The organism is Citrobacter sp. S39, assembly GCF_009495675.1.
GTDB lineage: Bacteria > Pseudomonadota > Gammaproteobacteria > Enterobacterales > Enterobacteriaceae > Citrobacter > Citrobacter freundii.
The window spans coordinates 346029-460031 of record NZ_CP045555.1 but is presented as its reverse complement, the minus strand read 5'-3'; the positions used below and the strand labels follow the sequence as shown (position 1 = coordinate 460031).

111 protein-coding genes, 1 tRNA gene and 1 pseudogene (2 of these 113 running past the window's edge) are annotated in these 114003 nt (G+C 52.3%); 70 read left to right on the top strand and 43 right to left on the bottom strand.

Features of this window, described 5'->3' with window-relative positions:
* The 15 genes from hflX to GFB57_RS02055 form a co-directional block, all read left to right on the top strand.
* A protein-coding gene (gene hflX / locus GFB57_RS02125) for a ribosome rescue GTPase HflX (RefSeq protein ID WP_003025589.1) crosses the window boundary here: on the top strand, window positions 1-1155 show its 3' portion. 126 nt of this gene lie to the left of the window's left edge; 1155 of the gene's 1281 nt are visible here — the last part of the coding sequence; the start codon falls outside the window, past its left edge; its stop codon occupies window positions 1153-1155.
* 189 nt (window positions 1156-1344) lie between these two features.
* Window positions 1345-2598 (top strand): FtsH protease activity modulator HflK, encoded by a 1254-nt coding sequence (hflK, locus tag GFB57_RS02120; RefSeq protein ID WP_003025593.1) that lies wholly within the window; start codon window positions 1345-1347, stop codon window positions 2596-2598.
* Window positions 2599-2600: 2 nt separating this feature from the next.
* On the top strand, window positions 2601-3605 hold the full coding sequence (hflC, locus tag GFB57_RS02115; RefSeq protein ID WP_003025595.1) for a protease modulator HflC: 1005 nt from the start codon (window positions 2601-2603) through the stop codon (window positions 3603-3605).
* Between the two features lie 82 nt (window positions 3606-3687).
* Window positions 3688-3885 (top strand): DUF2065 family protein, encoded by a 198-nt coding sequence (locus GFB57_RS02110; protein ID WP_003025602.1) that lies wholly within the window; start codon window positions 3688-3690, stop codon window positions 3883-3885.
* Window positions 3886-3987: 102 nt separating this feature from the next.
* Complete coding sequence (gene purA, locus GFB57_RS02105) at window positions 3988-5286, top strand: adenylosuccinate synthase (RefSeq protein ID WP_003025606.1); 1299 nt, start codon at window positions 3988-3990, stop codon at window positions 5284-5286.
* 216 nt (window positions 5287-5502) lie between these two features.
* Entirely contained in the window at window positions 5503-5928 is a 426-nt protein-coding gene (gene nsrR / locus GFB57_RS02100) for a nitric oxide-sensing transcriptional repressor NsrR (protein ID WP_003025609.1), read from the top strand.
* Window positions 5929-6084: 156 nt separating this feature from the next.
* Window positions 6085-8547, top strand: a complete 2463-nt coding sequence (rnr, locus tag GFB57_RS02095; RefSeq protein ID WP_003025612.1) for a ribonuclease R — start codon at window positions 6085-6087, stop codon at window positions 8545-8547.
* Between the two features lie 70 nt (window positions 8548-8617).
* Window positions 8618-9349, top strand: coding sequence for a 23S rRNA (guanosine(2251)-2'-O)-methyltransferase RlmB (gene rlmB, locus GFB57_RS02090; protein WP_003025615.1), 732 nt, complete (start codon window positions 8618-8620; stop codon window positions 9347-9349).
* Window positions 9350-9464: 115 nt separating this feature from the next.
* Complete coding sequence (locus GFB57_RS02085; RefSeq protein ID WP_003025618.1) at window positions 9465-9869, top strand: DUF2170 family protein; 405 nt, start codon at window positions 9465-9467, stop codon at window positions 9867-9869.
* Between the two features lie 15 nt (window positions 9870-9884).
* Window positions 9885-10583 (top strand): PspA/IM30 family protein, encoded by a 699-nt coding sequence (locus GFB57_RS02080; RefSeq protein WP_003025620.1) that lies wholly within the window; start codon window positions 9885-9887, stop codon window positions 10581-10583.
* Between the two features lie 58 nt (window positions 10584-10641).
* Window positions 10642-11301, top strand: coding sequence for a YjfK family protein (locus tag GFB57_RS02075; protein WP_003025624.1), 660 nt, complete (start codon window positions 10642-10644; stop codon window positions 11299-11301).
* Window positions 11302-11320: 19 nt separating this feature from the next.
* Window positions 11321-11719 (top strand): DUF350 domain-containing protein, encoded by a 399-nt coding sequence (locus tag GFB57_RS02070; protein WP_003025626.1) that lies wholly within the window; start codon window positions 11321-11323, stop codon window positions 11717-11719.
* Between the two features lie 9 nt (window positions 11720-11728).
* A complete protein-coding gene (locus GFB57_RS02065) occupies window positions 11729-12370 on the top strand; it encodes a DUF1190 domain-containing protein (protein ID WP_003025631.1) in 642 nt (213 codons plus the stop codon).
* A gap of 2 nt (window positions 12371-12372) precedes the next feature.
* On the top strand, window positions 12373-13539 hold the full coding sequence (locus GFB57_RS02060; protein WP_003025633.1) for a glutathionylspermidine synthase family protein: 1167 nt from the start codon (window positions 12373-12375) through the stop codon (window positions 13537-13539).
* A gap of 84 nt (window positions 13540-13623) precedes the next feature.
* Window positions 13624-15246, top strand: a complete 1623-nt coding sequence (locus GFB57_RS02055) for an isovaleryl-CoA dehydrogenase (protein WP_003025636.1) — start codon at window positions 13624-13626, stop codon at window positions 15244-15246.
* A gap of 85 nt (window positions 15247-15331) precedes the next feature.
* Here GFB57_RS02055 and yjfN read toward each other — a convergent pair whose 3' ends face one another.
* Both yjfN and bsmA read right to left on the bottom strand, forming a co-directional pair.
* Window positions 15332-15607, bottom strand: a complete 276-nt coding sequence (gene yjfN / locus GFB57_RS02050) for a DUF1471 family protease activator YjfN (RefSeq protein WP_003025637.1) — start codon at window positions 15605-15607, stop codon at window positions 15332-15334.
* Between the two features lie 147 nt (window positions 15608-15754).
* Entirely contained in the window at window positions 15755-16084 is a 330-nt protein-coding gene (gene bsmA, locus GFB57_RS02045; RefSeq protein WP_003025640.1) for a biofilm peroxide resistance protein BsmA, read from the bottom strand.
* A 181-nt stretch (window positions 16085-16265) separates the two neighbouring features.
* Here bsmA and yjfP point away from each other — a divergent pair, with 181 nt between their 5' ends.
* The gene (gene yjfP / locus GFB57_RS02040; RefSeq protein WP_003025643.1) at window positions 16266-17015 is read left to right on the top strand and encodes an esterase; all 750 of its coding nucleotides are present in this window, start codon (window positions 16266-16268) and stop codon (window positions 17013-17015) included.
* Here yjfP and ulaR read toward each other — a convergent pair.
* The gene (ulaR, locus tag GFB57_RS02035; RefSeq protein ID WP_003025646.1) at window positions 17012-17767 is read right to left on the bottom strand and encodes an HTH-type transcriptional regulator UlaR; all 756 of its coding nucleotides are present in this window, start codon (window positions 17765-17767) and stop codon (window positions 17012-17014) included. The genes yjfP and ulaR overlap by 4 nt on opposite strands.
* Window positions 17768-17873: 106 nt before the next feature.
* Window positions 17874-18938, bottom strand: a complete 1065-nt coding sequence (gene ulaG / locus GFB57_RS02030) for an L-ascorbate 6-phosphate lactonase (RefSeq protein WP_003025649.1) — start codon at window positions 18936-18938, stop codon at window positions 17874-17876.
* Between the two features lie 367 nt (window positions 18939-19305).
* On the opposite strand from ulaG, the gene ulaA reads away from it, so the two are divergent.
* The 6 genes from ulaA to GFB57_RS02000 are packed head-to-tail and all read left to right on the top strand — an operon-like array spanning window position 19306 to window position 23715.
* Complete coding sequence (ulaA, locus tag GFB57_RS02025; protein WP_003025652.1) at window positions 19306-20703, top strand: PTS ascorbate transporter subunit IIC; 1398 nt, start codon at window positions 19306-19308, stop codon at window positions 20701-20703.
* Window positions 20704-20718: 15 nt separating this feature from the next.
* Window positions 20719-21024 carry a PTS ascorbate transporter subunit IIB gene (gene ulaB / locus GFB57_RS02020; RefSeq protein ID WP_003025655.1) on the top strand — a complete coding sequence of 102 codons (306 nt, stop codon included), beginning with the start codon at window positions 20719-20721 and terminating at the stop codon, window positions 21022-21024.
* Between the two features lie 10 nt (window positions 21025-21034).
* Window positions 21035-21502, top strand: a complete 468-nt coding sequence (ulaC, locus tag GFB57_RS02015; RefSeq protein WP_003025658.1) for a PTS ascorbate transporter subunit IIA — start codon at window positions 21035-21037, stop codon at window positions 21500-21502.
* Between the two features lie 12 nt (window positions 21503-21514).
* The gene (gene ulaD / locus GFB57_RS02010; RefSeq protein ID WP_003025660.1) at window positions 21515-22165 is read left to right on the top strand and encodes a 3-keto-L-gulonate-6-phosphate decarboxylase UlaD; all 651 of its coding nucleotides are present in this window, start codon (window positions 21515-21517) and stop codon (window positions 22163-22165) included.
* 9 nt (window positions 22166-22174) lie between these two features.
* Window positions 22175-23029 (top strand): L-ribulose-5-phosphate 3-epimerase, encoded by an 855-nt coding sequence (locus GFB57_RS02005; protein ID WP_003025663.1) that lies wholly within the window; start codon window positions 22175-22177, stop codon window positions 23027-23029.
* Window positions 23029-23715, top strand: a complete 687-nt coding sequence (locus tag GFB57_RS02000; protein ID WP_003025665.1) for an L-ribulose-5-phosphate 4-epimerase — start codon at window positions 23029-23031, stop codon at window positions 23713-23715. The genes GFB57_RS02005 and GFB57_RS02000 overlap by 1 nt, the downstream gene beginning before the upstream one ends.
* Window positions 23716-23847: 132 nt before the next feature.
* On the opposite strand, the gene yjfY is transcribed toward GFB57_RS02000, so the two are convergent.
* A complete protein-coding gene (yjfY, locus tag GFB57_RS01995; protein WP_003025668.1) occupies window positions 23848-24123 on the bottom strand; it encodes a DUF1471 family protein YjfY in 276 nt (91 codons plus the stop codon).
* Between the two features lie 298 nt (window positions 24124-24421).
* Between yjfY and GFB57_RS01990 the strand changes: the two genes are divergently transcribed.
* The 6 genes from GFB57_RS01990 to GFB57_RS01965 all read left to right on the top strand — a co-directional run bounded on the left by GFB57_RS01990 (window position 24422) and on the right by GFB57_RS01965 (window position 27850).
* Complete coding sequence (locus GFB57_RS01990; protein WP_003025670.1) at window positions 24422-25186, top strand: TSUP family transporter; 765 nt, start codon at window positions 24422-24424, stop codon at window positions 25184-25186.
* A 158-nt stretch (window positions 25187-25344) separates the two neighbouring features.
* Entirely contained in the window at window positions 25345-25740 is a 396-nt protein-coding gene (gene rpsF / locus GFB57_RS01985; RefSeq protein ID WP_003025672.1) for a 30S ribosomal protein S6, read from the top strand.
* Window positions 25741-25746: 6 nt separating this feature from the next.
* On the top strand, window positions 25747-26061 hold the full coding sequence (gene priB / locus GFB57_RS01980) for a primosomal replication protein N (RefSeq protein ID WP_003025674.1): 315 nt from the start codon (window positions 25747-25749) through the stop codon (window positions 26059-26061).
* Between the two features lie 4 nt (window positions 26062-26065).
* A complete protein-coding gene (gene rpsR / locus GFB57_RS01975) occupies window positions 26066-26293 on the top strand; it encodes a 30S ribosomal protein S18 (protein WP_000135199.1) in 228 nt (75 codons plus the stop codon).
* A 41-nt stretch (window positions 26294-26334) separates the two neighbouring features.
* Complete coding sequence (gene rplI, locus GFB57_RS01970) at window positions 26335-26784, top strand: 50S ribosomal protein L9 (protein WP_003025676.1); 450 nt, start codon at window positions 26335-26337, stop codon at window positions 26782-26784.
* Between the two features lie 142 nt (window positions 26785-26926).
* Window positions 26927-27850, top strand: a complete 924-nt coding sequence (locus GFB57_RS01965; RefSeq protein WP_003025679.1) for a DMT family transporter — start codon at window positions 26927-26929, stop codon at window positions 27848-27850.
* 29 nt (window positions 27851-27879) lie between these two features.
* Here GFB57_RS01965 and GFB57_RS01960 read toward each other — a convergent pair whose 3' ends face one another.
* Window positions 27880-28530, bottom strand: a complete 651-nt coding sequence (locus GFB57_RS01960) for an OapA family protein (RefSeq protein ID WP_003025681.1) — start codon at window positions 28528-28530, stop codon at window positions 27880-27882.
* 219 nt (window positions 28531-28749) lie between these two features.
* On the opposite strand from GFB57_RS01960, the gene fklB reads away from it, so the two are divergent.
* Both fklB and cycA read left to right on the top strand, forming a co-directional pair.
* Window positions 28750-29370 (top strand): FKBP-type peptidyl-prolyl cis-trans isomerase, encoded by a 621-nt coding sequence (gene fklB / locus GFB57_RS01955; RefSeq protein WP_003025685.1) that lies wholly within the window; start codon window positions 28750-28752, stop codon window positions 29368-29370.
* Window positions 29371-29678: 308 nt separating this feature from the next.
* Window positions 29679-31088, top strand: a complete 1410-nt coding sequence (gene cycA, locus GFB57_RS01950; protein WP_003025688.1) for a D-serine/D-alanine/glycine transporter — start codon at window positions 29679-29681, stop codon at window positions 31086-31088.
* An 83-nt stretch (window positions 31089-31171) separates the two neighbouring features.
* Here the strand turns inward: cycA and ytfE are convergent, their stop codons facing one another.
* On the bottom strand, window positions 31172-31834 hold the full coding sequence (ytfE, locus tag GFB57_RS01945) for an iron-sulfur cluster repair protein YtfE (RefSeq protein WP_003025690.1): 663 nt from the start codon (window positions 31832-31834) through the stop codon (window positions 31172-31174).
* 245 nt (window positions 31835-32079) lie between these two features.
* Here ytfE and GFB57_RS01940 point away from each other — a divergent pair, with 245 nt between their 5' ends.
* On the top strand, window positions 32080-33633 hold the full coding sequence (locus GFB57_RS01940; protein ID WP_003025692.1) for a methyl-accepting chemotaxis protein: 1554 nt from the start codon (window positions 32080-32082) through the stop codon (window positions 33631-33633).
* Window positions 33634-33696: 63 nt separating this feature from the next.
* On the opposite strand, the gene GFB57_RS01935 is transcribed toward GFB57_RS01940, so the two are convergent.
* The 3 genes from GFB57_RS01935 to GFB57_RS01925 all read right to left on the bottom strand — a co-directional run bounded on the left by GFB57_RS01935 (window position 33697) and on the right by GFB57_RS01925 (window position 36493).
* Complete coding sequence (locus GFB57_RS01935; protein ID WP_003025693.1) at window positions 33697-34662, bottom strand: DMT family transporter; 966 nt, start codon at window positions 34660-34662, stop codon at window positions 33697-33699.
* A 76-nt stretch (window positions 34663-34738) separates the two neighbouring features.
* Window positions 34739-35563, bottom strand: coding sequence for an AraC family transcriptional regulator (locus GFB57_RS01930; protein WP_003025695.1), 825 nt, complete (start codon window positions 35561-35563; stop codon window positions 34739-34741).
* An 81-nt stretch (window positions 35564-35644) separates the two neighbouring features.
* A complete protein-coding gene (locus GFB57_RS01925; RefSeq protein ID WP_008323023.1) occupies window positions 35645-36493 on the bottom strand; it encodes an SDR family oxidoreductase in 849 nt (282 codons plus the stop codon).
* 90 nt (window positions 36494-36583) lie between these two features.
* Between GFB57_RS01925 and GFB57_RS01920 the strand changes: the two genes are divergently transcribed.
* Window positions 36584-36964: a helix-turn-helix domain-containing protein gene (locus GFB57_RS01920; protein ID WP_003025698.1), complete on the top strand. Its 381-nt coding sequence runs from the start codon at window positions 36584-36586 to the stop codon at window positions 36962-36964.
* Between the two features lie 97 nt (window positions 36965-37061).
* On the opposite strand, the gene cpdB is transcribed toward GFB57_RS01920, so the two are convergent.
* Window positions 37062-39005 (bottom strand): 2',3'-cyclic-nucleotide 2'-phosphodiesterase, encoded by a 1944-nt coding sequence (cpdB, locus tag GFB57_RS01915; protein ID WP_008323021.1) that lies wholly within the window; start codon window positions 39003-39005, stop codon window positions 37062-37064.
* A gap of 188 nt (window positions 39006-39193) precedes the next feature.
* Here cpdB and cysQ point away from each other — a divergent pair, with 188 nt between their 5' ends.
* Complete coding sequence (gene cysQ, locus GFB57_RS01910) at window positions 39194-39934, top strand: 3'(2'),5'-bisphosphate nucleotidase CysQ (RefSeq protein WP_003025705.1); 741 nt, start codon at window positions 39194-39196, stop codon at window positions 39932-39934.
* Here cysQ and GFB57_RS01905 read toward each other — a convergent pair.
* A complete protein-coding gene (locus GFB57_RS01905; RefSeq protein ID WP_003025707.1) occupies window positions 39924-40481 on the bottom strand; it encodes a YtfJ family protein in 558 nt (185 codons plus the stop codon). The two genes, cysQ and GFB57_RS01905, sit on opposite strands and share 11 nt — an antisense overlap.
* 328 nt (window positions 40482-40809) lie before the next feature.
* Between GFB57_RS01905 and GFB57_RS01900 the strand changes: the two genes are divergently transcribed.
* The gene (locus GFB57_RS01900; protein ID WP_003025710.1) at window positions 40810-41016 is read left to right on the top strand and encodes a DUF1107 domain-containing protein; all 207 of its coding nucleotides are present in this window, start codon (window positions 40810-40812) and stop codon (window positions 41014-41016) included.
* Between the two features lie 66 nt (window positions 41017-41082).
* Here the strand turns inward: GFB57_RS01900 and GFB57_RS01895 are convergent, their stop codons facing one another.
* Both GFB57_RS01895 and msrA read right to left on the bottom strand, forming a co-directional pair.
* A complete protein-coding gene (locus GFB57_RS01895) occupies window positions 41083-42423 on the bottom strand; it encodes a hemolysin family protein (RefSeq protein WP_003025713.1) in 1341 nt (446 codons plus the stop codon).
* 274 nt (window positions 42424-42697) lie between these two features.
* Complete coding sequence (msrA, locus tag GFB57_RS01890; protein WP_003025715.1) at window positions 42698-43336, bottom strand: peptide-methionine (S)-S-oxide reductase MsrA; 639 nt, start codon at window positions 43334-43336, stop codon at window positions 42698-42700.
* A 212-nt stretch (window positions 43337-43548) separates the two neighbouring features.
* Between msrA and tamA the strand changes: the two genes are divergently transcribed.
* The 3 genes from tamA to GFB57_RS01875 are packed head-to-tail and all read left to right on the top strand — an operon-like array spanning window position 43549 to window position 49402.
* On the top strand, window positions 43549-45282 hold the full coding sequence (tamA, locus tag GFB57_RS01885; RefSeq protein ID WP_003025718.1) for an autotransporter assembly complex protein TamA: 1734 nt from the start codon (window positions 43549-43551) through the stop codon (window positions 45280-45282).
* Complete coding sequence (gene tamB, locus GFB57_RS01880; RefSeq protein WP_003025720.1) at window positions 45279-49055, top strand: autotransporter assembly complex protein TamB; 3777 nt, start codon at window positions 45279-45281, stop codon at window positions 49053-49055. Before tamA ends, tamB begins: the two co-directional genes overlap by 4 nt.
* A 2-nt stretch (window positions 49056-49057) precedes the next feature.
* Window positions 49058-49402, top strand: a complete 345-nt coding sequence (locus GFB57_RS01875) for a gamma-glutamylcyclotransferase (protein WP_003025723.1) — start codon at window positions 49058-49060, stop codon at window positions 49400-49402.
* A 104-nt stretch (window positions 49403-49506) separates the two neighbouring features.
* On the opposite strand, the gene ppa is transcribed toward GFB57_RS01875, so the two are convergent.
* Window positions 49507-50034, bottom strand: coding sequence for an inorganic diphosphatase (gene ppa, locus GFB57_RS01870; RefSeq protein WP_003025726.1), 528 nt, complete (start codon window positions 50032-50034; stop codon window positions 49507-49509).
* Window positions 50035-50343: 309 nt separating this feature from the next.
* Here ppa and ytfQ point away from each other — a divergent pair, with 309 nt between their 5' ends.
* From ytfQ to GFB57_RS01845, 5 genes are all read left to right on the top strand, one after another.
* Entirely contained in the window at window positions 50344-51300 is a 957-nt protein-coding gene (gene ytfQ / locus GFB57_RS01865; protein WP_003025728.1) for a galactofuranose ABC transporter substrate-binding protein YtfQ, read from the top strand.
* A gap of 102 nt (window positions 51301-51402) precedes the next feature.
* Window positions 51403-52905 (top strand): galactofuranose ABC transporter, ATP-binding protein YtfR, encoded by a 1503-nt coding sequence (ytfR, locus tag GFB57_RS01860; protein ID WP_003025730.1) that lies wholly within the window; start codon window positions 51403-51405, stop codon window positions 52903-52905.
* A 13-nt stretch (window positions 52906-52918) separates the two neighbouring features.
* Complete coding sequence (gene ytfT / locus GFB57_RS01855) at window positions 52919-53941, top strand: galactofuranose ABC transporter, ATP-binding protein YtfT (protein WP_008323019.1); 1023 nt, start codon at window positions 52919-52921, stop codon at window positions 53939-53941.
* Entirely contained in the window at window positions 53928-54929 is a 1002-nt protein-coding gene (yjfF, locus tag GFB57_RS01850) for a galactofuranose ABC transporter, permease protein YjfF (protein WP_003025736.1), read from the top strand. Before ytfT ends, yjfF begins: the two co-directional genes overlap by 14 nt.
* Before the next feature lie 103 nt (window positions 54930-55032).
* Window positions 55033-56145: a methyl-accepting chemotaxis protein gene (locus GFB57_RS01845; protein ID WP_003025738.1), complete on the top strand. Its 1113-nt coding sequence runs from the start codon at window positions 55033-55035 to the stop codon at window positions 56143-56145.
* 114 nt (window positions 56146-56259) lie between these two features.
* Here GFB57_RS01845 and fbp read toward each other — a convergent pair whose 3' ends face one another.
* Window positions 56260-57258 carry a class 1 fructose-bisphosphatase gene (gene fbp / locus GFB57_RS01840; protein WP_003025742.1) on the bottom strand — a complete coding sequence of 333 codons (999 nt, stop codon included), beginning with the start codon at window positions 57256-57258 and terminating at the stop codon, window positions 56260-56262.
* Between the two features lie 175 nt (window positions 57259-57433).
* On the opposite strand from fbp, the gene mpl reads away from it, so the two are divergent.
* Window positions 57434-58813, top strand: coding sequence for a UDP-N-acetylmuramate:L-alanyl-gamma-D-glutamyl-meso-diaminopimelate ligase (mpl, locus tag GFB57_RS01835; protein ID WP_003025745.1), 1380 nt, complete (start codon window positions 57434-57436; stop codon window positions 58811-58813).
* Window positions 58814-58882: 69 nt separating this feature from the next.
* Window positions 58883-59407 carry a GNAT family N-acetyltransferase gene (locus GFB57_RS01830; protein ID WP_032932826.1) on the top strand — a complete coding sequence of 175 codons (525 nt, stop codon included), beginning with the start codon at window positions 58883-58885 and terminating at the stop codon, window positions 59405-59407.
* A 37-nt stretch (window positions 59408-59444) separates the two neighbouring features.
* On the opposite strand, the gene yjgA is transcribed toward GFB57_RS01830, so the two are convergent.
* Window positions 59445-59996, bottom strand: a complete 552-nt coding sequence (yjgA, locus tag GFB57_RS01825; protein ID WP_003025750.1) for a ribosome biogenesis factor YjgA — start codon at window positions 59994-59996, stop codon at window positions 59445-59447.
* Window positions 59997-60091: 95 nt separating this feature from the next.
* Between yjgA and pmbA the strand changes: the two genes are divergently transcribed.
* The 11 genes from pmbA to GFB57_RS01770 all read left to right on the top strand — a co-directional run bounded on the left by pmbA (window position 60092) and on the right by GFB57_RS01770 (window position 69614).
* Window positions 60092-61444: a metalloprotease PmbA gene (gene pmbA, locus GFB57_RS01820; protein ID WP_003830385.1), complete on the top strand. Its 1353-nt coding sequence runs from the start codon at window positions 60092-60094 to the stop codon at window positions 61442-61444.
* 46 nt (window positions 61445-61490) lie between these two features.
* Window positions 61491-61877 carry a cytochrome b562 gene (gene cybC / locus GFB57_RS01815; protein WP_003025756.1) on the top strand — a complete coding sequence of 129 codons (387 nt, stop codon included), beginning with the start codon at window positions 61491-61493 and terminating at the stop codon, window positions 61875-61877.
* 332 nt (window positions 61878-62209) lie between these two features.
* Entirely contained in the window at window positions 62210-62518 is a 309-nt protein-coding gene (locus GFB57_RS01810; protein WP_003025758.1) for a glycine dehydrogenase, read from the top strand.
* A 10-nt stretch (window positions 62519-62528) separates the two neighbouring features.
* Window positions 62529-62891 (top strand): SFCGS family glycine-rich protein, encoded by a 363-nt coding sequence (locus tag GFB57_RS01805; RefSeq protein ID WP_003025760.1) that lies wholly within the window; start codon window positions 62529-62531, stop codon window positions 62889-62891.
* Between the two features lie 2 nt (window positions 62892-62893).
* Window positions 62894-63193 carry a DUF4312 family protein gene (locus GFB57_RS01800; RefSeq protein WP_003025762.1) on the top strand — a complete coding sequence of 100 codons (300 nt, stop codon included), beginning with the start codon at window positions 62894-62896 and terminating at the stop codon, window positions 63191-63193.
* A gap of 22 nt (window positions 63194-63215) precedes the next feature.
* Window positions 63216-63992 carry a DUF4311 domain-containing protein gene (locus tag GFB57_RS01795; RefSeq protein ID WP_003025764.1) on the top strand — a complete coding sequence of 259 codons (777 nt, stop codon included), beginning with the start codon at window positions 63216-63218 and terminating at the stop codon, window positions 63990-63992.
* An 11-nt stretch (window positions 63993-64003) separates the two neighbouring features.
* Window positions 64004-64648 (top strand): DUF4310 family protein, encoded by a 645-nt coding sequence (locus GFB57_RS01790; RefSeq protein WP_003830379.1) that lies wholly within the window; start codon window positions 64004-64006, stop codon window positions 64646-64648.
* A gap of 58 nt (window positions 64649-64706) precedes the next feature.
* Entirely contained in the window at window positions 64707-65840 is a 1134-nt protein-coding gene (locus GFB57_RS01785; protein WP_003025769.1) for an amidohydrolase/deacetylase family metallohydrolase, read from the top strand.
* A complete protein-coding gene (locus GFB57_RS01780) occupies window positions 65824-66942 on the top strand; it encodes a DgaE family pyridoxal phosphate-dependent ammonia lyase (protein WP_003025770.1) in 1119 nt (372 codons plus the stop codon). The genes GFB57_RS01785 and GFB57_RS01780 overlap by 17 nt, the downstream gene beginning before the upstream one ends.
* The gene (locus GFB57_RS01775; protein WP_003025772.1) at window positions 66939-67679 is read left to right on the top strand and encodes a KDGP aldolase family protein; all 741 of its coding nucleotides are present in this window, start codon (window positions 66939-66941) and stop codon (window positions 67677-67679) included. The genes GFB57_RS01780 and GFB57_RS01775 overlap by 4 nt, the downstream gene beginning before the upstream one ends.
* A gap of 21 nt (window positions 67680-67700) precedes the next feature.
* Window positions 67701-69614, top strand: coding sequence for a PRD domain-containing protein (locus tag GFB57_RS01770; RefSeq protein ID WP_003025776.1), 1914 nt, complete (start codon window positions 67701-67703; stop codon window positions 69612-69614).
* Between the two features lie 33 nt (window positions 69615-69647).
* Here the strand turns inward: GFB57_RS01770 and nrdG are convergent, their stop codons facing one another.
* From nrdG to treR, 5 genes are all read right to left on the bottom strand, one after another.
* A complete protein-coding gene (nrdG, locus tag GFB57_RS01765; RefSeq protein WP_003025779.1) occupies window positions 69648-70112 on the bottom strand; it encodes an anaerobic ribonucleoside-triphosphate reductase-activating protein in 465 nt (154 codons plus the stop codon).
* Between the two features lie 184 nt (window positions 70113-70296).
* Entirely contained in the window at window positions 70297-72435 is a 2139-nt protein-coding gene (gene nrdD / locus GFB57_RS01760; protein WP_003025782.1) for an anaerobic ribonucleoside-triphosphate reductase, read from the bottom strand.
* 408 nt (window positions 72436-72843) lie between these two features.
* Window positions 72844-74496, bottom strand: coding sequence for an alpha,alpha-phosphotrehalase (gene treC, locus GFB57_RS01755; RefSeq protein ID WP_003025784.1), 1653 nt, complete (start codon window positions 74494-74496; stop codon window positions 72844-72846).
* A 49-nt stretch (window positions 74497-74545) separates the two neighbouring features.
* Window positions 74546-75964 carry a PTS trehalose transporter subunit IIBC gene (gene treB, locus GFB57_RS01750; RefSeq protein ID WP_003025786.1) on the bottom strand — a complete coding sequence of 473 codons (1419 nt, stop codon included), beginning with the start codon at window positions 75962-75964 and terminating at the stop codon, window positions 74546-74548.
* Window positions 75965-76120: 156 nt separating this feature from the next.
* On the bottom strand, window positions 76121-77068 hold the full coding sequence (gene treR / locus GFB57_RS01745) for a trehalose operon repressor TreR (RefSeq protein ID WP_003025788.1): 948 nt from the start codon (window positions 77066-77068) through the stop codon (window positions 76121-76123).
* Window positions 77069-77079: 11 nt separating this feature from the next.
* Here treR and mgtL point away from each other — a divergent pair, with 11 nt between their 5' ends.
* From mgtL to GFB57_RS01730, 4 genes are all read left to right on the top strand, one after another.
* Window positions 77080-77313, top strand: a complete 234-nt coding sequence (gene mgtL, locus GFB57_RS25850; RefSeq protein WP_099975506.1) for a mgtA regulatory leader peptide MgtL — start codon at window positions 77080-77082, stop codon at window positions 77311-77313.
* Between the two features lie 144 nt (window positions 77314-77457).
* Window positions 77458-80166: a magnesium-translocating P-type ATPase gene (mgtA, locus tag GFB57_RS01740; RefSeq protein WP_003025791.1), complete on the top strand. Its 2709-nt coding sequence runs from the start codon at window positions 77458-77460 to the stop codon at window positions 80164-80166.
* Between the two features lie 223 nt (window positions 80167-80389).
* Window positions 80390-81064, top strand: coding sequence for a hypothetical protein (locus GFB57_RS01735; protein ID WP_226999266.1), 675 nt, complete (start codon window positions 80390-80392; stop codon window positions 81062-81064).
* Window positions 81057-81473: a hypothetical protein gene (locus GFB57_RS01730; protein ID WP_003025795.1), complete on the top strand. Its 417-nt coding sequence runs from the start codon at window positions 81057-81059 to the stop codon at window positions 81471-81473. Before GFB57_RS01735 ends, GFB57_RS01730 begins: the two co-directional genes overlap by 8 nt.
* A 414-nt stretch (window positions 81474-81887) precedes the next feature.
* Here GFB57_RS01730 and ridA read toward each other — a convergent pair whose 3' ends face one another.
* The 4 genes from ridA to pyrL all read right to left on the bottom strand — a co-directional run bounded on the left by ridA (window position 81888) and on the right by pyrL (window position 84023).
* On the bottom strand, window positions 81888-82274 hold the full coding sequence (gene ridA, locus GFB57_RS01725; RefSeq protein ID WP_000047544.1) for a 2-iminobutanoate/2-iminopropanoate deaminase: 387 nt from the start codon (window positions 82272-82274) through the stop codon (window positions 81888-81890).
* Window positions 82275-82474: 200 nt separating this feature from the next.
* Window positions 82475-82936 carry an aspartate carbamoyltransferase regulatory subunit gene (gene pyrI, locus GFB57_RS01720; protein ID WP_003025816.1) on the bottom strand — a complete coding sequence of 154 codons (462 nt, stop codon included), beginning with the start codon at window positions 82934-82936 and terminating at the stop codon, window positions 82475-82477.
* Between the two features lie 13 nt (window positions 82937-82949).
* A complete protein-coding gene (gene pyrB / locus GFB57_RS01715) occupies window positions 82950-83885 on the bottom strand; it encodes an aspartate carbamoyltransferase (RefSeq protein WP_003025818.1) in 936 nt (311 codons plus the stop codon).
* Between the two features lie 36 nt (window positions 83886-83921).
* A complete protein-coding gene (gene pyrL, locus GFB57_RS01710; protein WP_003025819.1) occupies window positions 83922-84023 on the bottom strand; it encodes a pyr operon leader peptide in 102 nt (33 codons plus the stop codon).
* Here pyrL and GFB57_RS01705 point away from each other — a divergent pair.
* Window positions 84003-84125 carry a hypothetical protein gene (locus tag GFB57_RS01705; protein WP_085951582.1) on the top strand — a complete coding sequence of 41 codons (123 nt, stop codon included), beginning with the start codon at window positions 84003-84005 and terminating at the stop codon, window positions 84123-84125. The two genes, pyrL and GFB57_RS01705, sit on opposite strands and share 21 nt — an antisense overlap.
* On the opposite strand, the gene GFB57_RS01700 is transcribed toward GFB57_RS01705, so the two are convergent.
* The 5 genes from GFB57_RS01700 to arcA all read right to left on the bottom strand — a co-directional run bounded on the left by GFB57_RS01700 (window position 84122) and on the right by arcA (window position 89429).
* Window positions 84122-84601 carry an arginine repressor gene (locus GFB57_RS01700; RefSeq protein ID WP_003025822.1) on the bottom strand — a complete coding sequence of 160 codons (480 nt, stop codon included), beginning with the start codon at window positions 84599-84601 and terminating at the stop codon, window positions 84122-84124. The two genes, GFB57_RS01705 and GFB57_RS01700, sit on opposite strands and share 4 nt — an antisense overlap.
* Before the next feature lie 144 nt (window positions 84602-84745).
* Window positions 84746-86149 (bottom strand): YfcC family protein, encoded by a 1404-nt coding sequence (locus GFB57_RS01695; RefSeq protein ID WP_003025824.1) that lies wholly within the window; start codon window positions 86147-86149, stop codon window positions 84746-84748.
* Window positions 86150-86204: 55 nt separating this feature from the next.
* Window positions 86205-87209: an ornithine carbamoyltransferase gene (argF, locus tag GFB57_RS01690; RefSeq protein ID WP_003025826.1), complete on the bottom strand. Its 1005-nt coding sequence runs from the start codon at window positions 87207-87209 to the stop codon at window positions 86205-86207.
* Between the two features lie 57 nt (window positions 87210-87266).
* Entirely contained in the window at window positions 87267-88199 is a 933-nt protein-coding gene (arcC, locus tag GFB57_RS01685) for a carbamate kinase (RefSeq protein WP_003025831.1), read from the bottom strand.
* Window positions 88200-88208: 9 nt separating this feature from the next.
* On the bottom strand, window positions 88209-89429 hold the full coding sequence (gene arcA / locus GFB57_RS01680; protein ID WP_003025834.1) for an arginine deiminase: 1221 nt from the start codon (window positions 89427-89429) through the stop codon (window positions 88209-88211).
* A 672-nt stretch (window positions 89430-90101) separates the two neighbouring features.
* On the opposite strand from arcA, the gene GFB57_RS01675 reads away from it, so the two are divergent.
* Window positions 90102-90554: a YhcH/YjgK/YiaL family protein gene (locus GFB57_RS01675; RefSeq protein WP_003025837.1), complete on the top strand. Its 453-nt coding sequence runs from the start codon at window positions 90102-90104 to the stop codon at window positions 90552-90554.
* 106 nt (window positions 90555-90660) lie between these two features.
* On the opposite strand, the gene argF (GFB57_RS01670) is transcribed toward GFB57_RS01675, so the two are convergent.
* Window positions 90661-91665 carry an ornithine carbamoyltransferase gene (argF, locus tag GFB57_RS01670; protein WP_003025841.1) on the bottom strand — a complete coding sequence of 335 codons (1005 nt, stop codon included), beginning with the start codon at window positions 91663-91665 and terminating at the stop codon, window positions 90661-90663.
* A gap of 163 nt (window positions 91666-91828) precedes the next feature.
* Here argF (GFB57_RS01670) and rraB point away from each other — a divergent pair, with 163 nt between their 5' ends.
* From rraB to GFB57_RS25845, 3 genes and pseudogenes are all read left to right on the top strand, one after another.
* Window positions 91829-92254 carry a ribonuclease E inhibitor RraB gene (gene rraB / locus GFB57_RS01665; RefSeq protein ID WP_003025845.1) on the top strand — a complete coding sequence of 142 codons (426 nt, stop codon included), beginning with the start codon at window positions 91829-91831 and terminating at the stop codon, window positions 92252-92254.
* Between the two features lie 51 nt (window positions 92255-92305).
* Complete coding sequence (miaE, locus tag GFB57_RS01660; protein WP_003025847.1) at window positions 92306-93064, top strand: tRNA isopentenyl-2-thiomethyl-A-37 hydroxylase MiaE; 759 nt, start codon at window positions 92306-92308, stop codon at window positions 93062-93064.
* Window positions 93065-93228: 164 nt separating this feature from the next.
* Window positions 93229-94058 (top strand): annotated as a pseudogene (locus tag GFB57_RS25845) (topoisomerase II).
* 26 nt (window positions 94059-94084) lie between these two features.
* Here GFB57_RS25845 and GFB57_RS01645 read toward each other — a convergent pair.
* The 4 genes from GFB57_RS01645 to pepA form a co-directional block, all read right to left on the bottom strand.
* Entirely contained in the window at window positions 94085-94588 is a 504-nt protein-coding gene (locus GFB57_RS01645) for a GNAT family N-acetyltransferase (RefSeq protein ID WP_003025856.1), read from the bottom strand.
* A gap of 219 nt (window positions 94589-94807) precedes the next feature.
* Window positions 94808-97663, bottom strand: coding sequence for a valine--tRNA ligase (locus GFB57_RS01640; RefSeq protein WP_003025859.1), 2856 nt, complete (start codon window positions 97661-97663; stop codon window positions 94808-94810).
* Window positions 97663-98106 carry a DNA polymerase III subunit chi gene (holC, locus tag GFB57_RS01635; protein ID WP_003025862.1) on the bottom strand — a complete coding sequence of 148 codons (444 nt, stop codon included), beginning with the start codon at window positions 98104-98106 and terminating at the stop codon, window positions 97663-97665. Before holC ends, GFB57_RS01640 begins: the two co-directional genes overlap by 1 nt.
* 118 nt (window positions 98107-98224) lie before the next feature.
* Window positions 98225-99736 (bottom strand): leucyl aminopeptidase, encoded by a 1512-nt coding sequence (gene pepA, locus GFB57_RS01630; RefSeq protein WP_003025870.1) that lies wholly within the window; start codon window positions 99734-99736, stop codon window positions 98225-98227.
* Between the two features lie 153 nt (window positions 99737-99889).
* Here pepA and GFB57_RS01625 point away from each other — a divergent pair, with 153 nt between their 5' ends.
* From GFB57_RS01625 to lptG, 3 genes are all read left to right on the top strand, one after another.
* Complete coding sequence (locus GFB57_RS01625) at window positions 99890-99940, top strand: hypothetical protein (RefSeq protein ID WP_212723231.1); 51 nt, start codon at window positions 99890-99892, stop codon at window positions 99938-99940.
* A gap of 62 nt (window positions 99941-100002) precedes the next feature.
* Window positions 100003-101103 carry an LPS export ABC transporter permease LptF gene (gene lptF, locus GFB57_RS01620; protein WP_003025873.1) on the top strand — a complete coding sequence of 367 codons (1101 nt, stop codon included), beginning with the start codon at window positions 100003-100005 and terminating at the stop codon, window positions 101101-101103.
* Window positions 101103-102185 (top strand): LPS export ABC transporter permease LptG, encoded by a 1083-nt coding sequence (lptG, locus tag GFB57_RS01615; RefSeq protein ID WP_003025875.1) that lies wholly within the window; start codon window positions 101103-101105, stop codon window positions 102183-102185. Before lptF ends, lptG begins: the two co-directional genes overlap by 1 nt.
* Before the next feature lie 101 nt (window positions 102186-102286).
* Here lptG and GFB57_RS01610 read toward each other — a convergent pair whose 3' ends face one another.
* Both GFB57_RS01610 and GFB57_RS01605 read right to left on the bottom strand, forming a co-directional pair.
* Window positions 102287-103789 (bottom strand): helicase HerA-like C-terminal domain-containing protein, encoded by a 1503-nt coding sequence (locus GFB57_RS01610; protein ID WP_003025876.1) that lies wholly within the window; start codon window positions 103787-103789, stop codon window positions 102287-102289.
* 147 nt (window positions 103790-103936) lie between these two features.
* The gene (locus GFB57_RS01605) at window positions 103937-104956 is read right to left on the bottom strand and encodes an NAD(P)-dependent alcohol dehydrogenase (protein WP_003025878.1); all 1020 of its coding nucleotides are present in this window, start codon (window positions 104954-104956) and stop codon (window positions 103937-103939) included.
* A 234-nt stretch (window positions 104957-105190) separates the two neighbouring features.
* Between GFB57_RS01605 and GFB57_RS01600 the strand changes: the two genes are divergently transcribed.
* The 3 genes from GFB57_RS01600 to GFB57_RS01590 all read left to right on the top strand — a co-directional run bounded on the left by GFB57_RS01600 (window position 105191) and on the right by GFB57_RS01590 (window position 107107).
* Window positions 105191-105275 (top strand) — tRNA-Leu (locus tag GFB57_RS01600).
* Between the two features lie 199 nt (window positions 105276-105474).
* A complete protein-coding gene (locus tag GFB57_RS01595) occupies window positions 105475-106731 on the top strand; it encodes an integrase arm-type DNA-binding domain-containing protein (RefSeq protein ID WP_047715695.1) in 1257 nt (418 codons plus the stop codon).
* A 73-nt stretch (window positions 106732-106804) separates the two neighbouring features.
* A complete protein-coding gene (locus GFB57_RS01590; protein ID WP_038636812.1) occupies window positions 106805-107107 on the top strand; it encodes a hypothetical protein in 303 nt (100 codons plus the stop codon).
* A 382-nt stretch (window positions 107108-107489) separates the two neighbouring features.
* Here GFB57_RS01590 and GFB57_RS01585 read toward each other — a convergent pair whose 3' ends face one another.
* The 5 genes in view from GFB57_RS01585 to GFB57_RS01565 are tightly spaced (at most 6 nt apart) and all read right to left on the bottom strand, a layout consistent with a single transcriptional unit that may run on beyond the window.
* Window positions 107490-108197 (bottom strand): hypothetical protein, encoded by a 708-nt coding sequence (locus tag GFB57_RS01585; protein ID WP_047715697.1) that lies wholly within the window; start codon window positions 108195-108197, stop codon window positions 107490-107492.
* Complete coding sequence (locus tag GFB57_RS01580; protein ID WP_165458943.1) at window positions 108194-108910, bottom strand: hypothetical protein; 717 nt, start codon at window positions 108908-108910, stop codon at window positions 108194-108196. Before GFB57_RS01580 ends, GFB57_RS01585 begins: the two co-directional genes overlap by 4 nt.
* Window positions 108911-108916: 6 nt before the next feature.
* Window positions 108917-110881: a BREX-3 system phosphatase PglZ gene (pglZ, locus tag GFB57_RS01575; RefSeq protein ID WP_165458944.1), complete on the bottom strand. Its 1965-nt coding sequence runs from the start codon at window positions 110879-110881 to the stop codon at window positions 108917-108919.
* A gap of 2 nt (window positions 110882-110883) precedes the next feature.
* Window positions 110884-113682, bottom strand: a complete 2799-nt coding sequence (locus tag GFB57_RS01570; RefSeq protein WP_165458945.1) for a helicase-related protein — start codon at window positions 113680-113682, stop codon at window positions 110884-110886.
* 6 nt (window positions 113683-113688) lie between these two features.
* A protein-coding gene (locus GFB57_RS01565; RefSeq protein WP_165458946.1) for a DNA methyltransferase crosses the window boundary here: on the bottom strand, window positions 113689-114003 show its 3' portion. 2502 nt of this gene lie beyond the right edge of the window; 315 of the gene's 2817 nt are visible here — the last part of the coding sequence; its start codon lies off the right edge, out of view; its stop codon occupies window positions 113689-113691.

The following is a 114003-nucleotide window of genomic DNA, read 5'->3' as shown; positions in this document are numbered from 1 at the left end:
CAGGTGATTACCGGGAGCCGTAAAGCACCGCACCCGAAGTATTTTGTTGGTGAAGGTAAGGCAATCGAAATTGCCGAAGCCGTAAAAGCGACTGGCGCTGCGGTGGTGATTTTTGATCATGCTCTGAGCCCCGCCCAGGAACGTAACCTGGAACAGTTGTGCCAGTGTCTTGTAATCGACAGGACCGGTCTTATTTTAGATATTTTTGCCCAGCGTGCGCGCACCCATGAGGGTAAGTTGCAGGTTGAGCTGGCGCAGTTGCGCCATATGGCTACGCGTCTGGTCCGTGGCTGGACCCACCTTGAAAGGCAAAAGGGCGGGATTGGTTTGCGTGGTCCGGGTGAAACCCAGCTCGAAACCGACCGTCGTTTGCTGCGTAATCGCATTTTGCAAATACAGTCGCGCCTGGAAAAAGTTGAAAAGCAACGTGAGCAGGGGCGGCAGTCGCGCAAGAAAGCGGATGTCCCAACCGTATCACTGGTGGGATATACCAACGCCGGAAAATCTACCCTGTTCAACCAGATCACCGAAGCCCGGGTTTATGCAGCGGACCAGCTGTTTGCGACTCTGGACCCAACGCTGCGCCGCATAGACGTGGCGGACGTGGGTGAGACCGTGCTGGCGGATACCGTAGGGTTTATACGCCATTTGCCGCACGACCTGGTGGCGGCATTTAAAGCCACCTTGCAGGAAACACGTCAGGCGACATTGCTGCTGCACGTTATTGATGCTGCAGATTTTCGTGTGCAGGAAAACATCGAGGCAGTCGACACGGTGCTCGAAGAGATCGATGCACATGAGATCCCGACCCTGCTGGTGATGAATAAAATCGATATGTTGGATGACTTTGAGCCGCGTATCGATAGAGATGAAGAGAATAAACCCATTCGCGTTTGGGTATCAGCGCAAACGGGGATTGGTATACCACAACTTTTTCAGGCTTTGACTGAGCGACTTTCCGGTGAGGTGGCGCAGCATACGTTGCGTTTGCCGCCGCAGGAAGGGCGATTGAGAAGCCGGTTTTATCAACTTCAGGCAATAGAAAAAGAGTGGATGGAGGAAGACGGCAGCGTAGGTCTGCAGGTTCGTATGCCGATCGTAGACTGGCGTCGCCTCTGTAAACAAGAACCGGCACTGGAAGACTATGTTGTCTGATCTGACGGATATGGCCTGAAGATTTTTTCGCCTCTATACCTTGTGGATTTTGTGCGGCAGGAAGGCGGCAAGTCCTGAAATCTCCAGGAGCATAGTCAACTATGTGACTGGAGTTGAGGGACGCAGCCAACGCATCGGCAGCGCAAAAGACGCAGGTATAGCATCGCATAACAAATATGGAGCACAAAAATGGCGTGGAATCAGCCCGGTAATAACGGACAAGACCGCGACCCCTGGGGAAGCAGCAAACCTGGCGGCAACCCTGAGGGAAATGGAAACAAAGGTGGTCGCGAGCAGGGACCTCCCGATCTGGACGATATCTTCCGCAAACTGAGTAAAAAGCTCGGTGGTCTGGGTGGCGGTAAAGGTACTGGTTCTGGCGGCGGTAGTTCATCGCAAGGCCCGCGTCCGCAACTGGGCGGTCGAGTCTTTACTATCGCAGCGGCCGCCATCGTCATTATCTGGGCGGCTAGCGGTTTCTATACCATTAAAGAAGCGGAACGTGGCGTGGTGACACGCTTCGGTAAATTCAGCCATTTGGTTGAACCGGGTCTGAACTGGAAACCGACCTTTATCGATGAAGTGACACCGGTCAACGTTGAAGCCGTGCGTGAACTTGCCGCATCCGGCGTTATGCTGACCTCTGACGAAAACGTCGTGCGCGTCGAAATGAACGTACAGTACCGCGTGACCGATCCGCAGCGTTACCTGTTTAGCGTAACCAGTGCGGATGACAGTCTGCGTCAGGCAACTGACAGCGCCCTGCGTGGGGTTATCGGTAAATACACCATGGACCGTATCCTGACCGAAGGGCGTACCGTTATTCGTAGCGATACCCAGCGTGAACTGGAAGAAACGATCCGTCCGTACAACATGGGTATCACCTTGCTGGACGTCAACTTCCAGGCCGCACGTCCGCCGGAAGAAGTAAAAGCCGCGTTTGACGATGCTATCGCAGCACGTGAAAACGAACAGCAGTACATTCGTGAAGCAGAAGCATACACCAACGAAGTTCAGCCGCGTGCAAACGGTCAGGCTCAGCGTATTCTGGAAGAAGCGCGTGCGTATAAGACTCAGACCATCCTGGAAGCACAGGGTGAAGTGGCTCGCTTCGCAAAAATTCTGCCGGAATATAAAGCCGCACCGCAAATTACCCGCGAGCGTCTGTATATCGAAACCATGGAAAAAGTGCTGAGCAATACCCGCAAAGTCCTGGTTAACGATAAAGGCAGCAATCTGATGGTTCTGCCGCTGGATCAAATGCTGAAAGGTGGTAGTGCGCCAGCAGCAAAGACTGACAGCAGTTCAAACCTGTTGCGTCTGCCGCCAGCAACGACTTCCAGCACTGGAGCAAGCAATACATCGTCCACCAGTCAGGGCGATATTATGGACCAACGCCGCGCGAATGCGCAGCGTAACGACTACCAGCGTCAGGGGGAATAACGATGCGTAAGTCAGTTATTGCGATTATCATCATCGTTCTGGTAGTTCTGTTCATGTCTGTCTTTGTGGTCAAAGAAGGCGAGCGCGGCATTACTCTGCGCTTTGGTAAAGTTCTGCGTGACGATGAAAACAAGCCGCTGGTCGTTGCACCAGGCCTGCACTTCAAGATTCCGTTTATTGAATCTGTGAAGATGCTCGATGCGCGTATTCAGACCATGGACAACCAGGCCGATCGCTTTGTTACCAAAGAGAAGAAAGACCTGATTGTTGACTCCTACATCAAGTGGCGCATCAGTGACTTTAGCCGTTACTACCTGGCAACGGGCGGTGGCGATGTTTCTCAGGCGGAAGTCCTGCTGAAACGTAAGTTCTCTGACCGTCTGCGTTCTGAAATTGGTCGTCTGGACGTGAAGGATATCGTTACCGATTCCCGCGGTCGTCTGACCCTGGAAGTTCGTGACGCGCTGAACTCCGGCTCTGCTGGCACGGAAGATGAAGTGGCGACTCCGGCAGCAGATAGCGCGATTGCCGAAGCGGCTGAACGTGTTCAGGCTGAAACGAACGGTAAAGTACCGGTCATCAACCCGAACAGTATGGCGGCATTGGGCATCGAAGTGGTTGACGTGCGTATTAAGCAAATCAACCTGCCTGCTGAAGTGTCCGAGGCTATCTACAACCGTATGCGCGCTGAGCGTGAAGCGGTAGCACGTCGCCATCGTTCACAAGGTCAGGAAGAGGCGGAAAAACTGCGTGCAACGGCGGACTATGAAGTCACTAAAACGCTGGCAGAATCTGAGCGTCAGGGCCGTATCATGCGCGGTGAAGGCGATGCAGAAGCCGCTAAGCTGTTTGCCGATGCGTTCAGTCAGGATCCTGACTTCTACGCCTTCATCCGTAGCCTGCGTGCTTACGAGAAGAGCTTCGAAGGCAACCAGGACGTGATGGTCATGAGTCCGGACAGCGATTTCTTCCGTTACATGAAGACACCGAGTTCCGCGACACGCTAATCGCGTTCCAGCGGTTTTAAAGCAGCAAAACCACCGGCATCTCCAGGGATGCGGTGGTTTTCTTTTTATATAAGGGCGATGGATGAATTCAACAATTTTGCTGGCGCTCGCGCTGGTTTTGGTGCTGGAAGGGCTGGGTCCGATGCTTTATCCCAGCGCATGGAAGAAAATGATCTCTGCAATGGCGCAACTTCCCGAAAATATTTTGCGTCGTTTTGGTGGAGGTCTTGTGGTTGCGGGCGTTGTGGTCTACTACATGTTGAGGAAAACGATTGGCTGATTAATAAGTAGACTAATTTGCGGATTTTCGCATGCAAAAAGTGCTGTATATCTGAAAAAGCGGTGGTAGAATCCATTTTTAAGCAAACGGTGATTTTGAAAAATGGGTAACAACGTCGTCGTACTGGGCACCCAATGGGGTGACGAAGGTAAAGGGAAGATCGTCGATCTTCTGACTGAACGGGCTAAATATGTTGTGCGCTACCAGGGTGGTCACAACGCAGGCCATACTCTCGTAATCAACGGTGAAAAAACCGTCCTCCATCTTATTCCATCAGGTATTCTTCGCGAGAATGTCATCAGCATCATCGGTAACGGTGTTGTTCTGTCTCCGTCCGCGCTGATGAAAGAAATGAAAGGACTGGAAGATCGTGGTATCCCGGTTCGCGAGCGCCTGCTGCTGTCTGAAGCTTGTCCGCTGATCCTTGATTATCACGTTGCGTTGGATAACGCTCGTGAGAAAGCGCGTGGCGAGAAAGCGATCGGTACTACCGGTCGTGGTATCGGTCCGGCTTATGAAGACAAAGTAGCTCGTCGCGGTCTGCGTGTTGGCGATCTGTTTGATAAAGCAACCTTCGCTGAAAAACTGAAAGAAGTGATGGAATATCACAACTTCCAGCTGGTGAATTTCTATAAAGTTGAAGCAGTTGACTACCAGAAAGTGCTGGATGATGTGATGGCTATCGCCGACATCCTGACCTCGATGGTTGTTGATGTTTCCGATCTGCTGGACCAGGCGCGTAAGCGTGGCGATTTCGTCATGTTTGAAGGTGCGCAGGGTACGCTGCTGGATATCGACCACGGTACCTATCCGTACGTAACTTCCTCCAACACCACCGCAGGTGGCGTGGCAACCGGCTCTGGCCTGGGCCCACGTTATGTGGACTACGTTCTGGGTATCATCAAAGCTTACTCTACTCGTGTAGGTGCGGGTCCGTTCCCGACTGAACTGTTTGATGACGTTGGCGAGTTCCTGTGCAAACAAGGTAACGAGTATGGTGCGACCACCGGTCGTCGCCGTCGTACCGGCTGGCTGGATTCCGTTGCTGTACGCCGTGCAGTACAGATTAACTCCCTGTCTGGCTTCTGCCTGACCAAACTGGACGTACTGGACGGTTTGAAAGAGGTGAAAATCTGTGTCGCTTACCGTATGCCGGATGGCCGTGAAGTAACGACTACTCCGCTGGCAGCAGACGACTGGAAAGGTATCGAGCCGATTTACGAAACCATGCCGGGCTGGTCTGAATCTACCTTCGGCGTGAAGGAACGTAGCGGTCTGCCGCAGGCTGCACTGAACTACATCAAGCGTATTGAAGAACTGACCGGTGTGCCGATTGATATTATCTCAACTGGCCCAGACCGTACTGAAACCATGATCCTGCGCGACCCGTTCGACGCATAATTCTGGTTATAGCGTGGCGTCTAATGGCGCTGCGCTTGCAATATCTCAAGCCGGATAAGGTGCTTTGCATCAGAATCCGGCTTAAAATCACGTAAGTTCCTCGCTTTTTTCCTTCCCGAACTGAAATAAATTAGCGACCTGGCTGGTGGCTGGTTTATCATCAATATAATTAATACCACCAGGTTTATCCGTTTTATCCCTTTTCCTGAGGTTGATGTGCAGTTAACAAGTTTCACCGATTACGGATTACGTGCGCTAATCTACATGGCGTCACTTCCCGAAGGACGTATGACCAGTATTTCTGAGGTGACAGAAGTCTACGGCGTGTCCCGTAATCATATGGTCAAAATAATCAATCAACTTAGCCGGGCGGGCTTTGTTACTGCTATTCGAGGAAAAAATGGCGGTATCCGCTTGGGTAAACCCGCTAAGGATATTGGTATTGGTGATGTGGTTCGCGAGCTGGAACCCTTATCGTTGGTCAACTGTAGCAGCGAGTTTTGCCACATTACCCCGGCCTGTCGACTCAAACAGGCGCTTTCTAAGGCAGTGCAAAGTTTTCTCACGGAGCTGGACAACTACACACTTGCTGATTTGGTTGAAGAGAATCAACCGCTTTATAAATTATTGCTGGTGGAGTAATGAAGTCCAAAGTATTTCGCGTCGCATCGCGGCGGCAACTGAGCGAGTCGCCAGGAGCTTACAAAAGTAAGTGACTGGTGGGAGCAAAGGCAGCCAACAAAGAGGCGTCGTGAAAGACGAAGGAATTCCATCAGAGCTGACAATGGAGGAACCTCAATGTCACAAGATCCTTTCCAGGAACGCGAAGCTGAAAAATACGCGAATCCTATCCCAAGCCGGGAATTTATCCTCGAACATTTAACTAAACGTGAAAAACCGGCCAACCGTGATGAGCTGGCCGCTGAACTCAACATTGAAGGTGAAGAGCAGCAGGAAGCACTGCGCCGCCGTCTGCGCGCGATGGAGCGTGACGGACAACTGGTCTTCACCCGTCGTCAGTGCTATGCGCTGCCGGAGCGTCTCGACCTGCTGAAAGGTACCGTTATTGGCCACCGTGATGGCTACGGCTTTCTGCGCGTTGAAGGCCGCAAAGATGACCTGTACCTGTCCAGCGAGCAGATGAAAACCTGCATTCATGGCGATCAGGTGCTGGCGCAGCCGCTGGGCGCGGACCGTAAAGGTCGTCGCGAAGCGCGTATTGTGCGTGTACTGGTGCCAAAAACCAGCCAAATTGTCGGTCGCTACTTCACCGATGCTGGCGTTGGGTTTGTCGTCCCCGACGACAGCCGTCTGAGTTTCGATATCCTGATCCCGCCGGAAGAGGTGATGGGCGCTCGTATGGGCTTTGTGGTCGTCGTTGAACTGACCCAACGTCCGACTCGCCGCACCAAAGCGGTGGGTAAAATTGTAGAAGTGCTGGGTGACAACATGGGAACCAGCATGGCCGTTGATATGGCCCTGCGTACTCATGAAATCCCATATATCTGGCCGCAGGCTGTTGAGAAACAGGTCGCCGGACTGAAAGAAGAAGTGCCGGAAGAGGCGAAAATAGGACGTGTCGATCTGCGCGACCTGCCGTTGGTGACTATCGATGGCGAAGATGCGCGTGACTTCGACGATGCGGTTTACTGCGAGAAGAAACGCGGCGGCGGCTGGCGTTTATGGGTGGCAATTGCCGACGTAAGCTATTACGTTCGCCCGCCGACTCCGCTGGACCAGGAAGCCCGCAGCCGTGGCACATCCGTTTACTTCCCGTCGCAGGTTGTTCCGATGCTGCCGGAAGTGCTGTCTAACGGATTGTGTTCGCTCAACCCGCAGGTGGACAGGTTGTGTATGGTCTGTGAAATGACCATTTCGTCGAAAGGCCGTTTAACCGGCTTTAAATTCTACGAAGCGGTCATGAGTTCCCATGCACGTCTGACCTACACCAAGGTCTGGCACATGCTGCAGGGCGACCAGGAGCTGCGTGAGCAGTACGCACCGCTGGTCAAACACATTGAAGAGCTGCATAACCTCTACAAAGTGCTGGATAAAGCCCGCGAAGAGCGCGGCGGTATCTCGTTTGAAAGTGAAGAGGCGAAGTTTATCTTCAATGCTGAACGCCGTATTGAGCGTATTGAGCAGACGCAGCGTAACGACGCGCACAAGCTGATTGAAGAGTGCATGATCATGGCGAACATCTCAGCGGCGCGATTCGTTGAGAAAGCCAAAGAGCCAGCGCTGTTCCGTATTCACGATAAGCCGACGACCGAAGCGATTAACTCGTTCCGTTCCGTCCTGGCAGAGCTGGGACTGGAGCTGCCAGGTGGCAACAAACCTGAGCCGCGCGATTACGCTGAACTGCTGGAGTCGATTGCTGACCGTCCTGACGCAGAAATGCTGCAAACCATGCTGCTGCGTTCGATGAAGCAGGCGATTTACGATCCGGAAAACCGTGGTCACTTCGGCCTGGCGCTGCAATCTTATGCACACTTTACTTCACCGATCCGTCGTTACCCGGACCTCTCCTTGCACCGGGCGATTAAGTATCTGCTGGCGCAGGAGCAGGGTCATAAAGGCAACACCACGGAAACGGGTGGCTACCATTACTCGATGGAAGAGATGCTGCAACTGGGTCAGCACTGTTCGATGGCCGAGCGCCGTGCTGACGAAGCCACACGCGATGTCTCTGACTGGCTGAAGTGCGACTTCATGCTGGATCAGGTGGGGAATGTCTTCAAAGGCGTGATTGCCAGCGTCACCGGATTTGGTTTCTTTGTCCGTCTTGATGAGCTGTTTATCGACGGTCTGGTGCATGTCTCCTCTCTGGATAACGACTACTATCGTTTCGACCAGGTTGGGCAGCGCCTGACGGGGGAATCCAGCGGTCAGATGTATCGCCTGGGCGATCGCGTGGAAGTTCGCGTGGAAGCAGTCAACATGGACGAGCGTAAGATCGACTTTAGCTTGATCTCCAGCGAACGTGCGCCGCGTAATGAAGGTAAAACTGCGCGCGAAAAAGCCAAAAAAAGCGATGCGGGTAAAAATACCGGTAAACGTCGTCAGATGGGCAAAAAGGTGAATTTCGAGCCGGACAGCGCTTTCCGCGGCGAGAAAAAAGGCAGAGCCAAACCTCAGGCGGAAAAGAATGCGGCTGAGAAGAAAGGCGACAAAAAAGCGAAAAAGCCATCGGCAAAAACGCTTAAAATCGCTGCCGCCACCAAAGCTAAACGTGCGGCGAAAAAGAAAGTCGCACAATAACTGCCATAAACAGTAAGTCGGGCAATCTCGTGTTGCCCGCGTTATGCATAAACTATTAACGAGTACATTCATGAGTGAAATGATTTACGGCATCCATGCGGTGCAGGCTCTGCTGGAACGTGCGCCTGAGCGCTTCCAGGACGTCTTTATTCTCAAAGGTCGTGAAGATAAACGCCTGCTGCCGCTGATCCACGCACTGGAAGCACAGGGTGTTGTCATTCAACTGGCTAACCGTCAGTTTCTGGATGAGAAAAGCGAGGGTGCGGTACATCAGGGGATTATTGCTCGCGTGAAGCCTGGGCGTCAGTATCAGGAAAACGATCTGCCGGATCTGATTGCTACGCTCGATCAGCCGTTCTTTTTGATCCTCGATGGCGTCACCGACCCGCATAACCTGGGGGCATGCCTGCGTAGCGCCGATGCCGCTGGCGTACATGCTGTAATCGTACCGAAGGATCGTTCCGCTCAGTTGAATGCAACGGCGAAAAAAGTGGCCTGCGGTGCGGCAGAAAGCGTACCGCTGATCCGCGTGACCAACCTGGCGCGCACCATGCGTATGCTGCAGGAAGAGAATATCTGGATCGTCGGAACCGCTGGTGAAGCCGACCATACTCTCTACCAGAGCAAAATGACCGGACGTCTGGCGTTGGTGATGGGCGCAGAAGGTGAAGGTATGCGCCGTTTGACCCGTGAACACTGTGACGAACTCATCAGCATCCCGATGGCAGGTAGCGTTTCGTCGCTGAACGTTTCAGTTGCGACGGGCATCTGCCTGTTTGAAGCAGTCCGTCAGCGCAGCTAAGCTTAATTTTCGGAAAAAGCCATCCTGATTCGGATGGCTTTTTTTTATCTTAAACAAGTATGATAAAGGCTGAAAAATGATATTTATTTCTAATTAACTAATATATGGGAAATATATGGCATGGAATCCGCAGGTGCTTGCTGAAGCACTACAAACTCTTCAAGAATTAAATATAGATATTGAAAATAATGAGCGGTCATTAATTATTAAAATGAATGATTATGGCGATTTGCCGCTCAGTGTGTTATTTACATCCCGCCAGATTATTATTGAAACCATTATTTGTCCTGTCAGCAGTATTCATCAGCAAGATGAGTTTAATGTTTTCTTATTGCGTAATCAGAAACTCCTTCCTCTGTCTTCCGTGGGGATTTCACGCGTTCAGCATGATGAATATTACGTCGCATTTGGGGCGCTTTCCCTGAACTCATCGTTGGATGATGTGGTCCTGGAGATGACGACGCTTGCGGATAACGCTCTGGATTTGGCTGAAATCACTGAAGAATACACTCACGAATAACAAGGAACGCTATTTATGGGAATTTTAAAAAGCCTGTTTACCCTCGGCAAGTCCGTACTTTCTCAGGCGGAAGAATCAATTGAAGAAGCGCAGGGTGTGCGGATGCTGGAACAGCATATTCGTGATGCGAAAGGTGAACTGGATAAAGCCGGAAAATCGCGGGTTGACCTGCTGGCACGCGTGAAGATGAGTAATGACAAGTTAAGCGATCTGCGGGCACGCAAATCCAGTCTGGAAACGCGAGTGCTGGAAGCACTGAGTAAAAACGCTAACCCGTCTCTGATTAACGAAGTTGCAGAAGAAATTGCCTGTCTGGAGAATGTCATTACCGCTGAAGAGCAAGTGCTTACTAACCTTGAGGCCTCTCGTGATGGCGTTGAGAAAGCGGTTAGTGCTACCGCTCAACGGATTGCACAGTTCGAGCAGCAACTGGAGGTGGTAAAGGCTACAGAAGCGATGCAGCGCGCCCAGCAGGCCGTGACCACGTCGACCGTGGGCGCGTCTTCCAGCGTGTCTACCGCCGCAGAGTCGCTCAAGCGTTTACAAATGCGCCAGGCAGAGCGTCAGGCGCGTCTGGATGCTGCCGCACAGCTGGAAAAAGTTGCGGATGGGCGTGACCTTGACGAGAAGCTGGCCGAAGCAGGTATTGGCGCAAGCAATAAAAGTTCTGCTCAGGATGTGCTGGCACGATTGCAGCGCCAGCAAGGCGAGTAATCATACGGCGATATATGCCAGCATCGACCGGAGGCTGGCACATCATTAAGGATAAATGATGACGAGTTTTTTCCAGCGTTTATTTGGTAAAGCGGATGTTGCTGCGCCAGTTCGCGGGCCGTTGGGGTTACATCTGAATGCCGGGTTTACGCTCAATACATTGGCGTTTCGCCTGTTAGAAGAGGCTTTATTGATCGAATTTCCCGGCGAAGAGTACACCGTCGCCGCGATTAGCCACATCGATTTAGGCGGCGGAAGCCAGATTTTTCGCTACTACACGTCCGGAGAAGAGTTTCTGCAAATCAATACCACGGGCGGCTCAGACATTGATGATATCGACGATATCAAATTTTTTGTTTATGCAGAAAGCTACGGGATTTCGCAGAAAAAAAACTGGCAGTCTGCTATTAGCCCATCCGCGATAGGTACGCCAACGCTCTCTTGGCAGGAAGAGCGCTGGCAGCGCTTTTTTAACGAGGAAGAGCCGGGGAACATTGAGCCGGTTTATATGCTGGAAAAAGTGGAAAATCATCAGCATGCCACATGGGATGTACATAATTTTACCATGGGTTATCAGCGGCAGGTTACAGAGGATACATGGGAATACCTGCTGTTGAACGGTGAAGAGTCGTTTAATGAGCTGGGAGAGCCTGAGTGGGTATTCTCGCGGGCGCTGGGTGTGGATATTCCATTAACATCACTTAATGTAATTGGTTAATTTCAGGGAAGGTTACACAATGCACATACTGGATTCATTACTGGCTTTCTGCGCCTATTTTTTTATTGGCGCAGCCATGGTGATTGTTTTTCTGGTCATCTACTCAAAAATTACGCCGCACAATGAATGGCAGCTGATTAAAAATAACAATATGGCGGCGTCGCTGGCGTTTAGCGGCACGTTGCTGGGTTACGTCATTCCGTTATCCAGCGCGGCAATTAACGCCGTCAGCATCCCGGATTATTTTGCCTGGGGCGGCATCGCGCTAGTGATACAACTGATCATTTACGGCGGCGTGCGTTTATATATGCCGGCACTGAGTGAAAAAATTATTAATCACAACACCGCAGCGGGACTATTTATGGGAACCGCCGCGCTGGCGGGAGGCATTTTTAACGCCGCCTGCATGACATGGTAATGGACGATCATGGCAAGAAAACGTAAATCCGGAAACAAAAACAGAACATCAGGGCATTCTGCTATCACGCGAATCGATCGCCCGGTTAACCCCTTTGTAAGAAAACGCAGTCGTTACAGCGGAAAGTATCTGACGCTGGCTATTATGGGCGGAGCGGCATTTTTTATCCTCAAGGGGTGTAGTGATGACGCAGGGGCAGACAACGATGGCGACGGTACCTTTTACTCAGCGGTGAGCGATTGTATTGATGATGGCAATAGCGCCGCCGTGTGTGCCGATGGCTGGAACAGCGCTAAATCAGAGTTCTACTCCAACCTGCCTATGCAAATGAGCAGCGAAAGCTGTCAGAAACAGTTTGGTAACTGTTATCTCGACAGTACCGATCACAGCTGGGTGCCGGTGTTTGCAGGATTTTTACTCAGCCGCATCGTTCGTAAAGATCGCGACGAACAGTATGTTTACCACAGCGGCGGTTCATCCTATGTTTCGCGTCCGGTCTGGCGTACGACTTCCGGGGATTACAGCTGGCGCTCCGGTAGCGGAAAAAACGATACCGCTACCACCCATAGCTATACGACGAAGAAAGCCTCGACGGTTTCACGCGGTGGCTACGGGCGTTCGTCCAGCGCGCGTGGGCACTGGGGAGGTTAACGATGCTGCGACATGATGTTCCTGTTCGGCAAGATTTGGACAGGATCGCTTACGATCACGGTTTCGATTTTCATATTATCGATAACGAAATCTACTGGGATGAGAGTCGGGCTTACCGCTTTACGCTCAGACAAGTGGAAGAGCAGATCGAAAAACCTACTGCGGAACTGCACCAGATGTGTCTGGACGTTGTCGAGCGGGCAGTTAATGATGAACAGATTATGCAGCAACTGGCGATCCCGCCGCTGTACTGGGATGTGATTGCCGAAAGCTGGCGCAATCGCGATCCCTCCCTGTATGGCCGCATGGATTTTGTCTGGTGCGGTAATAATTCTCCGGTCAAGCTGCTGGAGTACAACGCGGATACGCCAACGTCGCTCTATGAGTCAGCGTATTTCCAGTGGTTATGGCTGGAAGATGCGCGTCGCAACGGGGTGATTCCACGCGATGCCGATCAGTACAACGCTATTCAGGAGCGGTTGATCTCCCGTTTTGCTGAGCTTTATAGCCCGGATCCCTTCTATTTCTGCTGCTGTGAAGATACCGATGAAGACCGTACCACGGTGCTGTATTTACAGGATTGCGCACAGCAGGCCGGGCAAGAATCGCGATTTATTTACGTTGAGGATCTAGGGCTTGGCGTTGGCGGCGTTCTCACAGACCTTGACGATAACGTCATTCGTCGCGCCTTTAAGCTCTATCCCCTGGAGTGGATGATGCGAGATGAGAATGGCCCCTTGCTGCGCCATCGCCGCGAACAGTGGGTTGAGCCGTTGTGGAAGAGTGTGCTCAGCAATAAAGGGCTAATGCCTTTGCTGTGGCGTTTATTTCCCAACCATCCCAACCTGCTGCCTGCCTGGTTCGAAGGAGAAACGCCACAAATTGCGGTTGGTGAAAGCTATGTACGCAAACCGATATTTTCTCGAGAGGGGGGTAACGTCACCATTTTTGATGGTCAGCAACAGATAGTGGAGCATGCTGAGGGTGATTACGCGGAAGAACCGATGATCTATCAGGCATTTCAGCCATTACCGCGCTTTGGCGATAGCTACACGTTGATTGGCAGTTGGATCGTGGATGATGAAGCCTGTGGTATGGGGATCCGCGAGGATAATACTTTGATCACTAAAGATACTTCTCGTTTTATTCCTCATTATATTGCGGGCTAACCGTGCTTTTGTGATCTCCTTCCGTCGCGAATTCTGGGGTTCTGACCATACTTAAAGCGACGGCCATTGACGGAGGGAGACACAATGCACTGGCAAACGCATACCGTTTTTAACCAACCTGTACCGCTCAATAACAGTAACTTATATTTGTCCGACGGCGCGCTGTGCGAAGCGGTTATCCGTGAAGGCGCTGGCTGGGATAGCGATCTTCTCGCCAGTATTGGTCAGCAGCTAGGGACTGCCGAGTCGCTCGAACTTGGTCGTCTGGCCAATGCTTTTCCACCTGAACTATTGCGCTACGACCCGCAGGGGCAGCGGCTGGATGATGTGCGTTTTCATCCTGCCTGGCATTTGCTGATGCAGGGATTGTGCTCCAACCGCGTACATAATCTGGCCTGGGAAGAAGACGCGAGGCAGGGAACATTTGTTGCCCGGGCGGCGCGTTTCATGCTGCATGCGCAGGTTGAAGCAGGCACGTTGTGTCCGGTGACCATGACGTTTGCCGCTACGCCGCTGTTACTTCAAATGTTACCCGCCCCCTTTCACGACTGGCTGACGCCGCTGCTAAGCGACCGTTATGACTCGCATTTACTGCCCGCAGGGCAAAAGCGCGGGCTACTGATTGGTATGGGTATGACCGAAAAACAGGGTGGTTCAGATGTGCTGAGCAATACCACTCAGGCAGAACGTCTTGTCGACGGCTCGTATCGGCTGGTGGGACATAAGTGGTTTTTCTCCGTACCGCAAAGCGATGCCCATTTGGTGCTGGCCCAGGCAAAGGGCGGCTTATCCTGCTTTTTTGTACCGCGATTTTTACCTGACGGGCAGCGTAATGCCATCCGTCTTGAACGACTGAAAGATAAGTTAGGCAACCGCTCCAACGCCAGCTGCGAGGTTGAATTCCACGATGCGATTGGCTGGCTATTGGGCGAAGAAGGGGAAGGTATCCGCCATATCCTGAAGATGGGCGGGATGACGCGTTTTGACTGCGCGCTCGGCAGTCACGGCATGATGCGACGTGCTTTTTCCATCGCGATTTATCATGCGCACCAGCGACAAGTTTTTGGCAAACCATTGATTGAACAGCCGATGATGCGTCAGGTATTAGGTCGGATGGCGCTCCAACTGGAAGGTCAAACGGCGCTACTGTTTCGACTGGCGCGGGCCTGGGACCGTCGTGCTGATGCCAAAGAAGCGCAGTGGGCCAGGTTGTTCACGCCAGCAGCGAAATTCTCCGTTTGCAAGGTCGGTATGCCGTTTGTGGCTGAAGCGATGGAAGTGCTGGGCGGGATTGGCTATTGCGAGGAGAGTGAGCTGCCGCGCCTGTATCGTGAGATGCCGGTAAACAGTATCTGGGAAGGCTCCGGCAACATTATGTGCCTTGATGTATTGCGGGTACTGACAAAACAACCCGGCATCTACGATATGCTCAGCGAAGCCTTTGCGGAGGTGAAGGGGCAAGATCGACATTACGATCGAATGGTGCGTCAGCTACAGCAGCGTTTACGTAAACCCAGTGAGGCATTGGGACGAGAGATTACGCAGCAGCTTTTCCTGCTCGGTTGCGGGGCGCAGATGTTGCGTTATTCTTCTCCGCCAGTGGCGCAGGCCTGGTGCCAAATGATGCTTGATACGCGGGGTGGACTACGATTGTCTGAACAGGTGCTGAACGATTTGCTCCTGCGGGCAACGGGGGGGTTACGGTAATAACTTGCCTGATGGCGACGCGGGTGCGTCTTATCATGCCTACGCTCAGTCCAGGTCTGATAAGTTTACGCCATCCGGCAATCTGTTACGCATAAAGTATGGCCTGTACGCGCCAGTTGTCGGGCTGCTGGTCTTCGTACATCTGAATGATCCGATACCATGAGGCACCTTGTTCATCCGCTTTTAACGCGATTACACGTTCTACATCCTGCAGATTTCCTGCAATGTTACTGACAGAGATCAGGCCAATTTCGTTCAGGCCAGTAACGCAGTCAGCACTGGCGAATTCGGCAGACTGCGCCGTAGTGCCTGCCAGTCCGGCAGAAAGCAGCAGTGAGGATAAGGCAAGAGATTGTTTCATCGTCAGCTCCATTATTCGTACCCCTACACACGGCAGGGCATTCCATCGCGATAATAAACCTCAAGCTTCCTGCTGTTGGTTTATTGTGCACAGGTAAACGCATAGAGGCGCAAAGCAATGTAAAGCTGACTAAATTTCAACCCAATGTTATTTACGATACAAAATTGCCTGTGAATACCATTGGCCTGTCACGATGGTTTCATCTACTAATAAAACCACGTAGTAATCAGCTTTAGCCGCGACGGCTTTGGCACGGATCTCTGCCAGCGCATCATCCGGAGAGCCTCTTACCAGCGCGCTAACCGTCCCTAATCGCTGTAACCCATTACTCTGGTCACGGCGGATCTCCTGCGGGTGGTCGGCAACGGGCGGTGCGGGTTGCGGCGTTCCCTGTAGCACGCTACAGGCGCTTAAAAACATAACCAGCAACAAAGAGGCAAACCGACGCATAACTCTATCTCGTTTCCTGATAGCCATAGTGTAGTGCCTTATTAATTTCCCTTTAGGGGAATGTTCCCGAATTGTTATCTCTCACGCGATTTTCGAATGAAAATGTTGCGAAAGCGTAACCCAGTTCTCAACATTATGAATCATTACCGAACACATTCGCTTGCGTTAAGTATTGCTGCATGGCATACCAGAAAAAAAGGGGCAACAAATGATAGAAATTGAGACACGACAGTTAGCTGGTATCCCTGTCCTGCATGCCGTTCCGGCTGGTAAACGCGAATGTTCACTCCCTTGTATTCTCTTTTATCACGGGTTTACATCTTCAAGTCTGGTCTACAGTTATTTTGCCGTTGCGCTGGCTCAGGCCGGATTTCGCGTCGTCATGCCAGATGCACCCGATCATGGCGCCCGATTTAACGGTAATGCTCAGGAGCGAATGTTCCGCTTCTGGCATATATTGCAGCAAAACATGCAGGAGTTTACGACGTTACGTGCGGCTCTGGTGGCAGAAAATTGGCTTTCAGATGAGCGGCTTGCCGTCGGTGGGGCATCAATGGGAGGAATGACTGCATTGGGCATAATGGCGCGTCATCCTGAGGTTAAATGTGTAGCCAGCCTGATGGGCTCAGGATATTTTACCCGGCTTGCGCAGACGCTTTTTCCTCCTTTACTGGTTCAGACCCCAGAGCAACAGGTGGAATTTGATGCCGTTATCGCCCCGCTTGCCGAATGGGACGTTACGCATCAGTTGCCACGCCTCGCCGACAGGCCGTTGCTGCTGTGGCATGGACAGGATGATGATGTTGTACCGGCAGTTGAAACCTTCCGCTTACAGCAAGCGCTGATTCAGGCAGGTTTGGACAACAATCTGACCTGCCTGTGGGAAGCGGGCGTACGACATCGCATCACGCCAGAAGCGTTGGCCGCAACAGTGACGTTTTTCCGCCAGCACCTTTAAACGCGCATAATGCTCACGCCCTGAGCTTCAAGCTGTTGCAGAATCTCAGGGTTCGCGTTTTTACCGGTAATGAGCATATCGATTTGATCGGCGCGACTGAACAGCATCCCCGCGCGTTCACCGACCTTACTGCTATCGACCAGTACCACCAGTTTGCCTACCACGTTAAGCATCTTCTGCTCGGCCATCGCGGTCAGCATATCGGTTTTATACAGTCCGTCCGCGGTCAACCCTTTGCCGCTGGTAAACATCCAGTGTCCGGCATACAGGCTATTTTCACTGCCTTGCGGGCTAAGCGTGATGGATTGGCTTTTGTTGTATTGCCCGCCCATGATGATCACGCTGTCATGCTCCTGGTCGATCAGATAGTTCGCCAGCGGCAGATAATTGGTGATGATCTGCACCGGCTTGCCGCACATTTCGCGACCCAGCAGGAAAGCGGTCGATCCGCAGTTGATCACTACGCTTTCACCCGCATTCACAAGCTGGGATGCTGCCTTGGCAATGCGAACTTTTTCATCGTGGTTCTGCGCCTGGTGCAGATTCATTGGCGTCCAGCGCGGTCTCTGTTGGGTAATAGCTTCTGCGCCGTTGCGTACTTTCTTGAGTTTGCCGCTTTCGTCGAGCTTGTTGATGTCCCGGCGCGCTGTGGCGGGTGAAATCCCCAGACGCTCAATTACGTTCTCAACGGTAACAAAGCCCAACTGCGCCAGCATATCCAGCAATATTTGATGTCTTTGTGCTTCAGTCATGAGCTATTCCGATACAAATTGATTTGAAAAGATGATATTTGAAATAGCCTGGAAATACTAAAGTAAATGGGAAAAAATGCCGGGATGGCCCGGCATTTTGTGTGGATCACAAGAACGATTTAAACGGTAAATCCGGTTCAATGGTGAAGCAGTCATCAAAGCCGCGCGGATAGTGATATTCAAAGTTATCTTTGTCCAGCGGCCAGGTGAACTTGCCACCTACCTGCCAGATGAATGGCTTAAAGCCATACTTAAGGCGATCTTTTTTCATCTCCCACAGTACGCGGATCTCCTGTGGATCGGCCTGAAAGTTTGACCAGATATCATGATGGAAAGGGATCACCACTTTTGTATTCAGGGCCTCCGCCATACGCAGCATGTCAGAACTGGTCATTTTGTCCGTAATACCCCGTGGGTTCTCGCCGTAGGATCCGAGTGCGACGTCGATCTGGTGCTCGTTGCCATGCTTTGCATAGTAGTTGGAGTAGTGTGAGTCGCCGCTATGATAAAGCGTACCGCCCGGCGTTTTGAACAGATAGTTTACGGCGCGGGCATCCATACCATCCGGCAGCACGCCAGCGGCTTTTTGATCGGCGGGCAGGGTGATTAACGCAGTACGATCGAACGCATCAAGCGCATGAATTTCAATATCTTTCACTTTCACCACATCGCCTGGTTTTACCACGATGCAGCGCTCTTTTGGTACACCCCAACCGATCCACAGATCCACACAAGTCTGCGGTCCAATAAACGGCACGTCGTCGGCACAGTTCTGCATGACGGCTGCCGCAACATTTACGTCGATGTGATCGTTATGATCGTGTGTGGCCAGCACCGCATCGATCTGACGAATGGCAAACGGATCAAGAACAAACGGCGTGGTGCGCAGGTTTGGCTGCAGCTTCTTCACCCCTGCCATGCGTTGCATCTGGTGACCGGTTTTCATCAGCGGGTTACCGTGACTCTGTTTGCCCGTGCCGCACCAGAAATCGACGCAGACGTTAGTCCCGCCTTCCGACTTCAGCCAAATTCCGGTACAGCCGAGCCACCACATCGCGAAAGTACCTGGTGCGACCTGTTCCTGCTCGATCTCTTCATTCAGCCAGCTTCCCCACTCCGGGAATGTGCTCAGGATCCATGATTCACGCGTGATGCTTTTTACTTTACTCATCGCAATTACCTTCATGTTTGTTCAAGTTGAATCAAATTGTGATTTATTTTGATTGATAGTGACATCATTTTCTCAAGAAGGCAATGCGTTGATTTTTGGTGTTGAATGAAAAATTGTTAACAAATTACAACGTGACAAGATGGTTTATATGAAATGTATTTTTGTATTTTATTGTTTTTATTGGTTTTATTTTGAAGTGAATGAATTAGGAGTAAATCCACTCTGCAAGTAAGAGAATTATTTGCGTACTGCATCACATTTAATCAAATTCAATCTTGTTGTGATTACTTTTGAAAATTAGAGTGAGGGCACAACATCCTGGGCATCTGTAATGAATGTTCAGCAACTTCGTCTACTGGAGATCGTTATGGAGATCCTCTACAACATCTTTACCGTCTTTTTTAATCAGGTCATGACCAATGCACCGTTGCTGTTGGGTATTGTGACCTGCCTCGGCTACATCCTGTTGCGTAAAAGTGTCAGCGTTATTATCAAAGGCACGATCAAAACGATTATTGGTTTTATGTTATTGCAGGCAGGGTCGGGCATTCTGACCAGCACGTTTAAACCGGTAGTGGCGAAGATGTCCGAGGTTTACGGTATCAACGGTGCGATTTCCGATACCTATGCCTCCATGATGGCAACCATCGAACGTATGGGGGATGCCTATAGCTGGGTAGGGTACGCGGTACTGTTGGCGCTGGCGCTAAACATTTGTTACGTGCTGCTACGGCGGATTACCGGTATTCGTACCATCATGCTGACCGGGCACATCATGTTCCAGCAGGCGGGCCTGATCGCCGTCTCTTTCTACATCTTTGGCTATTCCATGTGGACCACCATCATCTGTACCGCGGTGCTGGTGTCGCTCTACTGGGGCATTACCTCCAATATGATGTACAAGCCGACCCAGGAAGTGACCGACGGCTGTGGTTTTTCCATCGGTCACCAGCAGCAGTTCGCCTCCTGGATTGCTTACAAAGTCGCGCCGTATCTGGGTAAGAAAGAGGAGAGCGTAGAAGATCTCAAGCTGCCAGGCTGGCTGAATATCTTCCATGACAACATCGTTTCTACCGCGATTGTGATGACCATCTTCTTCGGGGCGATCCTGCTCTCTTTCGGCATTGATGTGGTTCAGGCGATGGCGGGTAAAACCCACTGGACCGTGTATATCCTGCAAACCGGTTTTTCGTTTGCTGTCGCTATCTTCATCATCACCCAGGGCGTACGTATGTTCGTTGCTGAACTTTCAGAAGCGTTCAACGGTATCTCTCAACGTCTGATCCCGGGCGCGGTACTGGCCATCGACTGCGCGGCGATTTATAGCTTTGCTCCTAACGCGGTGGTCTGGGGCTTTATGTGGGGGACCATCGGCCAACTGATTGCGGTGGGCATCCTTGTGGCCTGCGGCTCTTCCATTCTGATTATCCCAGGCTTTATCCCGATGTTCTTCTCGAACGCCACTATCGGCGTATTTGCTAACCACTTTGGCGGTTGGCGTGCAGCGCTCAAGATTTGCCTGGTGATGGGGATGATCGAAATCTTCGGCTGCGTCTGGGCGGTGAAGCTCACCGGTATGAGCGCCTGGATGGGCATGGCGGACTGGTCAATTCTGGCACCGCCGATGATGCAAGGCTTTGCCTCCATTGGCATCGTGTTTATGGCCGTCATTATTCTGATTGCACTGGCTTATATGTTTTTCGCAGGACGCACGTTGCGTGCTGAGGAAGACGCAGAAAAACAACTGGCAGAACACTCTGCTTAATAAGGAGTTCCGATTATGACCGTACGTATTCTGGCTGTGTGTGGCAATGGGCAGGGCAGTTCCATGATCATGAAAATGAAGGTGGACCAGTTTTTAACCCAGTCAAATATTGACCATACGGTAAACAGCTGCGCCGTGGGTGAATACAAAAGTGAACTGAGCGGCGCGGATATTATCATCGCCTCTACGCATATCGCCGGTGAGATTACCGTTTCTGGCAATAAATATGTCGTTGGCGTACGCAACATGCTGTCTCCTGCCGATTTTGGACCAAAACTGCTGGAAGTGATCAAAGCGCATTTTCCGCAGGACGTGAAGTAAGGGGCGGCATATGAAATTACGTGACTCGCTGGCAGACAATAGTTCCATCCTTTTGCAAGCCGAGGCCAGTACCTGGCAGGAAGCGGTAAAGCTTGGCGTGGATCTGCTGGTTAAGGCTGATGTGGTTGAACCACGCTACTACCAGGCCATCCTTGATGGCGTTGAGCAGTTTGGCCCGTACTTTGTGATTGCGCCAGGCCTGGCGATGCCGCACGGCCGTCCGGAGGAAGGGGTCAAGAAAACCGGTTTTGCGCTGGTGACGCTGAAAACGCCGCTGGTGTTTAACCACGAAGATAACGACCCGGTCGATATTCTGATAACGATGGCGGCAGTTGATGCCAACACACATCAGGAAGTGGGCATCATGCAGATCGTGAATCTCTTTGATGACGAAGCCAATTTCGACCGTTTACGCGCCTGCCGCACCGCGCAGGAAGTGTTGGATTTAATTGATAACGCCACTGCGGCGGCTGTTTAAAAGGATACCAAAATGTCATTACCTATGTTGCAGGTTGCGCTGGATAACCAATCAATGTCTTCCGCGTATGAAACGACGCGTCTGATTGCCGAAGAGGTCGATATCATTGAGGTGGGCACTATTCTTTGCGTGGCAGAGGGCGTGCGCGCCGTTCGCGATCTGAAAGCGCTTTACCCACATAAAATTGTACTGGCGGACGCCAAAATTGCCGATGCGGGGAAAATCCTCTCCCGCATGTGTTTCGAAGCCAACGCTGACTGGGTCACCGTCATCTGTTGTGCCGATATCAACACCACCAAGGGTGCGCTGGAGGTGGCGAAAGAATTTAACGGTGATGTACAGATTGAACTGACTGGTTACTGGACCTGGGAGCAGGCGCAAGAGTGGCGTGACGCAGGGATTGGGCAAGTTGTATATCACCGCAGTCGTGATGCGCAGGCGGCGGGCGTGGCGTGGGGAGAAGCGGATATCAGCGCGATCAAGCGTCTGTCCGAGATGGGCTTTAAAGTCACCGTCACCGGCGGTCTGGCGCTGGAAGATCTGCCGCTGTTCCAGGGAATTCCGATTCACGTCTTTATTGCCGGCCGCAGTATTCGCGATGCCGCCTCTCCGGTGGAAGCGGCCCGTCAGTTCAAACGTTCTATCGCCCAACTGTGGGGATAAGGAGCGACTATGTTGTCGAAACAGGTCCCGCTCGGTATTTATGAAAAAGCACTCCCCGGCGGGGAGTGCTGGCTGGAACGCTTGCAACTGGCGAAGGAACTGGGCTTCGACTTTGTCGAAATGTCGGTTGATGAAACCGACACTCGCCTGGCGCGTCTTGACTGGAACCGGGAGCAGCGACTGGCGTTGGTGGCCGCTATCGCCGACACCGGGATACGGGTACCGTCCATGTGCCTGAGCGCTCATCGTCGTTTTCCGCTTGGTAGTGAAGATGATGCGGTACGCGAACAGGGGCTGGAGATCATGCGTAAAGCCATTCAGTTTGCGCAGGATATCGGTATTCGCGTTATTCAACTGGCGGGTTACGACGTTTATTACCAGCAGGCCAATAACGAAACGCGTCGTCGGTTTCGCGATGGGCTGAAAGAGAGCGTAGAGATGGCGAGCCGTGCACAGGTGACGCTGGCGATGGAAATCATGGATTATCCACTGATGAATTCGATCAGTAAGGCGCTGGGGTACGCCCACTATCTCAACAATCCGTGGTTCCAGCTGTATCCCGATATTGGCAATTTATCGGCGTGGGATAACGACGTGCAGATGGAGCTGCAGGCGGGAATGGGCCATATAGTTGCCGTACACGTGAAAGATACCAAACCCGGCGTATTCAAAAATGTGCCGTTTGGTGAAGGGGTTGTCGATTTCGAACGTTGTTTTGCGACTCTCAAACAGAGTGGGTATTGCGGGCCATACCTGATTGAGATGTGGAGCGAAACGTCGGACGACCCGGCACGTGAAGTGGCGAAGGCGCGCGACTGGGTGAAAGCGCGTATGGCCAGCGCGGGCCTGGTGGAGGCAGTGTAATGCAAAAACGTAAACAGCAGGTTTTTGAGGCCAACATGGATCTGCCTCGCTACGGTCTGGTGACGTTTACCTGGGGTAACGTCAGCGCCATCGACCGCAAACGCGGGCTGGTGGTGATTAAGCCCAGCGGCGTCGACTACCAAACAATGACAGTGGATGACATGGTGGTTGTGGATCTGCACGGTAATGTGGTGGAGGGACGCTATCGTCCTTCTTCCGATACCGCCACCCATCTGGCGCTGTATCGCCGTTATTCCTCTCTCGGCGGCGTGGTGCATACCCACTCAACCCACGCGACGGCATGGGCGCAGGCAGGTCTGGCAATTCCTGCGCTCGGCACGACGCATGCTGACTACTTCTTTGGCGATATTCCCTGTACCCGGGCTTTAACTGAAGCTGAAGTTCAGGAGGAGTATGAACTTAATACCGGTAGGGTGATTATTGAAACGCTCGGGGAGGTGGAACCTTTACATACGCCTGGCGTAGTGGTGTACCAACATGGCCCGTTTGCCTGGGGCAAAGATGCTCACGACGCGGTACATAACGCTGTGGTGATGGAAGAGGTGGCAAAAATGGCATGGATTGCGCGTGGCATTAATCCGGCGCTCAGCCCCATCGACAGTTACCTGATGAATAAGCACTTCATGCGTAAGCACGGCCCAAATGCCTATTACGGCCAGAAGTAAGAAAAAACGTTCCGGAGCCAACTCTTCATGGGGATGAGATCGGTCTGGCTTCGGGATTGTTTTGCAAAAAAAAGCCCCCAGTGAAGGGGGCAAGTCAAACTGTGGCAATGTTCTCGTTGGTTGTTTCTGGTGCTAGCGATAAATATCTGCACTGGCGTGCATATTTCCGTTACTACCGGGTTCCCTGGTGAGGATCACGTGATAGTAGGTTGCGCCTTGCGCATCGGTTTCTTCATTCAGGGCCTGAGTGGCTTCACTTTCAGTGGCGAAGTTATGATTTATGTAAATAACGCCTAAGCTCTGCACATCATCCATATTCCTGGCCTGATGATTGTCAATTTTGATGGCTGCCGTTGCATTTGCACTGAGCAAAAGTACAGCCAGAAGGGTCAAAACACGGGCTCGCATATGTACCTCCTCGACTGCGGTCTCTGGTTAGCTCTCTCCTGTGAGTGGATAACTTCTGATTTAATTTTAACCGCTGCCGGCGCAGTCGATAGCGACCATTTCTGATGCAGTTGTTCAAAAAATTACCGCAAAGCCATCTTTTCTTTAATTAACAATCAGCTGATGCCTTCCGCTACGGTTAAAAATACCTGCCTTGCGCGCATAAGCTCTTACCAAATAGTCAATTTAATCGGGTGAGTACGCCGTTTATAGTGAGCCAGATAATTAATATAACTTTATGATAATAAGGCAAAAACTTATGGATACTTCATTCATGGATTTCAGCTATTTCGTGATTATGTTTATGGTCGCGCTGGTGGCTGGCTTTATTAACGTGGTGTCGGGCGGCGGTGGTTTTCTCTCTATTGGCGCTCTCTTAATTTCTGGTTTACCCCCGGCTAATGCGCTGGCAACCAATAAAATTCAGGCACTGGGTAGCTCGCTAACCTCCGGAATTTACTTTTTACGCCGGGGACATATTAATGTGCAGGAGCACAAATATGTCTTTTTATCTGCCTTTATCGGTTCTGCGATGGGCACAACGCTTATCCAGTTTATTGAACCGGACGTGTTGAAGAAACTGCTGCCGATCCTGATTATCGCGGTCGCTATCTACTTTATTTCTGCGCCTAATCTTAGCGAACCGAAAAGGAAGCAGCAGGTATCCCTGTTTCTCTTCTCGTTGATCTGCGGGGGAGGTATTGGGTTTTATGATGGTTTTCTCGGTGCCGGGGCCGGCTCCTTTTATACGCTCTGCTATATCCTGCTGTGGGGGTACAGTATCGATAAAGCGCAAATTCACTCGAATTTTATCAACCTGGCGTCGAATATTGCCTCGATTCTGTTCTTCATTTTCGGCGGTAAAATGATCTGGTCGCTGGGGCTGGTGATGTTTGCCGGGCAATCCCTTGGCGCACGTCTGGGTGCGACAGTCGTACTGACGCGCGGCAAGAAAGTCATCCGACCCATGATTGTCATCGTCTCTATTTGTATCAGCGTCAAAATGCTGCTGGATATGTATTAATGGCGACATGATAAATAATCGTACAAGCACCTTGAGTTTAACTGCTGACCCCAGTATTATGACGCGTCATTTTTCAGCCGACCTTTAACACGTTCCTTGCCTCCATGGGCCTCGGCTGACCCAGACAGGAGGCTGAATAATCCGTAAGGAGCAATTCGATGCGTCATTACGAAATCGTTTTTATGGTCCATCCTGACCAGAGCGAACAGGTTCCGGGTATGATCGAACGCTACACTGCTGCCATCACTGGTGCAGAAGGCACGATCCACCGTCTGGAAGACTGGGGCCGCCGTCAGCTGGCTTACCCGATCAACAAACTGCACAAAGCTCACTACGTTCTGATGAACGTTGAAGCACCGCAGGAAGTGATCGATGAGCTGGAAACTACCTTCCGCTTCAACGATGCCGTTATCCGCAGCATGGTTATGCGTACTAAACACGCTGTTACCGAAGCATCTCCGATGGTTAAAGCGAAAGACGAGCGCCGTGAGCGTCGCGATGATTTCGCTAACGAAACCGCAGATGATGCTGAAGCTGGGGATTCTGAAGAGTAATTTCTGATGACCAACCGTCTGGCGTTGTCCGGCACCGTGTGCAGGGCTCCCCTTCGAAAGGTCAGTCCATCAGGAATTCCTCATTGCCAGTTCGTGCTTGAGCATCGTTCTGTGCAGGAGGAAGCCGGGTTTCACCGGCAGGCGTGGTGCCAAATGCCCGTTATTATTAGCGGACACGAAAACCAGGCCATTACTCACAGTATAACGGTCGGTAGCGCAGTGACCGTTCAGGGGTTCATCTCTTGCCACAAGGCAAAGAACGGCCTGAGCAAAATGGTTCTGCATGCCGAGCAGATTGAATTGATAGATTCTGGAGACTAGCCATATGGCACGTTATTTCCGTCGTCGCAAGTTCTGCCGTTTCACCGCGGAAGGCGTTCAAGAGATCGACTATAAAGATATCGCTACGCTGAAAAACTACATCACCGAAAGCGGTAAGATTGTCCCAAGCCGTATCACCGGTACCCGTGCAAAATACCAGCGTCAGCTGGCTCGCGCTATCAAACGCGCTCGCTACCTGTCTCTGCTGCCGTACACTGATCGTCATCAGTAATCGGTCACGGTCCATTAATACGACTTTGAGAGGATAAGGTAATGCAAGTTATTCTGCTTGATAAAGTAGCAAACCTGGGTAGCCTGGGTGATCAGGTTAACGTTAAAGCGGGCTATGCTCGTAACTTCTTGGTACCACAGGGTAAAGCTGTTCCTGCTACCAAGAAAAACGTTGAATTTTTCGAAGCGCGTCGCGCTGAGCTGGAAGCTAAACTGGCTGACGTTCTGTCCGCTGCTGAAGCTCGTGCTGAGAAAATCAACGCACTGGAAACCGTAACCATCGCGTCTAAAGCTGGCGACGAAGGTAAACTGTTCGGTTCCATCGGTACTCGCGACATCGCTGACGCTGTAACTGCAGCTGGCGTTGAAGTAGCTAAGAGCGAAGTTCGTCTGCCGAACGGCGTTCTGCGTACCACTGGTGAGCACGAAGTGAGCTTCCAGGTTCACAGCGAAGTGTTTGCTAAGCTGACTGTAAACGTAGTTGCAGAATAAGTTTTTATTCTGATGACCGCGTAAAAGCGCCGGCCCTGTGCCGGCGTTTTGCTTTTCTGTTCCCCCGCTTTTCTCTCTGGCTATTCTTTATCCTTTTCGGGATAATCACAAAAATAAAACATTATTTCAAAGTGGTGATGGAATGGAACCAACGCACCAACCTCTGTTTGCGCGTAAAAATGTTGTCTATCTGAGTGCGGCGTTCTGCTGCCTGCTGTGGGGGAGCGCCTATCCGGCGATCAAAAGCGGATATGAGATCTTCCAGATTGCCACGGATGACATTCCCTCAAAGATTGTCTTTGCCGGATATCGCTTTCTGTTTGCGGGAATATTGCTGCTACTGTTGGCGCTGGCACAGCGAAAACCGATTGGCCGGTTAAGCCCGCGTCAGTATGGCCAACTCACGCTGTTGGGGCTGACACAAACCTCGCTGCAATACATCTTCTTCTATATCGGCCTGGCGTTCACGACGGGGGTGAAAGGGTCCATTATGAATGCGACCGGGACCTTCTTCAGCGTGCTACTGGCCCATTTTATCTACCATAATGACAAACTGAGCTACAACAAAGCGCTGGGCTGTATCCTCGGCTTTGCTGGGGTGATGGTAGTGAACTTTAGCAGCGGAATGGATTTTAGTTTCAGCCTGTTAGGAGACGGCTCAGTAGTGATGGCGGCCTTTATTCTCTCTGCTGCCACGCTATATGGAAAACGTATTTCTCAGACGGTGGACCCGACGGTGATGACAGGGTACCAGTTGGGCGGTGGCGGTCTGGCGTTGGTTATCGGTGGCTACGCTTTTGGCGGCACGCTGACCGTACACGGTGCGTCTTCGGTGGCAATTCTGGGCTACCTGACGTTACTCTCTTCGGTCGCCTTTGCCTTGTGGAGTATTCTGCTCAAGTATAATCGCGTGGGGATGATTGCGCCGTTTAACTTCCTGATCCCGGTTTCGGGGGCGCTGCTGTCGGCGATATTCCTCGGCGAAAACATTCTCGAATGGAAATACGCACTGGCGCTGGTGCTGGTCTGTTCGGGGATCTGGTGGGTGAATAAGGTGAAGCGCTGACGCTTCACCTTGATGCCTGATGACGTCGCTTAACGGGCGCGAATAAAACTGCCGTTTGGCTGACGGGTGAACAGAACCTGCTGGCCATTCCCGGTATCAATGGTTAATCCCGTCACCACGCCATTGGCATTCTGCCTGATCTGCACCATCTGACCGTCTTTCAGGTTGCTTAGCGGTTTTCCCGCGCCTTCAACCTGCGCCATTGCATACACATCGGTTGGCGGGAGGTTATGGTCACGGAAGACCTGGGCCAGCGTTTTGCCCGAGTCTACGCGATAAGAGCGCCACTGTTGCTCAATTCCGCTATCCTGTTGGAAAGGTTGCGTCTGCGGCTGAGATTGCTGAGCCTGCGGCTGCGCATCAGGTTCTCCTTCCTGGATTGGCTCTGGAGCAACCGGAGCGACCTGGCCGGGATCGTTTTGCGGGGCGACTAACTGTGCCTGTAGCTGAGCCTCGGTTGGTGGCTGCGACTGTGACTGTAAATCCAGCTGGGCAGTACGCGTCACCACAGGGGCATCGCTGGTGTCACTGGAAGGAAGCAGGAAACCTATCACCAGCACGATAGCAGCAATAATAATGCCGCGGCGGTGCATAGGCGGTAGCGGATCCATAATGCGAAAATTGTCCGGTGCATGCCAGATTTTCGCCAGGGTTGGTTTTAATTCAAAGCGCCCGGGCATGGCTTTCCTCCTGCTCCGCGTCTCGTTCCTCGATCATAGAGTATAGATGGCTAACGCTATGATGTTCGTCATATTACCCGCTTTCGTGACGTCAACGCGGGATATTCCTATTGTTTATGTTTCCTCGCGATTTGTCATCTGTTCCCGAGACAAAGTTTTACCGGATGCGGCATGGCTGATATGCTGCCCGCTACTTTACATCCGATGAAAGGAAATATGATGGCTAACCCGACTTTTGACACTATCGAAGCGCAAGCAAGCTACGGCATTGGTTTGCAGGTAGGACAACAGCTGAGCGAATCCGGACTGGAAGGACTGTTGCCTGAAGCGCTGGTAGCGGGTATCGCTGACGCGCTGGAAGGTAAGCACCCGGCAGTGCCGGTTGATGTTGTGCATCGCGCGCTGCGTGAAATCCATGAGCGCGCTGATGCAGTACGTCGCGAACGTTTCCAGGCTATGGCGGCTGATGGCGTCAAATATCTGGAAGAAAACCGTGAGAAAGAGGGTGTGAACAGCACTGAATCCGGTTTGCAGTTCCGTGTTCTGACTCAGGGCGAAGGGGCTATTCCGGCGCGTACTGACCGCGTTCGCGTGCATTATACCGGTAAACTGATCGACGGTACCGTGTTTGACAGCTCTGTCGCACGTGGCGAACCGGCTGAATTCCCGGTTAACGGCGTAATCCCTGGCTGGATTGAAGCACTGACCCTGATGCCGGTAGGTTCGAAATGGGAACTGACTATTCCTCAGGAACTGGCTTACGGCGAGCGTGGTGCTGGCGCGTCCATTCCTCCGTTCAGCACGCTGGTGTTCGACGTTGAGCTGCTTGAGATCCTGTAAGCAGTGACTTCTGTTCCCCCCGAGGCAGGGGGGAGCAAAAAAATAGCGTGAAAAGCTATAGTTACGTCGTTGTCGATATTTTATCTTGCAAATGCCGCATCAGCGTGTATTTTTGTGAGCTGATTCGCGCTATCAGAGTGATATGACACTCACTTTAAACATTAAATTAACATTATATCTAAATCTTAGTATTCATCCCGCCAATTCTTACCTAATATCGATGAGTCCTGATAACAGGATCGTCGTATCATAGACACACTAAAGGCCGTAGAGCCTGAACAACACAGACAGGTACAGGAAGAAAAAACATGGTAGATCAGGTAAAAGTCGACACCGCTGAAGAGGCGTCGTCTGAACAGTCGCTACGGCGCAATCTCACAAACCGTCATATTCAACTTATTGCTATTGGTGGTGCTATCGGTACTGGCCTGTTTATGGGCTCCGGTAAAACCATCAGTCTCGCCGGACCGTCGATCATCTTTGTATATATGATCATCGGTTTTATGCTGTTTTTCGTGATGCGGGCAATGGGTGAATTGCTGCTCTCGAATCTGGAGTACAAATCGTTTAGTGATTTCGCCTCCGACCTGCTCGGGCCGTGGGCCGGGTATTTTACCGGCTGGACCTACTGGTTCTGCTGGGTCGTTACTGGGATGGCAGACGTTGTCGCGATTACCGCGTATGCGCAATTCTGGTTCCCCGAACTGTCAGACTGGGTCGCCTCGCTGGCGGTGATTGTGCTGCTGCTGAGCCTCAACCTCGCCACCGTAAAAATGTTCGGTGAGATGGAGTTCTGGTTTGCGATGATCAAAATCGTCGCCATCATCGGCCTGATTGTCGTCGGTCTGGTGATGGTGCTGACGCACTTCCAGTCGCCAACCGGCGTTCAGGCATCGTTCACGCATCTGTGGAATGACGGTGGCTGGTTCCCGAAAGGTCTGAGCGGCTTCTTTGCCGGCTTCCAGATAGCGGTGTTCGCATTTGTGGGTATTGAGCTGGTGGGAACGACCGCTGCGGAAACCAAGGATCCTGAGAAATCTCTGCCGCGCGCCATTAACTCGATTCCAATCCGTATTATCATGTTCTACGTGTTCGCGCTGATCGTGATTATGTCCGTAACGCCGTGGAGCTCGGTAGTACCAACCAAGAGCCCATTCGTTGAACTGTTTGTGCTGGTTGGTCTGCCTGCTGCGGCGAGCCTGATCAACTTTGTGGTTCTGACTTCAGCTGCCTCTTCCGCAAACAGCGGCGTGTTCTCTACCAGCCGTATGCTGTTCGGCCTGGCGCAGGAAGGCGTTGCACCGAAAGCATTTGCCAAGCTGTCTAAACGCGCAGTTCCGGCGAAGGGGTTAACCTTCTCCTGTATCTGTCTGTTGGGCGGCGTGGTGATGCTGTACGTGAACCCGAGCGTGATTGGCGCGTTCACCATGATCACCACCGTGTCGGCGATTCTGTTCATGTTCGTCTGGACCATCATTCTTTGCTCGTACCTGGTGTACCGCAAGCAACGTCCTCACCTGCATGAAAAATCAATCTACAAGATGCCGTTAGGCAAGCTGATGTGCTGGGTATGTATGGCGTTCTTCGTCTTCGTACTGGTACTGCTGACGCTGGAAGATGATACCCGTCAGGCGTTGATGGTGACGCCGCTGTGGTTCATCGCGCTGGGTCTGGGCTGGTTGTTTATCGGTAAGAAACGTATGGCGGGTATGCGTTAAGCGTTGTCATATCGGACACAAAAAAGGCCACATAAGCAGTGGCCGAATTCGGACTTCAGGAAGGCGCTCTCGGGCGCCTTTTTTTATTCACCTGCGAGGGCACGCGGGAACAACACATTGTTTTCCAGGCTGATGTGTTCCATCAGGTCATCGATCATTTCGTTAATGCCGTTATACATGGCTTTCCAGGTGGTGCAGGCTTCTGGCGGCGGCGTCACGTTGTGGGTGATGTGTTTGATCACTTCCACCAGTTCACCCGCATCGTCATGTTCGCTTTCCATCACGCTGATTGGCCCCATCGCCTGACTACCCATGCCCTGTTTGATCATCGGGAACAGGATCTGCTCTTCTTTCATCATGTGGCTGGACAGCTCTTCATGCAGCATGGTCAGGTTTTTCGCCAGACCGCGCGGTACGTTCGGTTTGTCTGCGTGAACGCGTTCAACTTTTGTGGCCTGCAGGATCAGCTCCGGCAGCTGTTCGCGGTGTCTGTCGTGATAACGCACGATGATATGGTCGATGATTTCAGCCAGAGCCACGGTACGCCAGTCTTTCTCCAGCGGCTGTTCAGCCAGCTGCGCAAGCTGCGCCTCAATAACGTCTAAATCCAGCTCTTTACGCGCGGCAGCGCGTGCCAGCGTTTGCTTACCGCCGCAGCAGTAATCCATATCGTATTTACGAAACAGGGCCGAAGCGCGAGGAATAGAGAGCGCCAGTTCACCTAAAGGTTGATCGCGATAAGACATTGCCGTTACCTCATTCTCAATAATATAAGATGTATTTTAAATACATCTTATGGCGAAGGATATAACCCTTTCGGGGTGGGGTGTTTTGTGATGAACGTCACGAAAATTTCTTATTTCGTTAAGGTGCTGAATCTTATTGGAAAGGTGAGGGGCGGCGAAAAAAGCGGCACGACAGGATTAAATAAGCGCACGCCGCTGCCGATAGTTAGACCTCAGACAATACCTGCATAATAAAAAGGCTACAGATGTTCAAACGAATCAAAGTGATAACCTTACTTATCACCGTGTTACTCGCCCTGGGCGCAATGCAGCTCATCTCCGCGGGCGTCTTTATTGGCGCGCTCAATAACGATAAGCAGAACTTTAACGTGTCTCAACTTTCCAGCCAGAATGTGGCCGAGTTTACCGATGCGTGGATTAGCCTGAACCAGGCTCGCGTCACGCTCAACCGGGGCATGCTGCGTTTACAGGGAACGATGGCCAGCGAGATTAACGGCGGTCAGTTGAAGGAGCTGGTGAACACAGCAAATCGCCTGTTGGCCGAATCGAAAGAGCATTACGATAAATACTACGCTCTACCGGAAACGCCGGGGTTGGATGAGCATCTGGCCGATCGACTGGAAGAACAGTACGGCATCTATTCTGCGACGCTGGCAAAAATGAACGCGCTGCTGGCTGAAGGAAAGCTGGAAGAGATGTTCAAGCAGAACGCCGAGCAAAAGCAAACGGCCATGCAGGAAGTTTATCGGGAATGGCGTAGCGCGCAAACGGCGCTGGCCACTGCCGGGGTACAGGACAATGAGAGTGACTACCAGAAGATAATCTGGCTACTGTCCGCGGTGATGCTGATTGTCGTCACCGTAATTATCGCCAGTTGGCTGGCGATGCAGCGAGTGCTGCTCAAGCCGCTCCACGAGGTGATGGGACATATTCGCCATATTGCCGCAGGTGATTTGACTCACCGCATCAACGCCGATGGCAGTAATGAAATGGCGCTGCTGGCAGGCAACGTCCGCGACATGCAGCAGGCGCTGGCGAACACAGTCAGCGTGGTGCGTGATGGGGCTGACACCATCTATACCGGCGCGGGTGAAATTGCCGCTGGCAGTAACGATCTCTCGTCACGTACCGAACAGCAGGCCGCCTCTCTGGAGGAGACCGCAGCCAGCATGGAACAACTTACCGCAACCGTGAAACAGAATGCGGATAACGCGCGTCAGGCGACCAGCCTGGCAAAAAACGCCTCACATACGGCGCAAAAAGGCGGAACAGTGGTTGATGGCGTGGTGCGTACGATGGATGAAATCGCCACCAGTTCCAGCAAAATTGCGCAAATTACCACTGTTATCGACGGCATTGCTTTCCAGACCAACATCCTGGCGCTGAACGCGGCGGTAGAAGCGGCGCGGGCTGGCGAACAGGGGCGTGGCTTTGCTGTAGTCGCAGGTGAGGTGCGTACGCTGGCGCAGCGTAGCGCTCAGGCGGCGAAAGAGATTAAGGCGCTGATTGATGACTCAGGGAATCGGGTCAATGCCGGTACGGCGCTGGTGCATGAAGCGGGTGAGACGATGGCGGAAATTGTCAGTGCCGTCACCCAGGTAACCGATATTATGGGTGAAATTGCGTCGGCCTCTGATGAACAGAGCCGGGGTATCGATCAGGTCGGTCAGGCGGTGGCTGAGATGGATCGCGTCACGCAGCAAAACGCCTCGCTGGTGGAGGAATCCGCTTCCGCCGCAGCCGCGCTCGAAGAGCAGGCCGCACGGTTGAACCAGACGGTGGCGGTGTTTAAAGTTTAACGTCTGCTCCGGCCTACAAGATATTATCCAGTAGGCCGGATAAGCGGAGCACCATCCGGCACATTATGATTGTGAAACCACCATGACGCTCGGTTTCTGCGGCTTGGCTCTGACGGCTATCACTACCCCAACCATCAGCAGCGTAATACCGCTTACCGTCAGCAACGGTGGAAATTCCTGGCGCAGTATAAAGGTGTACAGCAGGCCAGCCAGCGTTTCGAAGACAATCAACGGGCCGAGGATCACCGTCGGCAGCTTCTGGCTGGCGACGTTCCAGCACAGTGCGCCAACCCAAGAACACAATACCGCAATGGCTATCATCAGGCCGATAAACACGGCTGGACGCGGACCGAAGGGCAGAGCGAAGTCCGGCGTTTGCCCGTTCAGCCACAGGCAGGCGGCAATATAGCCGAGCAGAGAAACAGGCAGCGTTACCAGAGCCTGAGCCGTCGCCCACATCATCGGGTGCTTATCCGGATTCTCGCGCAGCCAGCGGGCATTACGCAGCGCATACCACGCCCAACACACCACCGAAATCAGCGCCAGTGCGATTCCAGAGCCATATCGCCAGCCGCTAAAGTCAGGGAGTCCCTGATTCAGCTCCGAGATATTCACGCACAGCAGGCCTATACCAATCAACACCAGCGCAGGCGACAAACGCCACCATGATAATTTGCCGTCACGCTGGCTGTAGAGGAGGTTAGCGAAGACCGGGATCACCACCGGCAATGTACCAATAATCATCGTGGAGACCGGTGCGCCGGTGCGCTGGATAGCGCTTGCCAGGCAAACGTAATAAATCAGATTCCCCATCATTGTTAGCGTCAGCGCAGTTACCCAGTCTTTCCGCCCGAGTTGACGCAGGCGCACACGTCCCAGCCAGGCAATCGGCAATGCGATCAGCCCCAGCGCCAGATAGCGCCCCATCGACTGCAATACCGCCGGGTATTCCGGTACGATCAGCGGTCCAACAAAAATTAATCCCCACATCAGCCCGGCCAGCAGGGCATACAACACACCGCTAATCATTTTTGATATCCACATCGCTTAACAATACGTCGAGTGTAGGCAGGAAAAATGCCGCCGTATTGTATGAGATTGCTGATCAACGCCGGACGACTTGTTTCTGATAACGCACTGGCGTAATGCCGTAGCGATGGGTAAATGCGCGGGTGAGATGCGACTGGTCGGTGAGGCCGGTTGCGGCGGCGACCTCTGCGGCGGGCATACCGCAAGTGAGAAAACCTTTGGCTCGCCACAGGCGGATCGCCATCAACATCTGGTGCGGCGTGACGTGGAAATGAGATTTAAACTGGCGCTGAAAATGCCAGGGACTCAGCGATGCAACCCGCGCCAGCTCGTCGAGCGTGACCGGATGCATATAATTATCGTGCAGATACTCGCGTACTCGTTCAAAGCGATGCGCCCCCTCCGGCAATACTGGTGCATGGCGGGCCAGCGGCTGGAACGTGTCGATCAGATCGAGCAATAGTCCTTTTTGCGCCAACGGATCTTCCGTGTTCCACAGGCCGTGGATCAGCGAGCAGATCTGGCGCGAGCGCAGCGGATCGTGACGCGTTACGTCATGAAACCACCAGTGGCGGATCCCAGTGACCTCTTCCAGAAGATCGGGCTCAAGATAAATCATCCGATAGCGCCAGCCATCGGCGGTTTCGGCCTCGCCGGTGTGCAGCTCATCGGGATTCATGGTTACGACGGAATGGGCGGGGGCCACGTACTGCGTGCCGCGATAACGAAAACGTTCGGCTCCGGCTTCTATCGCGCCAATGCCGAATGCTTCATGTGTGTGCGGCTCAAAGGCGTAACGTGAGATGTGCGCATGATACAGCTCTACGCCCGGCACCTGCGCCAGATGGCGAAAGCGGGCGCTGTCTTTCTCATCAATAAACTGCTCAGGTACACCTTGCACGTTTTCTCTCCCCACGCATCATCCTGTCATTATCAGAGAGGATGCGCGGGGATGCCACCACAATTAACTAATTTTTAACACTTACACGATGCCTTTGACGCTGTCAGCCAGCGGGGTGGTCGGGCGACCAATCAGTTTGCTCAGCGTATGGCTGTCGTCGAACAGACCGCGTTTGGAGGCGCCAGTGTCTGAGTCAGCCAGCATGTCCGCCAGTCCGGCAGGCAGACCTACACCTTTTAGCGCGGCGGCAAAATCAGCTTCGCTCAGGTTCTGATACACCACTTTTTTACCACTCTGTTTTGCCAGCTCGGCAGCCAACTGGCTCAGGGTCCAGCCTGCGTCGCCCGCCAGCTCATAGGTTTTACCGGCGTGACCGTCTTCACTGATGACGCGCGCGGCGGCAGCGGCATAGTCGGCGCGGGTCGCTGAGGCAATTTTGCCTTCACCTGCAGCCCCGATAAACACGCCATGTTCCAGAGCAGCCGGTGCGCTGGCGAGATAGTTTTCGGTGTACCAGCCGTTACGCAGTAGCGCGTGGGCGATACCGGATTCAGCCAGCATCTGCTCGGTTGCCACATGCTCATCAGCCAGCCCCAGCGGAGAGGTGTCGGCGTGCAGCAGGCTGGTGTAGGCGATAAATTTCACGTGAGCGGCTTTCGCTGCGTTAATCACGTTGCGATGCTGCGGGGCACGTTGTCCCACTTCGCTGGAGGAGATCAGCAGTAGCTTGTCGATACCCTGTAAGGCAGTTGTAAAGGCGGCTTCATCGCTGTAATCCGCCTGACGAACGGTAATGCCATGCTGACTAAGCGCCGTCGCTTTAGCGGGATTACGCACGATTGCCACAATCTGGCTGGCAGGAACGGTTTTCAACAGAGATTCAATAACGTGTTGGCCCAGTTGGCCGGTGGCGCCGGTAATCGCGATCATGGGGTGACTCCTTGGTATTGGTCTTGTGTTTAATCACGCTAACACCTAAACTTACTTTTAGTAAGTACGTACAAAAAGGTTAGTATGAAAATGACAGCTTCGACGCTCTCCCAGCAGTTACGCGATGGCAACTTGTTTGCCGAACAGTGTCCCTCCCGCGAGGTGTTAAAACACGTCACCAGCCGCTGGGGCGTGTTGATTCTGGTGGCGCTGCGCGACGGTACGCACCGTTTCAGCGATTTGCGCCGTAAGATGGGCGGGGTCAGTGAAAAGATGCTGGCGCAATCCCTGCAAGCGTTAGAGCAGGACGGGTTTATCAATCGGGTGTCATATCCGGTAGTACCGCCGCACGTGGAATATAGTTTGACGCCGTTGGGTGAGCAGGTGAGCGATAAAGTCGCCGCGCTGGCGGACTGGATAGAACTGAATTTGCCGCAGGTTTTAGCGCAGCGGGAAGAGCGGGCGGCGTAAAGTATTGCCGGATGGCGGCTAACGCCTTATCCGGCCTACAGATTACTTCGACTCGTAGGCCGGATAAGACGCTATTGCGTCGCATCCGGCACGAAAATTACTTACTTAAATCCAACTGGTAAATGGCGAAACCGATGTCATCGGTCGCGACTTTTTTCAGCGGATACTGGCCTTTCTCTTTAATAAACGCCGCGGCTTTATCAGACGGTGATGTTTCAAAGCGAATATCCAGTGGCGTATCGCTGTGAATTGGCGCCAGACGCCAGTTGTTATCTGCCGCCGGATGAATTTCACCGGCACGCTTCGTCTGTGCACCAATCCACGCGGCCAGCACCGAGCGGTTTTCATCCGGAGAAGCAAACGCGATGTGGTTGTCGCCGGTTCCGGCAAACTTACCGCCGTAGGCGCGGTAGTTGTTGGTCGCGACGAGGAAGGTAGCATTCGGAGCGATTGGTTTGCCGTTAAAGGTCAGATTTTTAATACGTTCCGCTTTCGGATTAATGGTCTGACATTCCCCGTCGTAGCGGGCGGGTTGTGAAACATCAATCTGATAATTCACGCCATCAATCACGTCGAAATTATAGGTACGGAAGCCGTCCCAGTTAATCAACGACTGTGGTTTGCTGCTGTGGATATCAATCTGATTGAACTGCCCGGCGGAACATTCCAGCCACTCTTTCACCTCTTTACCGCTGGCTTTCACCACCACCAGAGTGTTGGGATAGAGATACAAATCAGCGGCGTTACGGAAGGTTAACTGGCCTTTTTCGACTTCTACAAAGCTGGCCGGATCGTTCTTACGCCCACCGACCTTAAACGGCGCGGCGGCGGAAAGTACCGGTAGTTTTGCCAGATCCGGATCGCCCTGAATAAAGTGTTCCACATAGGCTTTCTGCGCGTTGTTCACCACCTGTACGGTCGGATCATCCTGTACCAGCGCCAGATAGCTGTACATATTGTCGGCGGATTTACCGATCGGTTTGCTGACAAACTCACGCGTGGCGTCGTGATCGGCTTTCAGGATCTCAACGATTTTTTTGTCTTCTGCTGCCAGTGATTTTTTCGCTGCCGCGTCATAAATCGGACGTGCTTCGGCTTTCGCCTGGGTGACCTGCCATTTACCGCTGTCGTTATTCAGCACTAAATCCACCACCCCCAGATGATCGCCCCACATGCCCGGCATCACCGCCGGAACCCCATTCAGCGTACCTTTTGTGATATCTGCACCTTTGATGTTGGCAAAGTCTTTACCAGGGAAAACGGCGTGAGCGTGGCCAAACATAATGGCATCCACGCCTGGGACTTCACTGAGGTAATAAACGGAGTTTTCCGCCATGGTTTGATACGGGTCGGCAGAAAGCCCGGAGTGAGCAACTACCACCACGACATCGGCACCTTTTTCTCGCATTTCGGGAACATATTTGCGTGCAGTTTCCGTAATGTCGTTCACCGTCACTTTACCGCTGAGGTTGGCTTTATCCCAGGTCATAATCTGCGGTGGCACAAAACCGATATAGCCAATCTTCAGCGTCTGCTTGTTCCCTTCTTTGTCGACAACCTCAGTGTCTTTGATCAGATAAGGCGTAAACAGCGGCTTTTTGGTCTTAACGTCGATGATATTGGCGTTAACGTAAGGGAACTTCGCCCCTGCCAGCGCGTTGTGCAGATACTCAAGACCGTAGTTGAATTCATGGTTGCCGAGGTTACCCACCGCGTAATCCAGGGTATTCAGCGCCTTATATACCGGGTGAGTTTCGCCTGCTTTCAGCCCTTTGGCCGCCATGTAATCCCCGAGCGGGCTGCCCTGAATCAGATCGCCATTATCAACCAGCACGCTGTTTTTGACTTCTCCACGCGCAGCGTTGATAAGACTTGCCGTTCGTACCAGACCGAATTTTTCAGTCGGTGTATCTTTGTAATAATCGAAATCCATCATATTGCTATGCAAATCAGTGGTTTCCATTATACGCAGATCGACGGTCGCGGCATTGACGCTGGCTGCAATCAGCGTTGCCAGAAGCGTTGCACTAAACTTAATCATCAGGGGCATCCTTTTAAGATCTAAGCCACAAAAGAAAATGTATATAAATCTTCTTGCTTACAGAACTGTGAATCATGACATGAATATAGCGTTTAAAACCGCAGACGCTATCACAGTTGGCGGATCCCCTGACGATCGGGTATAAGTAAAACAACGAGTTAACACCACTGACAGAAACGAGGTGGAGAATGCTAGAACATGTATGCCAGCTTGCACGGAACGCGGGCGATGCCATTATGCAGGTCTACGATGGAATCAAACCGATGGAGATTACCAGCAAGCAGGATGATTCTCCGGTCACGGCGGCGGATATCGCCGCGCACAAGGTTATCCTCGAGGGATTACTGGCGCTGACGCCGGATATTCCCGTCCTGTCTGAAGAAGCGCCTCCTGGCTGGGATGTCCGCCAGCACTGGCAGCGCTACTGGCTGGTGGACCCGCTGGACGGGACCAAAGAGTTCATTAAGCGTAACGGTGAATTTACGGTCAATATTGCGCTGATCGAAAAGGGAAAGCCGGTTCTGGGCGTGGTTTACGCGCCGGTAATGAAAGTGATGTACAGCGCAGCAGAAGGTAAAGCGTGGAAAGAAGAGTGCGGCGTACGTAAACAAATTCAGGTTCGTGACGCGCGTCCGCCGCTGGTGGTCATTAGCCGCTCGCATGCCGATAATGAGTTAAAAGAGTATCTGCAACAGTTGGGCGAGCACCAGACCACGTCGATTGGCTCATCGTTGAAGTTCTGTCTGGTGGCGGAAGGGCACGCACAGCTGTACCCGCGTTTTGGGCCCACTAACGTATGGGACACCGCCGCGGGCCACGCTGTTGCCGCCGCAGCCGGGGCGCACGTTCACGACTGGCAGGGGAAACCTCTGGATTACACCCCACGTGAATCGTTCCTCAACCCCGGCTTCCGCGTTTCTATTTACTGAGCAATTTGTGCAGCAGGGCAATTACCTGCTGCACCTCTTCCTGCGTTAATGCGCCATCTTTTGCCCACTGCACGCGTCCGTCCTTATCGAGTACGACGATAGCGGAGCTCTCTTCATCCAGTTGCCAGGCTTTACGCGCAATGCCATTGCTGTCGACAATGAATTGCGACCACGGGTAGAGCTTCTTATTGCTCTCCAGACTGCTGCGCACAAACATACCGGAGCCGGGGATGGCGTCATCTGTGTTGACGATAGTAGTGGTCTGATATTTGTCGTGCGGCAGGTTGGCGGCTTTGATTGCCTCGATCAGTGTCGCATTTTTCTCTTTGGCGGAGGTGCGTCCGGCAATGTGTTGCACAATTCGCACTTTCCCAGGCAATTGCGCGCTATTCCAGCTTTTGTAGCTAAACTTATCGTTATCGAGAATCAGTTCGCCGCGATCGGCGATCCCCACCGGTGGTACGCGTTGGTCAGTCTCAAACTTATGTGCGGAGGCAATCATCGGCAGCAGCAGAAACGACAGCGCCAGCAGTTTTCGTAAGGTCATAGGTTTTCCTTCTTTCTTTTATTTTGCAGGTGATCCGACCACTTGGGTCTGGAATTTAATCATATGTGCGATTGATGCTTTTTCCCGCAAGCGCGATGCCAGTTTGCGGACGGGCGCACAAATCCTGCGAAAAATGAAGGCTTATACTGAAGACAGCGAAGCGTTGAAAAGATAATTCTGAATAATTGTAACCTGAAGGTAAATAAACTTATACACGCTGGAAACATCAACGAGATAGTCTATAGTCATAGGGCATTAAAATTTGCGCCTGAGGATTGTCGGACCGATTGTGGTACCGCAAAGGCGTAATGCTCAGCAGGAGACAACAATGAAAATTTTCCAACGATACAACCCGCTGCAGGTGGCGAAGTACGTGAAGATCCTGTTTCGTGGACGGTTATATATCAAGGATGTAGGCGCTTTTGAATTTGATAAGGGTAAGATTCTTATCCCAAAAGTGAAGGACAAGCTGCATTTTTCCGTGATGTCCGAAGTTAACCGTCAGGTCTTGCGTCTGCAAACTGAGATGGCTTGATCAAGTGCTATGCAGTAGTTAAAAAAACGGCTCCTGGACAGGAGCCGTTGATGTTTCTGTAAGGCGTTACGACGCCTTTGCCTCTTCTTTTGCATCTGGCAGTTTTGGTACCAGAACTGTAGGTTTGCTGTCCAGACGCGTCACCAGCAGCTGATCGATCTTGTAGTTATCGATATCCACCACTTCAAATTTGTAGCCAGAATACTTCACCGAGTCGGTGCGTTTCGGGATTTTACGCAGCATGAACATCATAAAGCCGCCGATGGTTTCATAGTTGCCGGACTGCGGGAACTCGTCGATATCCAGCACGCGCATAACGTCATCAATCGGCGTACCGCCATCAACCAACCATGAGTTCTCATCACGCGCCACAATCTGCTCTTCCAGACCCTGGCCAACTAAATCACCCATCAGCGTGGTCATCACGTCGTTGAGCGTGATAATCCCTACCACCAGCGCGTACTCGTTCATGATGACGGCAAAGTCTTCGCCTGCGGTTTTGAAGCTTTCCAGTGCTTCAGAGAGCGTCAGCGTGTCCGGGACGATCAGCGTATTGCGGATCTGTACGCCGCTGTTCAGCGCCATGCTTTGGTTCGCCAGTACGCGGTTGAGGAGATCCTTTGAATCGACATAACCAATGATGTGGTCGATATCTTCGTTACACACCAGGAATTTGGAGTGCGGATGTTCCGCCACCTTGTTCTTCAGGCTTTGCTCATCTTCATGGAGATCGAACCAGATAATATTCTCGCGCGAGGTCATTGAAGACGGGACGGTACGCGATTCCAGTTCGAACACATTTTCAATCAGCTCATGCTCCTGTTTGCGCAGAACACCCGCCAGCGCACCGGCTTCGACCACGGCGTAAATGTCGTCTGAGGTGATGTCATCTTTTCGCACCATTGGGATCTTAAACAGACGGAAAATGTTGTTTGCCAGACCGTTAAAGAACCACACCAGCGGGCGGAAGACCAGCAGGCAGAAGCGCATCGGGTTGATGATACGCAAAGCCACAGCTTCTGGCGCAATCATACCGATGCGTTTCGGGGTTAAATCCGCGAACAGGATGAACAGGCCAGTAACCAGCGAGAATGACAGAATAAAGCTTAACTGTTCGGACAGCTCTGGAGCGAAGTACTTCGAGAAAAGGCTGTAAAACGCCGGGGAGAATGCTGCATCACCGACGATACCGCCGAGAATGGCGACCGCGTTAAGGCCAATTTGCACGACGGTAAAAAACATGCCGGGGTTTTCCTGCATCTTCAAAACACGTTGTGCGTTTACGTTGCCTTCATCGGCAAGCAGTTTAAGTTTTATTTTGCGTGATGCAGCAAGCGAGATCTCAGATATCGAGAAAAACGCACTCACGGCGATCAGGCAGAGAATGACTAAAATACTGTTTAACATATCTTATCCGACCGTTCAGGTCAGATCCTCGGAAGGGAGAAGTTGATACTCGTCGTCTTTCAAGCTGCAGGTGCGTTAGCTGCACTCATTCACCCCAGTCACATAGTTATCTATGCTCCTGGGGATTCACGAGTTTGCCGCCTGCCTGCAACTCGAAATCTATAGAGTATAAATCCAATGGAATATTCAATGAAAACCGGTCCGAAGGGAGTGGACCGGTAATTTCAGAAGCTAGTATAGCGTAAGGTACTGTAAAGCCGCCAGAGGGCGGCGATTATCCTTGTGGCGGCAGGCAAACGCCAATTCCGCCAATGCCACAATATCCATAAGGATTTTTATGCAGATATTGCTGATGATCGTCCTCGGCATAGTAGAAAGGCGTTGCCGTAGTGATTTCCGTGGTAATGGTGCGCTCGTCGCCTGCGGCGGTCATAGCTGCCTGAAAACGCTCAAGGCTGGCCTGTGCGGCGGCGGTTTGTTCCGGCGTTAACGGGTAAATGGCGGAGCGATACTGTGTGCCCTGGTCGTTCCCCTGACGCATGCCCTGCGCCGGATCGTGATTTTCCCAGAACACCTGCAGCAGTTGTTCGTAGCTGATAACATGCGGGTCATAGACGATGCGTACCGCTTCGGCATGCCCGGTGTCGCCAGAACACACTTCCCGATAGGTTGGGTTTGGGGTGTAGCCGCCGGTGTATCCGGCCGCCGTGCTGTATACCCCGGGTAATGACCAGAATAAACGCTCAACGCCCCAGAAACATCCCATGGCGAAATAAGCGGTCTCCATACCGTCGGGCACGTTGGTCATCGAATGTTGGTTAACCGCATGCAGCGTTGCCACTGGCATCGGGGTGTTGCGTCCAGGTAGCGCATCTGCTTGAGTAACAAGATGCTTTCTATCAAATAAACTCATGGCCGTTCTCCCGAAATCAGTCATTTGGGTTAAGGTTGTAACGAGACGCGTCTTTGCCCACAATAAACGGCGTGAATACGTCTAGAGTTAAACATAAGAAATATTTGGGTTGTCGTCTGTTTTTCAACTCTTATTGTTGATTTTTTGTTAAGCCGAGGAACGGCATAGTATTTTTTTCCAGGGGTGGGAAAAAAGGATATTCAGGAGAAAATGTGCCACATATCCGTCAGTTATGTTGGGTGGGATTACTGTGCTTAAGTGGCTCCGCCGCCGCCGCGAATGTTCGCTTACAGGTCGAAGGATTATCAGGACCGCTGGAGAAAAACGTCCGTGCGCAGCTGTCCACGATTCAAAGTGATGAAGTCACTCCAGACCGACGCTTTCGTGCGCGCGTTGATGATGCCATCCGCGAAGGGCTAAAAGCGCTGGGCTACTTTGAGCCGACCATTGATTTTGAACTACGTCCACCGCCGGCGAAAGGCCGCCAGGTGCTGATCGCCAAAGTGACCCCCGGCGAGCCGGTGCTGATTGGTGGCACCGAGGTGATTTTGCGTGGTGGCGCGCGTACGGATAAAGATTATCTGGATCTGTTGAAAACGCGCCCGGCAATCGGCACCGTGCTGAATCAGGGGGACTATGACAACTTCAAAAAGTCACTCACCAGCGTGGCGCTGCGCAAAGGTTATTTCGACAGTGAATTTAATAAAAGCCAGCTTGGAATAGCGCTTGAGCGCCGCCAGGCGTTCTGGGATATCGATTACAACAGCGGCGAACGCTATCGCTTTGGGCATGTCACCTTTGAAGGCTCGCAAATTCGCGATGAGTATCTGCAAAATCTGGTGCCCTTTAAAGAAGGTGAAGAGTACGAGTCGAAAGATCTGGGCGAACTGAACCGTCGTCTGTCGGCGACCGGATGGTTTAACTCCGTGGTCGTCGCGCCGGAGTTTGATAAAGCCCGCAAAACCAAAGTGCTGCCGCTGAAAGGCGTGGTCTCACCGCGCACCGAAAACACCATCGAAACCGGGGTCGGTTATTCAACTGATGTTGGACCACGGGTGAAGACCTCGTGGAAAAAGCCGTGGATGAACTCCTACGGCCACAGCCTGACGACCAGCGCCAGTATCTCGGCACCAGAGCAGGTGCTTGATTTCAGCTATAAAATGCCGCTGTTAAAGAACCCGCTGGAACAGTATTACCTGGTGCAAGGCGGCTTTAAGCGTACCGATTTAAACGATACCGAGCAGGACTCCACGACGCTTGCGGTTTCCCGCTACTGGGATCTCTCCAGCGGCTGGCAGCGCGCGATCAACCTGCGCTGGAGCCTCGACCACTTTACCCAGGGTAACGTCACCAATACCACCATGCTGCTCTATCCGGGCGTGATGATCAGCCGGACGCGCTCGCGTGGCGGTCTGATGCCTGTCTGGGGCGACTCTCAGCGTTATTCTATTGATTACTCCAACACCGCCTGGGGGTCAGATGTTGATTTCTCCGTTTTCCAGGCGCAAAACGTCTGGATCCGTACGCTGTACGATCGTCATCGCTTTGTGATGCGCGGTAATCTCGGCTGGATTGAGACCGGAGACTTCGACAAAGTACCGCCGGACCTTCGTTTCTTCGCCGGGGGCGATCGCAGTATTCGCGGCTATAAATACAAATCTATTTCGCCGGAAGGTAGCGACGGCAAGCTGAAAGGGGCCTCCAAGCTGGCAACTGGCTCGCTGGAATACCAGTACAACGTGACCGGTAAATGGTGGGGTGCGATGTTTGTCGATAGCGGTGAAGCGGTCAGCGATATTCGCCGAAGCGATTTCAAAACCGGTGCCGGGGTCGGCGTACGCTGGCAATCACCAGTGGGGCCTATCAAGCTCGACTTTGCCGTCCCGGTCGGCGACAAAGATGAACATGGTTTACAGTTTTACATCGGTCTGGGGCCTGAATTATGAGTTTATGGAAGAAGATAAGCCTCGGCGTGCTGATTTTTATCCTGCTGTTGTTAGGCACGGTGGCGTTCCTCGTCGGTACCACCTCGGGCCTGCATCTGATCTTCAAAGCAGCTAATCGTTGGGTTCCGGGGCTGGAGATTGGTCAGGTCACCGGCGGCTGGCGGGATTTATCACTGAAAAATATTCGTTATGACCAGCCTGGCGTGGCGGTGAATGCCGGCGAAGTGCATCTGGCTGTGGGGCTTAACTGCCTGTGGGACAGCAGTCTGTGCGTCAACGATCTGTCGCTGAAAAATATCAATGTGGCGATCGACAGCAAAAAGATGCCGCCATCCGCGCCGGTTGAGGAAGAAGAGAGCGGTCCGCTTAATCTTTCCACGCCTTACCCCATCACGCTTTCGCGCGTGGCGCTGAACAACATCAATATCAAAATCGATGACACCACGGTTTCGGTGCTGGATTTTACCTCCGGCCTGAACTGGCAGGAAAAAACGCTGACGTTGAAGCCAACGTCATTACAGGGGCTACTGATTGCCCTACCTAAAGTGGCGGAAGTGGCGCAGGAAGAGGTTGTCGAACCGAAGATTCAAAACCCGCAGCCGGATGAAAAGCCGCTCGGCGAAACGCTAAAAGATCTGTTCTCACAGCCGGTGCTGCCGGAAATGACCGATGTCCATCTGCCGCTCAATCTCAATATTGAAGAGTTTCGCGGCGAGCAGCTGCGCGTGACCGGAGATACGGATTTAACGGTCCATAGCATGCTGCTAAAAGTGAGCAGCATTGACGGCAACATGAAGCTCGACGCGCTGGACATCGACTCGAATCAGGGAACGGTAAAAGCCAGCGGCACGGCGCAACTGACCGACACGTGGCCGGTTGATATTACGTTAAACAGCACGCTAAACATCGACCCGTTAAAAGGCGAAAAGGTGAAGCTGAAGGTCGGCGGCGCGCTGCGCGAGCAGTTGGAAGTCGGCGTCAATCTGTCTGGTCCGGTGGATATGGACCTGCGTGCACAGACGCGTCTGGCTGAAGCCGGATTACCGCTCAACATTGAGGTGGTGAGTAAGCAGGTTTACTGGCCGTTTACCGGTGAGAAACAGTTCCAGGCCGATGACATCAAACTCAAACTGACCGGTAAGATGACCGACTATACGCTGTCGATGCGTACCGCCGTGAAAGGTCAGGATATTCCACCGGCTACCATCACGCTGGACGCCAAAGGCAACGAGCAGCAGATCAATCTCGACAAACTCAGCGTTGCGGCGCTGGAAGGGAAAACCGAGCTGAAAGCGCTGGTGGACTGGCAGCAGGCGATCAGCTGGCGCGGGGAGCTAACGCTGGATGGTATCAACACCGCAAAAGCGATCCCGGATTGGCCGTCAAAACTGAATGGCCTGGTGAAAACTCGCGGCAGTCTGTACGGCGGAAGCTGGCAGATGGAGGTTCCCGAGCTGAAGCTGACCGGCAACGTGAAGCAGAACAAGGTCAATGTGAACGGTTCGCTGAAGGGGAACAGCTACCTGCAGTGGGCGATCCCGGGCCTGCATCTGGAACTGGGGCGCAACAGTGCGGACGTAAAAGGTGAACTGGGGGTTAAAGACCTCAACCTCGACGCGACGATTGATGCCCCAAGCCTGGATAACGCGCTGCCGGGGCTGGGCGGTACGGCGAAAGGGCTGGTAAAAGTTCGCGGTACGGTTGAAGCACCACAGCTGCTGGCGGATATTACCGCCCGTGGTCTGCGCTGGCAGGAACTTTCCGTTGCTCAGGTACGTGTTGAAGGGGATGTGAAATCGGCCGAGCAAATTGCCGGTAATCTTAATGTTCGCGTAGAGCGGATTGTACAACCTGACGTGAATATTGGCCTGGTGACGCTCAACGCCAAAGGCAGTGAAAAGCAGCACGAGCTGCAGTTGCGCATTCAGGGTGAACCGGTTTCCGGGCAACTGGATCTTGCCGGGAGCTTTGATCGCAAAGAACAGCGCTGGAAAGGAGAGTTAAGCAATACTCGCTTCCAGACGCCGGTCGGTCCGTGGTCGCTCAACCGGGCTATCGCGCTGGATTACCGTAATCAGGAACAAAAAATTAGTATCGGACCGCACTGCTGGAACAACCCGAATGCGGAGCTGTGCGTACCACAGACGATTGATGCGGGCGCGGAAGGGCGCGCGGTGGTGAATCTAAACCGCTTCGACCTGGCGATGCTAAAACCGTTTATGCCGGAGACAACCCAGGCCAGCGGCGTGTTCACCGGTAAAGCCGATGTGAGTTGGGACACCACCAAAGAGGGTCTGCCACAGGGGCAGGTCACCCTGAGCGGACGTAACGTGAAGGTCACGCAAAGCGTGAATGATGCACCGCTCCCCGTGGCGTTTGAAACGTTGAATCTCACCGCCGACCTGCACAATAACCGTGCCGAGCTGGGCTGGCTGATTCGTCTGACCAACAACGGACAGTTTGACGGACAGGTGCAGGTAACAGACCCGCAAGGGCGCCGTAATCTGGGCGGTAACGTCAATATTCGCAACTTCAATCTGGCGATGGTGAACCCCATCTTCTCGCGCGGTGAAAAAGCGGCAGGGATGATCAACGCCAACCTGCGGCTGGGCGGCGATGTGCAAAGCCCGCAGTTGCTCGGACAGCTGCAACTGAGCGGTCTGGATATAGACGGTAACTTTATGCCGTTTGACATGCAGCCAAGCCAGTTAGCCGTTAACTTCACAGGAACACGCTCAACGCTGGCGGGCGTGGTGCGTACGCAGCAGGGAGAAATTAACCTGAGCGGCGATGCCGACTGGAGTCAGATAGACAACTGGCGGGCGCGGGTCGCGGCTAAAGGCAGCAGGGTACGTATTACCGTGCCGCCGATGGTTCGCCTGGATGTCTCGCCGGACGTGGTCTTTGAAGCCACGCCAAGCCTGTTCACCCTTGATGGCAACGTAGATGTGCCGTGGGCGCGTATCGTGGTACACGACCTGCCGGAGAGCGCAGTAGGGGTGTCCAGCGATATGGTCATGCTTAACAACAATCTGCAGCCCGAGAAACCGCAGACCGCCGGCATTCCGATCAACAGCAACCTGAACATCCACGTCGGTAACAACGTGCGTCTTGACGCCTTTGGTCTGAAAGCGCGTCTGACGGGCGACCTGAAAGTGGTACAGGATAAGCAGGGGCTGGGGCTGAACGGCCAAATTAATATTCCGAGTGGTCGCTTCCATGCCTATGGTCAGGATCTGATTGTGCGTAAGGGCGAGCTGTTGTTCTCCGGCCCGCCGGATCAACCGTTGCTTAACATCGAAGCGATTCGTAACCCGGATGCCACCGAAGACGACGTGATCGCCGGCGTTCGCGTCACCGGCACCGCTGATGAACCGAAAGCGGAGATCTTCTCCGACCCGGCAATGTCGCAGCAAATGGCGCTTTCCTACCTGCTACGCGGACAAGGGCTGGATAGCGAGCAGAGCGATAGCGCGGCGATGACCTCAATGCTTATTGGTCTGGGGGTTGCACAAAGTGGTCAGGTTGTGGGTAAAATCGGGGAGACATTTGGCGTAAGCAATCTGGCACTGGACACGCAAGGGGTGGGCGACTCATCTCAGGTGGTTGTCAGCGGATACGTACTGCCAGGTCTGCAGGTGAAATATGGTGTGGGTATATTTGACTCCTTAGCGACACTCACGCTACGTTATCGTCTGATGCCTAAGCTATATCTGGAAGCAGTGTCTGGCGTAGATCAGGCACTTGATTTGCTCTATCAGTTCGAGTTTTAGCAATGCGAATATTTGTCTACGGCAGTTTACGAACCAAACAAGGCAACAGCCACTGGATGACCAATGCCCTGTTGCTGGGAAATTTCAGTATCGATAACTACCAGTTGTACAGCCTGGGCCACTATCCAGGCGCGGTTCCGGGAAATGGAACAGTACACGGGGAAGTTTATCGTATTGATAACGCCACGCTGGCAGAGCTTGACGCTCTGCGTACCCGTGGCGGTGAATACGCGCGCCAGTTAATTCAAACGCCGTACGGAAGTGCATGGATGTACGTGTACCAACGTCCGGTTGATGGCTTAACGCTGATTGAAAGCGGTAACTGGTTAGACAGAGACCAGTACTGATGTGAACACGCCACCTTCGGGTGGCGTTGTTTTATGTACCTGTTGCACTTGTATCAGGGCACAAAAAAGCCCCGACATGCGGGGCTAAGCATCAAAAGTAAAACTTACTTCTTCGCGCGCTCGAAGGAAGCAACGATTTCAGCTTTAGCGGCTTCAGCGTTGTCCCAACCGTCAACTTTTACCCATTTGCCAGCTTCGAGATCTTTGTAGTGTTCGAAGAAATGGGTGATCTGCGCTTTCAGCAGTTCCGGCAGGTCGGTCACATCTTTGATGTGATCGTATTCTTTGCTCAGCTTGGTGTGCGGTACCGCAACCAGTTTCGCATCTTCACCGGATTCGTCGGTCATTTTCAGTACGCCAACCGGGCGGCAACGAATCACTGAACCTGGCTCCAGCGGGTACGGAGTCGGGACCAGAACGTCTACCGGGTCACCATCCAGAGACAGGGTGTGGTTGATGTAACCGTAGTTGCACGGATAGAACATCGCGGTGGACATGAAGCGGTCAACGAACAGGGCGCCGCTCTCTTTGTCAACTTCGTATTTGATCGGATCTGCGTTAGCAGGGATCTCGATAACAACGTAGATATCTTCCGGCAGGTCTTTACCGGCAGGGACGTTGAGTAAGCTCATGTCTGTTTCCTTTAAATAAGCTATGGCAAACAAGTGGCGGGTATTATAGCCAACTCGCGCGGAATGTCTCCGCTTGTTTTCGCTTTCTCTGCGTGCATTTTCTTCTTTTCACCTCTCTCTCGTGACAGAAAAGTCCATATCTTCAGCCGCATTTTTCATAGCGAGATGAAAGCGATTACAAAGTTGTGATTAACGTTTTATTTACTTTTTTGAAGTGTGATGTAACGCAATCCGTTACATGCTCAATTGTCTATAGTTTTTTCGCAACGGTTAATTAACCAACAATAATCACCCTACGAGGACGCACTTATGTGGAAGCGCTTACTTTTAGTCACAGCAGTTTCGGCAGCCATGTCGTCTATGGCAATGGCAGCCCCTTTAACCGTAGGATTTTCGCAGGTTGGCTCTGAATCGGGCTGGCGCGCAGCAGAAACCAACGTCGCGAAAAGCGAGGCCGAAAAGCGGGGAATTACGCTGAAAATCGCTGATGGCCAACAAAAGCAGGAAAACCAGATTAAAGCAGTTCGCTCATTTGTTGCGCAGGGCGTCGACGCCATCTTTATTGCGCCGGTCGTGGCAACAGGTTGGGAGCCGGTTTTAAAAGAAGCGAAAGATGCCGACATTCCGGTCTTTTTGCTTGATCGTTCCATCGATGTAAAAGACAAATCTCTCTATATGACCACCGTCACCGCCGACAACGTGCTGGAAGGCAAATTGATTGGCGACTGGCTGATTAAACAAGTGGACGGCAAGCCGTGTAACGTCGTTGAGCTGCAAGGGACCGTCGGGGCCAGCGTGGCGATCGATCGTAAAAAAGGCTTTGCTGAAGCCATCGCCAGTGCGCCAAACATCAAAATTATCCGTTCTCAGTCCGGTGACTTCACCCGCAGTAAAGGGAAAGAAGTGATGGAGAGCTTTATCAAAGCAGAAAACAACGGCAAGAACATCTGCATGGTTTACGCCCACAACGATGACATGGTGATCGGTGCTATCCAGGCGATCAAAGAAGCGGGTCTGAAACCCGGCAAAGATATTCTCACCGGTTCTATCGACGGCGTACCGGATATCTACAAAGCGATGATTGACGGTGAAGCCAACGCCAGCGTTGAACTGACGCCGAATATGGCGGGTCCGGCATTCGACGCGCTGGAGAAATTCAAAAAAGACGGCACGATGCCTGAGAAGCTGACCATTACCAAGTCGATCCTTTATCTGCCGGATACGGCGAAAGAAGAGTTAGAGAAGAAGAAAAACATGGGCTACTAAGCCTTCATGAAAATGCCGGGGGGCTGCGCTTGCCCGGCCTACATTACGCTCTTTTGTAGGCCGGATAAGCGTAGCGCCATCCGGCGTGATGCAGGGGGAATCATGACCACCGACCAACATCAGGAAATCCTCCGCACCGAAGGATTAAGCAAATTCTTTCCCGGCGTCAAAGCGTTGGATAACGTGGATTTCAGCTTGCGTCGCGGTGAAATTATGGCGCTGCTGGGGGAAAACGGAGCCGGCAAATCGACGCTCATCAAAGCGCTGACCGGCGTTTACCATGCAGATCGCGGCACTATCTGGCTCGAAGGCCAACTGATCTCCCCCAAAAACACCGCCCATGCCCAGCAACTGGGGATTGGCACCGTGTACCAGGAAGTGAACCTGCTGCCCAATATGTCGGTTGCCGATAACTTATTTATTGGCCGTGAGCCGCGGCGTTTTGGCCTGCTTCAGCGCAAGCAGATGGAAAAACGCGCGACGGAGCTGATGGCGTCATACGGTTTTTCCCTTGACGTGCGTGAGCCGCTGAACCGCTTTTCCGTGGCGATGCAACAAATCGTCGCCATCTGTCGAGCGATCGATCTCTCCGCGAAAGTGCTGATCCTCGATGAGCCGACCGCCAGCCTCGATACCCAGGAAGTTGAAATGCTGTTCGGCCTGATGCGTCATCTGCGCGATCGGGGCGTCAGCCTGATCTTCGTCACTCATTTCCTCGATCAGGTTTATCAGGTTAGCGATCGCATCACCGTTCTGCGTAACGGCGGCTTCGTTGGCTGCCGTGAAACCCGGGAATTACCGCAAATTGAACTGGTCAAAATGATGCTGGGTCGCGAACTGGATACCCATGCGCTACAGCGTGCGGGCCGCACATTGCTTAGCGATAAGCCGGTGGCGGCCTTTAGCGACTTTGGCAAAAAAGGCACCATCGCGCCGTTTGATCTACAGGTGCGTCCCGGTGAGATCGTCGGTCTCGCAGGACTGCTGGGATCCGGGCGAACGGAAACGGCAGAGGTGATCTTCGGTATTAAACCCGCCGACAGCGGAAGTGCGCTGATCAAAGGCAAACCGCAGACCTTGCGATCGCCGCATCAGGCTTCGTGTCTGGGAATCGGTTTCTGTCCGGAGGATCGCAAAACGGATGGCATTATTGCCGCCGCTTCGGTGCGGGAAAACATCATTCTGGCATTGCAGGCGCAGCGCGGCTGGCTGCGGCCTATCCCACGGAAAGAACAAAACGAGATTGCCGAGCGTTTTATCCGCCAGCTCGGAATTCGCACCCCCAACGCTGAACAGCCGATCGAGTTTCTCTCCGGCGGCAATCAGCAAAAAGTATTGCTCTCGCGCTGGTTACTGACCAAACCGCAGTTCCTGATCCTCGATGAACCCACGCGTGGGATCGACGTCGGCGCACATGCCGAGATCATCCGCCTGATCGAAACGCTGTGTGCGGATGGTCTGGCGCTGCTGGTCATTTCATCCGAACTGGAAGAGTTAGTGGGCTATGCCGATCGGGTCATTATTATGCGCGATCGCAAACAAGTGGCCGAGATCCCACTTGCTGAACTGTCCGTACCGGCGATCATGAACGCCATTGCGGCCTAAGGAGACTATGGTGATGCCTCAATCTCTCCCTCAATCCAATCCGCCTAAACGGCGGTTCCGTTGGCCAAAGGGGATGCCACAACTGGTGGCGTTACTGCTGGTGCTGCTGGTGGATAGCCTAGTCGCCCCGCACTTCTACCAGGTGATTTTGCAGGATGGTCGGCTGTTTGGTAGCCCGATTGATATTCTCAACCGCGCCGCTCCCGTGGCGCTGTTGGCGATTGGTATGACGCTGGTGATTGCCACCGGCGGCATCGACCTTTCCGTGGGTGCCGTCATGGCTATTGCTGGCGCCACTACTGCGGCGATGACGGTGGCCGGGCACAGTCTACCGGTGGTGCTGCTTGCCGCCTTAGGCTCCGGCATTCTGGCTGGGCTGTGGAATGGGATTCTGGTGGCCATACTCAAGATCCAACCGTTTGTCGCCACGCTAATCCTGATGGTGGCCGGGCGTGGAGTGGCGCAGCTTATCACTTCCGGGCAAATCGTCACTTTCAACTCGCCCGAGCTGTCGTGGTTTGGTAGCGGCTCGCTCTTACTGTTCCCTACGCCGGTAATTATTGCACTGCTCACGCTGGTGGTGTTCTGGCTGCTGACGCGGAAAACGGCGCTGGGTATGTTTATCGAAGCGGTGGGTATCAACATTCGTGCGGCAAAAAACGCTGGGGTGAACACCCGCATTATCGTGATGCTCACCTATGTGCTGAGCGGCCTGTGCGCGGCTATCGCTGGCATTATCGTCACGGCGGATATCCGCGGGGCAGACGCCAATAACGCCGGATTATGGCTGGAACTGGATGCCATCCTGGCGGTAGTCATCGGTGGTGGCTCGCTAATGGGCGGGCGCTTTAACCTGCTGCTGTCGGTGGTAGGCGCGTTGATTATTCAGGGCATGAACACCGGGATTTTGCTGTCGGGCTTCCAGCCGGAACTGAATCAGGTGGTCAAAGCCGTGGTGGTGTTGTGTGTGCTGGTCGTGCAGTCACAACGCTTTATCAGCCTGATAAAAGGAGTGCGTGGTCATGATAAAACGTAATTTACCGCTGATGATCACCCTCGGCGTGTTTGTGCTGGGCTACCTTTACTGCCTGACGCAGTTTCCAGCTTTTGCTTCCACCCGGGTGATTTGCAATATCCTGACTGATAACGCTTTTTTAGGGATTATCGCCGTGGGCATGACCTTCGTGATCCTCTCTGGCGGGATCGACCTTTCCGTTGGCTCGGTGATCGCGTTTACCGGCGTATTTTTGGCGAAGGCCATTGGCTATTGGGGTATTTCCCCGCTGCTGGCGTTCCCCCTGATTTTGCTGATGGGCTGCGCGTTTGGCGCATTTATGGGGTTACTGATTGATGCGCTGAAGATCCCGGCATTTATTATCACTCTGGCGGGAATGTTCTTCCTGCGCGGCGTCAGCTATCTGGTTTCAGAAGAATCCATCCCGATTAACCATCCGATTTATGACACGCTCTCCAGTCTGGCATGGAAAATTCCTGGCGGCGGTCGCCTGAGCGCGATGGGGTTGTTAATGCTGGGCGTGGTGGTGATTGGCATCTTCCTTGCGCATCGTACGCGCTTTGGTAATCAGGTTTACGCCATTGGCGGCAACGCCACCTCTGCTAACCTGATGGGCATTTCTACTCGCAGCACAACGATCCGCATTTATATGCTGTCTACCGGGCTTGCTACGCTGGCCGGCATTGTATTTTCCATTTACACCCAGGCGGGTTATGCGCTGGCGGGCGTTGGCGTTGAGCTGGATGCGATTGCCTCAGTGGTGATTGGCGGAACGCTGCTAAGCGGCGGCGTGGGAACGGTGTTGGGTACGCTTTTTGGCGTGGCGATCCAAGGGCTGATCCAGACCTACATTAATTTTGATGGCACATTAAGTTCCTGGTGGACGAAGATCGCGATTGGCATTTTATTGTTTATTTTTATAGCGTTACAACGCGGCCTGACGGTGCTTTGGGAAAATCGTCAAAGCTCGCCGGTTACCCGAGTGGGTACGGCGGCAACACCAAAGTAACATCATGATTTTGCACAAAACATTTAAATACCTAAACTTTTTCCGGTTGTAGTCGATAGGTTCTGTACAGGTCTGTTTTAACCCTACAACCGGAAATATAACGATGCCAAAATCCCTTTCAATTCGATCAAGTTTGTTGGTGTTATTGTCTTTGCTGACTTTCCTTCTGTTACTGACCGGTGGTATGGGGCTATATGCCTCTACGCGTGTCATTACCTCATTGATTTATCACGGTATTATGAGTGCTGCGATGTTGACTGCTATCGCATTGCTGGCGGTTATTTGGTTTATGCTGCGAAATAAGTTTCTCAAACCGCTGGATAATATGGTTGAGCAACTGGAACGTCTGGCGACGGGGGATTTATCACCGGTTACCACGCTGTCGGCCAGCGCTGAATTCAACCGCCTGAACGCGGCAATGGATGACATGCGCCATGCGCTGGGCGACTCGGTACAACGCGTACGCGATGCCAGTTCGCAAATTGATATTGGCAGTCGTGAACTGACGGCCGGGAACCAGCATCTGGCGCAACGCACTGAATCGACAGCCACTTCACTGGAGCAGACCGCCGCCAGCATGGAAGAACTCACGGCGACGGTGAAACAGAATGCGCAGAACGCGGAACAGGCTCACCAACTGGCAAAATCGGTGTCGGATACCGCCGATCGCGGTAGTGAAATGGTGTGCTATGTGATCGAGAAAATGCGCGATATTTCCGGCAGCTCCAGCCGAATCGCCGACATCCTCAGCGTAATCGACGGTATTGCTTTCCAGACCAATATCCTGGCGCTCAACGCTTCCGTTGAAGCGGCGCGCGCCGGTGAGCAGGGGCGGGGCTTTGCGGTTGTTGCAGGTGAAGTACGTAATCTGGCCAGCCGCAGCGCCGAGGCGGCCAAAGAGATCCGCACGTTAATCAGCGATTCGCACACCCACGTAGGGGAAGGCAGCGAACTGGCGCAGCAGGCGGGCGAAACCATGGATGAGATTGCCAATGAAGTCATGCGCATGACCAAACTGATGCGTGAAATTGCCAGTGCGTCCCAGGAACAGAGTCGCGGCATAGAACAGGTGAATATTGCGGTGATTCAGATGGATGAAACGGCGCAGCAAAATGCGGCGCTGGTACAGCAGTCGTCAGCGGCTACCCGCTCGCTGGAAGAACAGTCTTCAGCGCTAATCGAAGCAATGGCCGTATTTAAGCTACAGACAGCCTAACCATGCGTAGGCCGGATAAAGGCGTTTACGCCGCCATCCGGCAATATCACCGTATTGTGCCGGATGGCACTTCGCTTATCCGGCCTGCAACGTGCTGTAGGCCGGATGTTGCGCTTACGCGTCCGGGAACTCGCGGATAAAGCGTTCTACATCTTCAACCATATGGTCGTTACCCACGAAGAAGGAGCGGCGCTGGTGCAGGCTTTCCGGGATGATATCCAGAATACGATTTTTACCGTCGCTCGCCTTGCCGCCCGCTTGCTCGGCCAGCAGGGCCATTGGGTTGCATTCATACAGCAGACGCAGTTTCCCTTCCGGGTGGCTGGCAGTGCTTGGGTACAGGTAGATCCCGCCTTTCAGCAGATTGCGATGGAAGTCGGCAACCAGAGAGCCAATGTAGCGCGAGGTGTACGGGCGCTGGGTTGACTTATCTTCTTCCTGGCAGAATTTAATGTACTTCTTCACGCCGTTCGGGAATTTGATGTAGTTACCTTCGTTAATGGAGTACGTGCTGCCTTTCGCCGGGAAGCGCATACGTTCCTGGCTGAGGCAGAATACGCCCAGAGAAGGATCGTAGGTGAAGGCGTGCACGCCACAGCCGGTGGTGTACACCAGCATGGTGGAAGAACCATAAACCACGTAACCTGCAGCAACCTGCTTGTTGCCCGGTTGCAGGAAATCCTCTTCCGTGACCGGTGTGCCGACTGGGGTTACGCGGCGGTAGATAGAGAAAATCGTACCGACAGAGACGTTAACATCGATGTTGGATGAGCCATCCAGCGGATCCATTAGCACAACGTATTTAGCGTGTTCACAGCCTTCAAAGACGACGATTTCATCTTCTTCTTCCGAGGCAATGCCCGCCACAATGTCGCGCGCCTTCAGTGCAGCTTTCAGTTTTTCGTTCGCGAACAGATCGAGTTTTTGCTGAACCTCTCCCTGCACGTTCTCAGCACCGCTGGCACCCAGGATATCGACCAGACCGGCCTTGTTGATATCGCGGTGGATGATCTTGGCGCCCAGCTTTATTGCCGACAACAAAGCAGTGAGTTCACCGGTAGCATGAGAAAACTCGTGCTGCTTTTCGACAATAAATTCACCTAACGTTTTCATAACACTTTCCCTGCAATTTATGTGGAGTAAAGCGACCGCAACAATATTAACAAATATTTCCATTGTTGCGCTTAGGTGAATCGCGCCAGCAAACTGCGGAATATCCTGAAATGCGTTTCTCACTTGCCGGACATGTGCGTAAAATGGCCCCCAGATTAAAAAAGGATAGTGACGTATGCGCATTCATATTTTGGGAATTTGTGGCACTTTCATGGGCGGTCTGGCGATGCTGGCGCGCTCGCTCGGTCATGAAGTAACCGGTTCGGACGCCAATGTGTATCCGCCGATGAGTACCTTACTTGAGAGGCAAGGCATTGATCTGATTCAGGGTTACGATGCCAGCCAGCTCGACCCGCAGCCGGACTTAGTGATCATCGGCAATGCCATGACCCGTGGTAATCCGTGCGTGGAAGCGGTTCTCGAGAAGAACATTCCGTACATGTCTGGCCCGCAGTGGCTACATGACTTTGTATTGCGCGACCGCTGGGTACTGGCGGTTGCGGGTACGCACGGCAAAACCACCACCGCCGGAATGGCGACCTGGATCCTCGAAGCCTGCGGCTATAAGCCTGGCTTTGTGATCGGCGGCGTACCGGGTAACTTCGAGGTTTCTGCGCGTCTGGGCGAAAGCGACTTCTTCGTGATTGAAGCGGATGAGTACGACTGCGCGTTCTTCGACAAGCGTTCTAAATTCGTGCATTACTGCCCGCGTACGCTGATCCTCAACAACCTTGAGTTTGATCACGCGGACATCTTTGACGATTTGAAAGCGATCCAGAAACAGTTCCACCATCTGGTGCGTATCGTGCCGGGCCAGGGACGCATCATCTACCCGGAAAACGACATCAATCTGAAACAAACGATGGCGATGGGCTGCTGGAGCGAACAAGAGCTGGTGGGCGAACAAGGTCACTGGCAGGCGAAAAAACTGACCACCGATGCTTCTGAGTGGGAAGTATGGCTGGACGGTGAAAAAGTCGGCGAAGTGAAGTGGGGCCTGGTGGGCGAGCACAATATGCATAACGGTCTGATGGCGATTGCGGCTGCGCGCCATGTGGGTGTCGTGCCTGCAGATGCAGCTAATGCGCTCGGTTCATTCATTAACGCCCGTCGTCGTCTTGAGCTGCGCGGTGAAGCCAATGGTGTGACGGTGTATGACGATTTTGCCCATCACCCGACGGCCATTCTGGCAACGCTTGCGGCGTTGCGCGGTAAAGTGGGCGGTACGGCGCGCATCATCGCAGTGCTGGAACCTCGCTCGAACACCATGAAAATGGGCCTGTGCAAAGACGATCTGGCGCCGTCGCTAGGCCGTGCGGACGAAGTGTTCCTGCTGCAACCTCCGCATATTCCGTGGCAGGTAGCCGAAGTCGCTGAAGCCTGCGTTCAGCCGGCACACTGGAGTGGCGATGTGGATGCCCTGGCAGATATGGTGGTGAAAACCGCGCAGCCAGGCGATCACATTCTGGTGATGAGCAACGGCGGATTTGGTGGTATTCATCAAAAACTGCTGGATGGCCTGGCGAAGAAAGCTCAGGCAGAAGCGGAAGAGTAAAATAACGCCAGGCGGTACAGGCATAACGTTTTTCTGGCAGGGTCGTGATTGTCTACAACGGTATTAACTATGCTCACTCGCGAAAAAATAGCGTCTACCACCTCGGCACTTTTTCTCCCGTTGGATGCGCTTTACGCTCAGTCGTTTCCCTGGCATGAGCAGCGGGAAATGCCAGCGAAACAGTTGGCGTTAAGTAACCCGCACTATGCGCTGGAAGCGTGGTTTGACGGTACGACATTTGTGGGGCTCAGCGGTTGCTGGGATTTCGGCGAATATATGTATATCGAGCATCTGGCGATTGATGGCGCGCTACGTTCGCAAGGCTATGGCAAAAAGGTGTTACACACTATTCTCACCCGTTCTCCGATGACGATTCTGGAGATTGATCCGTTAACAACGGATATCGCTAATAAACGTTTACGCTTTTATGAGTCGATGGGGTTTTGTGCGAATGAATGGCCGCATACGCATCCGGCGTATCATCAGGGGATTGCTGACCATGAACTGATTGTGCTGAGCTATCCGCACGCAATAGATGCAGAATGCTACCAGCGCTTTAATGAGGATTTGCGCCATCATGTGATGGCGTTGTAAAGGTGGTGCCCCAAGGGATGGGGCATCCTTTGCGGAATTACGCCTCGTTTTCCGCCAGTTCACGCAGATACTGGAAGATCTGGCGGGAAGATTTTGGCGGCTTGTTGCCCGCTTTTTCTTTCCTGGCGTTACGCACCAGCGAACGCAGTTGCTGGCGGTCGGCGTCAGGCCACAGATTCATCACTTCTTCGATGGCTTCATCGCTACCGTCAACCATTCGGTCACGCAGTTGCTCCAGCTTATGGAAGACAACGACCTGCTGGTTGTGACGATTTTTCAGCTTGTCCAGCGCCTGACGAATAGGATCAACATCGCGCTGGCGCAACATTTTGCCAATCAACTGCAGCTGGCGGCGGCGTCCTTCCATCTTAATACGCTGGGCCAGCTCAATGGCGGCACGTAAATCCGCATCAAGCGGGATCTTATCCAGCGCGTTTTTCCCCAGATCAACCAGTTCCGCACCCAGGCGTTTTAATTCCTCGGCATCGCGTTTAATTTCACTTTTACTGACCCAGATAATTTCATCGTCTTCGTCTTCGATGTCATCACCGGGAACGTCGTCGAGCCAGTCTTCGGGCTGCTTTGTCATTTCAGGCTCCTTAAAAAAAGAGGCTAATGTTACCAGTTAAGATGCGCACTGAAAAACGGTTCTCTGTTAGACTTCAGAGAAACTCTCTCTACATTATGGCATTTGCGATGAAAGTAATCTCACAAGTTGAAGCGCAGCGTAAGATTCTGGAAGAAGCAGTCTCGACGGCACTGGAATTAGCGTCAGGTAAGTCGGATGGCGCGGAAGTCGCTGTGAGCAAGACCACGGGTATTAGCGTCAGCACCCGTTATGGTGAAGTGGAGAACGTCGAATTCAATAGCGATGGTGCACTGGGGATTACGGTTTATCACCAGAACCGTAAGGGCAGCGCATCGTCCACCGATTTAAGCCCGCAGGCGATTGCACGCACCGTGCAGGCTGCGCTGGACATTGCACGTTACACTTCGCCGGATCCGTGCGCAGGCGTGGCAGATAAAGAACTGCTGGCCTTTGATGCGCCCGATCTGGACCTGTTCCACCCGGCGGAAGTTTCCCCTGATGAAGCCATCGAACTGGCCGCTCGTGCTGAACAGGCGGCGCTGCAGGCTGATAAGCGTATCACCAATACCGAAGGCGGCAGCTTTAACAGCCACTATGGCATCAAAGTGTTTGGTAACAGCCACGGCATGCTGCAGGGCTACTGCTCCACGCGTCATTCCCTTTCCAGCTGCGTGATCGCGGAAGAAAATGGTGATATGGAGCGTGATTACGCCTACACCATTGGCCGGGCGATGGGCGATCTGCAAACGCCGGAGTGGGTGGGGGCTGACTGTGCTCGCCGTACCTTATCACGCCTGTCTCCGCGTAAGCTGTCCACCATGAAAGCGCCGGTGATTTTCGCCAACGAAGTTGCGACCGGACTGTTCGGACACCTGGTCGGCGCGATCGCCGGCGGTTCGGTGTACCGCAAATCCACCTTCCTGCTGGATTCGCTGGGCAAACAAATTCTGCCGGAATGGCTGACTATTGAAGAACATCCGCACCTGCTGAAGGGACTGGCGTCGTCGCCGTTCGACAGTGAAGGGGTACGGACTGAACGCCGTGACATCATTAAAGACGGCGTGCTGACTCAATGGCTGTTGACTAACTATTCCGCACGTAAGCTGGGCCTGAAGAGCACTGGGCATGCGGGCGGGATCCACAACTGGCGAATTCCGGGACAAGGTCTAAGCTTCGAGCAGTTGCTCAAAGAGATGGGCACAGGTCTTGTGGTTACCGAGCTGATGGGACAGGGCGTAAGCGGCATTACCGGCGATTACTCGCGCGGCGCGGCGGGCTTCTGGGTCGAAAATGGTGAAATTCAGTATCCGGTGAGTGAAATTACCATCGCCGGTAACTTAAAAGAGATGTGGCGCAATATTGTGACCGTGGGGAACGATATTGAAACGCGCAGTAATATCCAATGTGGTTCGGTATTGTTACCGGAGATGAAAATCGCCGGGCAGTAATACTCGTTAAGGCGTTAATTTTTAATAATAAAAAAGGAAGTGAGCAATGCGTAAACACCTGTTAGCGATCGTCGCGGCTTCAACGCTGGTTCTTGGTTCTTCTGCGTTTGCAGCCGATCTCGAAGATGACATGGGGATCCTCAACGACAACCTGAAAATTGTCGAAAAAACGGATAATGCGACTGAACTGAAAGACGCGTTAACCAAAATGCGTGCAGCCGCGCTGGACGCGCAAAAAGGTACGCCGCCGAAGCTGGAAAACAAATCCCCGGACAGCCCGGAGATGAAAGATTTCCGCCACGGCTTTGACACGCTGATCGGCCAGATTGACGGCGCGCTGAAGCTGGCGAACGAAGGTAAAGTTAAAGAGGCGAAAGCCGTTGCGGAAGAGCTGAAAACCACGCGCAACGAAAACCACAAGAAGTTCCGCTAATCTGCGCTATCCGGCCTGCATACCCGTAGGCCGGATAAAATCCCCCGCTACTGCACGCCCCATAAGTAAACGCTATCCCCATCACATTTTTTCATTTTTATCGTCCATTCATTGTTCGCACTTCCTTCCATTTTGCGGCCCACTCTTGCGATCTCAATCACATTCTTCCGGTGATAAATCGTGGTTCCAGCCCTTTTTGCGGCACAGATCACTATCGCTGCACACCTTTCCACTTCGAAGTGGAAAACAACTCGCTACAAACTTATAACCTCCGTCGCTAATTTACCCTCAGAGACATTAACGGGGTAAGACGAGTGAATAACGGAGCTGTAATGAATGACATGGGGGAATCGGTGGAACTGGCCGACCGCATGCTGGCGCAGGTGTATGCCTTGCTGCGTGAACGCAACATTATTCCCAACGCCGTACAGGAACAGATGCTGACGTCGCATGTTCGCGCCATGGCGCACCGCTCGGTAACGGGTGAACCCTTACCAGAAGTCGATGCCAGCTTGTTTGATGAAATATCTGCCGAGTCAATGGCGCTTGCCCGCGACGTGGTCGCCGAGTTTGGCAATCTTCCTGAGGAAGAGGCCTGGCTGCTGTCGGTGCACTTTGAAGTCGCGAAAGACAACCTTTAAGGAGAAAAAGATGGAACAGATTACCGTAGTGATTGGCGATCGTCTGGGTAAAGGCCAGAAAGTGGCGGCAGGCGTAGAGAAAGCGGGTGGCCGTGCCGTTGTGGTGCCGGGCGTTGCAGCAGATATGAAGCTGGGTGACGTGATGAAGGCGGAAAACGCCACCTTTGGTATCTCGTTTTGCGGCAGCGGTGGTGCGGGTGCGATTACTGCGCAGACCAAATACGGCTACAAGGCGAAATACGGCATGCGTTCGGTCGATGAAGGGGTAACCGCCATCAACGAAGGGTGCAACGTACTGGGATTCGGCTTTATGGACAAAGAAGAGCTCGGCGAGCGCCTGGTGCAGGCCTGGCAAAAGAAACACGGCGATTAAGCATGAAAGAGCAATTCACCACCACGGTGAGAGTCACGGGTAAGGGCGAGACCAAAGCTCGCGCCTTTGCCGATGCCCTGAACCACGTTCAGGCTGCGGTGATGAAAGCGTCGCCGCATATCTTACTGCGTATTGAGCCACAGGATGTGCAGGTTGTTCAAGCGCGTGAATCGGTGCGTAAAGAGGCGTTTTTATTCCTCTTTTTGCGCCGGGAAAGACGCACTTTCAGCGTGGAGCTGGACGTGACCGTCAACGTGACTGCCATCAATCTCGACAAGGTGGATTTCGTTACGCAACGCTGATTTTCTATTAAAAGGCATAATTATGTTCCTGATAATATTAATAAAATCGCTCATCATCGGCGCGTTGGTTGGCGTTGGTGTCGGCGCTGGGGCTGCACGCATGTTTCATGCGCCTACCACTCAAGGGATGGGCGCGTTTCGTACTCTTGGAGAACTGAATTCCTGCGAAGGGGATCCGGCTTCTCACTTCTCGTTCGGCCTGGGCTTCTTCTTTAACGCCTGGGCTTCCTCCGTTGCGGCGGGGGCGTTCACTCAGGACGTCGACCATCGCATCATCCCCAACTGGGGCGCCGCCGCGCTGATGATTAAAAATCGCAACGTCGGTGAAACACTGCACGATCCTAAGCGCATGGCAATTGCCTGCGGCGTTATCGGGATGATCGTGGTGACCTTCCTGAACCTCACTGCGTCATCCGTACCGGAAGCGCTGCAGGTTACCGCCGTCAAGGTGCTGGTGCCCGCGGCTAACCTGCTGGTTAACACCGTGATGCCGGTGATCTTCTGGCTGGCGGCGATCGACGCCGGTAAGAAATCCGGCTTCTGGGCCACCGTTTTTGGCGGCGCGGCGCAGCTGATCATGGGCAACGCCGTTCCGGGGCTGGTGCTCGGCATTCTGATCGGCAAAGGTGTTGAAGAAAGCGGCTGGAACCACGTCACGAAAGTGATGATGGTAGCTATCGTCGCGCTGTTTGTTCTGAGCGGCTTCTTCCGCGGTTTCGATATGAAGATGATCGAATCCTTCCATCTGACCGTGCCTAACTGGCTCGAACTTATCCACAACTCGCTCAGCGGCAAATAACGGAGGTCATCATGGAACAGAATAAAGGTTTTTGGTTCGCTGACTGGTCGTTCCCGATCTTCGTGGGCCTGCTCTCATCCGGCGTATTTGCCGGAACGCACATGTACTACCTGTACGGTATTGGCGCATTTAACGAAGTGGCTTTTGTGGCGATGCTGAAAGCTGGAATGGATACCGGCTCCTATGGGGCGGTGGCGGCATTTGGCGCAAGTTTCCTGTTTGCCCGCATCATTGAAGGTTCGCTGGTGGGGATTCTGGATATCGGCGGGGCGATTCAGACCGGGGTTGGGTTAGGCGTTCCGGCGCTGCTACTGGGCGCGGGCATTATCTTCCCGGTCGCCAACTTTGCCGCCTCGCTGGTCACCGGTCTGGTGATTGGTCTGGCGATTGGCTACATCATCATTCTGGCGCGTAAGTTCACCATCAACCAGAGCGACTCAACCTACGGTGCGGACGTCATGATGGGGGCCGGTAACGCCTCCGGCCGCTTCCTCGGACCGTTGATTATCCTCAGCGCGATGACGGCTTCTATTCCTATCGGAATCGGTTCTCTGGCGGGTGCGCTGCTGTTTTATCTGTGGCAAAAACCGATTACCGGCGGGGCGATCCTTGGGGCAATGATCCTCGGGTCCATCTTCCCGATTGCCATTAGCTAACTGTTGATTTGCAGGCCGGATAAGGCGGTTACGCCGCCATCCGGCATAGGAGAGAGCGATGTTTGATTTACTCCTGCGCCGTGCGCGCCTCGTTGACGATACGGTGAGTGATATTGCGCTCAAAGACGGCAAGATCGCGGCGTTGGGCGACGTTGATGGCCCGGCGCTGAAAACCATTGAGCTGGGCGGCGAGTGCTACGTCAGCGCAGGCTGGATTGACTCCCACGTTCATTGCTACCCGAAATCCCCGATTTACCACGACCAGCCGGATAGCGTCGGTATTGCGACCGGCGTCACTACCGTGGTGGATGCGGGCAGTACCGGGGCGGATGACATCGACGATTTTTACACCCTGACCCGGGAAGCTGCCACCGAGGTGTATGCGTTGCTGAATATCTCCCGCGTTGGGCTTATCGCCCAGAACGAGCTGGCCAACATGGCCAATATTGACGCTGATGCGGTGCGAGAGGCGGTGAAACGCCACCCTGATTTTATCGTCGGTCTGAAGGCACGCATGAGTAGCAGCGTAGTCGGTGAAAATGGCATCACGCCGCTGGATCGCGCCAAAGCGATGCAAAAAGAGAGCGGCGACCTGCCGCTGATGGTGCACATCGGCAACAACCCGCCGGACCTGGATGAGATCGCCGAGCGCCTGAGCGCGGGTGACATCATTACCCACTGCTACAACGGTAAGCCGAACCGCATTCTGACGCCGCAAGGCGAGCTGCGGGCGTCAGTGACGCGGGCGATTTCACGCGGCGTGCGTCTGGACGTTGGGCATGGCACCGCCAGCCTGAGCTTTGCGGTGGCAAAACGCGCTATTGAACTGGGGATTTTGCCACACACCATCAGTTCCGATATTTACTGTCGCAACCGTATCAGCGGCCCGGTGCATTCTCTGGCGAATGTGATGTCGAAATTTCTCGCCATTGGGATGTCGCTTCCGCAGGTCATTGAGTGCGTTACCGCCAATGCTGCCGACGGCCTGCGCCTGAAACAGAAGGGGCGACTGCAGGTCGGTCTGGATGCTGATTTAACCCTCTTTACGCTTAAGCGCCAGCCAACCGTGCTGGTAGATGCAGAAAACGACAGCCTGCAGGCTGAACAACTGCTGGTGCCGCTTGCCGCAATACGTGCGGGCAAGGGCTATATGACCGAACAAGGGAGCGCGGAACATGCCTTCGATTTTTGAGAAATACGATTTAAAACAGGTGATTAATACCTCCGGCCGCATGACGGCGCTTGGCGTTTCCACGCCGCGACCAGAAGTGGTTGAAGCGGCGATGGCGGGGATGAACCACTATTTCGAGATGAAAGATCTTGTCAATAAAACCGGCGACTACATCGCGAAATTGCTGGAAGTGGAAGGGGCAACCGTTGTCTCTTGCGCCTCGGCGGGGATCGCCCTGTCGGTGGCTGGCGTATTGGTTAAAGACAGCGACTGGCTGCTGGAGAACCTGCACGTCACGCCCATCGAGAACAACGAAATCGTGCTGCCCAGAGGCCACAACGTCAACTTTGGCGCTCCGGTGGGTACCATGGTGGCGCTTGGCGGCGGTAAGTTAGTGGAAGCCGGTTATGCCAACGAATGTTCCGCGGCGCAGCTGGCTGCGGCCATTACACCGCGTACGGCGGCCATTCTGTATATCAAATCTCACCACTGCGTCCAGAAAAGTATGCTCAGCGTGGAGCAGGCTGCGGTGGTGGCGCGTACGCATAACCTGCCGCTGATCGTGGACGCGGCGGCGGAAGAAGATTTGCAATGCTACTACCGGGTTGGCGCAGATCTGGTTATTTATAGCGGCGCGAAGGCGATTGAAGGACCAACCAGCGGTCTGGTGATAGGTAAAACCCAGTACGTTGAGTGGGTGAAACGCCAGACGGCGGGAATTGGCCGGGCGATGAAGGTGGGGAAAGAGGGAATTCTTGGCCTAACCTGCGCCATCGAACTGTATCTGAACGCGCAGAAAGAGAGTGGCGCGGAGATGGTCGAGAAAATGACGCCGTTCATTAATGCGTTGAACCAGCTTAACGGCGTGAGCGCGCGCGTGGTGTGGGATAGCGCAGGGCGCGACATCGCACGCACGGAAATTAAGTTTGATGAAGCGGTAACCGGGATCGCCACGGGCGAACTGGTTGAAGCCCTGAAACAAGGCGAGTACGCGATTTACTTCCGTGGTTACAAAGCTAACGAAGGCATTATCGAAGCCGATGTGCGCAGCGTCGATCGTGCGCAGCTGGAGATTGTGGCCCGTCGAATTGGTGAAGTGATTTCGCAGGAGAAAGAAGTATGAAACTGACCCCTAACTTTTATCGCGACCGCGTCTGCCTGAACGTGCTGGCAGGCTCCAAAGAAAATGCGCGGGATATTTACGCGGCGGCGGAAGGACACGTGCTGGTTGGTGTGTTGTCAAAAAATTACCCGGATGTCGCAAGCGCAGTAGCGGATATGCGTGAATACGCAGCGCTTATCGACAATGCGCTCTCCGTGGGATTGGGGGCAGGCGACCCAAACCAGTCGGCGATGGTCAGTGAAATTTCCCGTCAGGTACAGCCGCAGCATGTTAATCAGGTCTTTACCGGTGTGGCCACCAGTCGCGCGCTGCTGGGCCAGCAGGATACAGTAGTCAACGGTCTGGTCTCGCCAACCGGCATGCCGGGCAGGGTGAAAATCTCCACCGGTCCGCTGAGCAGCCAGACGCCGGACGGTATTGTGCCGGTAGAAACCGCGATTGCGTTGCTCAAAGATATGGGCGGTAGCTCGATTAAATACTTCCCGATGGGCGGCCTGAAATGCCGTGAAGAGTACATTGCCGTAGCGCAGGCATGCGCCCGTCATGACTTCTGGCTGGAGCCAACCGGCGGTATCGACCTGGATAATTTCACTGAAATCCTGCAGATTGCCCTCGATGCCGGAGTGAGTAAAATCATTCCTCACATCTATAGTTCGATTATTGATAAGGTGAGTGGTAACACTCGTCCGGATGACGTACGCCAGCTGATGGCGATGACCCGGGCCTGCGTAGGCTAACTGACTGATGAGGAAACTGACGTGCGATTCCCCAACCAACGTTTAGCACAGCTGTTTGACATGTTGCAAAACGAAGCGCTTCCACAGGACGAGCTGGCGCAGCGGTTGTCGGTTTCCACACGCACCGTACGGGCGGATATCACTGCGCTAAACGCGCTGCTCACCCAGTACGGCGCACAGTTTGTCCTCAGCCGGGGTAACGGTTATCAGCTCAAAATTGACGATCCGGCTAGTTATAACACCCTGCAAACGCAGCAGCCCAACGCGTTGCTACGCATCCCTCGAACCAGCCAGGAACGGATACACTGGCTGGTGGTGCGTTTTCTGACGTCGGCTTTCTCGCTAAAGCTGGAAGATTTGGCTGATGAATGGTTTATCAGCCGCGCGACGCTGCAAAACGATATGGCTGAGGTGCGCGAGCATCTGCAACGTTATCATCTGACGCTGGAAACGCGTCCCCGCCACGGCATGAAACTGTTCGGCAGTGAAATGGCGATTCGCGCCTGTTTGACCGATCTGCTGTGGACGCTGGCACAGCAGGATCCGCAGCACCCATTAGTGATGCAGGAGGCGCTTAATGCCGGGATCCCTGAGCAGCTACAGCCCGTTTTGCAGGATATTTTCACTCGTTTTCATATTCGTCTGACCGATGAGGGCGAGCTGTTTTTACGCTTGTACTGCGCGGTGGCGGTACGGCGGATTAGCGAAGGGTATCCACTCCCGGATTTTGCCGCAGAAGAGGCCGATCAATCGGTGTGCCTGGCCACGCGGGAAATCGCGGCGGTATTGCACCGCCTGGCAGACAAACCGCTTTCCGTTTCTGAAGAAAACTGGCTACAGGTGCATATTGCTGCTCGCCAGGTACAAGAGATCGCGCCCAGTGCTATCAATGCGGATGATGACGAAGCATTGGTCAATTACATCCTGCGTTTTATCAACACCCAGTACAACTACAACCTGTTGAATGACAAACAGTTACATGCTGACCTGCTGACGCATATTAAGACGATGATCACCCGGGTGCGTTACCAGATAATGATCCCCAATCCGCTGCTGGAAAATATTAAACAGCACTACCCCATGGCGTGGGACATGACGCTGGCCGCCGTCTCGGGATGGGGAAAATATACGCCGTACACCATCAGTGAAAATGAGATCGGCTTCCTCGTGCTGCATATTGGCGTCGGGCTGGAGCGTAGTTACAACATCGGTTACCAGAGACAGCCGAAGGTTCTGCTGGTATGCGATGCCGGAAATGCGATGGCGCGGATGATTGAAGCGGTGCTGGCGCGTAAGTATCCGCAGATAGAGATCGTCGATACCGTCACGCTGCGTGACTACGAACAGCGGGAAAGCATTAGCGAAGATTTTGTTATCTCTACCGCGCGGATCGGTGAAAAAGATAAGCCCGTAGCGATGATTGCGCCGTTTCCGACCGATTATCAACTCGAGCAAATTGGCAAACTGGTGCTGGTGGATAGAACCCGCCCGTGGATGTTGAACAAATTCTTCGATGCCGCCCATTTTCGTGTAATTGACGAGCCAATGGATCAACAAACGTTGTTCAAAACCTTATGCCGTCAGTTGCAGGATGAAGGTTTTGTCGACTCGGAGTTCCTTGATTCAGTGGTTGAGCGTGAGGCCATCGTCAGCACCATGCTGGGTGACCGCATTGCCCTGCCGCACGCCCTCGGTCTGCTGGCCAAGAAAACGGTGGTCTACACTATCCTCGCCCCGCAGGGTATTGCCTGGGGCGATGAAACCGCGCACGTGATCTTCTTGCTCGCCATTAGTAAAAGCGAGTACGAAGAAGCGATGGCGATCTACGATATTTTCGTCACCTTCCTGCGTGAACGCGCTATGACGCGGCTCTGCGCATGCCGGAATTTCACCGAGTTCAAAACGGTCGCCATGGAGTGTGTCAGTCGTTTTTGAGAGGCAGAAAACAGAATATTAACCGCCTGGAGATCAACGCAAATGATGCACAACCTGGTTGCTGCTGCCGCGCCAGATTAGCGCCGGGTCTTTAAGATCCTGCACGTATTTGCCATCGACCAGTACGTTGATGAGATCGACCACCTGCATTTGCGCGGCGTTGAGTTCATCGAGCTTGTAGCCGGTCCACACCCAGATATCTTTGCCGGGGCACTCAGCGCGAACGCGCTGCACTAGTTGCAGGATTTCCGGCACGTTTTGCGGATGTAGCGGATCGCCACCGGAGAGCGAGATCCCCTGACGCTTGATTCGCGTATCGTTCAGTTCGGCAATGATCTTGTCTTCCATCTCTTTGGTAAATGGCTCGCCGGAATTGAGCCGCCAGGTGCTTTTGTTATAGCAACCGGGACATTCATGCACGCACCCGGACACAAACAGCGTGCAGCGGGTGCCGGGGCCGTTAACGATGTCGACGGGATAATATTGGTGAAAGTTCATTTTCGCTTCTCATCCGCTTATCAATTCGCGCCATAGCTGCGTTAGCTGCATTCGTGCGCCCGAGTCACTTACTTATGTAAGCTCCCCGGGACCCACTCATTTGCTGCCTTGCTATGACGTGAATTGCGTTGCGGAAAAAATGGCCCGAAAAGCATCGCATTGCCGGGCAATAATACTGTCGAAATTAACCTATCTGCCCATTACCCAAATGCTTAACGCGGCGCTTCACTTCTTCCTGCTTACCGGCGTTAAACGGACGGGCGTCCGGGCTGCCTAAATAACCGCAGACGCGGCGGGTGACCGACACGCGCGCGGCGTCGTGGTTACCACATTTCGGGCAGGTAAAGCCTTTGCTGGTGCACTCGAACTCACCGGTAAAGCCGCACTCGTAGCATTCATCAATTGGCGTGTTGGTCCCGTAATACGGCACGTGCTGATAGCTGTAATCCCAGACGTCTTCCAGTGCTTTCAGGTTGTGCTGAATATTCGGGTATTCGCCGTAGCAAATGAAGCCTCCGTTCGCCAGCGGCGGGTATGGCGCTTCGAAATCGATCTTGTCGTACGGGTTAACCTTTTTCTCCACGTCGAGGTGGAAGCTGTTGGTGTAGTAACCTTTATCGGTCACGCCTGGCACCACACCAAACTCGGCGGTATCCAGACGGCAGAAACGATCGCACAGGTTTTCGCTCGGCGTACTGTACAGGCTGAAGCCGTAGCCGGTCTCGTCTTTCCACTGATCGACTGCCTGACGCAGGCGTTCGACAATGGCGATAGCTTTGGCGCGAAGCTGCTCGCTGTCGTACAGATGTTTGTCACCAAACAGTGCGTTAATGGTTTCGTGAATGCCGATGTAACCCAGCGAGATAGACGCGCGGCCATTTTTAAAGATTTCTGACACGTCATCGTCCGCTTTCAGACGCACGCCGCAGGCACCTTCCATATACAGGATTGGCGCCACGCGGGCTTTCACGCCTTCCAGACGCGCAATGCGGGTCATCAGCGCTTTACGTGCCAGCACCAGTCGATCGTCGAGCAGTTTCCAGAAGGTGGCTTCATCGCCGTGGGCTTCCAGCGCGATACGCGGCAGGTTGAGGCTGATAACGCCGAGGTTGTTACGCCCGTCGTGAATCTGTTCGCCGTTCTCGTTTTCCCACACGCCGAGGAAGCTGCGACAGCCCATCGGCGTTTTGAACGAACCGGTCACTTTCACTACCTGATCGTAGTTCAGGATGTCCGGATACATACGCTTGCTTGCGCACTCCAGCGCCAGTTGTTTGATGTCGTAGTTCGGATCGCCAAACTTGTGGTTCAGGCCGTCGCGAATGGCGAACACCAGTTTCGGGAACACGGCGGTTTTACGATTTTTACCGAGGCCCGCAATGCGATTACGCAGAATGGACTGCTGGATCAAACGTGATTCCCAACTGGTTCCCAGGCCAAAACCGAAGGTGACGAACGGCGTCTGACCGTTAGCGGTATGCAGGGTATTCACTTCATACTCGAGGGACTGGAATGCGTCGTAGCACTCTTTCTCGGTACGGGAATGCGCATAGCCGTCGGCATCCGGGATCTGCCACTCTTCAGCGGTTTTGCGATGCTTGTTAAAGCTCTCGGTCACGAATGGTGCGAGAACTTCGTCAATACGGTTAATGGTGGTACCGCCATAAATATGGCTGGCAACCTGCGCGATAATTTGCGCGGTGACGGCCGTCGCGGTGGAGATGGATTTTGGCGGCTCAATCTCCGCGTTACCCATCTTAAAGCCCTGCGTCAGCATGCCTTTCAGGTCGATCAGCATGCAGTTAAACATTGGGAAGAACGGAGAGTAGTCGAGATCGTGATAGTGAATATCACCACGCTCGTGCGCCTGGACGACATCACGCGGCAGCAGGTGCTGACGCGCATAGTGTTTGGCGACGATACCGGCCAGCAGGTCACGCTGGGTCGGGATCACTTTGCTGTCTTTGTTGGCGTTTTCGTTCAGCAGAGCAGAGTTGGTTTGCTCAACCAGACCACGAATTTCCTGGTTCAGACGGCCACGCTTTTCACGCTGTATATCACGGTCGTGGCGATATTCGATGTACGCACGGGCGAGTTGTTTGTACGGACCAGACATCAGCTGGTTTTCTACCGCTGTCTGGATCTCGTTGATATCGACCTGGCTGCGCTCATTCATCTGGCTACTAACGACTTCTGCGACGGTGGCACAGTAATCTGCGTCATCGACTCCCGCTGCTTTAGCTGCACGCAGAATGGCTTCTTTGATGCGCTCTGATTTAAACGGCACTTTACAGCCATCTCGTTTCATCACATGCGGTGTCATGATCACTCCATATTTATAAGAACAGGTTATCCACAGAGGTTGGGGAAGCGGCCATGGCTTTATTCATCTCTATTGCCAATGACTTCCCGCAATCCTGACCCACTTTATCCACAATTTCACCGTAAAGCGGTGCACTGTAGTTGTAGCAATTGTAGTCGATTAATACAACATATTGGGTCGGCGTGCATTTTAAGTTCTATATGTAGTGATTTGCATCAAGGATGTTTACGGTTTATTTGATGTAGCGCAAAGTAAAAATCGGAGCGTACAGATGACGGGCAGTACAGCGATTGTAAATTATGGGCAGAAAATTCTGATTAATTATTCAACAAAAACAGTAGGGTAAGCTAAGCGTATGTAGCAACGCCCGGTAGCGCTATGCGTACCGGGCTTGAACATAATTGCAAGCTATTTTTGTACCCACCAGACGGCCTCAAAAGGACGTAGTGTCATGTCCCCAGGTTGGCTGGCGACCTCGGCATAGTTGTGCATCAGCACCTGCCAGTTTCCATCGGCTTGGGCTGGTTGCCAGTTCTGGAAGGTATCGCTCAGATTAGCAATGACCAGCAGCCGCTGCCCTTGCCACTCGCGTTGGTAACACCACAGATGTGGGCTGTCCGGTAACAGATCCTGATAGTCGCCCCAGGTAATAACTGGCTCCGCTTTGCGCAATGCGATCAGTTTCTGATAGGTGTAGAACACCGAGTCGGTATCGTTCAGTGCTGCAACCACGTTGATCTCCGCCGCGTTGTCACACAGATTGATCCATGGCTCGCCCTCGGTAAAGCCCGCGTGTTGGCTGGCATCCCACTGCATCGGCGTGCGGCTGTTATCGCGGGATTTACTGGCGAGGATCGCCAGCAGTTCGTCGGCATCCCGCCCCTGACCGTTCAGTTCGGCAAACATGTTATGGCTTTCCACATCGCGATAATCGGTAATCTGGCTGAAGTGCGGGTTGGTCATGCCGATCTCTTCACCCTGGTAGATATAGGGCGTGCCCTGCATGCCATGCAGCACCATCGCCAGCATTTTGGCCGACGGAATGCGGTATTTACCTTCATCGCCAAAACGCGACACGATGCGCGGCTGATCGTGGTTACACCAGAACAGCGCGTTCCAGGCCTGATTGTGCATGCCTTGCTGCCAGTGACGGAACAGGGTTTTCAGCGCGACATAATCGGGTTTGGCTAACGTCCACTTCTCACCGTTGGGGTAATCCACTTTCAGGTGGTGAAAGTTAAAGGTCATCGACAGTTCGCTGCCATCGAGCGCGGCGTACTGCTGGCAATTTTCCAGTGTGGTGGAAGACATCTCGCCCACCGTCATCAGGCCGCGTGGCGTGAAGACGTCGCGGTTCATCTCGCGTAAAAACGCATGCGCGCGCGGGCCGTCGGTATAAAAACGCCGCCCATCGCCGTCGGGATCGTGCGGGAAGTCCTGATCTTTAGAGATAAGATTCACCACGTCGAGGCGTAATCCGTCCACGCCGCGATCGGCCCAGAACTCACAGACTTTTTTTAGCTCGGCGCGTACCGCCGGATTTTCCCAGTTCAGATCGGCCTGCTCCGGAGCAAAGAGGTGCAGATAGTACTGCTCGCTTTCGGCGTGCCAGCCCCAGGCGTTACCGCCAAATTTGGAACGCCAGTTATTCGGCGGGCTGTCTGGCGTGCCGTCACGCCAGAGATAAAACTGACGATACGGGCTGTCTTTATCCAGCGCTTCACGAAACCAGGCATGCTGGGTTGAGGTGTGGTTAAACACCATATCGAGAATAATACGGATGCCGCGCGTTTTCGCCTGCGCCACCAGCTCGTCAAAATCTTCCAGCGTACCGTAGGCCGGATCGACAGACAGGTAATCTGCGACGTCGTAACCGTTATCAACCTGCGGCGAAATATAGAATGGCGTCAGCCAGATGGCATCGACTCCCAGTTTTTGCAGATAGTCGAGGCGCTGCGTCACGCCGCGTAAATCGCCGGTGCCGCTGCCGGTAGTGTCCTGAAAACTCTTGGGGTAAACCTGATAGATAACGCCGTTTTGCCACCAGTGGGGAATATTCATGGTTGTTTCCTGGAAATACGCTGGGGCGCAACTGCGCCCCGAAGAAAAGTTAGATAATTTGTAATGTGCCCAGACGGTATTTACGCTGGTAAACAAATGAGGTCAGTATCATTGGGATAACAATCGCAATGACCATCGCCATGCCAAATACCTGCCAATAAGTCGGCTGGATGGAGAGGATGCCCGGCAAACCGCCGACGCCAATCCCGTTTGCCAGCACACCGTTCAGGCCGCACAGCAGTCCGGCGAGACCGGAGCCGATCATCGCGCACAGCATCGGGAAGCGGTATTTCAGGTTGATCCCGTACATTGCTGGTTCAGTTACTCCAAGATAAGCAGAGATCGCGGCAGGAACGGAGATTTCACGTTCGTTGTGCTTGCGACTGGAGATAATGATCCCGACCACCGCAGAAGCCTGAGCGATATTCGACAGTGCGATCAGTGGCCATACCGGCGTGCCGCCCATGCTCTGAATCATCTGCATGTCGATAGCCAGCGTGGTCTGATGCACACCGGTGATCACCAGCGGGGCGTACAGGAAGCCGAACAGGGCCGCGCCAATCGGAGCAAAACTGCCGGTCAGCAGATGGCGGACCGCAAACGCGACACCGTCGCCGATCATGCGACCAAACGGACCGATGAAGGCGTGCGCGAGGAACACCGCAATGATCAGCGAGCACACCGGGACGATCACCAGATACAGATAATCCGGCACGATGCGCTTCATGCGTGTTTCAATAAACCCGAGCGCCAGACCAGCCAGCAATGCCGGAATGACCTGCGCCTGGTAGCCCACTTTCTCAATGCTGAACAGGCCGAAGTTCCACACTTCCGGTACCTGCTGACCGAGCAAATAAGCGTTCATTAACTGCGGTGAAACCAGGGTTACGCCCAGCACAATACCGAGGATCGGCGTACCGCCCATTTTCTTCACCGCCGACCAGCAGATCCCGACCGGCAAATAGAAGAAGATCGCCTCGCCAATCAGCCACAGGAAGTCGTAAAGGGTTTTCAGTGAAGGATGCATCTGCGCCAGCGTCTGGCCATTGCTCATCGGCAGATCGCCGATCACGTTACGGAAACCTAAGATCAAGCCGCCGCTAATCAGCGCGGGCAGCAGCGGGAAGAAGATCTCCGCAAAATGAGAAATCAGCTGTTCATGCCATTTCATATTCTGCCGCGCCGCTTTTTTCGCCTGCTCTTTGTCGGCGCTGGCTTGTCCGGTAGTCGCCAGCAGTGCTTTGTAGTAATCACCTACCTCGGTGCCAATCACCACCTGAAATTGCCCGGCGTTGGTGAAGCAGCCTTTGACCATCGGCAACTGTTCGATCTCTTTCGGCCTGGCGTTCGCAGGCTGATTCAGCACAAAACGCAGGCGAGTAATGCAGTGACTTACCGTGGCGATATTGTCGCGTCCGCCTACCAGCTCAATCAGCCGGTCGATGTCTGCTTGTTTTATTTTGCTCATGATGACGTGTGTTCCCCGTAGGCCGGATAAGACGCGTTAGGTCGCCATCCGGCAACTCTCGCGTTGTTGGCGCCAGAGTATATCGTCGATGAATATTTAAAAATGGGAACGTTCCCGAAACGCAGCGAAGATCACAAATTAACGCTCAGAAAGCGGTCAGGAGAGGGTGGAAGGAATAACGATTTGTCGTGGTTCGCTGCGGCCGTTGATCTGCTCGATCAGCTGCGAGGCCGCTTGTCGCCCGGCTTCGGCGTATCCTGGGTCGACGGTGATAATTTCCGGATGGAGGAATTTCATCAGCGGCGTGCTGCCCACGCTCGCCAACTGCAGGTTCTCAATTCGCTGCTCCTGCAGGTATTTGCTGACCCCAAGGGCGAGGGTGTCCGTCGCGCAGACTAGTGCGGTTGTTTCCGGGGTGATGACACTGGCGGCCTGCTCATAGCCCTGCTTCATGGCCAGACCCGGCAGCGCGGCAACCGGATGCAGTTTGTGTTTCTTACAGAATGCCAGATAAGCTTCATGGCGGCGCTTACCGGTGGTCACGTCGCTATGAGGAACGCCAAGAAAGCTAATATGGCGATGCTCGCGTTCATATAAACGCTGCATCAGGGTGCGAATGGCACCCTCATCGTCATAGCAGACCGAGGCAAAGCCTTTGGCATCGCGTGCCAGCAGCACCAGCGAATCCTGCCAGGTGGTGAGCATGGATTCAGTAATGCCGGTAAAACCAAACAGCACCACGCCGTCAATATTACGGCGTCTGAGCATGCCGAGATGTTCTTCAACCAGTTCGGGTGAGAACTGGCTTTCCATCATGATCGGATCGTAACCCTGTTCATAAAAGGCGGGCAGCATGGTCTGCACGGCGAGATTTTCCGAAAGTGAGTCCAGACGCGTGACGATAATCGCCACTACCTTGTCGCTTTGCCCACGCATGGCGCGTGCGGAGCGAGAAGGGGAAAAACCGTGCTGATTCATCACCGCTTCAACGCGCTCGCGGGTGCGTTCACTCACGCCGCTTTCATTGTTGAGCACACGGGAAACGGTTGATTTTCCCACACCGCTTAAGCGGGCGATGTCTTTAATGGTCAGCCGATTTTGCATCCTGTTTTCCCATGTTGCGTGTGAAGTTATGCCAAATAGAGAATAACTTTACTCAAGCGCAGTGCAATGGGCAAAGTCTGGTATACATTTGGTTTAGTTTCCGTGCTGTATCATACCGCCATAATTGCCACAAACCTTATGGTTTTCTGCGTATAATCCGCAGCGCAAATCTTTCACTTACCGGAGGCTATATGGATCCCGATCCCACCCCTCTCCCGAGACGGAGAAACAACCCTTTCCGGTAAGCCTGTCTTTCACTGTCTTACCGGATGCGTAAGACAGTGACGTTCTGACGTCCCTGTTACGATTTTGAGATTGCCATCAGGCAAGGCTTTGCCACGCCTGAAGGATTTACTGCGCCTGTTTATACTGGTGCAGGGGGACTGCCTATGTTCAAAAATATTACTCGCCAGCTATTTGCCCGGCTAAACCGCCATCTACCGCATCGTCTGGTGCATCGCGATCCGCTACCCAATGCGCAAACCGTTGCCAGCACGCCGATCCCACCCTCGCTGAGCGAACATTGCCTGAAAATGGCGCTGATGGACGAAGCCGCGCTGTGGAAAACGTTCGGCGCGCACCCAGAAGGGTTGAACGCCGCAGAAGTCGAGAACGCTCGCGAAATCCATGGCGAAAACCAGTTGCCGGCGCAGAAGCCGTCGCCCTGGTGGGTGCATCTGTGGGTCTGCTACCGCAACCCGTTTAATATTCTGCTGACTATCCTTGGTGCGATTTCCTATGCCACCGAGGATCTGTTCGCTGCTGGCGTCATCGCGCTGATGGTCGCCATCTCGACGCTGCTGAATTTTGTGCAGGAGGCGCGTTCCACCAAAGCGGCGGATGCGTTGAAAGCGATGGTCAGCAACACCGCCACGGTGCTGCGCGTTATCAACGAGAAAGGGGAGAACGGTTGGATTGAACTGCCAATCGATCAGTTGGTTCCTGGCGATATTATCAAACTGGCGGCAGGGGATATGATCCCGGCCGATCTGCGCGTGGTACAGGCTCGTGACCTGTTTGTGGCTCAGGCTTCGCTGACCGGTGAATCGCTGCCGGTAGAGAAAGTTGCAACCAGCCGCGACCCGCAGCAAAGCAACCCGCTGGAATGCGATACCCTGTGCTTTATGGGCACCAATGTGGTGAGCGGCACGGCGCAGGCCATCGTGATTGCGACCGGGGCCAATACCTGGTTCGGGCAACTGGCGGGCCGCGTCAGCGAGCAGGAAAGCGAGCAGAATGCCTTCCAGAAAGGGATCAGCCGCGTCAGCATGCTGCTGATCCGCTTTATGCTGGTGATGGCACCCATCGTGCTTATCATCAATGGCTACACCAAAGGTGACTGGTGGGAAGCGGCGCTGTTTGCCCTGTCTGTGGCGGTGGGACTGACTCCAGAAATGCTGCCGATGATCGTCACCTCGACGCTGGCGCGTGGGGCGGTGAAGCTGTCAAAACAAAAGGTTATCGTTAAACACCTCGACGCTATCCAGAACTTTGGCGCGATGGATATTCTGTGCACCGATAAAACCGGCACTCTGACACAAGATAAAATAGTGCTGGAGAATCATACTGATATATCTGGAAAGCCCAGCGAACACGTCCTGCATTCTGCGTGGCTGAACAGCCACTACCAGACCGGGCTGAAGAATCTGCTGGATACGGCAGTGCTGGAAGGCGTGGACGAAGAATCCGCCCGTCGGCTCTCTACCCGCTGGCAAAAAATCGATGAGATCCCGTTTGATTTCGAACGTCGCCGCATGTCGGTGGTGGTGGCAGAAGAAACCGATGTGCACCAGTTGGTCTGTAAAGGCGCGCTGCAGGAGATCCTCAGCGTGTGTACCCAGGTGCGTCACAACGGCGAGATAGTCCCGTTAGATGACAACATGCTGCGTCGGGTGAAACGCGTCACGGACACGCTGAACCGCCAGGGGCTGCGCGTGGTGGCGGTGGCGACGAAATACCTGCCAGCGCGTGAAGGTGATTACCAGCGTATTGATGAATCCGATCTGATCCTCGAAGGCTATATCGCGTTTCTCGATCCGCCGAAAGAGACCACCGCACCGGCGCTTAAAGCGCTGAAAGCCAGCGGTATTACGGTGAAAATTCTGACGGGCGATAGCGAGCTGGTGGCGGCAAAAGTGTGCCATGAAGTGGGGCTGGATGCGGGCGATGTGGTTATCGGTAGTAGCATTGAGGGGTTAAGTGACGACGAGCTGGCAACGCTTGCTCAGCGCACCACGCTGTTTGCTCGCCTGACTCCAATGCACAAGGAGCGTATTGTCACACTGCTCAAGCGCGAAGGTCATGTGGTCGGCTTTATGGGGGATGGCATTAACGACGCTCCGGCGCTGCGCGCGGCGGACATTGGTATCTCCGTTGACGGCGCGGTTGATATTGCACGTGAAGCGGCTGATATCATCCTGCTGGAAAAGAGCCTGATGGTGCTGGAAGAAGGGGTAATCGAAGGACGCCGTACCTTCTCTAACATGCTGAAGTACATCAAAATGACGGCCAGTTCTAACTTCGGTAATGTGTTTAGCGTGCTGGTGGCGAGCGCCTTCTTGCCGTTCCTGCCGATGTTGCCGCTGCACTTACTGATTCAGAACCTGCTGTACGATGTATCCCAGGTGGCGATTCCGTTTGATAACGTTGATGAAGAGCAGATCAAAAAGCCGCAGCGCTGGAATCCCGCCGAGTTGGGCCGCTTTATGATCTTCTTTGGACCGATCAGCTCGATCTTTGACATTCTGACTTTCTGCCTGATGTGGTTCGTCTTCCATGCCAATACGCCTGAACATCAGACATTGTTCCAGTCTGGCTGGTTCGTGGTGGGCCTGCTGTCGCAAACGCTGATTGTGCATATGATCCGTACCCGTCGCGTGCCGTTCATCCAAAGCCGCGCCGCATGGCCGCTGATGCTGATGACGCTGGTGGTAATGGTGGTGGGCATTGCATTACCGTTCTCGCCGCTGGCCAGCTATCTGCAATTGCAGGCGCTGCCGCTGAGCTACTTCCCGTGGCTGATTGCGATTCTGGCGGGTTACATGACATTAACCCAGCTTGTGAAAGGTTTTTATAGCCGCCGCTACGGCTGGCAGTAATCTTTTTATTTCTCTGCCGGATGGCGTTCACGAAGCCATTCGGCATTTCTGGATCTGCATAAAAACCATCTCCTATGGAGGTGGTCAGCAACAGGTTTTGGTTTTGCCTGTTCAATTCTTCTAAATTTATTCTGAATTATGGAATTGCTAATGCCCTTCAACAGAAGAGGGTACATTGTAAATGTTAACATCAGAGTATGTTAATTATTTACAGGGAATGATTATGTCAAATTATATATTGGGAAAAGAAGATCCTGAATATATTATAGATGCTGGGAGTGGTGAATGGTGTGGTGCTGGTCACTTTTCTGAACAATTATATCACTATAAATGTTACTTAGAGCAATTGGTCGAGGGTAGCTTTTATTTAAAATATCGTTATCCCGTTGCTCGGGACCATTTATTACATTATCTGCAAAACACTGGTGAAGATGTACATATTAATTTATTCGACCTGATGAGCAAATCAAATCAGTTAAGAGATAATTATGTAAGTGAGTTGAATGAGGCGAAAGTATTTTGTCGAAATTTATCACCAGGGCAGCATTTTTTTACTTCTGAGTCTGTTAGTACAGATGATTTTATTTCCAGCGATCCAGATCTTTTTTATGCTATTGGTGGATATCAATATTGGGGCAAAGGACAGGTATTAATTACTGAAGATAAGTATAAAAATACGATGAGCAATGGTAGTAGATTATGTAGTTATGATTTGACATTTCAGTTTAAGTTTTTTGACAGGTATAACTGGAATGTTACTGTCGCAAATTCTGAGGTTCGTTTAGGTAGTGTTATTCCGGTTAGTGATGATTTCATGGGCAGATTTCATCAGGAATGCCTTGCCAGAGAGTACAATATTTTTGGTACCATTGAATCAGAGGTGAAATGGCATGACTGAGCATCGATGCTCTTTGTTTCTGGGAAGAATTCTCAGTGTTGCTACATTCTGCGCTTTTCTCTATATGATTTATGTTGTTTTGGCTTGTTGGGCTCCCATACGTGAAAGCTATCAACTTCTGGTTGTGCAATGGTGCCGTAATGATGATACCAGTATCCATTATGCGGAAAATATCTCGTGGCATGGCTTATATGTTTACCTGGAAAAATCGGCTGGAAACATTATATTAAGAGAAGTAAATACTCCAATTGATAACTCCTTTCAGCCTTACAGGTATATTTACAACATAATCGGTCATGAGCATGAGCTGCGTTTGGCCAGTGAGAAGTGGGGAGCGATTGAGTGTCAGGCAGGAAATAAAGCTATTATTGGTTCATCCGGTTATCTCTTTTTATGGGGGCCGAACTGATGAAGTTTGCTTTACAACGATGCAGAATAAAAATTATCATGTTAATTGGTATTTTGTTGATTTGCATTTTTTTAATCGATTCAGTCGGTCGTTATAATAAGCTTGTTAGCTTCAAAATTTATAATGGCGTGATATATACTTTAGAGAAGATAGATGATGATAGTATCTACGTTCTCAAGGCTAATGTTTATAGCTCAAAAGCTAATTGGCTATTAGGTCGAGTTTGTTTTTCAAAAAATATAGATTCACAGAAAAAAAGAACAATGAAATTGTATCACTGGAATTTTAAAAAAATTGAGAATAAATCAGTTAGCGTAACGAACAAGGGCAGAGAGCTGAGTTTTCCAGTTAGAGATTGCTTGTGAAAAAACAACGCGTAAGGAACCCTGCCAGAGCAGGGCTCTCTAATAAGACTTAGCGACGAACGGCGATCGCTTCAATCTCGATTTTCACGTCTTTCGGCAGACGGGCAACTTCTACGCAAGAACGCGCCGGGAAGGTCGCGTTGTGCTCGGTGAAGAATGCTTCGTAGGTCGCGTTTACGGTGGCGAAATCGTTCAGGTCTTTAACGAAAACGGTCGTTTTTACGATGTCGCCCACTTTCAGGCCTGCTGCTTCAACGATAGCTTTTACGTTTTCCAGCGACTGACGTGCCTGAGCGGATACGTCTTCCGCTACGGCACCGGTTTTCGGATCGACCGGGATCTGACCGGAAGTGATTACCATGCTACCCAGGTCAACGCCCTGAACGTATGGGCCGATTGCTGCTGGTGCATTTTCCGTCGCGATAGTCTTGCTCATGATTTCTCCTGAATTTACAGCGGTAGTAGAATGTTCCCGCCCATTATACACGTCATCCTTCACACTGCCTCTTCGTTGGCTACGTCCTCTTACCCTGGTCACATAGTTTACTATGCTCCCAGTGATAATCGGACTTGCCGCCTCGATGCATTGCGAATGCTTATGTGTAACGGGAGCCGGGATCTCATAACCAACCCCAATTAGTTGGCCAGCACCACATAATGCGAAAACTCTTTTTCACAGTATTTGCATTTGAGTGCGATGTCATCGGCACGTTTTTTCACTGCAAAACTGGAAGAAACCGGCTCAGCATGACTGATGCAGTTGCTGTTCGGGCAAACCAGCACGTTATCGATACGCTCAGGCAGGCTCGGACGTGATTTACCCACTACGTCGTAATCGTCAATGCGGTTTACCGTTGCCTGCGGGGCGTACAGGGAGAGCTGGTTTACCTGCTCGTCGGTCAGGAACGTGTTTTCGATTTTAATCAGATCCTTACGGCCCATCTCGCCAGACGGCAGGTTCAGACCGATGGTGATACGTTGGTCGGTTTCCGTCAGTTTGAACAGCGTCAGCAGCTTAAAACCAACCTGTGCGGGAATGTGGTCAATCACGGTGCCACGTTTGATGGCTTCAACCTGCAGTTTGTTATCGTGTGTCATCTCTTTTTCTCCCTTACAGTGCCAGTTCGCTATTCAGTACCAGTGCCAGTAACGCCTGGCGGGCGAAGATGCCGTTGCCAGCCTGCTGGAAATACCAGGCGTGCGGCGTCTTATCGACGTCGGTGGTGATTTCATCGATGCGCGGCAGCGGATGTAGCACCTTCATGTTTGCTCTGGCGCCGTTCAAATCGCTGGCGCGCAGGACAAACTGTGCTTTCACGTTGGCGTATTCGGACGGGTCCAGACGCTCTTTTTGTACGCGGGTCATGTAGAGGATATCGACCTCCGCCATCACCTCTTCGATAGTGCCGTGCAGGCTCCAGGCGATACCTTTTTCGTTCAACATATCCAGAATGTATTGCGGCATGGCCAGTGCGTCCGGGGCGATGAAGTAGAAACGGTTACCTTCGAACTTCGCCAGCGCCTGGGTCAGGGAGTGGACGGTACGGCCATATTTCAGGTCACCCACCATGGCGATGTGCAGATTGTCCAGGCGACCCTGCGTTTCCTGAATGGTAAACAGGTCCAGCAGCGTTTGGGTGGGATGTTGGTTGGAGCCGTCGCCTGCGTTCAGTACCGGAACGTTACCGGAGAACTCCGTAGCCAGACGTGCGGCGCCTTCCTGCGGATGACGCATGACGATGGCGTCGACATAGGTGCTGATGACGGAAATGGTATCGGCCAGGGTTTCGCCTTTTTTGCCCAGCGACGTGTTGCTGCTGTCAGAAAAACCCACCACGCTGGCGCCCAGGCGGTGCATGGAGGTTTCAAAGGATAAACGGGTGCGGGTTGACGCTTCAAAGAAGCAACTGGCGATAACCTTATGCTTTAACAGCTCCGGCTGTGGGTTAGCTTTTAATTTCGCCGCCGTCGCGAGGACCAGATTGAGGTCATCGCGGCTGAGGTCGTTTATGGAAATGATGTGTTTTTGATAGAGCGGGTTAGCCATGTTTATCTCCTGACGCCTGGGCAAAAAAAAAGCCCCTCAATTGAGGGGCTCGGAATGGGTGATCAACGGAAAGAAAAACGGCAGGCCAGCGTCCTTTTTCAGACGCGGTAAGACAAAATGTCGTACACACTGAACCATACATCCTCCCGGCAAATTGTCCGCGATTATACTCAGCTCCGTTATGGGATCAAGCGGAAAATGCACAATTTATTCACCGCAAACGGTTCTTATGAATTTTAATTCATTTTAAATAGATAGTTAATCTGCTTGTGCACCAGCCCCGTTCGCTGCACAACTCGCGGTGCAACCCAGACAATACTGCTGCCAGCGATGACACCCAGAATCTCTGGTAACGCGTGGTAATCGAGGATTCTGGCAACGGCACGGCCATAACCTGCTGCCGTGTGGATGAGGATAAATTCGCTATTGTGCTCAACGCTGACCACCATTTCAGCAATCGATCGGGCAGCATCAGGAGCGGGGCGCGACTGCGGATTTACAGAATAAATTTTTTGCCCTTTTATATTTCTTATTTTTATAGCCCCGAGCAGTTTCAGCAGACGGGATACCGTTGACTGGCTAATTCCGGTAAAACCATGGTGCTGGAGATCGCGGCGAAGCGCTTCCTGAGAAAGGTAGCTTTTTTCGCTAATCAGGCGCTGACAAATCGCCAATTGTTTCTGCTCTTTGGTCGAGTAATCATCGAATTCCTTCATAAATACACCCTAAGTTTATCATTTGTATCAATGTGATGGCGAAATTCACCACATTTGCAGTATCAATAACGGCTCAAACGGGCGGTTGCGCAGAAAAACGAGAGTGCGCTCAAAAAAGCCGTCGGGATCCGACGGCTAAAAGGGCTACAACATAGCGCCGATACTCAGGACGGCCATGTTCAGTAACGTCAAAATGAGCAGGAGCGGGGCGACCCATTTCAGGTAGCGCACGTAAGGAACACGGGCGATGGCTAACCCACCCATCACGACGGCTGAGGTGGGTGTAATCAGATTCACAATGCCGGAAGCGGATTGATACGCGGTGACGACCAGATCCCTGGGGACATGCGCGAAGTCGGCCAGCGGGGCCATAATGGGCATCGTGAGCACCGCCAGGCCAGACGAGGAAGGGACCAGGAAGGAGAGCAATACTTCCAGCCAGTAGGTTACATTGATGAAAATGGTGGTGGACAGACCGGAGACTAAATTTTCGGCGCTGTGCAAAATAGTGTGGGTGATCATGCCGTTGTCCATCACCACCACGATACCGCGTGCAATGCCGATAATCAGCGCCACGCCAAGCAGATCCCGCGCACCGTCAATGAAGGTACTGGTGAAGGCTTCTTCACTCATGCGGGCAATCACGCCGACGATAATGGCAGAACCCAGAAAGACTGCGGATATTTCTGCCATCCACCATCCGAGTACTGCGACGCCATAAATCATTACCGCAAAGGCGGCGGCGAATATCAGCAGGATCCACTTACGCGTGGCTGTGAATTCAAGATTGGTATTGCCGCGATTGCCGAGAAAATGCGCACGGTTTTCCTCCATTTTATCCGCCACAATCGACAACTCCGGGTGATTGCGGACTTTGCGCGCATAACGCATGACCCACACCACACAGATAACATAGCCGACGACCAGCAGCAGAATGCGCATCAGCATTCCCTGGGTGAAGGGGATCCCGGCGGCGTTAGCCGCGATAACCGTTGCGAAAGGGTTGATTGTCGAGCCGAGTGTGCCAATGCCCGCGCCGAGCAGAACGGTGGCGGCGGCAACCAACGGATCAAAGCGTGCGGCCATCATGACCGGAACCAGCAATGTGTAGAATGGGAGTGATTCCTCCGCCATCCCGTAAATCGTACCTCCGGCGGCGAAAAGCCCCATTAGAATGGGGATCATCCACTCCTCTTTACCGTTCAACCTGACCGTCACGCGCTCGATACCTGCGTCGATGGCGCCTGTTTTGTTTACTACGCCGAGAAACCCACCAATAATCAGGACAAACAACGCCACATCAATTGCGCCTGCGGTATAGGTTTCGTGGTTGTAAAGACCGTCAATCGGGGCCAGCAGTACAGCGGTAAAACCTTGCGGGTGCGCCTCTGTGGGGGCATAAGTACCGGCAACTGGCACTTCTTTGCCCAGAGTAGCATTCATCGCCATCTGGTATTTCCCTGCCGGGACTATCCAGGTCATAACCGCGACGAGTGCAATGAGAATAAACAGGATGGTATATGCGCTGGGAAATTTGAATTTGCCCATGATGTTCTCCGGATAGCTTGGGCATATGCCGTCAGGCGACATACGCCCGCTGGGGTTAGTCGCCGAGGGTCGCTACCATTACCGCTTTAATGGTATGCATCCGGTTCTCTGCTTCGTCGAAGACGATGGAATGAGCTGACTCAAAAACCTCTTCCGTGACTTCAAGCCCTTTCAGGCCGTAGGCCATTTCGATTTCACGTCCAACCTTTGTGTGCTCGTTATGGAAGGCGGGCAGACAGTGCATAAATTTCACATTGGGGTTACCGGTTGCGTTGATGACCCGCTGGTTAATTTGATAGGGCGTCATCAGGCTAACGCGTTCTGCCCAGGCTTCTTTGGGTTCGCCCATAGAGACCCAGACATCGGTGTAGAGGAAATCGACGTCGTATACACCTTCCTCAACATCCTCTGTGAGCGTAATGCGTGCGCCAGTCACGCTGGCAATTTCACGGCATTCGGCAACCAGTGCCTCGTCAGGCCAGAAGGATTTAGGTGCGACCAGACGGATATCCATCCCCATTTTCGCTGCGCCAACCATCAGCGAATTACCCATGTTATTGCGGGCGTCACCGAGATAAGCGAAACTCAGTTCCGGCAAGGTTTTACCCGGCGCGTGTTCCAGCATGGTCATCAGATCCGCGAGGATCTGGGTGGGGTGAAATTCATTTGTCAGTCCATTCCAAACAGGAACTCCGGCAAATTGCCCCAGTTCCTCCACAATGTCCTGGCCGTATCCGCGATATTCAATGCCGTCGTACATGCGGCCTAGCACGCGGGCAGTATCTTTCATTGATTCTTTATGGCCGATCTGCGATCCGCTTGGGCCGAGATAGGTCACCTGTGCGCCTTGATCGAAAGCGCCGACTTCAAAGGCACAGCGGGTACGGGTTGAGGTTTTTTCGAAGATCAGCGCGATATTTTTACCGACCAGCGTCTGTCTTTCGCGCCCGGCCTTTTTTGCCGTTTTTAACTCGATAGCCAGATCGATCAGGTACTGGATTTCCGTCGGGGTGTAGTCCAGCAGTTTGAGAAAATTGCGATTTTTCAGGTTAACAGTCATGAAAATGTCCTTATGTAGGCCGGATAAGGCGAAGCCGTCATCCGGCAAAAAAAAGTCCTACGCGTTAGCGTCGGTGGTTTCGAGACGAATTAGCGTGCCTTTGTCGCCGGCGAGAATGGCCGGACCGTCGGCCAGTGAACCAATGCCAGCAATTCTCCGACAGTGAGAGACGAATTCCGCGCAGGCGGTGACTTTGGGGCCCATTGAACCGGCGTCGAATTGCATTTCACCGAGCAGTTCCGGGGTGACCTGGGACAGCGGGCGCTGGGTAGGTTTGCCCCAGTCGAGGTACACGGCATCAGCATCGGTGAGGATCAGCAACGCATCGGCATGGAGTTGGCGGGCGAGTAGGGCGGCGGAGAGATCCTTGTCGATCACCGCTTCAATGCCGTGGTAGCCATCGGCTTTTTCCACCACCGGTACGCCGCCTCCGCCGTTGCAAATCACCAGATGATCGCGGGCGATCAATGTACGAATGGCATCACTTTCAACGATACGTTTGGGTTGTGGAGAGGGCACAACGCGGCGGAACGCTTTGCCATCGGCTTTGAAAATCCAGCCCTTTTCCGCGTGTAGCGTTTTAGCCTGAGCGTCGTCGTAAATCGGTCCGATATATTTGGTCGGATTGCTGAAGGCTGGATCGCGGGCATCGACTTCAACCTGAGTCAGCAGCACACTAATTTCACGCTGTGGAAGCTGGTTTTTCAGCGCCTGTTGCAGCATATAGCCAATCATTCCCTGACTTTCCGCGCCGAGAATGTCGAGCGGATAGGGGGTGACGCTGGCATACGCACTGTTTTGCAACGCCAAAAGTCCAACCTGCGGGCCATTGCCGTGCACCAGAATCACGCGCCATTGCTGTGTGAGCTGAGCGATAGTTTTTGCCGCCAGCTCAATGTTCTTGCGCTGGATGTCAGCTTCCAGCGGCTCGCCGCGTTTGAGCAGCGCATTGCCGCCCAACGCCACAACCAGAGTAGGTTTGTTTTCCATGACTTCTCCTTAAATACCGTCGCGTTCCAGTGGGCAGCTCATGCAGCGTGCGCCGCCGCGTCCACGTCCAAGTTCGTCGCCAGGAATGGGTAAAACGGTGATGCCTGCTTTGTCGTATTTCTCGTTGGTCCAGATGTTGCGCTCGTAACCCACCACCACACCGGGGCGTAGCGTCAGGACGTTGTTGGCGTCATTCCACTGTTCGCGTTCAGCTTCGAAGGCGTCGCCTCCGGTGGTTATCAGCGTGATTTGGTCGAGGCCCAGCGCTTTTTCGAGGGCATGTACCAGAGTACTTTCCTGGGTGCGTTTCAAGCCGCCGCGCCCGTCTGGCGTCAGGGTCCAGCACTGGACATCCGGGCGTACCACTTCCGGGTAGACGGAGAAGGTATCAATATCAATGTGGGTCATGACGGTATCGAGGTGCATACAGGAGCGATGTTTCGGCAGTTCAACCGCGATGACGCGTTCAGCCTGGCGATGCTTAAACAGCGACTGGGCAAGGAATTCAATGCCCTGCGGCGTGGTGCGTTCCGACATACCGATGAGTACCGCGCCGCGACCAATGACCAGCACATCTCCACCTTCTAATGTGGCGTGGTCGTAATTAATATTTTCATCGCCGAAATATTTAATAAATTCACCATCAGCAAATTGAGGGTGCCAACGGTAGATCGCCCGCAGGTTATTGGTTTCTCTTTGCCGCGCGGTTTTTGCCATTGGGTTAATTGACACACCGTTATATATCCAGCATGAGGTGTCGCGGGTAAATAAGTGGTTTGGTAATGGCTTCATAATAAAGTCATTAATATCGTGAGTATCGACCACCATATTTTTGATTGAGGCAGGAATTTCTCCGTAGGTTAGCCCACCGCTTAAATGCCGGGCGAGTTCCCGATGCTGCATATCTGCAAGCCAGGCACGAATATCCGTGGCGAAAGCTGGGCCAAGGCGATAATCAGATATTTGTGTCTCCAGCAACCAGTCTTTGGCATCTTGGACATCTAAGGTTTGTGTCAATAAATCAGTGAGTAACAGAACCTCAATCCCTTGCTGACGTAACGTGTTGGCGAAAATGTCATGCTCTTCTCCTGCACGTTCTACCGAAAGAACATCATCAAAAAGCAGTTCCTGGCAATTTGATGGCGTCAGCCTTTTTAAGCTGAGATTAGGGCGATGTAGCATTACGCTACGTAATTGACCGATTTCAGACCCGACATAATGCTTTTCCATCATTATTCCTTTAATACGATTTTAAAAAATAAAGAGGATGTGCCTGCAAATAATATTTATTGCAGTCATGACTTTTCAGCTGATTTCGGAATCTATATTTAGATCTTATTTGATGAGGAAACGTGATTTATTTCACAGTCAGGTCGATATTTGACTTTTGATGTTTAATTTATGATATGGCTCGGAGAATTAATAAAATAAAAACATGAATAATTGAATTACTACGCGGGAATATGTCTTGTTATTTATCGGTGTTAATTTTATGTACACTTTTAGTGTGCTGTAATATAAGTAATACATTGATTTATTTGTGCTTTTTTCTGTGTTGTGAATTATTATGCGAATATATGATTTTATTATTTGCGCGGTAAAGTTCATTTCAAAATAAATATGACGATGAAGAAGGATAGCGAAGGAGAGGTGAACTGTGATCGATAGCTGGTTTTTCTAATAAAACTTTTAATAACAGTTGGTTACTGATCTGTTTGAAAAAGGGTGGCCGAAAGTTATGCAAAGTTTATGCATAACCTGTTGCTGAGAGTTAGCAATTATTTAACACCATCAGCGATAAACATGCGTTGACGCAAAATATCGGCAAATAGCAGTAGTATGGCAGGCCGTTTTTTCGTATAACAACTAAAATGAAACGATGTTTTAATTAAGGGGTTTGAGATGATTGTTGGCAATATTCACAACCTGGATGCCTGGCTGCCGGAAGAGCTGCGTCAGGCAATTGAACACATTAAAGCGCATGTGACGGATGCGACGGAAAAAGGTAAGCACGACATTGACGGCGATCGCCTGTTTTATCTGATTGCCGAAGATATGACGGAGCCGTTCGCACAGCGCCGCGCCGAATATCACGCTCGCTATCTGGATATTCAGATCCTGCTCAAAGGCCAGGAAGGAATGAACTTCAGCACGCAGCCTGCGGGCGCGCCGGAAACTGACTGGCTGGCGGATAAAGATATCGCCTTCCTGCCGGAAGGGGTACAGGAGAAAACGGTGGTGCTGAACGAAGGTGATTTCGTGGTGTTCTATCCGGGTGAAGTGCATAAACCGCTGTGCGCGGTCGGAGCTCCAGCGTTGGTACGCAAAGCCGTGGTGAAAATGCAAGTGGCATAAGCGTATTTGCCGGGGGCGGCTTCGCCTTGCCCGGTCTACGGGAGCGCGGTTGTAGGCCGGATAAGATGCTTAGCATCGCCATCCGGCATTCTTTTCATCCATGCCCTCACTTCGCCAGCGTCGCCACCATCACCGCTTTGATGGTGTGCATCCGGTTTTCCGCCTGATCAAATACGATGCTGGCGGGTGATTCAAAGACCTCATCGGTCACTTCCATACCGCCGTGCAGACCATATTCCTGTGCCATTTGTTTGCCAACCGTGGTTTGATCGTCATGAAATGCGGGCAGGCAGTGCAGGAATTTCACCTGTGGATTGCCGGTCAACGCCATCATCGTGCTATTAACCTGGTACTTACGCAGCAGCGCAATACGTTCGGCCCACTTCTCTTTTGCTTCGCCCATTGATACCCAGACGTCGGTATAGATAAAGTCCGCACCTTTCACGCCCGCGGCGACATCTTCGGTCAGCGTAATATTGCCACCGTTTTTCTGTGCCAGCGCTTTGCACTCTGCAACCAGACTTTCCTCTGGCCAGCAGGCCTGCGGTGCGACCAGGCGCAGATCCAGCCCGGTTAACGCAGCGGCTTCCAGCATGGAATTGCCCATATTGTTGCGGGCATCACCGGTGTAGACCAGCGTCATCTCATTAAACGCTTTACCCGGCAGGTGTTCCTGCATAGTTAACAGATCCGCCAGCAGCTGGGTGGGATGAAACTCGTTGGTTAATCCGTTCCACACCGGAACTCCGGCATATTCCGCCAGCGTCTCGACAATCTCCTGGCCGTGGCCCCGATACTGAATACCGTCGTACATGCGGCCGAGCACGCGGGCGGTGTCTTTGATCGACTCTTTATGGCCAATCTGGCTGCCGCTTGGCCCGAGATACGTCACGCGAGCACCCTGGTCGTATGCGGCAACTTCGAAAGAGCAACGGGTTCGGGTTGAGTCTTTTTCGAAGATGAGCGCGATGTTTTTACCGGTGAGCTTTGCGACTTCAGTGCCGTTTTTCTTATCTGCCTTTAGCTGCGCGGCGAGCTGGAGCAGTGACGTGAGTTCAGCAGAGGTGAAATCAAGCAGTTTCAAAAAATGTTTATGATAAAACGCAGACATGGTTCCCTCACATGGCTTAGGCTATTTATTGAATTAAAATTCAATTTATATGGATGTTTATTCATTTGCAACCTTGTTTAACAAATCTTTCCTGGAAAGGTGGAGGCAATGACAGCGGTATGTGACAATAAGAGTATCGGCAGGACATTATGAGGAACGAGCCATGGCAAACCCGGAACTACTGGAAGAACAGCGTGAAGAAACGCGCTTGATTATTGAAGAGTTACTCGAAGATGGCAGCGATCCAGACGCGCTGTACACCATTGAGCATCACCTTTCCGCGGATGACTTCGAAACCCTGGAAAAAGCGGCAGTAGAAGCCTTCAAGCTGGGTTATGAAGTGACCGAGCCGGAAGAGCTGGAAGTGGAAGAAGGCGACACGGTTATTTGCTGTGATATTTTGAGCGAATGTGCACTGAATGCGGAGTTGATCGATGCTCAGGTTGAGCAACTGATGAACCTGGCTGAAAAATATGATGTGGAATACGACGGTTGGGGCACCTATTTTGAAGACCCGAACGGCGAAGAAGGTGAAGACGGCGACGATGAAGATCTCGTCGACGAAGATGATGACGGCGTGCGTCACTAAGTCATCTACTGACCTGCGGTAGCCCAGGCTGCCGCAGGCCAAGGACAATGTATGGATTACCTGCAAATACTCTCCCCGATCCACAATTTCCTGCACTGTAAAACGCCCCAGGCCTGGCTTGATAAAGCGCGAGACCCGGCTAATCTGCCTCTGTTATTGACCGATCACCTCGTCTGTGAGCTGAAAGCGGCGCAAACGGCGATGCTGCTGGTGCGTAAGTATGTCGCAGATAAACAGGGATCTCAGGCGCTGCTGGACTGGCTGAAACCCTATGAAGCGTTTGCTTTCAGAGAAGGGGATGAGCCGGATTTTATCGCGCTGAATAAACAGATAAGCAAAAGCGTGATGCCGCAAACCGACGACCCGTGGGGACGCAAGCTTATCGACAGCATGGTTTTGCTGATCAAGGAAGAACTGCATCATTTCTGGCAGGTGCGTGAGGCGATGATGAGTCGCAACATTCCCTATATTAAGATTACCGCCAGCCGTTACGCCAAAGGCATGCTCAAAGAGGTGCGCACCCACGAGCCGCTGACATTAATCGATAAACTGATTTGCGGGGCTTACATTGAGGCGCGTTCCTGTGAACGGTTCGCCGCGCTCGCACCGTATCTGGATAACGATTTGCAGGCGTTTTATCTGTCGCTGCTGCGATCCGAGGCGCGGCACTATCAGGATTACCTGGCGCTGGCGCAGCAGGTTTCAACCGATGATATCAGTCGCCGGGTGCAGTTTTTTGGCGAAGTAGAAGCCGCGTTGATCACCTCTCCTGACGATGAATTCCGCTTTCACAGCGGTGTGCCAGCTTAGTTCCTTTCTTTGGCGCGCGGTGCCCATCGCCGCGCGGTTTAATCCTTCCTGTTTCTGTTAGCAAAATCTGGTGGCTGGAAATAGCTCGCTGCTGCCGTAATAATCAAAACATCGAAGGGGAAATATATCCCTGTAACAGAGACGATTTGGCATAAGGATGGTTAATGAACTGGGCACACGTTTTGTTGGCAGGTTATATCGGGGCGGTGATTGCTATCGTCGTCGGCATGTTTCGCAAAAAAGGCTGGCTGGGCAAGGTCTCAGGCGCGGTGGTCTTTGTGGTGGCGATTATCGCGTGGAATCTGTTTGATGTGCACTACCTGATCCCACGCGAAAGCCCTGATTATGGTCTGACGGATGCGCAGAAATTTGAAAACGCGATGCTGTCCATGCCCGTTTATCAGGTGCTTAAGGAGCAGGAGCCAGCGCTGTGGCAGAACATCCTCACCCAGGCAACGAAGCTGAAAGAGGCGGGGAAAAGCGAACAGCAGATTATCGACGCTATTCAGCCGCAGATCCTACAGGTACAGATGGCGCGTTTGCAGCAGGCGCCTGATGCCAACGTGATCGAGTATATGAAGATTAATCTCGAGCAGATTGCCGCGGTGGCAAAAGTGGGCAATGACGAATGTTTTCGCTTTTTATTCCCGGCAGTGAAGGCGGGATTAACCCGGTGCGTATTATTCCGCGCGAGCTCATGAACCGTCGTATGGCCAGCGACATGAGTATGATGCACGCGGCCTATGGCCCGAACAAACATACGGTTACGGCGGAAGAAAAACAGTTGGCACTTCAGGATCTGCAATCCATCAGTCCGGGGCTGGTACAGCGCTTTGGACCGGATATCCAAATCATGGCCGATCCGAGTAAAGGCGTGGGCAAAGAGAAAGTCGCCTGTGAAATGGTGCAAGATTTATGGTCACAGGTGCTGAAGCTGCCAACCGCTCGCGCGGCTGGCGTTATTCGACTGATGCTCTCAGCCGAGATGCAGTAACGCGGTTAAAGCCTCTCGGCGTAAGGTCAGAGGGGCTTTAACATTCGCACTTCACAATCTACGTGCCCGGTACAGCCCAGCGCTTCGCTGATATGCTCAAAGCCTAAATGCTCATACAGGCGAATTGCCTCAGTCAGAAAAGCCGTGGTCTCAAGATAGCACTGCTTAAAACCTTGCTCACGGGCATGTTCAAGCGCCATCAGCGCCAGTTTTTTCGCCAGCCCCTGACCGCGCGCACTCGACAGGAAGTACATCTTTTGCAGCTCGCAAATGTCTGGTTCACTACATCCTAACGGTGCAACACCGCCGCCGCCCACGACTTCACCGTTTTGCTCAACCACCCAGTAGGCCGCGCCCGGCTGGCTGTAAACCTGGAACAATTCGTCCAGATTAGGGTCGGCAACGGTGTAGCCTTTATCGGCGGTCAGGCCGTATTCAGCGGAAACTTTGCGGATAACGCGGGCAATTGCGGCGTTATCATCGGCAGAAATTCGGCGCAGCGTTGCCGCGACGGAGGTAATGGCACTCATAGCGAACTCATGACATAAAAGTGAGACATATGCAGTTAATACCACTGCGGTGAGGGGAAGCGCAAGCGAGGATAATTCAATAAAAAGCCTCTGAGCATATGCGTCAGAGGCTTTTATTGTCTGCGGCGTCGGATGCGCAACACTTATCCGACCTACGTTGACGGTGCCCGTAGGCCGGATAAGCGCAAGCGCCATCCGGCAAACGTACAGGCACGATGATTACAGCGCGGCGATAACTGCCTGCTGCTCAATCAGCTTCGCTTTCGCTTCTGCGTAACCGTCCAGCTTCTCACGCTCTTTGGCGATGACCGCTTCCGGTGCGCGGACAACGAAACCTTCGTTGGACAGTTTGCCTTCGATACGGGCAATCTCACCTTCGATTTTCGCCACTTCTTTCGCCAGACGCGCCAGCTCATCTTCTTTGTTGATGAGGCCAGCCATCGGGATCAGCAACTCGGCGCCGTCGATGATTTTGGTCACGGAGACCGGACCTTTGTCATCGGCTGGCAGCACGGTGATGCTTTCCAGACGCGCCAGGTTAAGCAGGAAGCTCTTGTTGTCGTTTACACGACGCATCGCATCCGCGCTGCAACCACGCAGCAGCAGCTCCAGCGGTTTGCCCGGGGCAATGTTCATTTCCGCGCGAATATTACGTACGGCAACAATCGCCTGCTTCAGCCATTCGGTATCGGCCAGCGCCGCTTCGTCTACCTGAGCCGCGTTATATTCCGGGAACGGCTGCAGCATGATGGTATCTGCGGTGTTGCCACAAATCACTTTCACGCGCTGCCAGATGGTTTCGGTGATGAACGGAATGATCGGGTGCGCCAGGCGCAGCAGGCCTTCCAGCACGGTGACCAGCGTATTACGGGTGCCGCGCAGTTCAGCATCAGTTCCTCCGGTCATTACCGGCTTGGTCAGCTCCAGATACCAGTCGCAGAACTGGTTCCAGGTGAACTCGTACAGGATGCCCGCAGCGATATCGAAGCGGAAGTTATCCAGCGCTTCGCGGTACGCTTTGATGGTCTGGTTGAATTCAGCGAGGATCCAGCGGTCTGCCAGAGACAGAGTCATTTCGCCGCCGTTGAAGCCGCAATCATTTCCTTCAGTGTTCATCAGCACGAAGCGGCTGGCGTTCCACAGCTTGTTACAGAAGTTACGGTAACCTTCCAGACGCTTCATATCCCAGTTGATATCGCGGCCGGTCGAAGCCAGCGCCGCCAGGGTAAAGCGCAGGGCGTCGGTGCCGTGCGGCTCAATACCGTTCGGGAACTGCTTCTCGGTACGTTTGGCAATCTTCTCAGCCAACTGCGGCTGCATCATGTTGCCGGTGCGTTTCTCCAGCAGCTCCGGCAGTGAGATACCGTCGACCATATCCAGCGGATCGATAACGTTGCCCTTGGATTTGGACATCTTCTGGCCTTCGTCATCACGGATCAGACCGGTCATGTAGACGGTCTTAAACGGAACCTGCGGCTTGCCGTTTTCATCTTTGATGAAGTGCATGGTCATCATGATCATGCGGGCAATCCAGAAGAAGATGATGTCGAAGCCGGAAACCATCACGCTGGTTGGGTGGAACTGACGCAGCGCGTCGGTGTTTTCCGGCCAGCCCAGGGTAGAGAAGGTCCACAGCGCGGAGGAGAACCAGGTATCCAGAACGTCTTCGTCCTGACGAAGCTGAACGTCGGCGCCGAGGTTGTTTTCCTGACGCACTTCGTCTTCGGTACGGCCAACGTAGACGTTGCCGTCGTTGTCATACCATGCCGGGATACGGTGACCCCACCACAACTGACGGGAAATACACCAGTCCTGAATGTCACGCATCCAGGAGAAGTACATGTTTTCGTACTGCTTCGGTACGAACTGAATTTCGCCGTTTTCAACCGCTTCAACCGCCGGTTTCGCCAGCACGTCGGCACGCACGTACCACTGGTCGGTCAGCATCGGTTCGATAACCACGCCACCACGGTCGCCGTAAGGCACGGTCAGGTCGTGCGGTTTAATTTCTTCCAGCAGGCCCAGCGCATCAATGGCAGCGACGATCGCTTTACGCGCGGCAAAGCGTTCCAGCTTCTGGAACTCAGCCGGGATTGCGTTGGAGTAAACGTCGGACTCTTCACCTTTGGTGTCGTACACTTCCGCGGTTTCACGGATGTCACCGTCAAAGGTCAGAATGTTGATCATCGGCAGGCCGTGACGTTTCCCGACTTCGTAGTCGTTAAAGTCGTGTGCCGGGGTGATCTTCACGCAGCCGGTGCCTTTTTCCATATCGGCATGTTCGTCGCCGACGATCGGAATACGGCGGTCAACCAGCGGCAGAATAACGAATTTGCCGATCAGATCTTTATAGCGCGGATCTTCCGGGTTCACGGCCACGCCGGTGTCGCCCAGAATGGTTTCCGGACGGGTAGTCGCCACGACCAGGTAATCTTTACCGTCTGCGGTTTTCGCGCCGTCGGCCAGCGGATAGCGGATGTGCCACATGGAGCCTTTAGACTCGCGGTTTTCCACTTCCAGGTCAGAGATGGCGGTGCGCAGTTTCGGGTCCCAGTTTACTAGGCGCTTGCCACGGTAAATCAGGTCTTCTTTGTACAGGCGAACGAAGACTTCTTTCACGGCATTGGAAAGGCCTTCGTCCATGGTGAAGCGCTCGCGCTCCCAGTCAACGGAGTTGCCGAGACGGCGCATCTGACGGGTAATGGTGCCGCCGGATTCCGCTTTCCACTGCCAAATTTTATCGATAAACGCTTCGCGACCGTAGTCGTGACGGGTTTTACCTTCTTCAGCGGCAATCTTACGCTCAACCACCATCTGGGTAGCGATACCCGCGTGGTCGGTACCAGCCTGCCACAGGGTGTTTTTACCCTGCATGCGCTGGTAGCGAATCATGGTATCCATGATGGTTTGCTGGAAAGCATGACCCATATGCAAACTGCCGGTGACGTTCGGCGGCGGGATCATGATGCAGAAGGACTCTTTGCTTTCATCGCCGTTAGGTTTGAAATAGCCCTGCTTTTCCCAGTGCTCGTAAAGCGGCTGTTCGATATCTTGTGGGTTGTATGTCTTTTCCATTATTTCCAGGTTGCCGTATTCAGGTTAAAACCAGCCACGCGGTAAGCTTTGTAGCGATCGCGTGCCGATTGTTTCAAAGAATCTTCGTAAGGAACGAAGTCTATCACTTCTGTGAAAGCGGTGGCAAAATCTGCAAAGCCAACGCGCAAACTGATGAGCAGGTCGCGCGGGCTGCTATTGCGTTTCTCCGGCCAGGCAATCTCTACCGGCGCGCCGCCTCTGGGGCCTTCGCCCGCCAGATTATGCGGAACAAAGCTTTCTGCCGGTCTTGCCCACAGGGCTTCATCCAGTCGAAGAGCCTGCTTTTCGTTTTCACAGGCGATAAGCACGCGCTTGCCAGCCCGCCAACGTTCTGCGGCAATTTCACACACCAGTTGCTCGACGGCGCTTAAACCATCTTGTTGTGTGTCGTTGTCCAGAAGATAGAACGTCGCATTCTTCATATATGGGGCTTCTTGTGGTGGATTTAAATGCAAAGCCGGGTGGCGCTACGCTTACCCGGCCTACGGTTGAGTGACGTTGTAGGCCGGGTAAGGCGAAGCCGCCACCCGGCGTTTTACATCACTCTTCGCCGTTAAAACCCGCGCGATTGAGCAGGAACTGCGACAGTAACGCGACCGGACGACCGGTTGCACCTTTGGCTTTACCGGAGCGCCATGCGGTTCCGGCGATATCCAGGTGCGCCCAGTTGTACTTACGGGTAAAGCGTGACAGGAAGCAGCCCGCGGTAATGGCGCCGCCAGGGCGTCCGCCGATGTTCGCCATATCCGCAAAGTTAGACTCTAACTGCTCCTGGTATTCATCACCCAGCGGCAAACGCCACGCGCGGTCGCCAGCCTGCTCGGACGCACCGATCAGCTCATGCGCCAGCGGGTTGTGGTTCGACATCAGGCCGGTGATGTGATGGCCCAGCGCAATCACGCACGCGCCGGTCAGGGTCGCAACGTCAATCACCGCCTCCGGCTCAAAGCGCTCGACGTAGGTTAACACGTCGCACAGCACCAGACGGCCTTCGGCGTCGGTATTGAGCACTTCAACGGTCTGACCAGACATGGTGGTCAGCACGTCGCCTGGGCGATACGCGCGGCCACCCGGCATATTTTCGCAGCCCGCCAGTACTCCGACGACGTTGATGGGCAACTGAAGCTCGGCCACCATGCGCATTACGCCGTACACAGCCGCCGCGCCGCACATGTCGTACTTCATCTCATCCATGCCTTCGGCTGGTTTGATGGAGATACCGCCGGAGTCGAAGGTTAACCCTTTACCGACCAGTACAATTGGACGCGCGTCTTCGGACGGGTTGCCTTTGTACTCGATGACTGACATCAGCGACTCGTTCTGCGAACCGTGACCGACGGCGAGATAAGAGTGCATACCCAGCTCTTTCATCTGCTGCTCGCCGATCACGCGGGTCACAACATTTTTGCTGTAGCTGTCTGCCAACTGACGCGCCTGAGAGGCCAGATAAGCTGCGTTACAGATGTTCGGCGGCATGTTGCCGAGATCTTTCGCCGCTTTAATGCCAGCGGCGATTGCCAGACCGTGTTGGATCGCACGCTCACCGCTGGTCAGCTCGCGGCGGGTCGGCACGTTGAAGACCATTTTACGCAGCGGGCGACGCGGCTCGCTTTTGTTGGTCTTCAACTGGTCAAAGCTGTACAGCGTTTCCTGTGCCGTCTCAACGGCCTGGCGCACTTTCCAGTAGTTATTGCGCCCTTTGACGTGCAGCTCAGTCAGAAAGCAGACGGCTTCCATTGAGCCAGTATCATTCAGCGTATTGATGGTTTTCTGAATGACCTGCTTGTACTGGCGCTCGTCAAGTTCGCGCTCTTTGCCACAACCAATGAGGAGAATTCGCTCAGACAGAACGTTAGGAACATGGTGCAGCAACAGGGTTTGACCCGGTTTGCCTTCCAGTTCGCCACGACGCAGCAGTGCGCTGATGTACCCGTCGCTGATCTTGTCGAGCTGCTCTGCAATCGGAGAGAGGCGGCGTGGTTCAAAGACACCCACGACGATGCACGCACTCCGCTGTTTCTCCGGGCTACCGCTTTTTACACTGAACTCCATGCACTACGCTCCTGAATCTTAAAGACAACAGCGGTGGCTACGGATAGAATTGCAAGCTTTCGTAACTCATACCCGCTGTTGCGGTGACTTCGTGTTAATCTTAACGTTATTACGGCATTGGCACGTCAGAACAATTTCTGAGAGGTGGATCCGTTGAGTATAATGATCTTAGCGACGATTTCGACGACTCAAGAGAATAAATGACGTTTAAGCCATGAAACAAGCTAAATTCCGGCAAAAGACGGGTTTTTACGGGCGTATTTAAAGTGATAATCATAAGATATCTGGTTCGGGAAACGCTCAAAAGCCAACTTGCGATCCTATTCATCCTGCTTTTGATCTTCTTTTGTCAAAAGTTGGTCAGGATCCTTGGTGCGGCTGTTGACGGTGATATCCCGGCAAATCTGGTGCTCTCGCTGCTGGGGCTGGGCGTGCCAGAAATGGCGCAACTTATCTTGCCCTTAAGCCTGTTCCTCGGGCTGCTGATGACGCTGGGCAAACTGTATACCGAAAGTGAAATTACGGTCATGCATGCCTGCGGGCTGAGCAAGGCTGTGCTTGTTAAAGCGGCGATGGTGCTGGCGTTGTTTACCAGTATTATTGCGGCGGTCAACGTGATGTGGGCCGGACCGTGGTCCTCCAGACATCAGGACGAAGTCCTGGCGGAGGCGAAAGCGAACCCCGGTATGGCGGCGCTTGCTCAGGGGCAATTCCAGCAGGCGACCAACGGCAGTTCGGTGCTGTTTATCGAAAGCGTTGACGGCAGCAACTTCAAAGACGTGTTCCTCGCGCAAATCCGTCCGAAAGGCAACGCTCGTCCTTCGGTCGTCGTAGCCGATTCCGGACATCTTACCCAATTGCGCGATGGCTCTCAGGTTGTGACGTTAAACCAGGGGACGCGCTTTGAAGGTACCGCGCTGCTGCGCGATTTCCGCATTACCGACTTCCAGGATTATCAGGCGATTATCGGCCATCAGGCCGTGGCGCTGGATCCAAACGATACCGAACAGATGACCATGCGTACGCTGCTGGCGACCGACACCGATCGCGCCCGCGCGGAGCTGACCTGGCGTATCACGTTAGTATTCACCGTATTTATGATGGCGCTGATGGTTGTACCGCTGAGCGTGGTAAACCCGCGTCAGGGTCGCGTGCTGTCGATGCTGCCAGCAATGCTGCTCTATTTGCTGTTCTTCCTGGTTCAGACATCGCTGAAGTCGAACGGTGGCAAAGGTAAGCTGGATCCGGTGTTCTGGATGTGGGTGGTTAACCTGGCTTATCTGGCGCTGGCGATTGTGCTTAACCTCTGGGATACGGTGCCGATGCGCCGCTTGCGTGCCTGTTTTATGCGCAAAGGAGCGGTATAATGCAGCCTTTTGGTGTACTTGACCGCTATATCGGTAAAACCATTTTCACCACCATCATGATGACGCTGTTCATGCTGGTGTCGCTCTCCGGGATCATCAAGTTCGTTGACCAGCTGAAAAAAGCCGGGCAGGGGAGCTACGATGCGATGGGCGCCGGGCTGTATACCCTGCTCAGTGCGCCGAAAGATATCCAGATCTTCTTCCCGATGGCGGCGCTGCTGGGGGCATTGCTGGGGCTGGGCATGCTGGCCCAGCGCAGTGAACTGGTGGTGATGCAGGCTTCTGGCTTTACCCGTATGCAGGTGGCGTTGTCGGTGATGAAAACCGCGATTCCGCTGGTGCTGCTGACGATGGCCATTGGCGAATGGGTCGCACCGCAGGGTGAACAGATGGCGCGTAACTACCGTGCGCAGCAGATGTACGGCGGCTCGCTGCTCTCTACCCAGCAGGGTTTGTGGGCGAAAGACGGTGACAGCTTTGTCTACATCGAGCGGGTGAAAGGCGAGGCCGAGCTGGGCGGGATTAGCATCTACTCGTTTAACGACAAGCGCCGTCTGCAGTCTGTACGCTACGCTGCGAGCGCGACGTTTGACCCGGAGCAGAAGGTTTGGCGTTTGTCGCAGGTGGATGAATCCAACCTGACCGATCCGAAACAAATCACCGGCTCGCAGACGGTGAGCGGCACCTGGAAAACCAATCTGACGCCCGACAAGCTCGGCGTCGTGGCGTTGGATCCTGACGCGCTGTCGATTAGCGGACTGCATAACTACGTGAAGTACCTGAAGTCGAGCGGCCAGGATGCCGGACGCTACCAGCTCAATATGTGGAGCAAAGTCTTCCAGCCTCTGTCAGTGGCGGTCATGATGCTGATGGCGTTGTCGTTTATCTTTGGTCCGCTGCGTAGCGTCCCGATGGGTGTGCGTGTGGTGACGGGGATTAGCTTCGGTTTTGTGTTCTATGTGCTGGACCAAATCTTTGGCCCGCTGACGCTGGTGTACGGCATTCCGCCGATTATCGGTGCGCTGCTGCCAAGCGCCAGCTTCTTCCTGATAAGCCTGTGGCTGATGCTGCGTAAATCGTAATCATAGTAATCGTAGGCCTGATGGCGTTGCGCTTTTCAGGCCTACTCCGGGCCCGTAGGCCGGATAAGGCGTTAAGCCGCCATCCGGCAACGTAATACGGGCTAGCGTTTTCTCCCGCCCATCAAACTCCCCAACATGCCGCGGATTATCTGATTAGTAACCTGTCGCGCCGCGCTTTTCGCCACGCTCTGTACCACGCCATCGCGCTTGCCGCCGCGCGGCCCTGTGCTGCCAAATAAAATATCCTTCAATCCACCGAGAATACCGCCGTCCACCTCGACCGCTTTACCGTTGGCGGGAGGCGTATTTTGCTGCTCGGTACTGGCCTGCACGCCCTGCTGTAAACGTTCATAGGCGGACTCTCGGTCGATATCTTCTTCATATTTGCCGTACAGCGAAGAGTGATTAATCAGCCCGTTGCGCTCGTCGTCCGTCACCGGTCCCATCCGTGAGCAGGGAGCAATCACCATCGCCCGTTCAACCACCGACGGGCTGCCTTTGGCGTCCAGAAACGACACCAGCGCCTCGCCGGTTCCCAGCTCCTGAATGGCTTTTTCGGTATCAAATGCCGGGTTGGCGCGCATGGTTTGCGCCGCGGTTTTCACCGCTTTCTGATCTTTCGGCGTGAACGCGCGCAGGGCGTGCTGCACGCGGTTGCCCAACTGACCAAGCACATTGTCCGGAATATCCGACGGGTTTTGCGAGACGAACCACACGCCGACCCCTTTCGAGCGGATCAGACGGATCACCTGTTCGATTTTATCCAGCAACACCTGCGGGGCATCGTTGAACAGCAGGTGCGCTTCATCAAAGAAGAACACCAGTTTTGGTTTCTCCAGATCGCCCGCCTCCGGCAACTGTTCGTACAGTTCAGAGAGCATCCACAGCAGGCTGGCGGCGTACAGTTTGGGCATCTGGTAGAGCTTCTCGGCGCTGAGAATATTAATCATCCCTTTGCCGCTGGCGTCGGTACGCATCCAGTCTTTGATGTCCAGCATCGGTTCGCCAAAGAAGTGCGCCGCTCCCTGCTGCTCCAGCGACAGCAGTCCGCGCTGGATAGCCCCGACCGAAGCGCTGCTGATATTGCCGTACTGATTTTGGAAGGATTTAGCGTTATCGCCGATGTACTGAGTGATGGCCCGCAGGTCTTTGAAATCGAGCAGCAGCAGGCCCTGGTCATCGGCAATGCGGAAGATAATATCCAGCACGCCGGACTGAACGTCGTTGAGATTCAACAGACGGGCCAGCAGCAGCGGTCCGAGGTCAGATACCGTGGCTCGCACCGGGTGACCCTTTTCGCCGAAGATATCCCACACCGTGACCGGATTACCATGCGGTTGCCAGTCGGTAATGCCGATGTTTTTCAGGCGGGCGAGCAGCTTTTCAGAGGCTTGTCCTTCCTCGGCCACGCCGGTTAAGTCACCTTTCACATCGGCCATAAATACCGGTACGCCAATCTCGGACAACGATTCGGCCAGCTTTTGTAGTGTGACGGTTTTACCAGTCCCGGTCGCGCCGGTAATCAGCCCGTGACGGTTGGCCATGCCTGGTAGTAAAAACAGTTCGGTGTCCGGCGTGCGGGCAATTAGCAGGGGTGCGCTCATTGAGATTTCCTCCATTTATCCTGCCTGGAGTATAGGCAACCGTGACGCACTCTTCACCGCTAAATTGCGGAGATTGTGAGGAGAATTTTACCTGCCTGGAATAGCGGGGAGAATAGCCGGGAAGCTTACGCCTCCCGACAAAGACGATCAGAAGTCGGCTTTCAGCACCACGCGGTAGCGGGCTTTGCCGTCACGCACATGCTGTATTGCTTCGTTAATTTGCGACATCGGGTACAGCTCGGTGGTAGGCGACACCTTGCTGCGCCCGGCAAACTTCATCAGCTTGCGCAGCTCGAATGGCGTCCCGGTCGCCGAACCGGAGATGCTGCGATCCCCGGCAATTAAGGTAAACGCCGGAACCGGCAGCGGCTTCAGCACTGCACCGACGGTATGGAAGTTACCGCCGTAGGCCAGCGCTTCAAAATAGGGCTGCCAGTCGAGATCGACGTTAACCGTGTTAATGATGAGATCGAACTGGCCCGCCAGCGCTTTTAGCGCATCTGGATCGCGGCTGTTGACCACCTTATCTGCCCCCATCGCCAGCACTTCCTGCTCTTTCGCCGGATTGGAGCTGAACGCGGTCACTTCGCAGCCCATCGCGTGTAACAGCTTAATGGCGATATGCCCCAGCCCGCCGATGCCGATCACCCCGACGCGGCTGGTGGCGGTGATATGGTGCATCAGCAGCGGTTTGAACACCGTAATGCCGCCGCACAGCAAGGGACCAGCCGCCGCCAGATCGATGCTCTCCGGTAGCGGGATCACCCACTGCCAGTCGGCCCGTAGCTTCTCGGCAAAGCCGCCGCGATTGAGAATAGTGGGAACGGAACCTTCCAGGCAGTTGATCTGATTACCGCTGATACAGGCATCGCAGTGCCCGCAGCTGCGTGCCGTCCAGCCAACGCCGACGCGTTGACCAACCTTCAGACCCTTATCCTGCGCCGCGCTGCCGAGCGCCGCCACGCGACCAATCACCTCATGCCCGGCAACCAGCGGATACTGAGAGAATCCCCATTCGTTGTCGATCATCGACAAATCAGAATGGCAGATACCGCAGTAATCGACCTGGACTTCGACATCTTCCGGCTTGAGCTCGCCCGCATCATATTCATAGAGTTCGAGTTCGCTGCCCACCGCTTTTGCAGCGTAGCTTTTTATCATCGACATCGTGTTTCCCTCAGTGTGGTGTTGAACTGGAAGTGTAGAGCATGGGGAAACGGGACGCTTCGCAGAAGGGGGGATTAAGAAGGGGGGATTAAGAAGAGGGTAAACTGTGATGATGGTTACAGGTAAGAAAGGTAATGCTGAAATTTTCAACACTTAGCGAGCCAGACACACGCTGGCGCTTGCATGGTGGCGCACGACAGGTATAATCCACAACGTTTTCCGCATCCCTTCCGTGCCGGAGTGGCGAAATCGGTAGACGCAGTTGATTCAAAATCAACCGTAGAAATACGTGCCGGTTCGAGTCCGGCCTTCGGCACCATCGGAACATCAATAGACGTCAACGGACGTCTTTTTTTGTGCCTGAAATCCAGTATCCGCAAGGCTTTCCTCGCTTTTTCACTCAACCGACGTCAATCTAAGTTACCCCACATCAACATGCTTGTGAGTATAGAACCGAGTATATATGCTGGTTCGATAATGCTTATATACTCATGGCAGCATATGGAAGGAATACCATCATGGCCTTGACTGATACTAAGGTGCGTTCGGCAAAACCTGAAGCAAAGGAATACTCGCTAGTAGACGGCGATGGCATGTTTATGCTGATACACCCTAACGGCTCCAAATATTGGCGCTTTCGTTTCCGCTTTGGCGGTAAACAACATCTGATGGCATTTGGTGTTTACCCCGAAACGTCACTGGCTGATGCTCGTCAAAAAAGGGAAGAGGCCAGGAGGCTTGTTGCTGCCGGTGTCGATCCTCGTGAGCATAAGCGTGCAGTAAAAGAAGAACAGGCTAAAGAGGTCATCACATTTGAATCTGTTGCCAGAGACTGGCACGCTAGCAATCAAAAGTGGTCTGAGTCGCATAGTGGCCGTGTTCTTAAAAGTCTGGAAGATAATCTGTTCGATGCGATTGGTAAGCGAAATATCGCTGAGTTAAAGACCAGAGATTTACTTATTCCTATCAAAGCCGTAGAGATGTCTGGACGTCTTGAAGTGGCGGCGCGTCTACAACAACGAACGACAGCAATTATGCGGTTTGCAGTGCAGAGCGGTTTAATCGATTACAACCCTGCACAAGAGATCGCTGGAGCGGTTGCCACAGTAAAAAGACAGCACCGTGCTGCATTAGAACTTAATCGCATTCCTGAACTGCTTCATCGTATCGACACATATACCGGCAGACCATTAACACGCTTAGCTGTGGAGCTGACGTTGTTGGTCTTTATTCGATCTAGTGAACTGCGTTTTGCACGCTGGTCAGAAGTCGATTTTGACACTGCAATGTGGACGATTCCCGGAGAACGCGAGCCATTGGAAGGCGTGAAGCATTCACATCGAGGATCGAAAATGAGGACCCCTCATCTTGTTCCTTTATCCCGCCAGGCTCTGACCATTCTGGAACAGATCAAAAGCATGAGTGGAAATCGAGAGCTGATCTTCGTTGGCGATCATGATCCACGTAAACCCATGAGTGAGAACACGGTGAACAAGGCGCTGCGGGTGATGGGCTACGATACGAAAGTTGAAGTTTGTGGGCATGGCTTTAGAACCATGGCATGTAGTTCATTGATTGAATCGGGGTTATGGTCGAAGGATGCGGTAGAGCGGCAGATGAGTCATCAGGAGCGTAACTCTGTGCGTGCGGCTTATATTCATAAGGCCGAGCACTTAGGGGAGCGTAGACTTATGGTGCAGTGGTGGGCGGATTATCTGGATGCTAATCGGGATAAGGGGATTAGTCCTTTTGATTTTGCTAAAGTAAACAAGTAAATGTATCCGGGTAGCGGTTGCTACCCGGATACATTTATTTGAATTGGAACATTAACTTTTATGGGCGAAAAAGATGAAGCTTCTTAATACATATGAAGATAAAGATGAAGCAGAGGATGCATTGGCTAAAATATCTGGAGAGAAGAGATTAGCAAGCGAGCGCGATAGCACAATCGTTATTTATAATCTCTTTGGTACGCCATCATGGGGGAATTTCTATAAACTAGGTATGTTTAGCCTTCCTGAACTGCAGGGAATGTTGGAACTACGTAAAGCAGGGCAACCTATTGATATAGCGAAGCATAATGAATACATTAAAACGCTCGGCTATGTTGCTCGTACATTTGATTTATCCATTCCAAAACATTGGTTGTGAAAAAGGCCGGTTAACCGGCCCTGTTATTGTAATCTAAAAAATCGCATGTTTTATTTGTTTATAGTATATTTTTTGGATTCAATAACTTAGGTGTATTAATTGAAGATTGCTATACCTAACGTTGAATTCTTATTGGAGTGTATATAAATGAATCATCTTTGTTCAGTCATGATTTATTGTGAGTGATAAAGAGAAATCTAAATTGTGGAAGAATTAAATTGTTATTTTAAATAAATGTTTATAGTTGTTGGTTTATTGATAGCTCATTATTTCAAAGATGAATGTTCTATTTTTATCTGGTTACACATACTTGGTTAGTTTCCAAAAGTTATACTAACCAAGCATGTGATAGATGTGATATTAAAATTTAACAAAATTATCATCATAGGAAAATAATGGCATCATTAGCCTGGTGATGAACATCTAGTCGTATATTAGACGATAATCTGTTTTCATTGAAGTTTATATCGAAGGGGAACCAAGCAGGGTCATTAATAATAGCAGACATGCTTTTGCTAGAGTTTCCTTGAGCCCTCACTGATACTTCAGTCAGCCAGGCGATAACGTTATCGTGATTAATCGCAATTGATTTTCGCAACTGGTATGTGCCTGATTTAGGGTTAGATAACAAGTCTAGATTTATTAAGGTTCGAACAACAAATTGCATACAACGCTTGATAGTTGAAGTATCCCCATAGCTTTCAGTGATGCGTTGCTCTAATTGATTGTAAATGAACAGACCTTCATGCTTGGTCATTCTACCAATTTGTATTACGATATTATAAAAGAAGGGGTATTTGACAAGAATCATTCCCCAATGAATAGCTATATTTATTTCACTGTGTTCAATGAGCAATTTACAGGCGTCGGAATGAAATGCTTTAGGTACCGATTTCGACTCTGAATCCCAAATGCCAAAAAGAAGATTTCTGGTTTTATCTTGTGCTACTTTGCTGTCAAAACTAGAGGCAAGTAAACTATCAATTTTATTTTTTAATGCCTGCCCGTGAATCCCATTCGCCGACCAGGATGCGGTTTGAACAAGCCAATCCATCTCTAAATGCCGATTGAATCCAATAATGGGTTTCATGAGTAAAGATTCCTTTTGAAAACAACTATTGAGTTTCCTTGCTGCAAGTATTCAAATGTTGATACATCAAGTGTATTCAAGTTGATATCAATTTGAAATGGGAAGAACACTTGATCAGCTAATACTTCATCAAGACTAATGCTAACTTTGTTCAATGAAATCATAGCAGCGGTAGTTAACCAATTTGCTATATAGTTGCTAACTTTTTCTTGAATTGGAACGACCGAATATGATGTTAGTTTATCACTTCTATCTATCACTCCTAACTCGATCATAGTCCTTAAAACAGCACTTAGCGCTCTACTGGTTGCTTGTGTCTCGCCATATAACATACTCATTCGGCGAAATACTTGAGAAAAGGTAAATGCGTCATTTAACCTAGCTTGTCGGCCGATAAAGCGAGCGACTTCAGCAAAGAAAGGTTTTTTTGCAATTAACATTCCCCAGTGAATAGGTAATGAAAATGCATCAATCTCTTGATGTAATTGAATGCTTGTCTCAAAAAAAACATCTTTGTTTTTGGGTCGCATCCAAATTGAGGTTAATAAATTTCGAGCTTTGCGCCGATTTTCTTTAGTTGCTATATACGTACCAAGAAATACTTCCAAGTTTTTATTTAATTGCACACTATCTGCTTCGCTAGCAACCCAGCGGAGCGTTTGTTCAAGCCATTCTTTCTCGATATGACGGCAGAAACCTGGAGTTTTAACCATAACTAACTACTTTTTGTTAACAATAATGAAAGGCACTATTGCCTCATGGAGGCTGATTCCTCCATGCCCTACAACGACGTCCCCTTTACTTTTAAAGGCTTTATCAGAGTAGGCTAGCAAAGGGTATGTTCCTTTTGGCAGGCCCATCTCAGGACCGGGCCATACTATCACAGAATCTTGATAGTTTGCAGCAGAGCTGTCTCGCAAACTGGGGTCATTATATATTCGTACTCGTTCTCCTCGAGTCTCAGCTTTGACTCCTTCATTGATATAACCCATACCAATAGCCTCTTGATTTCCATGGTCTGAAGTAATTATAACTTCAAATCCATTGTCCAGTAGATCTGAAATTTTTTCTTTGAATTTCCATTCTGCCAACCAGCTATCAACTACTACATTTAAGCCAGCCATTCCCATTTTCATACCGTGCATCTGTTCATCGATAAAGTTTATGACAAAGCCGGCAATTTTAACTGATAGCGACCCAACTAGTGATTGCCAATCATCGACTGAATAGTTCTCAATTTTCTTTGCATACTTAACTTCTCGTTTGTCTAAACCTTTATCAAGCCAATAATTTAACCATAGTTGCTCTTCTTTGCTTGTAGTCAGTAATGACTCGCTAAAGCAAAATGGACGTTTCCCTGAGAATAAGGCTTGACGTGAAATTGAAGTTATGGTTGGCACCCATGCAAAACAAGAATGCTCTTCTATTAAAATATTCTCGGAGATTTGTAATTGCTTACGTATTAATGGCCATTGACGAGCGCCCATGCCATCTAAAACCAGCAAACAAACTTTATTCCCTGAGTCTATTCTACGTGATATCCAATCTGGCACTTTATGTAACATACATGGGTATCGAACGGTTGGTATCGCTTGTATCTTCATAAAGTTGATTTGTAACCAGTGCTGAAATAATTCATCAACATTAGTGTTTAATTCTTTAATGTCATCAAGCAAAACTTCAACGGCAGGAAATTTTTTATTTTGATAAAAAATTGCATTCATGATACCAAGTGAACGAGACTGTTCTAACCAAAAATCTGTATTTGCCTTTTCTTCTGAGTATTGTCTGAATAATTTTTGAGCATTATTAAGTAGGTGTAGTACCCGTTCATGTTCTGTTATTTTGGGTTCTTTTAATAGAGCGAATGATGCCCAGTGCCCAAGCGGTAAATTATTTATCGCTACTGGTTTTATAATGCCTTCAGCAAACAGGTTATCAATAAAAACGCGAACATCACCATCGGCAAAAGGAATAATTAGTTGAGCGTCTGGTCGAAACTTAATGGATGTAAGACTATTTTCTTCATTGTGTAAATATATTTCCCATTGCTTTTGAAGGAAATCAAAAAAATAACTTTTATTGGATATTAGTTGACTAACATTCCATAAACCAAAACTCGGCACTAAACTCAGTAGATAAATTAGTCTCTTTTCAATTTGAACCGGCATTTCAATACCGATATAATGCTTTCTAATCAACAACCTAACAAGATCCGCACTGGATTGGATCACCTCAGGTGCAATTCTATATATATGGCGCAATAAAAAATCCAGACTGGATTGTGGGCTAAGCCTACCCGGTGAAAATAATTTCAGCGCATCCATGACTGACTGATATAACGTAGGAGGTATTAATCTTAGAACATTTGAATCAATATCCTGGAAAAATTCTGATAGATAGAAATCAATCGTTTTTGACTCATGTTGAATATCATGAGGTATAAAAATATCACGCCCAACCACCAGTCGAATAAGGAAAGATATTTTATTCTCACCACTACGCCATGTTTCATAGGCCAGACGTAATGCTAATGGATCATCATCATCAAAAATGAACGCATTTTTTTCTTGAAGTGAGGTTGCTATTACAGGCTCGTATAGTAGTCCATCTGGATCGTTTATGATGTAAACAAAAGCTCCATCCAAATTTATTTTATGAATAACGTCATCCTGCCAGGTCATATTCATCCTTTAATTTCAATAATGGTGTGTAAAACCATGTCAGGAATCACTCTGCGTTTTTTATCTATATCCTGGAGCCACAGAGCATATTCACTACTTAATTGACGCAAGCGAAATTGGCGAACCTCTGGTAATCCAACTCGTTCTACTGCTTTTTTTCTTGCATTAAATGAGTATTCACCTTTTTCAAACTGGTTATCTAAATCGGTCTGATTGGCTGTTAACATGCTTTCGAAGATAGCTTTTCCTTCCTCTTGTGCCACCTTATGCATAAGGGCATAGATCGACTGATGTAAAGAAGACTCGACTGCCAAGTCTTGAGGTAAAATCTCAAATTCTTTACTACAGACAGCATCCCAGACTCTTTGGGATGCTGTTGCGTAATATTGACCGTTAGGCTTGATATAGACTGGCATATATTGGCAGCGTCGCTCATGGCCTGCCACAAGGCGGATACTCCATAATGCCCAATAACCATTTGCTCCGGCTGGTAGTGACTTAACAGCAACACTAGGGATAGGTTGTGCTTCACTCCAGACAGGTAATTGACTACACAGTCCTTTTATCTTGGGGTTTTCGAGCGTTAGATGCGTGAAACTTGGCTGTTGCTGGGCGATTTTCCCAATAAAGGTTATTCCACTCCATGTTGCACCATCTGGCCAAGTTAGAGTATGACTCCCATCAATTTCGTCAGTAAAATCAGCTGTATGTTGCATACTACGTTGCCAGCGCAAGTAACTAGCGACCATGCTCTGTACCCAATAGGGGAGTGGGTGGTTCAAGGTTTGACGATAGTCCTCAGCAGATAAGGGATCTCCGCCACCAAACAGGGCATCCTGTTGCCGCTTGTCCACAGCACCGTCTCTTAAGGTGGCGAGGGCTTTAGCTAACTCCTGATCCATTAAAGCAGGATCAGTGATAGATGTGATAAACAACTCATCAAACAGATGATTAGCATCAGAGGAATCCAATACATCGCTGGTCTTATCAACGCCGAACTCGTCGAGGATAATCTGTAACTTCGCTTCGAGCACTTCGCGAACTCTGTGCTCAACGGTATCTTCGAGCACAAAGTTCAGTGCGCGAACGATATGCTGTTGGCCGATACGATCAACGCGACCAATACGCTGTTCCATGCGCATCGGATTCCATGGCATATCGTAATTAACAATCACATGGCAGAACTGAAGGTTTAGACCTTCTCCGCCGGCATCAGTTGAAATCAGAATGCGAGTATCACTGGCGAAAGCAGCTTGTACCTTTTTACGATCTGACAGATCCATTGAGCCGTTGAGACTAACGACACTGATGCCTCGTTCAACAAAGAACTGCGCCAACATTTCTTGGGTCGGCACAAACTCTGTAAACACCAGCATCTTCAGATATGGATCTCCCTCTTCTTGCTGCAGGCGGTAGAGCCAATCGAGCAAGGCTTCGGCTTTGGCATCATTTTCGGCACTTACACATTGCTCCGCTAACGCTAGCAAACGGCGCACTTCGTTTTTTTCATTCTCCAACGAGGTTTGGCACTGAGCTAATAATTCGTCCAGCTGGGTTTGACCATCCAGATCCGCCCACTCATCGGCAAACGCCAAAGGTAATTCTTCTTCTGCCCGCTTATTTTCTAGTACTTTTAGCCGACGGGCGAGGGTTCGTGCGATGGCCGCACTACTAGAACTCACCAAACGCTGCATTAGTATCATCAAAAAGCCAATAGCATTTTGTTGCTTGGCTTGCGCCTGGTTGTAGCCTTCTTTAATGTACTCAGTCACCTCTTCATAAAGGTGACGCTGTAATCCATGCTGGGCTTGCCAGGCAACGGCAACCATTTCTGTTTGCCGAGGACAAAAAAGTGGCTTACCTTCGCCATCGATGGCGATCCGTTTTTCAGTACGCACCACAAATGGCTGGACCCGCTCTTGTGAGACCGAGCTTACATCTGGAAAGGCTTCGGCATCGAGCAGTGCCATCAAACGGTGGAAAGCATCACTTTTGCCTTGATGTGGTGTAGCGGATAATAATAATAAATAGGGAGCAGCTTCGGCCAAACCTTGGCCCAGCTTGTATCGGGCGACCTGGTCGGTGCTACCGCCGAGCCGATGGGCTTCATCAATGATGATAAGGTCCCAACTCGCAGCAAGCAGGTCATCAAAACGAAGCTTGTTGTACTCATTAAGTTGTTTGAGTGACCACCCTTTGCGGCTTTCAATGGGCTTGATACTGTCGACAGGACAGACAACTTGATCATAACGCGACCAGATATTGTCATGTTCATTCTGTGGTTTTTGTTCACCGGGCAGCATCAATTGGAATGACTCGTTAAAGTGGGTCTGCATTTCACTTACCCACTGACTAACCAACCCTTTAGGTGCACAAACTAGAATTCGCTTTACCAATCCGCGCAACTTCAATTCACGCATGACCAGTCCAGCCTCGATGGTTTTGCCCAGACCTACTTCATCAGCAAACAGATAGCGCACCTGTTTTTTGCTCATCGCCTTGGTAAGCGCCTTCAGCTGATGCGGCAAAGGAATGACATTCGATTCTATTGGTGCCAGTAAAGTATCTTCCTGCTGGACGTTGGCAATTTTGGCGGCAGTGGCCAAGTAGCATAACGTATCAGCCGTCATGATGGTCTGTACTGGTTGGTTGTAGAGATCGGTGTCTAAAACCTTGAGTACTACATCTTGTTGCTGCAACCAGACACGATAAAACTGCTGGCCCCAGAGGCCAGCAGATTCAATCACTTTGACATATTGTTGATGGGCCTGACTCCAGGCCCAGTCTCCTACCTGCCACATGGAGAATCACCACTCGTCATTAGTATCGGGTTGGCTCAATGTAATCGCTTGGTCATAATACATCAGCAATATTGGATCCTCTTCTAAAATGTTATTTGGCAATTTATCAGCGACAGCGATCAAGGTTGCAAACTCCTGTAGTTCCCATAGCTTCTTAAAACCGATACGTACTGCCTCGATGCGGAAAACTTTCAGCTTCTTCTTGGTATCTTTGTAATCTTCAAATTCTTTAAGCAAAGATTTTTCACGTAATTTTTCCAAGTCTCCAGCTTTATTAGGGTCAGGTACATACCAACGATCCTTAGCCTTGGCGATTAAATT

Coding starts and splice junctions, on each gene's coding strand:
- hflK (WP_003025593.1), top strand. CDS start 1,345: ATGGCGTGGAATCAGCCCGGTAATAACGGACAAGACCGCGACCCCTGG.
- hflC (WP_003025595.1), top strand. CDS start 2,601: ATGCGTAAGTCAGTTATTGCGATTATCATCATCGTTCTGGTAGTTCTG.
- GFB57_RS02110 (WP_003025602.1), top strand. CDS start 3,688: ATGAATTCAACAATTTTGCTGGCGCTCGCGCTGGTTTTGGTGCTGGAA.
- purA (WP_003025606.1), top strand. CDS start 3,988: ATGGGTAACAACGTCGTCGTACTGGGCACCCAATGGGGTGACGAAGGT.
- rnr (WP_003025612.1), top strand. CDS start 6,085: ATGTCACAAGATCCTTTCCAGGAACGCGAAGCTGAAAAATACGCGAAT.
- rlmB (WP_003025615.1), top strand. CDS start 8,618: ATGAGTGAAATGATTTACGGCATCCATGCGGTGCAGGCTCTGCTGGAA.
- GFB57_RS02085 (WP_003025618.1), top strand. CDS start 9,465: ATGGCATGGAATCCGCAGGTGCTTGCTGAAGCACTACAAACTCTTCAA.
- GFB57_RS02080 (WP_003025620.1), top strand. CDS start 9,885: ATGGGAATTTTAAAAAGCCTGTTTACCCTCGGCAAGTCCGTACTTTCT.
- GFB57_RS02075 (WP_003025624.1), top strand. CDS start 10,642: ATGACGAGTTTTTTCCAGCGTTTATTTGGTAAAGCGGATGTTGCTGCG.
- GFB57_RS02070 (WP_003025626.1), top strand. CDS start 11,321: ATGCACATACTGGATTCATTACTGGCTTTCTGCGCCTATTTTTTTATT.
- GFB57_RS02065 (WP_003025631.1), top strand. CDS start 11,729: ATGGCAAGAAAACGTAAATCCGGAAACAAAAACAGAACATCAGGGCAT.
- GFB57_RS02060 (WP_003025633.1), top strand. CDS start 12,373: ATGCTGCGACATGATGTTCCTGTTCGGCAAGATTTGGACAGGATCGCT.
- GFB57_RS02055 (WP_003025636.1), top strand. CDS start 13,624: ATGCACTGGCAAACGCATACCGTTTTTAACCAACCTGTACCGCTCAAT.
- yjfN (WP_003025637.1), bottom strand. CDS start 15,607: ATGAAACAATCTCTTGCCTTATCCTCACTGCTGCTTTCTGCCGGACTG.
- bsmA (WP_003025640.1), bottom strand. CDS start 16,084: ATGGCTATCAGGAAACGAGATAGAGTTATGCGTCGGTTTGCCTCTTTG.
- yjfP (WP_003025643.1), top strand. CDS start 16,266: ATGATAGAAATTGAGACACGACAGTTAGCTGGTATCCCTGTCCTGCAT.
- ulaR (WP_003025646.1), bottom strand. CDS start 17,767: ATGACTGAAGCACAAAGACATCAAATATTGCTGGATATGCTGGCGCAG.
- ulaG (WP_003025649.1), bottom strand. CDS start 18,938: ATGAGTAAAGTAAAAAGCATCACGCGTGAATCATGGATCCTGAGCACA.
- ulaA (WP_003025652.1), top strand. CDS start 19,306: ATGGAGATCCTCTACAACATCTTTACCGTCTTTTTTAATCAGGTCATG.
- ulaB (WP_003025655.1), top strand. CDS start 20,719: ATGACCGTACGTATTCTGGCTGTGTGTGGCAATGGGCAGGGCAGTTCC.
- ulaC (WP_003025658.1), top strand. CDS start 21,035: ATGAAATTACGTGACTCGCTGGCAGACAATAGTTCCATCCTTTTGCAA.
- ulaD (WP_003025660.1), top strand. CDS start 21,515: ATGTCATTACCTATGTTGCAGGTTGCGCTGGATAACCAATCAATGTCT.
- GFB57_RS02005 (WP_003025663.1), top strand. CDS start 22,175: ATGTTGTCGAAACAGGTCCCGCTCGGTATTTATGAAAAAGCACTCCCC.
- GFB57_RS02000 (WP_003025665.1), top strand. CDS start 23,029: ATGCAAAAACGTAAACAGCAGGTTTTTGAGGCCAACATGGATCTGCCT.
- yjfY (WP_003025668.1), bottom strand. CDS start 24,123: ATGCGAGCCCGTGTTTTGACCCTTCTGGCTGTACTTTTGCTCAGTGCA.
- GFB57_RS01990 (WP_003025670.1), top strand. CDS start 24,422: ATGGATACTTCATTCATGGATTTCAGCTATTTCGTGATTATGTTTATG.
- rpsF (WP_003025672.1), top strand. CDS start 25,345: ATGCGTCATTACGAAATCGTTTTTATGGTCCATCCTGACCAGAGCGAA.
- priB (WP_003025674.1), top strand. CDS start 25,747: ATGACCAACCGTCTGGCGTTGTCCGGCACCGTGTGCAGGGCTCCCCTT.
- rpsR (WP_000135199.1), top strand. CDS start 26,066: ATGGCACGTTATTTCCGTCGTCGCAAGTTCTGCCGTTTCACCGCGGAA.
- rplI (WP_003025676.1), top strand. CDS start 26,335: ATGCAAGTTATTCTGCTTGATAAAGTAGCAAACCTGGGTAGCCTGGGT.
- GFB57_RS01965 (WP_003025679.1), top strand. CDS start 26,927: ATGGAACCAACGCACCAACCTCTGTTTGCGCGTAAAAATGTTGTCTAT.
- GFB57_RS01960 (WP_003025681.1), bottom strand. CDS start 28,530: ATGCCCGGGCGCTTTGAATTAAAACCAACCCTGGCGAAAATCTGGCAT.
- fklB (WP_003025685.1), top strand. CDS start 28,750: ATGGCTAACCCGACTTTTGACACTATCGAAGCGCAAGCAAGCTACGGC.
- cycA (WP_003025688.1), top strand. CDS start 29,679: ATGGTAGATCAGGTAAAAGTCGACACCGCTGAAGAGGCGTCGTCTGAA.
- ytfE (WP_003025690.1), bottom strand. CDS start 31,834: ATGTCTTATCGCGATCAACCTTTAGGTGAACTGGCGCTCTCTATTCCT.
- GFB57_RS01940 (WP_003025692.1), top strand. CDS start 32,080: ATGTTCAAACGAATCAAAGTGATAACCTTACTTATCACCGTGTTACTC.
- GFB57_RS01935 (WP_003025693.1), bottom strand. CDS start 34,662: ATGATTAGCGGTGTGTTGTATGCCCTGCTGGCCGGGCTGATGTGGGGA.
- GFB57_RS01925 (WP_008323023.1), bottom strand. CDS start 36,493: ATGATCGCGATTACCGGCGCCACCGGCCAACTGGGCCAACACGTTATT.
- GFB57_RS01920 (WP_003025698.1), top strand. CDS start 36,584: ATGACAGCTTCGACGCTCTCCCAGCAGTTACGCGATGGCAACTTGTTT.
- cpdB (WP_008323021.1), bottom strand. CDS start 39,005: ATGATTAAGTTTAGTGCAACGCTTCTGGCAACGCTGATTGCAGCCAGC.
- cysQ (WP_003025705.1), top strand. CDS start 39,194: ATGCTAGAACATGTATGCCAGCTTGCACGGAACGCGGGCGATGCCATT.
- GFB57_RS01905 (WP_003025707.1), bottom strand. CDS start 40,481: ATGACCTTACGAAAACTGCTGGCGCTGTCGTTTCTGCTGCTGCCGATG.
- GFB57_RS01900 (WP_003025710.1), top strand. CDS start 40,810: ATGAAAATTTTCCAACGATACAACCCGCTGCAGGTGGCGAAGTACGTG.
- GFB57_RS01895 (WP_003025713.1), bottom strand. CDS start 42,423: ATGTTAAACAGTATTTTAGTCATTCTCTGCCTGATCGCCGTGAGTGCG.
- msrA (WP_003025715.1), bottom strand. CDS start 43,336: ATGAGTTTATTTGATAGAAAGCATCTTGTTACTCAAGCAGATGCGCTA.
- tamB (WP_003025720.1), top strand. CDS start 45,279: ATGAGTTTATGGAAGAAGATAAGCCTCGGCGTGCTGATTTTTATCCTG.
- GFB57_RS01875 (WP_003025723.1), top strand. CDS start 49,058: ATGCGAATATTTGTCTACGGCAGTTTACGAACCAAACAAGGCAACAGC.
- ppa (WP_003025726.1), bottom strand. CDS start 50,034: ATGAGCTTACTCAACGTCCCTGCCGGTAAAGACCTGCCGGAAGATATC.
- ytfQ (WP_003025728.1), top strand. CDS start 50,344: ATGTGGAAGCGCTTACTTTTAGTCACAGCAGTTTCGGCAGCCATGTCG.
- ytfR (WP_003025730.1), top strand. CDS start 51,403: ATGACCACCGACCAACATCAGGAAATCCTCCGCACCGAAGGATTAAGC.
- ytfT (WP_008323019.1), top strand. CDS start 52,919: ATGCCTCAATCTCTCCCTCAATCCAATCCGCCTAAACGGCGGTTCCGT.
- yjfF (WP_003025736.1), top strand. CDS start 53,928: ATGATAAAACGTAATTTACCGCTGATGATCACCCTCGGCGTGTTTGTG.
- GFB57_RS01845 (WP_003025738.1), top strand. CDS start 55,033: ATGCCAAAATCCCTTTCAATTCGATCAAGTTTGTTGGTGTTATTGTCT.
- fbp (WP_003025742.1), bottom strand. CDS start 57,258: ATGAAAACGTTAGGTGAATTTATTGTCGAAAAGCAGCACGAGTTTTCT.
- mpl (WP_003025745.1), top strand. CDS start 57,434: ATGCGCATTCATATTTTGGGAATTTGTGGCACTTTCATGGGCGGTCTG.
- GFB57_RS01830 (WP_032932826.1), top strand. CDS start 58,883: ATGCTCACTCGCGAAAAAATAGCGTCTACCACCTCGGCACTTTTTCTC.
- yjgA (WP_003025750.1), bottom strand. CDS start 59,996: ATGACAAAGCAGCCCGAAGACTGGCTCGACGACGTTCCCGGTGATGAC.
- pmbA (WP_003830385.1), top strand. CDS start 60,092: ATGGCATTTGCGATGAAAGTAATCTCACAAGTTGAAGCGCAGCGTAAG.
- cybC (WP_003025756.1), top strand. CDS start 61,491: ATGCGTAAACACCTGTTAGCGATCGTCGCGGCTTCAACGCTGGTTCTT.
- GFB57_RS01810 (WP_003025758.1), top strand. CDS start 62,210: ATGAATGACATGGGGGAATCGGTGGAACTGGCCGACCGCATGCTGGCG.
- GFB57_RS01805 (WP_003025760.1), top strand. CDS start 62,529: ATGGAACAGATTACCGTAGTGATTGGCGATCGTCTGGGTAAAGGCCAG.
- GFB57_RS01800 (WP_003025762.1), top strand. CDS start 62,894: ATGAAAGAGCAATTCACCACCACGGTGAGAGTCACGGGTAAGGGCGAG.
- GFB57_RS01795 (WP_003025764.1), top strand. CDS start 63,216: ATGTTCCTGATAATATTAATAAAATCGCTCATCATCGGCGCGTTGGTT.
- GFB57_RS01790 (WP_003830379.1), top strand. CDS start 64,004: ATGGAACAGAATAAAGGTTTTTGGTTCGCTGACTGGTCGTTCCCGATC.
- GFB57_RS01785 (WP_003025769.1), top strand. CDS start 64,707: ATGTTTGATTTACTCCTGCGCCGTGCGCGCCTCGTTGACGATACGGTG.
- GFB57_RS01780 (WP_003025770.1), top strand. CDS start 65,824: ATGCCTTCGATTTTTGAGAAATACGATTTAAAACAGGTGATTAATACC.
- GFB57_RS01775 (WP_003025772.1), top strand. CDS start 66,939: ATGAAACTGACCCCTAACTTTTATCGCGACCGCGTCTGCCTGAACGTG.
- nrdG (WP_003025779.1), bottom strand. CDS start 70,112: ATGAACTTTCACCAATATTATCCCGTCGACATCGTTAACGGCCCCGGC.
- nrdD (WP_003025782.1), bottom strand. CDS start 72,435: ATGACACCGCATGTGATGAAACGAGATGGCTGTAAAGTGCCGTTTAAA.
- treC (WP_003025784.1), bottom strand. CDS start 74,496: ATGAATATTCCCCACTGGTGGCAAAACGGCGTTATCTATCAGGTTTAC.
- treB (WP_003025786.1), bottom strand. CDS start 75,964: ATGAGCAAAATAAAACAAGCAGACATCGACCGGCTGATTGAGCTGGTA.
- treR (WP_003025788.1), bottom strand. CDS start 77,068: ATGCAAAATCGGCTGACCATTAAAGACATCGCCCGCTTAAGCGGTGTG.
- mgtL (WP_099975506.1), top strand. CDS start 77,080: ATGTTGCGTGTGAAGTTATGCCAAATAGAGAATAACTTTACTCAAGCG.
- mgtA (WP_003025791.1), top strand. CDS start 77,458: ATGTTCAAAAATATTACTCGCCAGCTATTTGCCCGGCTAAACCGCCAT.
- GFB57_RS01735 (WP_226999266.1), top strand. CDS start 80,390: ATGTCAAATTATATATTGGGAAAAGAAGATCCTGAATATATTATAGAT.
- GFB57_RS01730 (WP_003025795.1), top strand. CDS start 81,057: ATGACTGAGCATCGATGCTCTTTGTTTCTGGGAAGAATTCTCAGTGTT.
- ridA (WP_000047544.1), bottom strand. CDS start 82,274: ATGAGCAAGACTATCGCGACGGAAAATGCACCAGCAGCAATCGGCCCA.
- pyrI (WP_003025816.1), bottom strand. CDS start 82,936: ATGACACACGATAACAAACTGCAGGTTGAAGCCATCAAACGTGGCACC.
- pyrB (WP_003025818.1), bottom strand. CDS start 83,885: ATGGCTAACCCGCTCTATCAAAAACACATCATTTCCATAAACGACCTC.
- GFB57_RS01705 (WP_085951582.1), top strand. CDS start 84,003: ATGTCGTACACACTGAACCATACATCCTCCCGGCAAATTGTCCGCGAT.
- pyrL (WP_003025819.1), bottom strand. CDS start 84,023: ATGGTTCAGTGTGTACGACATTTTGTCTTACCGCGTCTGAAAAAGGAC.
- GFB57_RS01700 (WP_003025822.1), bottom strand. CDS start 84,601: ATGAAGGAATTCGATGATTACTCGACCAAAGAGCAGAAACAATTGGCG.
- GFB57_RS01695 (WP_003025824.1), bottom strand. CDS start 86,149: ATGGGCAAATTCAAATTTCCCAGCGCATATACCATCCTGTTTATTCTC.
- argF (WP_003025826.1), bottom strand. CDS start 87,209: ATGACTGTTAACCTGAAAAATCGCAATTTTCTCAAACTGCTGGACTAC.
- arcC (WP_003025831.1), bottom strand. CDS start 88,199: ATGGAAAACAAACCTACTCTGGTTGTGGCGTTGGGCGGCAATGCGCTG.
- arcA (WP_003025834.1), bottom strand. CDS start 89,429: ATGGAAAAGCATTATGTCGGGTCTGAAATCGGTCAATTACGTAGCGTA.
- GFB57_RS01675 (WP_003025837.1), top strand. CDS start 90,102: ATGATTGTTGGCAATATTCACAACCTGGATGCCTGGCTGCCGGAAGAG.
- argF (WP_003025841.1), bottom strand. CDS start 91,665: ATGTCTGCGTTTTATCATAAACATTTTTTGAAACTGCTTGATTTCACC.
- rraB (WP_003025845.1), top strand. CDS start 91,829: ATGGCAAACCCGGAACTACTGGAAGAACAGCGTGAAGAAACGCGCTTG.
- miaE (WP_003025847.1), top strand. CDS start 92,306: ATGGATTACCTGCAAATACTCTCCCCGATCCACAATTTCCTGCACTGT.
- GFB57_RS01645 (WP_003025856.1), bottom strand. CDS start 94,588: ATGAGTGCCATTACCTCCGTCGCGGCAACGCTGCGCCGAATTTCTGCC.
- GFB57_RS01640 (WP_003025859.1), bottom strand. CDS start 97,663: ATGGAAAAGACATACAACCCACAAGATATCGAACAGCCGCTTTACGAG.
- holC (WP_003025862.1), bottom strand. CDS start 98,106: ATGAAGAATGCGACGTTCTATCTTCTGGACAACGACACACAACAAGAT.
- pepA (WP_003025870.1), bottom strand. CDS start 99,736: ATGGAGTTCAGTGTAAAAAGCGGTAGCCCGGAGAAACAGCGGAGTGCG.
- lptG (WP_003025875.1), top strand. CDS start 101,103: ATGCAGCCTTTTGGTGTACTTGACCGCTATATCGGTAAAACCATTTTC.
- GFB57_RS01610 (WP_003025876.1), bottom strand. CDS start 103,789: ATGAGCGCACCCCTGCTAATTGCCCGCACGCCGGACACCGAACTGTTT.
- GFB57_RS01605 (WP_003025878.1), bottom strand. CDS start 104,956: ATGTCGATGATAAAAAGCTACGCTGCAAAAGCGGTGGGCAGCGAACTC.
- GFB57_RS01595 (WP_047715695.1), top strand. CDS start 105,475: ATGGCCTTGACTGATACTAAGGTGCGTTCGGCAAAACCTGAAGCAAAG.
- GFB57_RS01590 (WP_038636812.1), top strand. CDS start 106,805: ATGAAGCTTCTTAATACATATGAAGATAAAGATGAAGCAGAGGATGCA.
- GFB57_RS01585 (WP_047715697.1), bottom strand. CDS start 108,197: ATGAAACCCATTATTGGATTCAATCGGCATTTAGAGATGGATTGGCTT.
- GFB57_RS01580 (WP_165458943.1), bottom strand. CDS start 108,910: ATGGTTAAAACTCCAGGTTTCTGCCGTCATATCGAGAAAGAATGGCTT.
- pglZ (WP_165458944.1), bottom strand. CDS start 110,881: ATGACCTGGCAGGATGACGTTATTCATAAAATAAATTTGGATGGAGCT.
- GFB57_RS01570 (WP_165458945.1), bottom strand. CDS start 113,682: ATGTGGCAGGTAGGAGACTGGGCCTGGAGTCAGGCCCATCAACAATAT.